Source organism: Phreatobacter sp. GW821-FHT04C01 (genome assembly GCF_059420385.1).
On sequence record NZ_JBWKTP010000004.1, the window covers coordinates 475,345 to 588,049 of the forward strand.

Annotated in this window: 102 protein-coding genes and 1 tRNA gene (2 of these 103 running past the window's edge); 58 read left to right on the forward strand and 45 right to left on the reverse strand. The window is 67.2% G+C overall.

The features are described from left to right. From pimA to rpmG, 9 genes are all read left to right on the forward strand, one after another. Positions 1–1,087 carry the 3' portion of a dicarboxylate--CoA ligase PimA gene (pimA, locus tag AC07WJ_RS18120; RefSeq protein WP_494936015.1) on the forward strand. Its footprint begins 578 nt before the window's first position, so the window shows 1,087 of its 1,665 coding nt (coding positions 579–1,665); its start codon lies beyond the left edge, outside the window; it ends in the stop codon at positions 1,085–1,087. Between the two features lie 53 nt (positions 1,088–1,140). Continuing rightward, the gene (locus AC07WJ_RS18125) at positions 1,141–2,001 is read left to right on the forward strand and encodes a hypothetical protein (RefSeq protein WP_494936016.1); all 861 of its coding nucleotides are present in this window, start codon (positions 1,141–1,143) and stop codon (positions 1,999–2,001) included. A 99-nt stretch (positions 2,002–2,100) separates the two neighbouring features. Further along, positions 2,101–3,078 carry a DMT family transporter gene (locus AC07WJ_RS18130; RefSeq protein ID WP_494936017.1) on the forward strand — a complete coding sequence of 326 codons (978 nt, stop codon included), beginning with the start codon at positions 2,101–2,103 and terminating at the stop codon, positions 3,076–3,078. An 84-nt stretch (positions 3,079–3,162) separates the two neighbouring features. Beyond that, positions 3,163–4,719: an OpgD/OpgG family glucan biosynthesis protein gene (locus tag AC07WJ_RS18135; protein ID WP_494936018.1), complete on the forward strand. Its 1,557-nt coding sequence runs from the start codon at positions 3,163–3,165 to the stop codon at positions 4,717–4,719. Further along, positions 4,695–6,875 carry a glucans biosynthesis glucosyltransferase MdoH gene (mdoH, locus tag AC07WJ_RS18140; protein ID WP_494936019.1) on the forward strand — a complete coding sequence of 727 codons (2,181 nt, stop codon included), beginning with the start codon at positions 4,695–4,697 and terminating at the stop codon, positions 6,873–6,875. Before AC07WJ_RS18135 ends, mdoH begins: the two co-directional genes overlap by 25 nt. Before the next feature lie 1,955 nt (positions 6,876–8,830). Next, the gene (locus tag AC07WJ_RS18145; protein WP_494936020.1) at positions 8,831–10,636 is read left to right on the forward strand and encodes a NirA family protein; all 1,806 of its coding nucleotides are present in this window, start codon (positions 8,831–8,833) and stop codon (positions 10,634–10,636) included. Continuing rightward, positions 10,633–12,246 (forward strand): sulfite reductase subunit alpha, encoded by a 1,614-nt coding sequence (locus tag AC07WJ_RS18150; protein WP_494936021.1) that lies wholly within the window; start codon positions 10,633–10,635, stop codon positions 12,244–12,246. Before AC07WJ_RS18145 ends, AC07WJ_RS18150 begins: the two co-directional genes overlap by 4 nt. A 59-nt stretch (positions 12,247–12,305) precedes the next feature. Continuing rightward, on the forward strand, positions 12,306–13,763 hold the full coding sequence (cysG, locus tag AC07WJ_RS18155; protein ID WP_494936251.1) for a siroheme synthase CysG: 1,458 nt from the start codon (positions 12,306–12,308) through the stop codon (positions 13,761–13,763). A gap of 109 nt (positions 13,764–13,872) precedes the next feature. Next, entirely contained in the window at positions 13,873–14,040 is a 168-nt protein-coding gene (gene rpmG, locus AC07WJ_RS18160; RefSeq protein WP_137100729.1) for a 50S ribosomal protein L33, read from the forward strand. Positions 14,041–14,141: 101 nt separating this feature from the next. Here rpmG and AC07WJ_RS18165 read toward each other — a convergent pair whose 3' ends face one another. From AC07WJ_RS18165 to AC07WJ_RS18175, 3 genes are all read right to left on the reverse strand, one after another. Beyond that, positions 14,142–15,056, reverse strand: a complete 915-nt coding sequence (locus tag AC07WJ_RS18165) for a hypothetical protein (protein ID WP_494936022.1) — start codon at positions 15,054–15,056, stop codon at positions 14,142–14,144. A 490-nt stretch (positions 15,057–15,546) separates the two neighbouring features. Then, positions 15,547–16,920: a PleD family two-component system response regulator gene (locus AC07WJ_RS18170; protein ID WP_494936023.1), complete on the reverse strand. Its 1,374-nt coding sequence runs from the start codon at positions 16,918–16,920 to the stop codon at positions 15,547–15,549. A gap of 19 nt (positions 16,921–16,939) precedes the next feature. Then, positions 16,940–17,311, reverse strand: coding sequence for a response regulator (locus AC07WJ_RS18175; protein ID WP_494936024.1), 372 nt, complete (start codon positions 17,309–17,311; stop codon positions 16,940–16,942). Positions 17,312–17,405: 94 nt separating this feature from the next. Between AC07WJ_RS18175 and AC07WJ_RS18180 the strand changes: the two genes are divergently transcribed. Next, positions 17,406–17,708 (forward strand): DUF3572 domain-containing protein, encoded by a 303-nt coding sequence (locus AC07WJ_RS18180; protein ID WP_494936025.1) that lies wholly within the window; start codon positions 17,406–17,408, stop codon positions 17,706–17,708. A gap of 138 nt (positions 17,709–17,846) precedes the next feature. Further along, a complete protein-coding gene (locus tag AC07WJ_RS18185) occupies positions 17,847–19,109 on the forward strand; it encodes a DNA polymerase IV (RefSeq protein WP_494936026.1) in 1,263 nt (420 codons plus the stop codon). Positions 19,110–19,442: 333 nt separating this feature from the next. On the opposite strand, the gene AC07WJ_RS18190 is transcribed toward AC07WJ_RS18185, so the two are convergent. Next, on the reverse strand, positions 19,443–20,270 hold the full coding sequence (locus AC07WJ_RS18190) for a cell envelope integrity EipB family protein (RefSeq protein ID WP_494936027.1): 828 nt from the start codon (positions 20,268–20,270) through the stop codon (positions 19,443–19,445). A 164-nt stretch (positions 20,271–20,434) separates the two neighbouring features. Here AC07WJ_RS18190 and AC07WJ_RS18195 point away from each other — a divergent pair, with 164 nt between their 5' ends. The 3 genes from AC07WJ_RS18195 to AC07WJ_RS18205 are packed head-to-tail and all read left to right on the forward strand — an operon-like array spanning position 20,435 to position 22,841. After that, on the forward strand, positions 20,435–20,893 hold the full coding sequence (locus AC07WJ_RS18195; protein WP_494936028.1) for a RidA family protein: 459 nt from the start codon (positions 20,435–20,437) through the stop codon (positions 20,891–20,893). After that, positions 20,893–21,648, forward strand: coding sequence for a glycerophosphodiester phosphodiesterase family protein (locus AC07WJ_RS18200; protein ID WP_494936029.1), 756 nt, complete (start codon positions 20,893–20,895; stop codon positions 21,646–21,648). Before AC07WJ_RS18195 ends, AC07WJ_RS18200 begins: the two co-directional genes overlap by 1 nt. Before the next feature lie 11 nt (positions 21,649–21,659). After that, positions 21,660–22,841 (forward strand): GNAT family N-acetyltransferase, encoded by a 1,182-nt coding sequence (locus AC07WJ_RS18205; protein ID WP_494936030.1) that lies wholly within the window; start codon positions 21,660–21,662, stop codon positions 22,839–22,841. A gap of 97 nt (positions 22,842–22,938) precedes the next feature. Here the strand turns inward: AC07WJ_RS18205 and AC07WJ_RS18210 are convergent, their stop codons facing one another. Then, the gene (locus AC07WJ_RS18210; RefSeq protein WP_494936031.1) at positions 22,939–23,259 is read right to left on the reverse strand and encodes a hypothetical protein; all 321 of its coding nucleotides are present in this window, start codon (positions 23,257–23,259) and stop codon (positions 22,939–22,941) included. 164 nt (positions 23,260–23,423) lie between these two features. Here AC07WJ_RS18210 and AC07WJ_RS18215 point away from each other — a divergent pair, with 164 nt between their 5' ends. From AC07WJ_RS18215 to AC07WJ_RS18230, 4 genes are all read left to right on the forward strand, one after another. Continuing rightward, the gene (locus tag AC07WJ_RS18215) at positions 23,424–23,711 is read left to right on the forward strand and encodes a hypothetical protein (protein WP_494936032.1); all 288 of its coding nucleotides are present in this window, start codon (positions 23,424–23,426) and stop codon (positions 23,709–23,711) included. A 161-nt stretch (positions 23,712–23,872) separates the two neighbouring features. Continuing rightward, the gene (locus AC07WJ_RS18220) at positions 23,873–24,154 is read left to right on the forward strand and encodes a hypothetical protein (protein ID WP_494936033.1); all 282 of its coding nucleotides are present in this window, start codon (positions 23,873–23,875) and stop codon (positions 24,152–24,154) included. 164 nt (positions 24,155–24,318) lie between these two features. Beyond that, positions 24,319–24,624: a hypothetical protein gene (locus AC07WJ_RS18225; RefSeq protein WP_494936034.1), complete on the forward strand. Its 306-nt coding sequence runs from the start codon at positions 24,319–24,321 to the stop codon at positions 24,622–24,624. Between the two features lie 77 nt (positions 24,625–24,701). Further along, positions 24,702–25,133, forward strand: a complete 432-nt coding sequence (locus tag AC07WJ_RS18230; RefSeq protein ID WP_494936035.1) for an HIT family protein — start codon at positions 24,702–24,704, stop codon at positions 25,131–25,133. 11 nt (positions 25,134–25,144) lie between these two features. Here AC07WJ_RS18230 and AC07WJ_RS18235 read toward each other — a convergent pair whose 3' ends face one another. The 7 genes from AC07WJ_RS18235 to AC07WJ_RS18265 form a co-directional block, all read right to left on the reverse strand. After that, positions 25,145–25,495 (reverse strand): AzlD domain-containing protein, encoded by a 351-nt coding sequence (locus AC07WJ_RS18235; RefSeq protein WP_494936036.1) that lies wholly within the window; start codon positions 25,493–25,495, stop codon positions 25,145–25,147. Continuing rightward, the gene (locus AC07WJ_RS18240; RefSeq protein WP_494936037.1) at positions 25,492–26,235 is read right to left on the reverse strand and encodes an AzlC family ABC transporter permease; all 744 of its coding nucleotides are present in this window, start codon (positions 26,233–26,235) and stop codon (positions 25,492–25,494) included. Before AC07WJ_RS18240 ends, AC07WJ_RS18235 begins: the two co-directional genes overlap by 4 nt. A gap of 326 nt (positions 26,236–26,561) precedes the next feature. Continuing rightward, positions 26,562–29,042, reverse strand: coding sequence for an ATP-dependent Clp protease ATP-binding subunit ClpA (clpA, locus tag AC07WJ_RS18245; protein WP_494936038.1), 2,481 nt, complete (start codon positions 29,040–29,042; stop codon positions 26,562–26,564). 50 nt (positions 29,043–29,092) lie between these two features. Further along, entirely contained in the window at positions 29,093–29,428 is a 336-nt protein-coding gene (gene clpS / locus AC07WJ_RS18250) for an ATP-dependent Clp protease adapter ClpS (RefSeq protein WP_494936252.1), read from the reverse strand. A gap of 210 nt (positions 29,429–29,638) precedes the next feature. After that, on the reverse strand, positions 29,639–30,226 hold the full coding sequence (locus AC07WJ_RS18255) for a dihydrofolate reductase family protein (protein ID WP_494936039.1): 588 nt from the start codon (positions 30,224–30,226) through the stop codon (positions 29,639–29,641). 1 nt (position 30,227) lies between these two features. Next, on the reverse strand, positions 30,228–33,746 hold the full coding sequence (gene mfd / locus AC07WJ_RS18260) for a transcription-repair coupling factor (RefSeq protein ID WP_494936040.1): 3,519 nt from the start codon (positions 33,744–33,746) through the stop codon (positions 30,228–30,230). Then, positions 33,746–34,045: an FAD assembly factor SdhE gene (locus tag AC07WJ_RS18265; RefSeq protein WP_494936041.1), complete on the reverse strand. Its 300-nt coding sequence runs from the start codon at positions 34,043–34,045 to the stop codon at positions 33,746–33,748. Before AC07WJ_RS18265 ends, mfd begins: the two co-directional genes overlap by 1 nt. 122 nt (positions 34,046–34,167) lie before the next feature. Between AC07WJ_RS18265 and recG the strand changes: the two genes are divergently transcribed. From recG to AC07WJ_RS18280, 3 genes are all read left to right on the forward strand, one after another. Further along, a complete protein-coding gene (gene recG / locus AC07WJ_RS18270; protein ID WP_494936042.1) occupies positions 34,168–36,267 on the forward strand; it encodes an ATP-dependent DNA helicase RecG in 2,100 nt (699 codons plus the stop codon). A gap of 377 nt (positions 36,268–36,644) precedes the next feature. Then, positions 36,645–36,983: a YbaN family protein gene (locus tag AC07WJ_RS18275; protein ID WP_494936043.1), complete on the forward strand. Its 339-nt coding sequence runs from the start codon at positions 36,645–36,647 to the stop codon at positions 36,981–36,983. Beyond that, positions 36,980–37,870 carry a PfkB family carbohydrate kinase gene (locus tag AC07WJ_RS18280; RefSeq protein ID WP_494936044.1) on the forward strand — a complete coding sequence of 297 codons (891 nt, stop codon included), beginning with the start codon at positions 36,980–36,982 and terminating at the stop codon, positions 37,868–37,870. The genes AC07WJ_RS18275 and AC07WJ_RS18280 overlap by 4 nt, the downstream gene beginning before the upstream one ends. A 618-nt stretch (positions 37,871–38,488) precedes the next feature. Here AC07WJ_RS18280 and AC07WJ_RS18285 read toward each other — a convergent pair. Continuing rightward, positions 38,489–38,653, reverse strand: a complete 165-nt coding sequence (locus AC07WJ_RS18285; RefSeq protein WP_494936045.1) for a hypothetical protein — start codon at positions 38,651–38,653, stop codon at positions 38,489–38,491. Between the two features lie 34 nt (positions 38,654–38,687). Here AC07WJ_RS18285 and AC07WJ_RS18290 point away from each other — a divergent pair, with 34 nt between their 5' ends. From AC07WJ_RS18290 to AC07WJ_RS18300, 3 genes are all read left to right on the forward strand, one after another. Further along, the gene (locus AC07WJ_RS18290; protein ID WP_494936046.1) at positions 38,688–41,261 is read left to right on the forward strand and encodes an autotransporter outer membrane beta-barrel domain-containing protein; all 2,574 of its coding nucleotides are present in this window, start codon (positions 38,688–38,690) and stop codon (positions 41,259–41,261) included. A 153-nt stretch (positions 41,262–41,414) separates the two neighbouring features. Then, positions 41,415–42,158 carry a hypothetical protein gene (locus AC07WJ_RS18295; RefSeq protein WP_494936047.1) on the forward strand — a complete coding sequence of 248 codons (744 nt, stop codon included), beginning with the start codon at positions 41,415–41,417 and terminating at the stop codon, positions 42,156–42,158. A 98-nt stretch (positions 42,159–42,256) separates the two neighbouring features. After that, positions 42,257–43,003, forward strand: a complete 747-nt coding sequence (locus tag AC07WJ_RS18300) for an SDR family oxidoreductase (RefSeq protein ID WP_494936048.1) — start codon at positions 42,257–42,259, stop codon at positions 43,001–43,003. A gap of 33 nt (positions 43,004–43,036) precedes the next feature. On the opposite strand, the gene AC07WJ_RS18305 is transcribed toward AC07WJ_RS18300, so the two are convergent. Next, positions 43,037–43,111 (reverse strand) — tRNA-Lys (locus AC07WJ_RS18305). A 662-nt stretch (positions 43,112–43,773) separates the two neighbouring features. Between AC07WJ_RS18305 and AC07WJ_RS18310 the strand changes: the two genes are divergently transcribed. Both AC07WJ_RS18310 and AC07WJ_RS18315 read left to right on the forward strand, forming a co-directional pair. Beyond that, the gene (locus AC07WJ_RS18310) at positions 43,774–44,712 is read left to right on the forward strand and encodes an acyltransferase family protein (protein WP_494936049.1); all 939 of its coding nucleotides are present in this window, start codon (positions 43,774–43,776) and stop codon (positions 44,710–44,712) included. A gap of 268 nt (positions 44,713–44,980) precedes the next feature. Beyond that, positions 44,981–45,940 carry an MBL fold metallo-hydrolase gene (locus AC07WJ_RS18315; RefSeq protein WP_494936050.1) on the forward strand — a complete coding sequence of 320 codons (960 nt, stop codon included), beginning with the start codon at positions 44,981–44,983 and terminating at the stop codon, positions 45,938–45,940. A 42-nt stretch (positions 45,941–45,982) separates the two neighbouring features. Here AC07WJ_RS18315 and AC07WJ_RS18320 read toward each other — a convergent pair whose 3' ends face one another. From AC07WJ_RS18320 to AC07WJ_RS18355, 8 genes are all read right to left on the reverse strand, one after another. Then, a complete protein-coding gene (locus tag AC07WJ_RS18320) occupies positions 45,983–47,347 on the reverse strand; it encodes a purine-cytosine permease family protein (protein ID WP_494936051.1) in 1,365 nt (454 codons plus the stop codon). A 208-nt stretch (positions 47,348–47,555) separates the two neighbouring features. Next, positions 47,556–49,634, reverse strand: coding sequence for a caprolactamase subunit alpha (gene capA / locus AC07WJ_RS18325; RefSeq protein ID WP_494936052.1), 2,079 nt, complete (start codon positions 49,632–49,634; stop codon positions 47,556–47,558). Between the two features lie 35 nt (positions 49,635–49,669). Then, positions 49,670–51,418: a caprolactamase subunit beta gene (gene capB, locus AC07WJ_RS18330; RefSeq protein WP_494936053.1), complete on the reverse strand. Its 1,749-nt coding sequence runs from the start codon at positions 51,416–51,418 to the stop codon at positions 49,670–49,672. A gap of 327 nt (positions 51,419–51,745) precedes the next feature. Further along, on the reverse strand, positions 51,746–52,021 hold the full coding sequence (locus AC07WJ_RS18335) for a putative hemolysin (protein ID WP_494936054.1): 276 nt from the start codon (positions 52,019–52,021) through the stop codon (positions 51,746–51,748). A 29-nt stretch (positions 52,022–52,050) separates the two neighbouring features. Beyond that, positions 52,051–53,016 carry an AraC-like ligand-binding domain-containing protein gene (locus AC07WJ_RS18340; protein ID WP_494936055.1) on the reverse strand — a complete coding sequence of 322 codons (966 nt, stop codon included), beginning with the start codon at positions 53,014–53,016 and terminating at the stop codon, positions 52,051–52,053. A gap of 92 nt (positions 53,017–53,108) precedes the next feature. Beyond that, positions 53,109–54,230 carry a YeeE/YedE family protein gene (locus AC07WJ_RS18345; protein ID WP_494936056.1) on the reverse strand — a complete coding sequence of 374 codons (1,122 nt, stop codon included), beginning with the start codon at positions 54,228–54,230 and terminating at the stop codon, positions 53,109–53,111. A gap of 48 nt (positions 54,231–54,278) precedes the next feature. Further along, positions 54,279–54,656, reverse strand: a complete 378-nt coding sequence (locus AC07WJ_RS18350; protein ID WP_494936057.1) for a metalloregulator ArsR/SmtB family transcription factor — start codon at positions 54,654–54,656, stop codon at positions 54,279–54,281. Then, complete coding sequence (locus tag AC07WJ_RS18355) at positions 54,656–55,075, reverse strand: thioredoxin fold domain-containing protein (protein ID WP_494936058.1); 420 nt, start codon at positions 55,073–55,075, stop codon at positions 54,656–54,658. Before AC07WJ_RS18355 ends, AC07WJ_RS18350 begins: the two co-directional genes overlap by 1 nt. A gap of 47 nt (positions 55,076–55,122) precedes the next feature. Here AC07WJ_RS18355 and AC07WJ_RS18360 point away from each other — a divergent pair, with 47 nt between their 5' ends. Continuing rightward, entirely contained in the window at positions 55,123–55,863 is a 741-nt protein-coding gene (locus tag AC07WJ_RS18360; RefSeq protein ID WP_494936059.1) for a cytochrome c biogenesis CcdA family protein, read from the forward strand. 21 nt (positions 55,864–55,884) lie between these two features. On the opposite strand, the gene soxX is transcribed toward AC07WJ_RS18360, so the two are convergent. Beyond that, positions 55,885–56,529, reverse strand: coding sequence for a sulfur oxidation c-type cytochrome SoxX (gene soxX / locus AC07WJ_RS18365; protein WP_494936060.1), 645 nt, complete (start codon positions 56,527–56,529; stop codon positions 55,885–55,887). 11 nt (positions 56,530–56,540) lie between these two features. Then, the gene (gene soxA, locus AC07WJ_RS18370) at positions 56,541–57,326 is read right to left on the reverse strand and encodes a sulfur oxidation c-type cytochrome SoxA (RefSeq protein ID WP_494936253.1); all 786 of its coding nucleotides are present in this window, start codon (positions 57,324–57,326) and stop codon (positions 56,541–56,543) included. A gap of 250 nt (positions 57,327–57,576) precedes the next feature. Between soxA and soxY the strand changes: the two genes are divergently transcribed. The 11 genes from soxY to AC07WJ_RS18425 all read left to right on the forward strand — a co-directional run bounded on the left by soxY (position 57,577) and on the right by AC07WJ_RS18425 (position 65,886). Further along, positions 57,577–58,041, forward strand: a complete 465-nt coding sequence (soxY, locus tag AC07WJ_RS18375; RefSeq protein ID WP_494936061.1) for a thiosulfate oxidation carrier protein SoxY — start codon at positions 57,577–57,579, stop codon at positions 58,039–58,041. Positions 58,042–58,070: 29 nt separating this feature from the next. Continuing rightward, positions 58,071–58,400 carry a thiosulfate oxidation carrier complex protein SoxZ gene (gene soxZ / locus AC07WJ_RS18380; protein WP_494936062.1) on the forward strand — a complete coding sequence of 110 codons (330 nt, stop codon included), beginning with the start codon at positions 58,071–58,073 and terminating at the stop codon, positions 58,398–58,400. Between the two features lie 74 nt (positions 58,401–58,474). After that, entirely contained in the window at positions 58,475–60,172 is a 1,698-nt protein-coding gene (gene soxB / locus AC07WJ_RS18385) for a thiosulfohydrolase SoxB (protein WP_494936063.1), read from the forward strand. A 31-nt stretch (positions 60,173–60,203) separates the two neighbouring features. Continuing rightward, positions 60,204–61,487: a sulfite dehydrogenase gene (gene soxC, locus AC07WJ_RS18390; RefSeq protein WP_494936064.1), complete on the forward strand. Its 1,284-nt coding sequence runs from the start codon at positions 60,204–60,206 to the stop codon at positions 61,485–61,487. After that, positions 61,471–62,196 (forward strand): c-type cytochrome, encoded by a 726-nt coding sequence (locus tag AC07WJ_RS18395; protein ID WP_494936065.1) that lies wholly within the window; start codon positions 61,471–61,473, stop codon positions 62,194–62,196. The genes soxC and AC07WJ_RS18395 overlap by 17 nt, the downstream gene beginning before the upstream one ends. Next, the gene (locus AC07WJ_RS18400) at positions 62,193–62,543 is read left to right on the forward strand and encodes a c-type cytochrome (protein ID WP_494936066.1); all 351 of its coding nucleotides are present in this window, start codon (positions 62,193–62,195) and stop codon (positions 62,541–62,543) included. Before AC07WJ_RS18395 ends, AC07WJ_RS18400 begins: the two co-directional genes overlap by 4 nt. Before the next feature lie 45 nt (positions 62,544–62,588). After that, positions 62,589–63,104 (forward strand): DsrE family protein, encoded by a 516-nt coding sequence (locus tag AC07WJ_RS18405; RefSeq protein ID WP_494936067.1) that lies wholly within the window; start codon positions 62,589–62,591, stop codon positions 63,102–63,104. A 59-nt stretch (positions 63,105–63,163) separates the two neighbouring features. Further along, entirely contained in the window at positions 63,164–64,438 is a 1,275-nt protein-coding gene (locus AC07WJ_RS18410; protein WP_494936068.1) for an FCSD flavin-binding domain-containing protein, read from the forward strand. A 110-nt stretch (positions 64,439–64,548) separates the two neighbouring features. After that, a complete protein-coding gene (locus AC07WJ_RS18415) occupies positions 64,549–64,947 on the forward strand; it encodes a c-type cytochrome (protein WP_494936069.1) in 399 nt (132 codons plus the stop codon). 77 nt (positions 64,948–65,024) lie between these two features. Beyond that, the gene (locus AC07WJ_RS18420) at positions 65,025–65,285 is read left to right on the forward strand and encodes a ribbon-helix-helix domain-containing protein (RefSeq protein WP_494936070.1); all 261 of its coding nucleotides are present in this window, start codon (positions 65,025–65,027) and stop codon (positions 65,283–65,285) included. Then, positions 65,275–65,886 carry a DUF2585 domain-containing protein gene (locus AC07WJ_RS18425; RefSeq protein ID WP_494936254.1) on the forward strand — a complete coding sequence of 204 codons (612 nt, stop codon included), beginning with the start codon at positions 65,275–65,277 and terminating at the stop codon, positions 65,884–65,886. Before AC07WJ_RS18420 ends, AC07WJ_RS18425 begins: the two co-directional genes overlap by 11 nt. Before the next feature lie 339 nt (positions 65,887–66,225). Here AC07WJ_RS18425 and AC07WJ_RS18430 read toward each other — a convergent pair whose 3' ends face one another. After that, positions 66,226–66,885, reverse strand: a complete 660-nt coding sequence (locus AC07WJ_RS18430; protein WP_494936071.1) for a TetR/AcrR family transcriptional regulator — start codon at positions 66,883–66,885, stop codon at positions 66,226–66,228. A 136-nt stretch (positions 66,886–67,021) separates the two neighbouring features. Between AC07WJ_RS18430 and AC07WJ_RS18435 the strand changes: the two genes are divergently transcribed. Then, complete coding sequence (locus tag AC07WJ_RS18435) at positions 67,022–68,281, forward strand: HlyD family secretion protein (RefSeq protein WP_494936072.1); 1,260 nt, start codon at positions 67,022–67,024, stop codon at positions 68,279–68,281. Continuing rightward, a complete protein-coding gene (locus AC07WJ_RS18440; RefSeq protein WP_494936073.1) occupies positions 68,278–69,870 on the forward strand; it encodes a DHA2 family efflux MFS transporter permease subunit in 1,593 nt (530 codons plus the stop codon). Before AC07WJ_RS18435 ends, AC07WJ_RS18440 begins: the two co-directional genes overlap by 4 nt. 304 nt (positions 69,871–70,174) lie before the next feature. On the opposite strand, the gene AC07WJ_RS18445 is transcribed toward AC07WJ_RS18440, so the two are convergent. Further along, on the reverse strand, positions 70,175–71,227 hold the full coding sequence (locus tag AC07WJ_RS18445) for an Ldh family oxidoreductase (protein WP_494936074.1): 1,053 nt from the start codon (positions 71,225–71,227) through the stop codon (positions 70,175–70,177). Positions 71,228–71,384: 157 nt separating this feature from the next. On the opposite strand from AC07WJ_RS18445, the gene AC07WJ_RS18450 reads away from it, so the two are divergent. From AC07WJ_RS18450 to AC07WJ_RS18470, 5 genes are all read left to right on the forward strand, one after another. Then, entirely contained in the window at positions 71,385–72,254 is an 870-nt protein-coding gene (locus tag AC07WJ_RS18450; protein ID WP_494936075.1) for a fumarate hydratase, read from the forward strand. Next, the gene (locus tag AC07WJ_RS18455) at positions 72,251–72,877 is read left to right on the forward strand and encodes a fumarate hydratase C-terminal domain-containing protein (protein WP_494936076.1); all 627 of its coding nucleotides are present in this window, start codon (positions 72,251–72,253) and stop codon (positions 72,875–72,877) included. Before AC07WJ_RS18450 ends, AC07WJ_RS18455 begins: the two co-directional genes overlap by 4 nt. A gap of 28 nt (positions 72,878–72,905) precedes the next feature. Beyond that, the gene (locus AC07WJ_RS18460; RefSeq protein WP_494936077.1) at positions 72,906–73,889 is read left to right on the forward strand and encodes an NAD(P)H-quinone oxidoreductase; all 984 of its coding nucleotides are present in this window, start codon (positions 72,906–72,908) and stop codon (positions 73,887–73,889) included. 193 nt (positions 73,890–74,082) lie between these two features. After that, entirely contained in the window at positions 74,083–74,874 is a 792-nt protein-coding gene (locus tag AC07WJ_RS18465) for a DNA-binding transcriptional regulator (RefSeq protein WP_494936078.1), read from the forward strand. 97 nt (positions 74,875–74,971) lie between these two features. Then, positions 74,972–75,958, forward strand: coding sequence for a Bug family tripartite tricarboxylate transporter substrate binding protein (locus AC07WJ_RS18470; protein ID WP_494936079.1), 987 nt, complete (start codon positions 74,972–74,974; stop codon positions 75,956–75,958). A 364-nt stretch (positions 75,959–76,322) separates the two neighbouring features. Here the strand turns inward: AC07WJ_RS18470 and AC07WJ_RS18475 are convergent, their stop codons facing one another. The 3 genes from AC07WJ_RS18475 to AC07WJ_RS18485 form a co-directional block, all read right to left on the reverse strand. Then, positions 76,323–77,249, reverse strand: a complete 927-nt coding sequence (locus AC07WJ_RS18475) for a DUF6282 family protein (RefSeq protein ID WP_494936080.1) — start codon at positions 77,247–77,249, stop codon at positions 76,323–76,325. A gap of 16 nt (positions 77,250–77,265) precedes the next feature. Beyond that, entirely contained in the window at positions 77,266–78,180 is a 915-nt protein-coding gene (locus AC07WJ_RS18480) for a cupin domain-containing protein (RefSeq protein WP_494936081.1), read from the reverse strand. A 68-nt stretch (positions 78,181–78,248) separates the two neighbouring features. Further along, positions 78,249–79,031 (reverse strand): HpcH/HpaI aldolase family protein, encoded by a 783-nt coding sequence (locus tag AC07WJ_RS18485; RefSeq protein ID WP_494936082.1) that lies wholly within the window; start codon positions 79,029–79,031, stop codon positions 78,249–78,251. Between the two features lie 204 nt (positions 79,032–79,235). Here AC07WJ_RS18485 and AC07WJ_RS18490 point away from each other — a divergent pair, with 204 nt between their 5' ends. Together AC07WJ_RS18490 and AC07WJ_RS18495 are read left to right on the forward strand one after the other, a co-directional pair. Beyond that, positions 79,236–80,240, forward strand: coding sequence for a Bug family tripartite tricarboxylate transporter substrate binding protein (locus tag AC07WJ_RS18490; RefSeq protein WP_494936083.1), 1,005 nt, complete (start codon positions 79,236–79,238; stop codon positions 80,238–80,240). A gap of 82 nt (positions 80,241–80,322) precedes the next feature. Further along, positions 80,323–80,829 carry a DUF2937 family protein gene (locus AC07WJ_RS18495; RefSeq protein WP_494936084.1) on the forward strand — a complete coding sequence of 169 codons (507 nt, stop codon included), beginning with the start codon at positions 80,323–80,325 and terminating at the stop codon, positions 80,827–80,829. A 9-nt stretch (positions 80,830–80,838) separates the two neighbouring features. Here AC07WJ_RS18495 and AC07WJ_RS18500 read toward each other — a convergent pair whose 3' ends face one another. Beyond that, the gene (locus AC07WJ_RS18500; RefSeq protein ID WP_494936085.1) at positions 80,839–81,756 is read right to left on the reverse strand and encodes a LysR family transcriptional regulator; all 918 of its coding nucleotides are present in this window, start codon (positions 81,754–81,756) and stop codon (positions 80,839–80,841) included. 146 nt (positions 81,757–81,902) lie between these two features. Here AC07WJ_RS18500 and AC07WJ_RS18505 point away from each other — a divergent pair, with 146 nt between their 5' ends. After that, a complete protein-coding gene (locus AC07WJ_RS18505) occupies positions 81,903–82,343 on the forward strand; it encodes a DoxX family protein (protein ID WP_494936086.1) in 441 nt (146 codons plus the stop codon). A 65-nt stretch (positions 82,344–82,408) separates the two neighbouring features. Here AC07WJ_RS18505 and AC07WJ_RS18510 read toward each other — a convergent pair whose 3' ends face one another. After that, positions 82,409–83,446 carry a LacI family DNA-binding transcriptional regulator gene (locus AC07WJ_RS18510; RefSeq protein ID WP_494936087.1) on the reverse strand — a complete coding sequence of 346 codons (1,038 nt, stop codon included), beginning with the start codon at positions 83,444–83,446 and terminating at the stop codon, positions 82,409–82,411. A gap of 130 nt (positions 83,447–83,576) precedes the next feature. On the opposite strand from AC07WJ_RS18510, the gene AC07WJ_RS18515 reads away from it, so the two are divergent. Beyond that, on the forward strand, positions 83,577–84,485 hold the full coding sequence (locus AC07WJ_RS18515) for an NAD(P)-dependent oxidoreductase (protein ID WP_494936088.1): 909 nt from the start codon (positions 83,577–83,579) through the stop codon (positions 84,483–84,485). Between the two features lie 100 nt (positions 84,486–84,585). Continuing rightward, positions 84,586–85,386: a type I methionyl aminopeptidase gene (map, locus tag AC07WJ_RS18520; protein WP_494936089.1), complete on the forward strand. Its 801-nt coding sequence runs from the start codon at positions 84,586–84,588 to the stop codon at positions 85,384–85,386. Between the two features lie 337 nt (positions 85,387–85,723). Here map and AC07WJ_RS18525 read toward each other — a convergent pair whose 3' ends face one another. The 5 genes from AC07WJ_RS18525 to AC07WJ_RS18545 all read right to left on the reverse strand — a co-directional run bounded on the left by AC07WJ_RS18525 (position 85,724) and on the right by AC07WJ_RS18545 (position 91,938). After that, positions 85,724–86,158 carry a hypothetical protein gene (locus tag AC07WJ_RS18525; protein WP_494936090.1) on the reverse strand — a complete coding sequence of 145 codons (435 nt, stop codon included), beginning with the start codon at positions 86,156–86,158 and terminating at the stop codon, positions 85,724–85,726. A gap of 99 nt (positions 86,159–86,257) precedes the next feature. After that, positions 86,258–88,183: a hypothetical protein gene (locus AC07WJ_RS18530; protein WP_494936091.1), complete on the reverse strand. Its 1,926-nt coding sequence runs from the start codon at positions 88,181–88,183 to the stop codon at positions 86,258–86,260. Between the two features lie 228 nt (positions 88,184–88,411). Then, positions 88,412–89,455: an acyltransferase family protein gene (locus AC07WJ_RS18535; protein WP_494936092.1), complete on the reverse strand. Its 1,044-nt coding sequence runs from the start codon at positions 89,453–89,455 to the stop codon at positions 88,412–88,414. 159 nt (positions 89,456–89,614) lie between these two features. Beyond that, positions 89,615–90,832, reverse strand: a complete 1,218-nt coding sequence (locus AC07WJ_RS18540; RefSeq protein WP_494936093.1) for an SGNH/GDSL hydrolase family protein — start codon at positions 90,830–90,832, stop codon at positions 89,615–89,617. Next, positions 90,829–91,938 (reverse strand): acyltransferase family protein, encoded by a 1,110-nt coding sequence (locus AC07WJ_RS18545; protein WP_494936094.1) that lies wholly within the window; start codon positions 91,936–91,938, stop codon positions 90,829–90,831. Before AC07WJ_RS18545 ends, AC07WJ_RS18540 begins: the two co-directional genes overlap by 4 nt. A 262-nt stretch (positions 91,939–92,200) precedes the next feature. On the opposite strand from AC07WJ_RS18545, the gene AC07WJ_RS18550 reads away from it, so the two are divergent. From AC07WJ_RS18550 to AC07WJ_RS18560, 3 genes are all read left to right on the forward strand, one after another. After that, on the forward strand, positions 92,201–93,532 hold the full coding sequence (locus tag AC07WJ_RS18550) for an O-antigen ligase family protein (RefSeq protein ID WP_494936095.1): 1,332 nt from the start codon (positions 92,201–92,203) through the stop codon (positions 93,530–93,532). Between the two features lie 4 nt (positions 93,533–93,536). Further along, positions 93,537–94,607, forward strand: a complete 1,071-nt coding sequence (locus AC07WJ_RS18555) for an endo-1,4-beta-xylanase (RefSeq protein WP_494936096.1) — start codon at positions 93,537–93,539, stop codon at positions 94,605–94,607. A 68-nt stretch (positions 94,608–94,675) separates the two neighbouring features. Next, entirely contained in the window at positions 94,676–96,280 is a 1,605-nt protein-coding gene (locus tag AC07WJ_RS18560; RefSeq protein ID WP_494936097.1) for a hypothetical protein, read from the forward strand. A gap of 100 nt (positions 96,281–96,380) precedes the next feature. On the opposite strand, the gene AC07WJ_RS18565 is transcribed toward AC07WJ_RS18560, so the two are convergent. Next, complete coding sequence (locus tag AC07WJ_RS18565; protein ID WP_494936098.1) at positions 96,381–96,836, reverse strand: GtrA family protein; 456 nt, start codon at positions 96,834–96,836, stop codon at positions 96,381–96,383. Further along, positions 96,824–98,377 (reverse strand): UbiA family prenyltransferase, encoded by a 1,554-nt coding sequence (locus AC07WJ_RS18570; RefSeq protein ID WP_494936099.1) that lies wholly within the window; start codon positions 98,375–98,377, stop codon positions 96,824–96,826. Before AC07WJ_RS18570 ends, AC07WJ_RS18565 begins: the two co-directional genes overlap by 13 nt. A gap of 364 nt (positions 98,378–98,741) precedes the next feature. Between AC07WJ_RS18570 and AC07WJ_RS18575 the strand changes: the two genes are divergently transcribed. Beyond that, positions 98,742–99,467, forward strand: coding sequence for an outer membrane protein (locus tag AC07WJ_RS18575; RefSeq protein WP_494936100.1), 726 nt, complete (start codon positions 98,742–98,744; stop codon positions 99,465–99,467). Between the two features lie 75 nt (positions 99,468–99,542). Here the strand turns inward: AC07WJ_RS18575 and AC07WJ_RS18580 are convergent, their stop codons facing one another. After that, the gene (locus AC07WJ_RS18580) at positions 99,543–100,334 is read right to left on the reverse strand and encodes a helix-turn-helix transcriptional regulator (RefSeq protein ID WP_494936101.1); all 792 of its coding nucleotides are present in this window, start codon (positions 100,332–100,334) and stop codon (positions 99,543–99,545) included. A gap of 86 nt (positions 100,335–100,420) precedes the next feature. On the opposite strand from AC07WJ_RS18580, the gene AC07WJ_RS18585 reads away from it, so the two are divergent. Next, on the forward strand, positions 100,421–102,001 hold the full coding sequence (locus AC07WJ_RS18585; protein ID WP_494936102.1) for an MFS transporter: 1,581 nt from the start codon (positions 100,421–100,423) through the stop codon (positions 101,999–102,001). Positions 102,002–102,073: 72 nt separating this feature from the next. Here AC07WJ_RS18585 and AC07WJ_RS18590 read toward each other — a convergent pair whose 3' ends face one another. From AC07WJ_RS18590 to AC07WJ_RS18615, 6 genes are all read right to left on the reverse strand, one after another. Continuing rightward, entirely contained in the window at positions 102,074–103,480 is a 1,407-nt protein-coding gene (locus AC07WJ_RS18590) for a UDP-glucose dehydrogenase family protein (RefSeq protein WP_494936255.1), read from the reverse strand. Between the two features lie 71 nt (positions 103,481–103,551). After that, the gene (locus AC07WJ_RS18595; protein ID WP_494936103.1) at positions 103,552–104,565 is read right to left on the reverse strand and encodes a UDP-glucuronic acid decarboxylase family protein; all 1,014 of its coding nucleotides are present in this window, start codon (positions 104,563–104,565) and stop codon (positions 103,552–103,554) included. Further along, the gene (locus AC07WJ_RS18600) at positions 104,562–106,040 is read right to left on the reverse strand and encodes a GumC family protein (RefSeq protein WP_494936104.1); all 1,479 of its coding nucleotides are present in this window, start codon (positions 106,038–106,040) and stop codon (positions 104,562–104,564) included. The genes AC07WJ_RS18595 and AC07WJ_RS18600 overlap by 4 nt, the downstream gene beginning before the upstream one ends. Positions 106,041–106,134: 94 nt before the next feature. Continuing rightward, the gene (locus AC07WJ_RS18605) at positions 106,135–107,253 is read right to left on the reverse strand and encodes a GNAT family N-acetyltransferase (RefSeq protein ID WP_494936105.1); all 1,119 of its coding nucleotides are present in this window, start codon (positions 107,251–107,253) and stop codon (positions 106,135–106,137) included. Beyond that, entirely contained in the window at positions 107,250–108,452 is a 1,203-nt protein-coding gene (locus tag AC07WJ_RS18610) for a glycosyltransferase (protein ID WP_494936106.1), read from the reverse strand. The genes AC07WJ_RS18605 and AC07WJ_RS18610 overlap by 4 nt, the downstream gene beginning before the upstream one ends. Continuing rightward, entirely contained in the window at positions 108,449–109,210 is a 762-nt protein-coding gene (locus AC07WJ_RS18615) for a WecB/TagA/CpsF family glycosyltransferase (RefSeq protein WP_494936107.1), read from the reverse strand. The genes AC07WJ_RS18610 and AC07WJ_RS18615 overlap by 4 nt, the downstream gene beginning before the upstream one ends. 459 nt (positions 109,211–109,669) lie before the next feature. Between AC07WJ_RS18615 and AC07WJ_RS18620 the strand changes: the two genes are divergently transcribed. The 3 genes in view from AC07WJ_RS18620 to AC07WJ_RS18630 are tightly spaced (each overlapping or abutting the next) and all read left to right on the forward strand, a layout consistent with a single transcriptional unit that may run on beyond the window. Further along, positions 109,670–110,899 carry a lipopolysaccharide biosynthesis protein gene (locus tag AC07WJ_RS18620; RefSeq protein WP_494936108.1) on the forward strand — a complete coding sequence of 410 codons (1,230 nt, stop codon included), beginning with the start codon at positions 109,670–109,672 and terminating at the stop codon, positions 110,897–110,899. Further along, on the forward strand, positions 110,896–112,194 hold the full coding sequence (locus AC07WJ_RS18625) for an O-antigen ligase family protein (RefSeq protein WP_494936109.1): 1,299 nt from the start codon (positions 110,896–110,898) through the stop codon (positions 112,192–112,194). Before AC07WJ_RS18620 ends, AC07WJ_RS18625 begins: the two co-directional genes overlap by 4 nt. Continuing rightward, positions 112,182–112,705: the 5' portion of a glycosyltransferase family 2 protein gene (locus tag AC07WJ_RS18630; protein WP_494936110.1), read on the forward strand. 376 nt of this gene lie beyond the right edge of the window; only the first 524 of its 900 coding nucleotides appear in the window; its start codon is at positions 112,182–112,184; the stop codon falls past the right edge of the window. Before AC07WJ_RS18625 ends, AC07WJ_RS18630 begins: the two co-directional genes overlap by 13 nt.

Sequence of the window (112,705 nt, forward strand, 5' to 3'; positions counted from 1 at the left end):
CAAGCCGGACGACGTGGCGCTGCTGCAATATACCGGCGGCACCACCGGCATGCCCAAGGGCGCCATGCTCAGCCACGGCAATCTGACGGCGGCGGTGTCGATCTACGATGCCTGGCAGCAGGCCCTGCCGAACAGCAATCCGGAAGACGACAAGGTCATCCTGGTGCTGCCGCTGTTCCATATCTATGCCCTGACCAGCGTCATGTTGCGCCAGGTCACGCGCGGCTCCACCATGCTGCTGCGCATGCGCTTCGATGCCGAGCAGACGCTCGACGACATCGAAAAGCGCAAGGCGACCGTGTTTCCCGGGGTGCCGACCATGTGGATCGCGCTGGTCAACCACCCCCGCTTCGCCAATGCCGATCTGTCATCGCTGAAATATGCGGCGTCCGGCGGCGCGGCCTTGCCGGTCGAGATCGCCAGGCGCTTCGAAGGGCGCACGGGGCTGCGCCTCACCGGCGGCTGGGGCATGACCGAGACGTCGCCGTCGGGCACCAATGTGCCCAATAGCGGCATGCCCAAACCCGGCACGATCGGCCTGCCCTTGCCCGGCATCGAAATGGATGTGGCGGCGCTCGACGATCCCCACCGCGTGTTGCCGGTGCGCGACATCGGCGAACTCAGGATCAAGGGGCCGAATGTCACCCGTGGTTACTGGAACCGGCCGGAGGAGAGCGCGGCCGCCTTCGCCGACGGCTATTTCCTGACCGGCGACATCGGCTACATGGACGAGGACGGCTTCTTCTTCATTGTCGACCGCAAGAAGGACATGATCATCTCGGGCGGGTTCAACGTCTATCCGCAGATGATCGAGCAGGCGATCTACGAGCATCCGTCGGTCGCCGAGGTCATCGTCATCGGGGTGCCGGATGGTTATCGTGGCGAGGCGGCCAAGGCCTTCGTTTCGTTGCGTGACGGTGCCGAGCCGTTCACGCTGGAGGAATTGAAGGCCTTCCTCGCCGACAAGGTCGGACGCCATGAAATGCCTGCGGGCCTCGAATTCCGCGACAGCCTGCCGAAGACGACGGTGGGCAAGCTGTCGCGTGCCGAACTGCGCAACGAGATCAAGGCGGCTGGCGCGGCCTGACGCCGGGTGCCGCTGCATGCGTGGGCGTCCGTTCCGGCGGGCGGGAGGCGCGCATGAGCCGGAGTGACGATTCCGAAAGACCGCTGCCGGGTGGCCGGGTGGACCTGCTGGTGAAAGCGGGCGACCGGATGAGGTCGGCGGTGGCGCCGGCGCTAGGGATCGGCGGGCGGGCGCTGGTCCTGGTCGTGGTGCTCGGCTTCATTCACGTCTTCTCGGTCATGGTGGCGACGCAGGTCGTGCGCTCCAACCCGTCGCTGCTGCGCGGCCATGGCCGGGTGGCGGCGTTGCTCTGCGGCGGCGGCGGCGCAAGCCTCGGTATCGATTTCGGCCGGGCCGGCAATGGACGGCGGCGTGGCCTTGACGAATGGATCCGTTGCCGCGGGCCCGACGGCGTCGAATGGGCGGGAGCGGGCCGACGGGCCGTCTGGCTCTCCGGCCTCGTCCTGTCGCTGCCGCTCGGGATCCTGGCGCTGATCCTGCTCGGCCGCCTCGGGCAGCGCGCAAGGCAGCCGGCGGGGGCGCAGGACATGTCGCGGCCGATCGGCCGCGGCGAGCGGATCGCGCTGCTGGTCACAGCCTTGCTGGTCTCGCTGGTGCTCGCCTTTTCGACCGCCTCGCTGGTGCTCCAGGTCAACCGCGAGACCATAGCCGCCTCGCCCCGGATGGGGCGCCTGCTCTGCGGCGACGGCCTGAGGGTGCAGGTGGTGCGCGGCCGCGGCCGACGGGTGGCCTGCGTCGACCGGCTCGGCCAGGAGGTCGGCGGTCCGAACAACGACGTGCTCCTGCGCTTCTCCCTCCCCTTCATCCTGGTCTTTGCCCTGCCGGCTCTGGTCATGGCGCTGCGCCTGAAGGGCGCGCCGAAGCCGCCGTCGGGTGACGGGCGCGACCGGCGCGGAGACGCGGACCCGATCTGATGCTTCCGCCGGGCCGCAGCCATGACATGGCGCGCCTTGCCGCCGGCGGTCCGCTCATGCTGTGTGACATGTCCCCAAGCGAGGTTCACGGAGCGCCGCATGCCTGCCACGGCCGACACGCGCCGCGCCTATCTTCTGCTCCTCGCCATGCCCCTGTTCTTCTCGTCGAACCTGGTGATCGCGCGCTGGATCGGCGATGGCGTGCCGCCGTTCACGCTCGCCATCCTGCGCTGGGCCGTGGCGGTCGCGGTTCTCCTGCCCTTCACCTGGACGGCGCTGGTCGCCCATCGCGCGGCGCTGCGCGCCAGCTGGCGCCGCATCGCCGTCCTCGGCTTTCTCGGCATGTGGATCTGCGGCGCCGGCGTCTATATCGCGCTCATCGCGACCACGGCCACCAACGGCACGCTGATCTACACGACCGCGCCGGTCATGGTTCTGCTGATCGAGACGGTGGTGTTCCGCAAGCCCTTGTCGGCCTGGCGCCTGATCGGCGTGGTCCTGGCCCTGACGGGTGTCGCGGTCATCGTGCTGAAGGGCGACCTCAGCGCCCTGCTGAGGCTCGAATTCAATCTCGGCGATCTCGGCATCGCCGCGGCGGCGGCGGCCTGGGCGGTCTATTCCGTGGTCCTGAAGGACCGGGCGCTGGCGCTGCTGCCGACGCTGCCGCTGTTCGCGGCCATCGCGATCGCCGGCGTCGTCACCCTCGCCCCCTTCGCCCTGTGGGAGGTGCTGCATCACGGCGGCCTGCCGGCGACGGCGGGGGCCTGGAGCGCGGTGGTGGCGCTGGCGCTGTTCTCGGCGGTCGGCGCCTTCTCGCTCTATCAATACGGGGTCAAGGTCGTCGGCCCGACCGTCACCTCCTGCTTTCTCTATCTCCTGCCGGTCTATGGCGTCGGCATGGCGGTGATTTTTCTGGGTGAAAGCCTGCATTCCTACCATTTTGCCGGCATGGCTCTGGTACTTGTCGGCCTGATCGCAGCAACGCTTCCGGCCGACATCCTGGCGTTGCTCGGCAGGCGTCTGGGTTTTACCAATTCAGGCGTGATCCCTCATGAAGACCCCTCCTCATCGCCGTAATTTGGGCTATAACCGCCCCCACGTTGGATCGACCGTGCCGCCCCGGTGAGGTTTTCCGCGTCCCGCGACCAAAGCGCCCCTGACATGCCTAGCCGCCGTGATTTTCTCGAGACCTTGATGGCCGCCCCGGCGCTTGCCATGCTCGCTCGTCCCGCCGCCGCGCAAACCGCGCCGTCGCCGCTTCAGGTCGCGGCCGCGGCGGTGTCCGACGGTCAGCCGGTGTCGCGCCAGGCGCTGCTGGACTTTGCCCGGGAGGTGTCGAAGGCGCCCTACCAGGCGCCGCGCGCCGATATTCCGCGGGCCCTGACCCAGCTGACGCTGGAGCAATATCGCCAGATCCAGTTCAAGCCGGACAAGCGGCTTTGGGCCGGCGAGAACCGCGGCTTCGCCTTGGACCTGCTGGCACCGGGCAATGTCTTCACCACGCCGGTGGCGATCCGCACGGTCGAAAGCGGCATCATCAAGGACCAGCGCTTCTCGGCCGACCTGTTCGACTATGGCAGCGTGCCGCCGCTGCCGGCCGATGCCGCCCTGCCCTTCACCGGCTTTCAGGCCTTCGCGCCGCTGAACCGGCCGGACCAGATGAACGAGGTCCTGACCTTTCAGGGTGCGAGCTTCTTTCGCGCCATCGCCCGGGGCCAGACCTTCGGGCTGCAGGCCCGCGGCCTGATGCTGAACGTCGCGGAAGCGCAAGGTGAGGAATTCCCCTCGTTCCGCGCCTTCTGGATCGAGCGGCCGGGAATCGGCGCGACCAATCTGGTGATCCATGCGCTGCTCGATTCCGACAGCGTCACCGGGCTCTATCGATTCGCGCTGCGGCCGGGCGACATCACCGTCTGCGACGTCGAGGTGACCCTGTTCCCGCGCGTCGACCTCGGCCATGTCGGCATCGCGCCGCTGACCGCCAATTTCCTGTTCGCGCCGAATGACCGCAACAATGTCGACGACGTGCGCAGCGCCGTCCACGACATCAACGGCCTGCAAATGTGGAACGGCAATGGTGAGTGGGTCTGGCGGCCCATGCACAATCCCGACACCCTGCAGATCTCGGCTTTCGTCGACCAGAACCCCAAGGGGTTCGGGCTGCTGCAGCGCGACCGCCGCTTCGAGGCGTTCAACGATCTCGACGCGCGGTTCGAACGCCGGCCGAGCGTCTGGATCGAGCCGCTCGGCGACTGGGGCCAGGGCCAGGTGCAGCTCATGGAAATCCCGGTCAACGACGAGATGAACCGCAATATCCTGGCCTATTGGCGGCCGCGGACACCGCTCGCCAAAGGCGGCGAACATGCCTTCACCTACCGGATGCACTGGTGCTGGTCGCCGCCGGAACGACCGGCTCAGCCTTACGTCGTCGCCACCCGCACGGGGCGCGGTTCGGGCGGCCGGCGGCGGCGTTTCATGGTCGATTTCACCGCGGAGGAATTCGCCGATCCGACCCGTGGCGCCGGCCTGAAACCCAATCTCACCACGCAGCGCGGCCGGGTCGGCAATGTCGACGGCCGGTTCGTGCCGGAACTGAGACTTTACCGCGTCGGCTTCGAACTTGACCCCGAGGCTGCTAATCAAGTGGAACTGAGGCTCGTGCTGGAACGCGACGGGCAAGCGCAAAGCGAGACATGGCTCTATCGATGGACGCCCTGACGGATCAAATCAGCCTGCCGCCGCTGGCGCGGGACAGGGGCGCCATGCCGCCGCCGGCACCGCTCGCCATGCCGGTGGCGCCGTTGCGGGTCTGGCGCAAGCAGGACCAGCGGCCGCTGACCGCGCCCGACCGCTGGCGCACGCCCTGGTTCGCGCGCCTGATCACCTTCGGCGGCATGGCCGCGATCTCCGGCTTCGGCGGCTACCAGATGTACAAGGTGGTCGAAGCCGGCGGCGTGACGCTGCTCGAATGGCTGTTCATGATCCTGTTCGTGGTCAATTTCTCCTGGATCGCGCTCGCCTTCACCAGCGGCATCGTCGGCATGGGCAACCTTCTGCGCCACGGCATTACCGCCAAGCCGACCTTGCCCGACCGCCTGACCGAGCGCACCGCCGTGGTCATGCCGATCTACAATGAAAGCCCGGGACGGGTGTTCGGCACGGTGCAGGCGATCGCCGAGGACGTCATCGCCACCGGCCACGCCGCCTCGTTCGACTTCTTCTTCCTGTCCGACACCACCGATCCGGATATCTGGATCGCCGAGGAGCGGGCTTTCGTGGCGCTGCGCGAGCGGCTGCCCGGCATCGGCATCCACTATCGCCATCGCCAGAAGAACACCGCCCGCAAGGCCGGCAATATCGCCGATTTCGTCACCACCTGGGGCGGCAACTACGCCCATATGCTGGTGCTCGACGCCGACAGCGTGATGACCGGCGAGACCATCGTGGCGCTTGCCGATGCGATGGAGAAGGATCCGGACGCCGGCATCATCCAGACGCTGCCGCGGCTGATCAACCGCAACACGCTGATCGCCCGGCTGCAGCAATTCGCCGCCGGCGTCTACGGACCGCTTTGCGCGGCGGGCCTTGCGGTCTGGTCCGGGCGCGACGGCAATTACTGGGGCCACAACGCCATCATCCGCATGGAGGCCTTCGCCGGTTCGGCCGGCCTGCCGGACCTGCCGGGCAAGCCCCCCTTCGGCGGCCACATCCTGAGCCATGACTTCGTCGAAGCCGGCCTGATCCGGCGCCGGGGCTACGCCGTCTACATGCTGCCGCAGCTCGGCGGCTCCTATGAGGAAAGCCCGCCGTCGCTGATGGATCTCGCCATCCGCGACCGGCGCTGGTGCCAGGGCAACCTGCAGCATTCCCGCGTCATCCTGTCCAAGGGCCTGCATTGGGCGACGCGCCAGCATCTCGCCACCGGCATCATGAGTTACGTGTCGAGCCCGCTCTGGCTGATCCAGCTCCTGGTCGGCCTGCTGCTCGCCTTGCAGGCGGCCTTCATCCGCCCGGAATATTTCACCAACCAGTTCACCTTGTTCCCGGCCTGGCCGGTGTTCGACGCCGAACGCGCCTTCAACCTGTTCATCTTCACCATGGTGATCCTGCTGGCGCCCAAGGTGTTCGGCTGGTTCGTCACCCTGGTCAATGGTCCGGCGCGGCGCGGTTCCGGCGGCGCCATCCGGCTGACCCTGTCGACGGTGCTGGAAATCTTCCTGTCGGCGCTGCTGGCGCCGGTCATGATGCTGGTTCAGGCCGGTTCGGTGTTCTCGATCCTGTCGGGTCGCGACACCGGCTGGAAGACCCAGCGACGCGACGACGGCTCGATCCCGCTGCGTTCGATCATCGCGCGCCACTGGCGCCACACCTTGCTCGGCGTGGTCGCCGCGATCGCCGCCTTTTCGATCTCGCCCTTCATCTTCGCCTGGATGTCGCCGACCATTATCGGCCTGTGGCTGGCGGTGCCGACATCCTGGGCCTCGGCCTCGGCCGGTCTCGGCTGGGGGCTCCGGCGGCTCGGCCTGCTGCTGATCCCCGAGGAGACCCGCCCGCCGGAGCTCGCCGAGCGGGCGTTCCGGCTCGGCCAGGAGTTCGAGGCGCTCGGCCTGGAGGAGCACAAGGCGCTGGATCTCGTCCATGCCGACGACGATTTCCGCGAGATCCATCAGCAGATCATCCAGGTGCCGCCGCCGCGTGTTCGCGGCCGGATCGACACCGACCGGGTGATCGCCGAGGCCAAGCTCACCGACGCCCAGTCGATCGAGGATGCCCGGAAGTGGCTGTCGGGGCGCGAGACGGTGCTCGTGCTGCACGACCGCGCGCTGATCGCACTGCTCGCGGCGCTGCCGGATGGTGGGGCGAAGGCGGCGTGAGGGGCTTGCGTCTTGGCGTTGCGCATGGAACGCCCGGCCAGCCACCCTACGAATATCCTGCCCAGCGCACGGACCCATGACGCATTGAGGTAAGCCGGAGAAACTGCCAAGGCGCCTCCACGGCTGCGTGCCTCGTCGGACTGCCTTGCGACCACTCGCATTGATTGCAAGATTGTTCTCCTGTACCCGGGGCGAGGTGCGAAGTGCATATGGGGGAGATATGCTGAAAGTGGGTGTCGCCGTGTTGGCGACAATACTGCTCTACGGGTGTCAGACGGCGAACCAGCCGCCGCAAGAACGCGAGATTTGGGGTCGGATAGATTGCCAACGGGGGCTCGAAAACCCGGAGATCCGGGCGATGTTCGAGCAAGCAAAGGCGGTCTGTGTGCCCCGTGCGGAAGCTGCGGGCGAAGCCGGAACGGCAGGTATCCCCGTTGGCGAGGGATTGGCCGCTGCAGCCGCATCGGGGATTCAACGCGGCATGTCTCGCAACCGGATCGAGGTTGCCACGGCAAGGTCGTGCATGGCCGAATATGGCTTCGTCAGTATGCCGAGGTCACAGCACGATGCCCGTTGCGTCGGCGCCCGAAACTCAGCCCCCCCGCCCGCGTCGAGACGGCCGGTGGCAAGTCAGCAAGCTCCGTCACGCCCGATGCCCGTGTCGCCTGTGCCCGGCGTATCGAGGTAGCGATATGAGACCACGCGTCGGCATCGTGTGCCGGGTACAGGTTGTCGACTGATTGGATTTCTGGACGGACCGTACAAGATAATGACGACGCCGGCGCAAAGCTGCGCGGGCGAATGTCCTCTGGGCCACGGCGCGGAGGAAATCTGCCCGCTTACATTCGCCGGTCGGGCATTTCGAAGCTGGATCTCGTCTATGCCGACGACACCTTCCGCGAGTTGCGCCAGCAGATCGGGCCCAGTTGATGACCCGGCCGCCGCAGAACGTGCAGGCGGAACGCACCGATCCGTCGCCTATGGCGGATCTGGCCGGACAGGGACTTGGTGTCACGATGACAACTTGGCGGCCAGCGGCCGGTCAATCGGTTCCGCGCGATTCTTGAGGAGTGCCTGACGTGAAACGAGCCTGTCTGACAGTCGCCATTCTCCTGGCCGCCGGCTCATCCGCAGCTGCGGAGCTATGGATTTCAGTGCGCGAGAACGCCGCCCGCGGAACCCGCGACTGCACGATAAGGCAAAACAACAGCGAGTATATGACGAGGCTGCGTCACCGAAGCCGCATGCTGGGGCCCGGCCCACAAATGCCCCCCCTTCCGCAGGCCAGCGACGTGTCATTCCGAGTTCAGCCCAACGGCACTGTCGAACTGCTCCTGACGGAAATTTATCCTCGATCACGCTCTTACTTTCTGATTGGCGGCATCCGTCAATCCTGGATCGAGGGAACGGTGCACAGGCTCTCGCCCGCAGCGCTCGCCGGCTTGATGCGTGATCTCCCTTTCGATGTGTCGTCTCATAGTTGGCCCTCCAATTACGAAGGTTCGATTCCGGATCGGTTTCCGGGTTTCGCCCAGTTCTATCGGAACTGCATGGATGCCATGAGGTCGCGCGCCACCCAATCTCAGCCGGGCCGGCCGGCCGGGCGGCCACTCAACGTGCTGCCGGGCGCGCATACCCACGATGGATTGAGATAGCTGGCAGCCGGTCTTGCCCTGATCATCATCGGTCCGGGCGTTGCCTTCCGGGTATTTGGCTCATGAAGCCATTCCCAGTCACCCTTGGTGCATTGCACAAAAATCGTGCAGAAGAGCGCTTTTGGTCTGGGCACAATGGCACCACGGTTTATCCTCGCATGTGAGGAAACAGCGTGATGCCGTTGATATCGCGACGCGATCCCGGCTCCCCCGACTGCTGGCATCTCCCTTGCTTCTGACATCCTGATCTTTTTCGGCCGCCAATGACGCCGGCCCCTCGCTTGTCCAGACGGGGATCGGATGTCCAAGGAATTCAGCGCGGACCAGAAGCGCTATCTCGAAGGATTCGTAGCGGGCGCGGCCGCGTCGCGGGCGGTCGGCGGGCTTGGCAGCGCTCCGGCGCAAGGCGGCCCGGCGGTCCCCAGCGGGCCGGATGCCGAGCATGTCGCCGCGCAGGATGCTCAGGTCGCCGCCGGCAAGAAGCTGGTCGACCAGGAGAAGTGGAAACGCGAGCAGCATCCCTTCGAGGCCTATCGGCGGCTCGCCCGGGACGCCGCGACCGGCAAGCTGCCGGCGCCAGCCGACAATTTCCGCTGGCGCTATTTCGGCCTGTTCAACGTCGCGCCGGCCCAGGACAGCTTCATGCTGCGCATGCGGCTGCCAAACGGCATCCTGAAGGCGCATCAGCTCGAAGGCGCGGCTGCGCTCGCCGAGCGTCTCGGCGGCGGCTACCTGCACGTCACCACCCGCGCCAATCTGCAGATGCGCGAGATCCTGCCGGAGCATGCCGAGCCGCTGCTGGAAGAGCTGATGGATCTCGGCATCGTCGCCAAGGGTTCCGGCGCCGACAATATCCGCAACGTCACCGGTTCGCCGCTTGCCGGTATCGACGGGCAGGAGCTCATCGACACCCGACCGCTCTGCCGGCAATGGCATTTCCATATCCTGGCCGACCGCACGCTCTATGGGTTGCCGCGCAAGTTCAATGTGTCGTTCGACGGCGCGGGCGTCTCGCCGGCCTTGGAAGAGACCAATGATATCGGCTTCCAGGCGGTCGAGGTGCACGACGGCGCCGGTGTCGCGCCCGGGATCTGGATGCGCCTGGTGCTCGGCGGCATTTCCGGCCATTCCGATCTCGCGCGGCCGACCGGCTGCTTCTGCCGGCCTGAGGATGCGACGGCGGTCGCCGACGCCATCGTGCGCGTCTTCATCGACCATGGCGACCGCTCCAATCGCAACAAGGCGCGGCTGAAATATCTGCTCGATGCCTGGGGCTTTGAGACGTTCATCGGGGCGATCGAGGCCAAGCTCGGCCGCAAGCTCGATCGGATCGACGAGGCTCATGTCGGGCCGCGCCGGCCGACCGATCGCGCCGCCCATGTCGGGGTGCACGCGCAGAGGCAGGCCGGCCTCAACTGGATCGGCGTGGCGCTGCCTGTGGGCAAGCTGACGCGCGATCAGGCCGAGGGCCTCGCCGGCCTGGCGCGGACCATGGGCGACGGTGATATCCGCCTCACCGTCTGGCAGAACCTGATCCTGTCCGGCATCCCCGACGCCAAGGTGGCAGCGGCGGAAGCGGCGGTCACCGCGCTGGGCCTGTCGACCCGGGTCAGTCCGATCCGCACCGGCCTCGTCGCCTGCACCGGCAGTGCCGGCTGCAAGTTCGCGGCCGCCGACACCAAGCGGCACGCGCTCGAGATCGCTCACCATGTCGAGGCCCATCTCGCCATCGACGTGCCGGTCAATATTCACCTCACCGGCTGCCATCACTCCTGCGCCCAGCACTATATCGGCGATATCGGCCTGATCGGCGCCCGGGTGCCGGTCAACGAGGACGGCGACACGGTCGAGGGCTACGACATCGCGGTGGGCGGCGGCTTCGCCGAGAATGCCCGCATCGGCCGCGTGCTCTGGAAGGCCGTCAAGGCCAGCGACGCGCCGCGCCATGTCGAGGCCTTGCTCCAGACCTATCTCGCCTATCGCCACGGCCCGGATGAGAGCTTCCAGGCCTTCACCATCCGCCACGCCGTCGAGGCGCTCGACGACCTCGTGGCGCCGGCGCTCGCCACCGCGGCGCGGCTCGCCGTGAAGGAGGCCGCGGAATGACCGCCCATGCCGCCACGCCGATCCTCGCGCTCATTCCCGACAGCGCGCCGTTCTCGCCCGAACAGCGGATGTGGCTGTCCGGCTTCTTTTCGGCGGCGCTTGCGCCCGGTGGGGCGCCGGGGGCCGTCGCTGTCGACGCGCCGTCGGATGTCGCCGGTCCGGCGCTGGCGTCGAACGACGACGCGCCCTGGCACGATCCGTCCATGGCGCTCGACGCGCGCATGCAACTCGCCGAGGGCAAGCCGATCGCGCCGCGCCTGATGGCCGCCATGGCGCAGCAGGATTGCGGCCAGTGCGGCTATAGCTGCGCCGATTATGCCAATGCCCTGGCGCTGCGATCCGAGGAGCGGCTGAACCTCTGCGTGCCCGGCGGCAAGGAGACGCTGCGCATGCTGAAGGCCCTGGCGCCCGATATCGGGGCGGCTGGCACGCCGGCCAAGGCGGAGCCGAAGCCGGCCGGCGGCGATCACGGATCGGCCGCGGCATCGGCTGCCTTGCCCGGCCGGTCGCGCGAGGCGCCGGTCGAGGCCCGCCTCGTCGCCCGCAGGCGGCTCAACGCGCAAGGTTCGGAAAAGGAGACCTTCCATGTCGAGTTCGATCTCAGCGAAAGCGGGCTCGACTATGTCGTCGGCGATGCCTTCGGACTGTTGGCCCGCAACGATCTCGGCCTGGTCGACCAGATCATCGCCATGCTGGGCGCATCGCATGTCACTGAAATCCGCGGCAAGGCGCTGCGCGACGTGCTGATCGAAGACGTCTCGCTGGCGCCGGCGCCCGATTCGCTGTTCGAGCTGATCTCCTTCCTGACCGGCGGGGCGCAACGCGCCAGGGCGCGGGCGCTGGCCACCGGCGAGGATCCGGACGGCGATGCCGCAACCCTCGACGTGCTGGCCGTTCTGCAGAAGTTTGCCGGCGTCAGGCCGCATCCGGAAGCCTTCGTCGAAGCGCTCGAGCCGCTGCAGCCGCGGCTCTATTCGATCTCGTCCTCGATCAAGGCCAATCCCGGCCGTGTCTCGCTGACCGTCGATGCGGTGCGCTACGTCGTCGGCAAGCGCCGCCGGCTCGGGCTTGCCTCGACCTATCTCGGCGATCGCGCGGCTCTCGGCGAGACGATGAAGGTCTATGTCCAGCGCGCCCATGGCTTCGCCCTGCCCGCCGATCCGAAAACGCCGGTGATCATGGTCGGCCCGGGCACCGGGGTCGCACCGTTCCGCGCCTTCCTGTGGGATCGCTGGGCCGACAAGGCGCCGGGGCCGAACTGGCTGTTCTATGGCCACCAGCGCCAGGCCACCGACTTCTTTTACGCCGAAGAGATGGCGGCGATGAAGAAGGCCGGCGTGCTGTCGCGCCTGTCGCTCGCCTGGTCGCGCGACGGCGCCGGCAAGGTCTATGTCCAGGACCGCATGCGCGAGAACGGCATGGAACTGTGGCGCTGGCTGGCCGATGGCGCGCATTTCTACATTTGCGGCGATGCCAGGCGGATGGCCCGGGATGTCGAGGCCGCCCTGGTCGACGTGGTGGCGAAACACGGCGCGCGCTCGGTCGACGAGGCGATCGGCTTCGTGCAGGGGCTGAAGAAATCCGGCCGCTACCAGGCCGACGTCTATTGAGGCCGCCGGTGACAGCCCCTCGCCCACCGCGCCGCCCCGAACCGGTTCTCGCGGGACGCATGGCGCCCCTGGCGGTGCTGCCGGTGTTCCTGAAGCTCGCAGGCCGGCGGGCCGTCGTCGCCGGCGGTGATGCCGCGGCGGCCTGGAAGGTTGAACTGCTGGCGGCGGCGGGGGCCGATGTCGCGGTCCATGCCGAGGCGCCCGGCCCGGAGATGGCGGCGCTGGTCGCGGCCTGCCCGGCTGGCAGGGTGACCCTGCACCGCTGCCGCTGGACCGCCGAAGCCTTCGTTGGAGCCGCCTTGGCGGTCGGCGCCATCGAGGACCCGGCGGAGGCCCGGGCCTTTCGCGATGCCGCCCGCGCCGCCGGCGTGCCGGTCAATATCGTCGACAAGCCGGATCTCTGCGACGTCCAGTTCGGCGGCATCGTCAATCGTTCGCCCCTGGTCATCGGCATATCCACCGATGGCGCAGCACCCGTCTTCGGCCAGGCCATCCGGACCCGGATCGAGGCGATCCTGCCGCAAGGCCTGGCGCGCTGGGCGGAGGCCGCCAAGGCCTGGCGCGTCACGGTGCAGGCACGCCGCCTGCCCTTTCACGCCCGCCGCCGGTTCTGGGAGCTGTTCTCCCGGATCGCGCTGGATCGGCCGGACGCGAGGCCCGACCAGGCCGTGGCGGACAGCTTGGTTCAGGCCGCCGAAACGGCGCTGAAGACGCCGACGGGCCGGGTGATTCTGGTCGGGGCGGGCCCGGGCGACCCCGAACTCCTGACCATGAAGGCGGTGCGTGCGCTGCAATCGGCCGATGTCATCGTTCATGACGACCTGGTGGCGCCAGGCCTTCTCGACGTGGCGCGGCGCGAGGCACAGCGGATCAGCGCGGGAAAGCGCGGTCATGGACCCTCCTGCAGCCAGGCCGAGATCAACGAGTTGGTGATCGCGCTCGCCCGCCAGGGCCGGCGCGTCGTGCGGCTGAAATCGGGTGACCCGATGATCTTCGGCCGCGCCGGCGAAGAGATCGCCGCGATCGAAGCGGCCGGCATTCCGGTCGAGGTGGTGCCTGGCATCACGGCGGCCCAGGGCGCGGCGGCGAGCCTCGGCCTGTCGCTGACCCACCGCGACCATGCCCGCCGGCTGCAATATGTCACCGGCCACGGCCGTGACGGCGCTTTGCCCAGGGATCTCGACTGGCGCGCGCTTGCCGATCCCGCCGCCTCCACCGTCGTCTACATGCCGGGCAAGACCTGGGTCGACATGGCCGAAACCCTGCTGCGCCATGGGGTGCGACCGGATCTGCCGGCAGTCGCCGTGGCCAATGCGAGCCGCGTCGACGAAATCGTCGTCCGGGCCTCGGTCGCGACGCTCGCCGCGCGTCTGGCGGCCGAACGGTTTGCCGGTCCCTTGATCATCCTTTATGGCGAAGCCTTCGGTGCGGAAGCCCTTGCCGGCGTGGCGGCTGTGTCCGCGATGCCGGGCCCTTTCGCGCCGCCCTCGCGCCTGACGGCAGCGCCTTTTTCTTGACAAGGCGGCCCCGACCTGTCACATCCGCGGCCAATCAGCCGGCGGCGACGCGGCGGGCATAGGCCTGCTATTCCCATCGTTCGGCGACGTTTTTCTCGCGAGGACGAACATGGCCAAGGCCGCCACCATCAAGATTAAACTCATTTCGACCGCGGATACCGGCTTCTTCTATGTCACCAAGAAGAACTCGCGGACGATGACCGACAAGCTGTCGAAGAAGAAGTACGACCCGGTCGCGCGCAAGCACGTCGAGTTCAAGGAAGCCAAGATCAAGTGAGGTGAAAGCCTTATCGTCTTGATTTTGCTGATTAAAGTGGCCCCGTTTCGGGGCCATTTTTGTATCCGGGGGCGGCCGCCGGCAGCCCGACCCGCAGCCCCTCACCGGGAAGCTGGCAGTTCCACCGTCGTGATTCGCCTGAGGTCACGCAGGACCAGGCGGTCGCCGTCGAGGTCGAGACGCGCCACCGCCTCTCCGCCGGTCGGGCAGCAACGGGCATCCGCGAGCTGCCAGAGCGACATGCGCGCCTCCATGCGGGCGAAATCGTAGTCGACCGCCTTCATGACGTCGATGTCGAAGGGCAGCCGCGCCCGCAGGTCGCCCTTCCATCTGTCTATGTCGATCTCGCGCCAGGCCGTGCCGTCGCGCCGATAGAGCAGATCGGCATTGCCACCGCCGATTCCGCCGCGGCGGCCGGCAATGACGAGAAACTGGTGGTCGCGGTACTCGACCAGGCGCGGCGCCTGCCAGTCGTAACCCTCGAAAGACCAGGCGATAACGACGGCGCCGCGGCGCGCCTGCTCGCGCACCACCACGCCGCCCAGCATACCCTGTTCAGGCGTGAAGCCACGCTGGGCCTGCCAGAGGAGATTGATCGCGCCGTCCTCGCTGGTCAGGCGGCCACCCGCCAGGGGGCGGCAATTGCGCAACGCGCTGCCCCAGCAGCCGCCGTCGCCGCGCCCCGCCCGGCCGACCGCGCGGGCATTGCGCAGTTCGATTTCAAGCGCGGCGACCTGCTGGTTGAGGATCTCCGTGCGCTCGTCGGAGCTATGGCGGGCGGCCGCGGCGAACGTCGCATGGCTCACCCGTCGCCCGGCCCAGGTCGCGGGACGCGCGGTTTCGGCCAGAACCTGTGGCCAGAGCAGGTCGAGCCGGCGCTGGGCGGCCACCTGGCCGGGGCTGGCGGCAGTTTCGGCCGCCGGTGACGCGGTCGGCGCGGCCGTGGCGAAGCGGGCGGTCGCTGCGACGGCAAGGACGCCGAGGATAAGGCCGGGAAGGATGAGGCGTCGCCGCAAGCTGCACCTGTGCATCGAATTGACCAGCGCGTCGCGAAAGACCGGCGCGTGCGGCCCGGACGGCTCATGCACGACCAGACTGGCGCAACTTCCGTTACGTGACCAGCCGCATTGGCTTGGGCTCATCTGCGATACGTGATCGGGCTTCAGGGGATTGGATGCCGCCGGGTGTGGTGGCCGGCCGGGCTATCATCGATGCGGAGAGGCCATCCCCATCGGACCCGACCGGCCGACCCTACGGACCCAGGAAATGCGGCGGACCTGAGCACTCCGCAGGGTATAGGAACCCGGCGAAACGGATCATGTCTTCGCTTGACTGGAGGACGATGGATCCGATCTGCCGTGAACCTAACCGAGGGGTGGCGCGGCTACAACGAAACCGGGCGGTCAGGCGCCGTAAAGCTTCTCTTAACCTAAAGGGACGTGGTTTACGGCCAGGCTCAGGCGACGCTCATCGCGCCGCAACCGAATCGTGGCTCGATGAGGCGCGTCACGCCGCGTCGAGCACAACCCGGTTGCGGCCGTCGCGCTTGGCCCGGTAGAGCGCCTGGTCGGCACGCTTGACCACGACCTCTGCGCCGTCATCGCTCGTCCGGCGCTGGGCCATGCCGATCGACACGGTGATGTCGATGGCGCGGGCACCTTTGTGGATCGGGAACGGCTCGCCGGCGACCCGGGCGCGGATGCGCTCGGCGACGATCGAGGCGACGCCGGCATCGGTATCCGGCATGATGACGACGAATTCCTCGCCGCCGAGGCGGCAGGCGAGATCGATGCCGCGGACATTCTTGCGCACCCGCGCGGCGAATTCCCGCAACACCTCGTCGCCGGCATCGTGGCCGTAGGTGTCGTTGACCGACTTGAAGAAGTCGATGTCGAGGATCAGCACCGACAGCGGCTTGCCGCGCATCGCGGCCTGTTCGACCAGGGTACCGAGATGGCTTTCCATGTAGCGGCGATTATGCAGGCCGGTCAGGCCGTCGGTGATCGCCATTTCCATGGACTGCTGGACATTGTCGCGCAGCCGCTCGGTGTAGCGCTTCTTGCGGACCTGGGTGCGGATGCGGGCCGACATCTCGTTGCGGTCGATCGGCCGCATCAGATAGTCGTTCACCCCGATATCCAGGCCGCGCATCAGCCGGGCGTCGTCTTCGGGCTCGGCAATGACCAGTATCGGCAGGCCGCGCGTACGGTCGAGCGAGCGAATCTGGGAACACAACCGCAGAGGGTCGAAATCGGCGAGACCCAGCGACACCATGACCAGGTCGTATTCGCCTTCGGCGGCGCGGAACAGCGCCTCCTGAGCTCGCGGCTCGACATCGACATGCTGCTGGTTGCGCAGCGCCTGGACGATCCGGTCGTAGGACGAAGCCCGGTCGTCGACCACCAGGACGCGGCCGTTGAGACCGGTGTCGGCGACCGCCTCGACCAGGGGATCGCGCATGCCGATCTCTTTCGAGGTCACGGCGCGCATGCGCAGCTCGTCCTGGACCATCTTCAGCCGGACCAGCGAGCGCACCCGCGTCACCAGGGCGAGATCGTTGACCGGCTTGGTCAGGAAATCGTCGGCGCCGGCCTCCAGGCCCTTGACCCGGTCGGACGGCTGGTCGAGCGCGGTGACCATGATGACCGGGATATGCTGGGTCGCCGGATTGGCCTTCAGCCGGCGGCAGACCTCGAAGCCGTCCATGTCGGGCATCATCACGTCGAGCAGCACGATGTCGCACTGGGCACGTTCGCAGATCGACAGCGCCTCCGGCCCGGACATGGCGGTGATCACGTCGAAATATTCGGCGGAAAGGCGTGCCTCGAGCAGCTTCACATTCGCCAGGATGTCGTCAACTACAAGGACCCGCGCGGTCATGGTGTTGCTTCCTCGGCTGTCAGGCCGCGCCTAAGAAATGGCGGACGGTTTCGATGAATTTCGCCACCGAGATGGGTTTCGACAGATAGGCCTCGCAGCCGCCGGCGCGGATCCGTTCCTCGTCGCCCTTCATGGCGAAGGCGGTGACCGCGATGACCGGGATATGCTTGATCGTCTCGTCTTCCTTGATCCAGCGGGTGACATCCAGCCCGGAGACCTCGGGCAGCTGGATATCCATGAGAATCAGGTCGGGCCGGTGGCTGCGGGCCAGCGCCAGCGCCTCGGTGCCGTTGCGCGTCTGGATGGTCTGATAGCCATTGGCTTCCAGAAGATCATGGAAGAGCTTCATATTGAGCTCGTTGTCTTCCACGATCATGACTGTCTTGGACATAAACGGATCCGTATCACCGGCAGGTGCGGCATGGTTGCCGGACCTTGATGGATGAGACACAAGCTACCCGGGATTCCTTTCAGAAAGGCAAACCATGGCGCGACGTCATGACGATGGCGGACGGCAGGCGGCCGAAGCGGTGGCCGTGCAGGCACTGGGCTTCCTGGCGGCCGAGCCGGACCGGCTGGAGCGCTTCCTGGCGCTGGCCGGCATCGATGCCGGCGCGATCCGCGACGCCGCCGGCCAGCCCGGCTTCCTGGCGGCCGTCATGGACTACCTGATGAGCGACGAACCGCTCCTGCTGGCCTTCGCCGCCAACGAAAACCTGAAACCCGAGGCGGTCGTGCGCGCGGCCCACGCGCTCGGCGCGGTGCCGTGGGAGCGTGGCTTCGCCTGAAACTGGATCGGATCGATCCTAGCAGGTTCCGCCGCCAGTCTCCACTTGCGCGCGCCAGCCGCAATATCTCCTTGCCGCAGCATTCCCTTGCCGCATCATTCCCTTGCCGCATCTTGGGCCGAGGTCCAGAATCGCCCGATGGCCACGCTCGCCTTCTGCCGCGACTGTTTCACGGCGCTCGCGCCGCCGGTCGCACGCTGCGCGGCCTGCGGGTCGCCGCGCCTGGTCCGCCATGCCGAGCTGGACAGCCTGTCGATCGCCCATATCGACTGCGACGCCTTTTATGCCGCGATCGAGAAGCGTGACGACCCTTCCCTCGCCGACAAGCCGCTGATCGTCGGCGGCGGCAAGCGCGGCGTCGTCTCGACCTGCTGCTACGTGGCGCGCATCCACGGCGTGCGCTCGGCCATGCCGATGTTCAAGGCGCTGGAGCTCTGCCCGGAAGCCGTGGTGATCCGGCCCAACATGGAAAAATATGCCCGTGTCGGCCACGAGGTGCGCGAGGCCATGCGCGCGCTGACGCCGCTGGTCGAGCCGCTGTCGATCGACGAGGCCTTTCTCGACCTGACCGGAACCGAGCGGCTGCACGGCGCGGCCCCTGCCCTGGTGCTCGCCCGCTTCGCCAAATCGGTCGAGCGCGCTGTGGGCATCACCATTTCGGTCGGGCTGTCGCATAACAAGTTCCTCGCCAAGATCGCCTCCGACCTCGACAAGCCGCGCGGTTTCGCCGTCATCGGCCGGGCCGAGACGCTGGAGTTCCTGGGCGCCCGGCCGGTCTCGATGATCTGGGGCGTCGGGCGCGCCCTGCAGGAGACGCTGGAGCGCGACGGCCTGAAGCGGATCGCCGACCTCCGGCGCTTCGACGAGGCCGAATTGATGCGCCGCTACGGCGCCATGGGGCTCCGGCTGGCGCGGCTTTCCCGCGGCATCGACGACCGCAAGGTGTCGCCCGACGAGGAGACCAAGTCGGTCTCGGCCGAGACCACCTTCGACCTGGATGTGCGCGACGCGCGCGTCCTGGAGAAGCGCCTGTTCCCGCTCTGCGAAAAGGTGTCGGCACGCATGAAGGCGCAGGGCTTTTCCGGCTCGACGGTGACGCTCAAGCTGAAGAGCGCCGATTTCAAGCTGCGCACGCGGTCACGCGCGCTCGGCTCGCCGACCGTGCTCGCCGCCCGCCTGTTCGAGGTCGGCCGCGAGATGCTGATGAAGGAGGCCGACGGCACGGCCTACCGGCTGATCGGCATCGGCCTGTCGGATCTGGCCGGCCTCGACAAGGCGGACCCGGCCGACCTCGTCGACACCTCGATCGCCCGCAACGTCAAGGTCGAAGGCGCGGTCGACGCGCTGCGTGCCAAGTTCGGCAAGGCGGCGGTGGTCAAGGGCATCACGCTGGATGATTGAGGAATGGGGCTCGATGAGACAACGGTGACGGTTCTCCGCGACCTCACCGCAGCCCCATACGTCATCCCCGGCCGAGGCGAAGCCGAGGGGAAGGGGATCTAGGGGTCGACAGGCCAGGCTTTCCGCGCATGAAATTGCCCCCGCAAGTGACGCCGTCTTGCCGGTTTCGCCGTGGCGAGGACCCTGCCCTGCAACCCCTGGACCCCCTTCCCTCGCCTCCGCAGAAGCAAGAGCTTCTGCTCCGGCTCGCCGGGGGTGACGTAGAGATACTCCGGCAGTCGCTCGAGCCGAAGCAAGAGCTTGACCGGTCTCAGCCGCCCTGCCCGTCTCGGCTCACCTGTTGCAGGCGTTTTCGCTCAGCCAGTCGATCCGGGTCAGGGTGCCGCGCAGCGAGAACTCGCCGTAATTGACCACCAGCTGGCGCGACACGCCGTTTTCATAGAGTTCGAAGGCGATCGAATAGGCCGGCGTCGCGCTTTCCTTGCCGGCCTCGAAATAGCTGATCGTCACCGGCCAGCGGGCAAGCCCCATCAGCCGCGGGTCGCGCGCGGCCTCCTCGACGGTGCCGGCGCCGGGTTCGATGCGCCGGCCGATCACCGCGGTGGAATTGTAGAGCTTCACGCCGGTCTCGGCGCCGTCATAGACCTTGACCTCGAGAATCGGCTGGCCGGCGCGCGCCGCGTCGATGATGCGGCGCAGATGTTCGGTCGGGAAGATGGTCGCGCCGTCGATCTCGGAATTGACCGGACGCGGCTTGGTCACCGCGATGCGGATCGCGCCGGCGGCCCGCGTCGCATTGCCGTCGGTCTCGTCGCGCGGCGCGCCGTTCTCCGTCGAGCGCGAGGTGAAGCGGAAGGCGGTGCCGTCGCCTTCCTCGAAATTGGCGGTGCGCACGTCCATCACGACCTGGTTACCATTGACCACCAGCTCGACCACCTGGCGGAAGCTGGTCGAATAGCCCTCGCAGACATTGCCATTGGTCTCGAACAGGATCCGGCCGCGCGCGGTGTCAATGCCACGCGCCGGACGGCGGTTGTCGAGCGCCAGGTCATAGACACCGCGATGCGGCGTCAGCACCGGTTCCGCGGCCCGCGCGGCCTCCAGCGGCGCGCTGAACAGAAAAGCTGCGACGGCAAGCGCGAGCGGGCGGAAAGCGGTCATGAGGCGGCTCCAGGACTCAAGGGTCCGAATGCCCAGCATAGGAGGGCGGATCGGAGGCGACAACGCGGCATGGATGTGTCGCGTTTCGGCCGCCTTGCGCCGCCGATCGCCTTGGGGCACGTTCCGGCGCCAATCCTCCCGTCCTGAAGCGCCAAGGATCCGCCATGTCGGTCATTGCCAAACGCCTCGCCGAACTCGGCATCACCCTGCCGACCCCGGTCGCGCCGATCGCCAATTACGTGCCCTTCGTGCGCACCGGCAATACGCTCGTCGTGTCAGGCCAGATTTCGCTCGGGCCGGATGGCCTGATGGCCGGCAAGCTCGGCGGCGGCGTGTCGATCGAGGACGGCCAGAAGGCGGCGCGCCAGTCCGCCATCAACGTGCTCGCCCAGATCCAGGCGGCGGTCGGCAATCTCGACAATGTCGTGCGCATCGTCCGGCTCGGCGGCTTCATCAATTGCACGCCCGATTTCGTCGACGGTCCGAAGGTCATGAACGGCGCCTCCGACCTGATGGTCGAGGTGTTCGGCGACAAGGGCCGGCATGCCCGTTCCACCGTCGGCGTCGCCGCCCTGCCGGTCAATGCCGCGGTCGAAGTCGAGGCGCTGGTCGAGGTCGCCTGATGGCGGCGTCGCAGGATCTTGGCTGGCTGACGGCGCGGCCGATCGCCCATCGCGGCCTGCATGACGCGGCCGCCGGCGTGATCGAAAACTGCCCCGCCGCCTTCTCGGCGGCGGTCGCGGGCAACTACGCCATCGAATGCGACGTGCAGCCGAGCGCGGATGGCGAGGCCGTGGTGTTCCACGACCATACGCTCGACCGGCTGACCGTCGAAACCGGGCGCGTCGACGCGCGCCCGGCCGAGGCCTTGAAGGCGGTTCGCTTCAAGGCCACCACCGAGCGCATGTTGACCTTGCCGGAGCTTTTCGACCTGGTCGCCGGCCAGGTGCCGCTGGTCGTCGAGATCAAGTCGGAATTCGACGGCAAGCTCGGCCTGACCCGGCGCGTCGCGGAACTGGCCGCGGCCTATCGCGGGCCGCTGGCGCTGATGTCCTTCGACCCCGCCCCGATCGCCTGGCTGAAGGACAATGCGCCCGGCCTGGTGCGCGGCATCGTCGCCGAATCCGATTATCAGCGGCCGCATCTGACGGCGGTCGAGCGCGACGTGAAGCGGGATCTCGCGGCGCTGACGCATTTTCCGGCCACCGATCCGCATTTCCTGTCGTGGAAGATCGCCGATATGCCCAATGCGGCGACCGTGCTGTTCCGCAGCGCGCTGCGACGGCCGGTGATCTGCTGGACGGTGCGCAGCGATGACGACCGTTTGAACGCCAGTCGCCATGCCGACCAAGTGACGTTCGAGGGATATCGGGCTTAGAATAGCCGCCGATGAGCGCCCCGCCCTTCACCATTCGCATCGTCTCGCGCCTCGCCGAGATCGCCGCAGCCGACTGGAATGCCTGCGCCGCCGATGAGACCGGCGCGGTGGACCCGTTTCTCGACCACGCCTTCTTCCTGTCGCTCGAAGAATCGGGCTCGGCGGTCCGTGCCACCGGCTGGCTCGGCCACCATCTGGTGCTGGAAGACCAGGCGGGCGTGACCCAGGCGGTGATGCCCTGTTACCTGAAGAGCCATTCGCGTGGTGAATATGTCTTCGACCAGGGTTGGGCCGAAGCCTATGAGCGCGCCGGCGGCCGCTATTACCCCAAGCTGCAGGCGAGCGTGCCGTTCACGCCGGCGACCGGGCGGCGCTTGCTGGTGCGGGCCGGGCCGGATCGCGACAGCGTGCAGACGGCGCTCGCGGCCGGCGCGGCGCAGGTCGCGCTGCAACGCGGCGTGTCGTCGCTGCATGTCACGTTCTGCACCAAGGAGGAGTGGGACCTGCTGGGGCTTGCCGGCTACCTGCAGCGCGCCGACACCCAGTTCCATTTCGAGAATGCCGGTTATGCCGATTTCGAGGCGTTCCTGGCGGCCTTGTCGTCGCGCAAGCGCAAGGTGATCCGGCGCGAGCGGCGCGAGGCGCTGGAAGGGCGCGGCATCACCATCCGGCGGCTGACCGGCGCCGAGCTGACCGAGGACGTCTGGGACGCTTTTTTCGCCTTCTACATGGACACCGGCTCACGCAAATGGGGCCGGCCCTACCTGACCCGCTCGTTCTTCTCGCTGATCGGCCAGCGGATGGCCGACCGCATTCTCTTGATCATGGCCGAGCGCGACGGTCGCTACATTGCCGGCGCGATCAACTTCATCGGCCGGGACGTGCTTTACGGCCGGCACTGGGGCTGCGTCGAGGAGCACCCCTTCCTGCATTTCGAGGTTTGTTATTACCAGGCCATCGAGCATGCCATCGCGGCGGGCCTGCAGCGCGTCGAAGCCGGCGCCCAGGGCGAGCATAAGCTCGCCCGCGGCTATCGGCCGGTGGAAACCCATTCGGCCCATTTCATCACCGATCGCGGCCTCCGCCGCGCCGTCGACGATTACCTGACGCGCGAGCGCAGTTATGTCGCTTCCGCCATCGACGAACTCGACGCGCTGGGGCCGTTTCGCAAGGCCGAGGCCGAGACCGAGTGACGGCGGAACCCGGCGGCGAATCGCCCTGGCGGCATTTCTGAACGGCAGCTAAACGCGGCGATATCGGCAGTTCAGATTGGCCGGGCCATTGTGCATGTCAGTCGGGTCGTCCGGCCACGTCATGCCCAAGGAGATTTCCATGTTGGATCGTCGCGCTTTCTTCGCAACCCTGATCGGCGGTGTCGCCGTCGCGGCCGTTGCCGGCAGCAAGGCCGCCGAGGCTCACCCGATCGCTGCGGCGCCGGTTGCTCCGGCCGCGCCGGCCGAGGCCGCGGCTCCCGGTGAAGCCGTCGAGATGCAGCGCCATGACGGCCACCGCCACGGCCGCCCGTCCCGCCATCCGCGCCACCGGCATTCGCACCGGGTCCCCCCGCGCCATCGCCATCACCGTCATCCCGCTGCCCGGCCGCACCGTCATCGCCACTGACCGATAAACACGCCGCCCGGGCACTCCCCGCGAGTGCCCGGGACGGAACCAGTTGATTGCCTCAGACGTACAGAGGAAAGACCCCGAGGCGCGCACGGGATGCCCCCGGATCCGACGCTCGGGAAGCTTGATCATCCTGTCCTGGAGGAATCGAGATGCTGCACCGTCGCTCATTCCTGGCGCTGGCCGCTGGAGGCCTCGCGGTCGTCGCAACCCAGAAAGCCGAAGCGCGGACCGCCCTGCCGCTACCGGCGGAAACCCCTGCCGATGTTTCAGTGTCGCCGGCGCCGGCCACCGATGGCCCTGGCCGGGCCGCGGGCGAGCCGCGCGAAATGCAATATTGGTATTATCGCCGCCGGCGCTACTGGCGCCGTCGCTATTACTGGCGTCGCCCCTATTATTATCGCCGTCGCCGCTATTGGCGCCGCCGCTACTATTGGTGAGCGCAATCGCATGGCCGGCGCTGCCCCGTGTCGGACGCCGGCAACTTTTCCAGGGTATTTCCCGACACAGACGGGAAATACACGAGTGTTAGCTCTTGGGCATTCCGTAGCGTCGATCGCATAGCGGAAGTGCCCCTTTCTCTCATTCTGGAGACCTATCCATGCTGCATCGCCGTTCATTCATGGCACTTCTGGCCGGAGGCATCGCGATTGCCGCAGCCGGCCAGGCAGAGGCTGGTCAGGCACAGGCCCATGGCGCTCCGCCGGTCCCGGCCGGAACCGCTCCCGATCTGACCGTCGCTGCCACCGGCTCTCCCGAGCGCGCCGCGCCCGCCGCCGGCGAACCGCGCGAAATGCAGTACTATTATCGTCGCCGCTATTGGGTGGTGCGCCGCCGCTACTATGTGCGCCGCCGCTACTGGCGCCGCCGCTACTACTGGTAAGGGTTTTCGCCATCGGCCGGCGCCACCTCGGGCGGGCGCCGGCAACCATATCCGGTCATTTCCAGGCATATATGGGGAATCTACCGATGTCGGCGCGCGCGGATTCCGTAGCATGCGCTGGTCACGGATTTTTTTTGCCAACATCCCATTCTGGAGACGCCCACATGCTCGATCGTCGTTCGTTCCTGGCTGTCTTTGCCGGCGGCGTCGCCGCGGCAGCGGCCACGACTCAGGCGGAAGCAGCCCCGGTTTCGGCTGCCCTGACCCAGCCCGCCATCGATACGCCGCGCACGGTCGCCGGCTTGCGCGAAGGCCTCGCGGCCGCGACCGCCGAGCCGCAGGAAATGCAGTATTATTACCGTCGGCGCTATTATTACCGCCGGCCGGTCTATGTGGTTCGGCCGCGCATGGCGCGCCGCTGCGTCTGGACCGGTTACGGCCGCGTGTGCCGCTGGGTCCGCGTCTGGTGACGCCCACCCCGCCGGTCGCTTGACGACGCGGCAGCAGACTGCGACACCCTCGCTGCATCAAGCGCGAGGGTGTTTCCATGTCGACATCAGCCTATGATCCGAACAATATCTTCGCCAGGATCCTGCGCGGCGAACTGCCCGCCGAGAAGGTCTTCGAGACCGACAAGGTCCTGGCCTTCATGGACATCATGCCGCGCGCCGACGGGCATGTCCTGGTGATTCCGAAGACGCCGGCACGCAATCTCCTGGACATTCGGCCCGACGACCTGGCCGAACTGGCCAAGGGCGCGCAAGTGGTCGCCAAGGCGGTCAAGGCAGGCATGGCGGCCGACGGCCTGACCATTCAGCAGTTCAACGAAAGCTCCGGCGGACAGGTGGTCTTCCACATCCATGTCCACGTCCTGCCGCGCTGGGAAGGCGTCGCGCTGCGCCCGCCCGGCACCATGGCAAAGCCCGAAGTGCTGGCGGAACATGCCGCGCGCATCCGCGCCGGCTTCGAAAGCGCCTGAGCGCGGGGGGCCTATTTCAGGCCTAGCCAATAGGCGGAAGCGACAATGATCGCTTCCGCCGTCGCAACGCCCAGAAGCACCGAGCGGCGGGAGATCCAATAGACCGCGACGCCGGCGATCATGGCGCCGGCCCGCCACGACAGCGGCAGGCCGGCAAGAACGCCCGCGGGGAAAAAGGCGAGCTTGGCGACGACCGCGGCAAGCGTCGCGGTGGCGACCGCGCGAACCCACAGCAGCAGTTCCGAGCCTTCACTCAGGCCGCGGCCGACGACCAGGCCGAGCCAGCGCCAGATCTCGCTCGGCAGGAAGCCGGCGAGGATCAGTGCCAGGTAAGGCGTGAGATCGCTGCCGATCAGCGTCATGCCGTGGTCCTCGACCGGCGCAGGCGCGCCAGGCCATAGGCCAGCGTCCCGCCGCCGAGGCCGGCCCACAGCAGTTCCAGTCCGTCGCCGGCAAAGGCGGCCAGCGGCAGCCCGAAGAAGCCGATGCCGATGGCCAGCTGATCGGACAGCACCCGCGATGTCGTGAACAGCGACAGCAGGAAGAAGATCGGCGTCAGGAACAGCAGGGCCGCGGCGAAGGCATGGGGAATGATGCCGGCGAGGCCGTAGCCGGCGGCGGTGGCGAGGGTCGCCGAGGTCAGCAAGCCGGTCGCCAGCCCAAGGAAGAAAGGCACCCTGCCCTCGGCGTCGATGCCGGGCAGCAGCCTGAGGCCTTCGACCCAGAGCGAGATGGCGACCATGTGGGCGCAGAGCATCATGGTCAGGGGATGCCGCTGCTTGCCCGCACGCAGATAAGGCAGCAGCGAGACGACCATGGGCAGAAGCCGCACCGAGGAGAGCCCGACGGTCAGCCCCACCGCCAGCCACGTGCCGCCGGTGCCGAGGCCGTTGACCAGGATGAGATGGGCCGGGCCGGCCCAGATCAGCAGCGTCGCCAGCATGGCCCAGGCGAGCGGCATGCCGAAGTCGGCGCAGACCGAGCCGATGCCGATGAAGGTCGCCGCCAGGATCACCGCCGGCAGCGCCGCCGATTGCCTGAGACCCCTGCGGTACCAGCCGGCAGGCGTGATCGGAACGAAATGGGGGGCGGCGGTTGTCATGAGGTCGGGGCAAAATCGGTGACGGGCGCCGTGAGCGCAAGAGCGCGCAACGCATGCGGTTCATGCAGGCCATGTCGCCGCGTGGGGACCAGGGTTGGTGCCAATGGAAGCGCGCAGGGAGGATCCGCCGCCTGCCCCGATTCCACGACGTCATCCCAAGGCAAAGCAATTGCTTTGCCTTGGGATGACGCAGAGCATGTGCAGACAGGCGTTCGGCCTGGTGCCATTGGCCTGGCCGGATACGGCGCCACAAACTCCCTTCAAAAGCAAAACCCCGGCCTGGTGGCCGGGGTTTCGGTTTCGTCACCGGCTGTCGCGCCGGCGGCTCATTCGGTCTTGAGCGGCACTTTCGGCACCGAGCCGGACGGCCGCTTGGGCTCGACCGGAACCGTCACGCCGCCCGAGCCACCGCCTTTCGGCTTGCGCTTCGGTGCCGCCTTGGCGCCGGTGCGCTTGGCGGCGCTCGCCCGCTTGACAATGGCGGTGATATCGGGCGCTACCGGCTCCGGCTTCGGCGTCACCGGTCCCTGCGGATAGTCGAAGCCGAGGACCGGGAAGCCCTCCTCGTCCTTCTCGACGACCACACGGACGTGACCGCCGTTCTTCAGCCGTCCGAACAGCAGATATTCGGCCAGCGGCTTCTTGATATATTCCTGGATGACCCGGGCCATCGGTCGGGCGCCCATCTGCTCGTCATAACCGCGTTCGATCAGCCATTCCTTGGCGTCGGGCGACAGCTCGATCGTCACCTGACGATCGGCGAGCTGGGCCTCGAGCTGCATGACGAACTTCTCGACGACATTGCCGATCACCTCGGACGACAGGTGTCCGAAGGCGATGACGGCGTCCAGGCGGTTGCGGAATTCCGGCGCGAACAGGCGGTTGATCGCCTCGCTGTCGTCGCCGGTCCGCTTGGTCCGGGTGAAGCCGATCGCCGGCTTGGCGAGGTCGGCGGCGCCGGCATTGGTGGTCATGATCAGGATGACATTGCGGAAATCGACCGATTTGCCGTTGTGGTCGGTCAGTTTGCCGTGATCCATGATCTGCAGCAGGATGTTGAACAGATCCGGATGCGCCTTCTCGATCTCGTCGAGCAGCAGCACGCAATAGGGATTCTGGTCGACGCCATCGGTGAGCAGGCCGCCCTGGTCGAAGCCGACATAACCGGGAGGCGCGCCGATCAGCCGCGAGACGGTGTGGCGCTCCATATATTCCGACATGTCGAAGCGCAGCAGCTGCACGCCGAGGACGGAGGCGAGCTGCTTGGCGACTTCGGTCTTGCCGACGCCCGTCGGGCCGGAGAACAGGTAATTGCCGATCGGCTTTTCCGGTTCGCGCAGGCCGGCGCGGGCGAGCTTGATCGAGGCCGACAAGGCTTCGATCGCCTTGTCCTGGCCGTAGACCACGCGCTTCAGCGTGTTCTCGATATTGCGCAGGATCTCGGCGTCGTCCTTGGAGACGGTCTTGGGCGGGATCCGCGCCATGGTGGCGATGGTCGCCTCGATCTCCTTGATGCCGATGACCTTCTTGCGCTTCGCCTCGGGCACCAGCATCTGGGCCGCGCCGGATTCGTCGATCACGTCGATCGCCTTGTCCGGCAGCTTGCGGTCATGGATGTAGCGCGCGGAGAGCTCCACCGCGGCCTTGATCGCCTCGTTGGTGTAGCGCAGCCGATGATAGGTCTCGAAGGCAGTCTTCAGGCCCTTCAGGATCTCGATCGTGTCGGGCACGGACGGCTCGTTGACGTCGATCTTCTGGAAGCGCCGGACCAGCGCCCGGTCCTTCTCGAAATATTGGCGATATTCCTTGTAGGTGGTCGAGCCCATGCAGCGCAGCGTGCCCTGGGCGAGCGCCGGCTTCAAAAGGTTGGACGCGTCCATGGCTCCGCCCGAGGTGGCGCCGGCGCCGATCACCGTGTGGATCTCGTCGATGAACATGATCGCCTTGGGGTGGGCCTCCACCTCCTTGATGACCTGCTTCAGCCGCTCTTCGAAATCGCCGCGATAACGCGTGCCGGCGAGCAGCGTGCCCATGTCGAGCGAGAACACGGTGGCGTCGCGCAGCACGTCGGGCACGTCGTTCTCGACGATACGCTTGGCCAGGCCCTCGGCAATGGCGGTCTTGCCGACGCCGGGATCACCGACGAACAGCGGGTTGTTCTTCTGGCGCCGGCACAGCACCTGGATGGTGCGGTTGATCTCGGTGTCACGGCCGATCAGCGGATCGATCCGGCCCTCGCGCGCCTTCTTGTTCAGGTTGACGCAATAGGTATCGAGCGCATCGCCCTTCTTCTTGTCGTCCGGCGACTTGTCCTTAGCCTCCTCCGGCTCGTCGGTGCCCTTGGGCAGGCGCGGCTCGGCGAGGCCGGCGCGCTTGGCGATGCCGTGCGAGATGTAGTTGACCGCGTCGTAACGGGTCATGTCCTGCTCCTGCAGGAAATAGGCGGCGTGGCTCTCGCGCTCGGCGAAGATCGCGACCAGCACATTGGCGCCGGTGACCTCTTCGCGGCCCGACGACTGGACGTGGATGACCGCACGCTGGATGACCCGCTGGAAGCCGGCGGTGGGCTTGGAATCCTCGGACCCGTCGGTGATCAGGTTTTCCAGTTCGGTATCGATGTAACCGAGCAGGCTCTTCTTCAGCTTGTCGAGATCGACGCTGCAGGCCTTCATCACAGCCGCCGCGTCCTGGTCCTCGACCAGAGCCAGCAGCAGGTGCTCAAGCGTTGCGTATTCGTGCCGACGCTCGTTGGCGAGCGCCAGTGCCCGATGAAGTGATTGTTCGAGACTGCGTGAAAATGAGGGCAAGGGAACCTCTTAAAAATTCAATGCGTCGACGTGCGCCACGCGAAACAGACCTACTTTTTCTCCATCACGCATTGCAGCGGATGCTGATGCTTGCGTGCGAAATCCATCACCTGGGTCACCTTGGTCTCTGCGACCTCATAGGTAAAGACGCCGCACTCGCCGACCCCGTGCTGGTGAACGTGCAACATGATGCGGGTGGCATCGTCGCCGCTCTTGTTGAAGAATTTCTGCAGCACATGCACCACGAACTCCATCGGCGTGTAGTCGTCGTTCAGCAGCAGCACCCGATAGAGGCTCGGCCGCTTGGTCTGCGGGCGCGTCTTCGCGATGACCGAAGTCCCCGGTCCGCCCGGGTCCTGGTCGCGCTCGTCGCGTTTGCCGGCCATGGCGCTCGCAGGGTCTGCGTGCGCGGGCCGGAAGGGAAAGCCAGTGTGGATCAGCACTGCATCATTCGTCATGGTGGAGCTTGCGTTTCGGCGGACCGAGACGCCCGAGATTATCCAGTCGGTGGAACGGATGCCAGAATCATGCCGGTATGCCGACCCGAGACTATGCGGAAGCGTATGGGTAATAATAGGGATGCGACAGGCGGGCCGCTAGGGTGTCGATGAGGTCGCAGGCCTGACGAGGTCACGTTGCCAGATCGCCATCGTTACATCCGCTTGCGGGTCGATCAGGGTCTCGGCCGAAACATGCAGGCCGTGGCCGGTCAGGATGATCTGGGGCGGGCCGGAAGCAAAGCAAGGCCGGCCCTGGGGAATGATCACGCGGGGGGCCGTCGACAGCACGAACCTCGCATAACCGATGCCAAGGAAGTGATCGAACACGCCGGTGCCACCAGTGACCGCGACGGTGCCGCCGGTCATCCCCAGGAGGTCGAGCACATGATTAAAAGTCACGTGCTCCGGGTTCCAGAAATGCGCGCAACGGTCGGCGGGATCGACGACGAGGCCGGTCACCGAGCGGGTCAGGACCAGCCGCCGGCGTCCCGGATTGGGATGCCGCAGGTGGCCGAGGCGCCCGAGCACCACCAGTTCGGCCCGGTCGAGAGCGGCCTGGAACAGGCGCCAGTCGGCGTCGTTCATCAGCCGCTTCGGCATCGATCCGTCTGCCTCGGCGATCATGCCGTCGGCCGAGACGATGGCGTGGCCCTCGATCACGATCGTGGCCGGCGCCGGTGTCATGTCAGGCCGCCTTCCTGGTTTCGGCGATCTTCACCAGGTTGCGCAGGATCACCGCCGCGCCGCGCAGCCGGTCGTCCGGCTTCGGCCAATCGCGGATGAAGACGATCTTCTGGTCCGGCCGGACCTTGGCGAGCGAGCCCTGCTCGCCGATATAGCGCACCAGCCCCGCCGGATTGGCGAATTTCTGGTCGCGGAACGACAGCACGATGCCGCGTGGGCCGGCGTCGACCTTGTCGACATTGGCTCTCCGGCACAGCGCCTTGACCACCGCCACCTTGACCAGATGCTGGACCTCGTCGGGCAAGGGCCCGAAGCGATCGATCATCTCGGCGGCGAAGGCGTCGATCTCCTGGTCGGTCTCCAGGTCGCCCAGGCGCCGATAGAGCGACAGGCGCAGGCTGAGGTCCTCGACATAGTGGTCGGGGATCAGGATCGGCGTTCCCACCGTGATCTGCGGCGACCACTTGTCCTCGACCGTCTCGTCGACGCCGCCGGCCTTCATCATCGCCACCGCCTCTTCCAGCATCTGCTGGTAGAGCTCGTAGCCGACCTCCTTGATATGGCCCGACTGGTCGTCGCCGAGCAGATTGCCGGCGCCGCGGATGTCGAGATCGTGCGAGGCGAGCTGGAAGCCGGCGCCGAGCGTGTCGAGCGACTGCAGCACCTTCAGGCGACGCTCGGCCTGCGGCGTGATCGGCTTGCTTTCCGGCAAGGTGAACAGCGCATAGGCGCGCGTCTTCGACCGGCCGACCCGGCCGCGCAGCTGGTAGAGCTGGGCGAGGCCGAACATGTCGGCGCGCCAGATGATCAGGGTGTTGGCGGTGGGGATGTCGAGCCCGGATTCGACAATGGTGGTCGACACCAGGATGTCGACCTTGCCCTCGTAGAAGGCGCCGATGCGATCCTCGAGCTCGCTGGCCGCCATCTGGCCGTGGGCGACGATGAATTTCGCCTCCGGCACGTGCTCGCGCAGGAAGGCCTCGACCTCGCCGAGATCCTCGATGCGCGGGCAGACGAAGAAGGCCTGGCCGCCCCGATAGCGCTCGCGCAGCAGGGCTTCGCGGACGATCAGGGCGTCGAACGGCGTCACGAAGGAGCGCACCGCCAGGCGGTCGACCGGCGGGGTCGCGATGATCGACAGGTCGCGCACGCCGGTCATGGCGAGCTGCAGGGTGCGCGGGATCGGCGTGGCCGTGAGGGTCAGCACGTGAACCTCGGCGCGCAGCTGCTTCAGCCGCTCCTTGTGGCCGACGCCGAAATGCTGCTCCTCGTCGACGATGACGAGGCCGAGATCCTTGAAGGCGATGGCCTTGCCGAGCAAGGCATGGGTGCCGACGACGATATCGACGGTGCCGTCGGTCAGACCCTTCTTGGCGGCGGCGAGCTCGACCGAGCCGACCATGCGCGAGGCCTGGGCGACATTGATCGGCAGGCCCTTGAAGCGCTCGGAGAAGGTCTTGAAATGCTGGCGCGCCAGGAGCGTGGTGGGCACCACGACGGCGACCTGCTTGCCGTTCATGACGGAGGCGAAGGCGGCGCGCAGCGCCACCTCGGTCTTGCCGAAGCCGACATCGCCGCAGACCAGCCGGTCCATCGGCCGGCCGGAGCCGAGATCTTCCAGCACGGCATCGATGGCGCCGGCCTGGTCCTCGGTTTCGTCATAGGGGAAGCGGGCGGCGAATTCGTCATAGGCGCCGTCGGGCGCGATCAGCTTCGGCGCTTCGCGCAAGGCGCGCGCGGCGGCGATCTTGATCAGTTCGCCGGCCATTTCCAGGATGCGCTTCTTCAGCCGGGCCTTGCGCGCCTGCCAGGCGCCGCCGCCGAGCTTGTCGAGCTGGGCCTCGGCATCCTCGGAGCCGTAGCGCGACAGAAGCTCGATGTTCTCGACCGGCAGGAACAGCTTGTCGCCGCCGGCATAGTGGATCTCGACGCAGTCATGCGGCGCGCCGACGGCGGTCACCGTGCGCAGGCCGATGAACCGGCCGATGCCGTGGTCGACGTGAACGACGAGGTCGCCGGCCGACAGGCTGGTCGCCTCGGCAATGAAGTCCTGGGCGCGCTTGCGCTTCTTCTGCGCACGCACCAGCCGGTCGCCGAGAATGTCCTGCTCGCCGATGACGGCGAGATCGGGGGTCTCGAAGCCCTCCTCCAGGCCGAGCACGGCGAGCGCGATCTCGTCGCCGCGCAGCGCCTGGGCGGCGCCCCAGCTGGCGACGGGCCGGGCCGCGCGCAGATTGTGGTCGCCGAGGATCTGCAGCAGGCGGTCGCGCGAGCCCTCCGACCAGGCGGCCACGACGATGCGCTTGCCATCCTTCCGGAGCGCCGCGACATGGGCGACCACGGCATCGAAGACATTGGCGGTTTCGTCGGCGCGCTCGGCGGCGAAGGAATGGCCGCGCCGGCCTTCCAGATCGATCATGGCGCCGTCGGAAGCGCCGGCGAGCGCAAAGGGCGACAGCTTGACCACCGCCTCGCCGCCACGGCGGCGGTCCCAGTCCTCCTGCGTCAGGTAGAGCTGGTCGGGCGGCAGCGGCTTGTAGGTGACGCCGCCGGCATTGTGGTCGAGTGCGGTCTTGCGGGCATCGTAATAGTCGGCGACCGTGGTCAGCCGCTCCTTGGCGGCCTCTTCGACCAGGGCGTCGAGCACGACGCCGCTGCCGGGCAAATAGTCGAAGATCGTGTCGAGCCGGTCATGGAACAGCGGCAGCCAATGTTCGACGCCGGGATGGCGGCGCCCTTCGGACACGGCTTCGTAGAGCGCGTCGCCCTTGGTCGAGCCGCCGAAGGCGCGGACATAGGCGAGCCGGAACTTCACCATGGTCTCGGTGGTGATCTGCACCTCCGAGGTCGGCACCAGGTCGAGGCGCTTCAGCTGGCCGGTGGTGCGCTGGCTCTCGGGATCGAAGGCACGGATCGATTCCAGGGTGTCGCCGAAGAAATCGAGCCGGATCGGCGCGTCGAGACCGGGCGGGTAGAGATCGAGAATGCCGCCACGCACGGCATATTCGCCGACCTCGCGCACCGTCGAGGTGCGCAGATAGCCGTTGTTCTCGAGCCAGGCCGACAGGTTGGCCATGGACAGCACATTGCCGGGCGCCGCCGACAGCGATTGCGCCGCCAGCAGGCCCTTGGCCGGCAGGCGCTGCAAGGCGGCATTGATGGTGGTCAGCACGATCGCCGGCGTCGCCCGTCCGGTGATGCGGGCGAGCCTGGACAGCGTCAGCATGCGCCGCGCCATGATCGACGCATTGGGCGAGGCGCGGTCATAGGGCTGGCAATCCCAGGCCGGCAGCGTCAGGATTTCGATGCCCGGCGCGAAAAAGCCGAGCGCCGTCTCCAGCGCCTGCATGCGCGGGCCGTCGCGGCAGACCACCAGCAATTCGGGCGAGGCCTGGTTGCCCTTGGCGTGCAGCTGCCGCGCCAGGTCGGCGATGACGAGCGCGTCGAAGCCCTGCGGCACGCCGGCGAGGGTCAGGCGGCCGCGCGAGGCGACGACGTCAGCGGGGGATCGTTTGGCCATCAGCCGCGCCAGGCTCCCTTGCCTTCGGAATGGAATGTCTTGAGCGAGCGGAACACCGCCGTGTCGTAATTGGCCGGCGTCTCGGCCTTGTCGGTGACCCAGGCGAACAGGTCGCGGTCAGGCACCTCGATCAGCCGCTCCCAGTCGTCCAGCTCGGCTTCGCTCAGCTCGCCAATATAGGCATCGGCATAGCGGCCCATGATCAGGTCCATCTCGCGGGTGCCGCGATGCCACGACCGGAACAGGATCTTGCGGCGACGCGGATCGAGATCGGCGCTGGAACGGGTGGTTCCGGTCATGGGCGGGCTCCGAAGCAAAACGGCGAAAGCCGGGGACGCTGTCTGCGCCGCCCGGTTCGGCCGCTGTCCTAGCAAAGCGCGGGGGCGCTGTCAGCGCGGGAAAGCCGCTATACATTGCCGCCATGCGTCCCGCGCGACTCGACCCACTCTTTGCCCCCATCGGCACGCTGAAAGGCGTCGGCCCCAAGCTCGAAGCGCTGTTCAAGCGGCTTTTGGGCACGGAAGGCCCGCCTCGCGTCGCCGATCTCCTGTTTCACCTGCCCTCTGGCGTGATCGACCGGCGGGCCCGGCCGACGCTTGCCGAGGCCCAGGCCGGGCAGATCGTCACGGTCGAGGTGACCATCGACCGCCACCGCCCTGCCCCGGCGGGAAAGTCCCGCGCGCCCTATCGGGTCCAGTGCTCCGACCATACCGGCGACCTGACGCTGGTCTGGTTCCACGCCCATCGTTCCCGCATCGAAGAGCTCTGCCCGGTCGGCGAGACCCGCATCGTCTCCGGCACCATCGAGCTGTTCGACGGCATGCGCCAGATGGTCCATCCCGACCGGGTGGTGACGGCGGAGCAATTCGCCACCATGCCGCTGATCGAGCCGGTCTATCCGATGACCGAGGGGCTCGGCTCGGCGCTGATCCGGCGCGCGGGCGACGCGGCGCTGGCCAAGCTGCCGAACCTGCCGGAATGGCAGGACCGGCATTTGCTCGACCGGCGCGCCTGGCCAGATTTCGGCACGGCCCTGCGCACGGTTCATGCGCCCCGCGAGCCGGAGGATTTCGCGCCCGAGGGGCCAGCATGGTCCAGGCTCGCCTATGACGAATTGCTCGCCAATCAGCTGGCGCTCGGCCTGGTTCGCGCCAATCTGCGCCGGCCGGCCGGACGGCGCAATGTCGGCGACGGTTCGATCCGGGCGCGCCTGGAAGCCGGCCTGCCCTTCGCATTGACCGGCTCGCAGCAGCGCGCGATCACCGAGATCGCCGCCGATATGTCGGCGGAAACCCGCATGCTGCGCCTGCTCCAGGGTGATGTCGGTTCGGGCAAGACGGTGGTGGCGCTGATGGCCTGCGCCGCGGCGGCCGAGGTCGGCCGGCAATCGGCCTTGATGGCGCCGACCGAAATCCTGGCCCGCCAGCATGCCAAGACGCTGACCGCGCTCGCCGGCCCGTCTGGCCTCGAGATCGCCGTCCTGACCGGCCGCGAGAAGGGCCGGGAACGCGAACGCGTCCTGGCACGGCTCGAATCCGGGGAGATCTCGATCGTGGTCGGCACCCATGCGCTGTTCCAGGAGAGCGTGCGCTTTCACGACCTCGGCCTGGCGGTGATCGACGAGCAGCATCGCTTCGGCGTGCATCAACGCCTGGCATTGGCCGCCAAGGGCGAGGCCGTCGACCTCCTGGTGATGACCGCGACACCGATCCCGCGCACCCTGGTGCTGACCTATTTCGGCGACATGGATTCGTCCCAGCTCACCGAAAAGCCGGCGGGACGCAAACCGGTCGACACCCGCATCATCGCGCTCGACCGCCTCGTCGAGGTGGTCGACGGCATCGGCCGGGCGCTGGAGGCCGGGCGGCAAGCCTATTGGGTCTGCCCGCTGGTCGCCGAAAGCGAGGAGACAGATCTCGCGGCAGCGGAGGAGCGCTTCTCGGCGCTCGGCCAGCGCTTCGGCGCCAAGGTCGACCTGATCCACGGCCAGATGAAGGGCGCCGACAAGGATGCCGCCATGCTGCGTTTCCAGCGCGGCGACAGCCAGCTGCTGATCGCCACCACGGTGATCGAGGTGGGTGTCGATGTGCCCGCAGCCTCGATCATGGTGATCGACCATGCCGAGCGCTTCGGACTGGCCCAGCTTCACCAACTGCGTGGCCGGATCGGCCGTGGCGAAACGGCCTCCACGTGCATCCTGCTCTATAAGGGGCCGCTCGGCGAGGTCGCCCGCAAGCGGCTCGACATCATGCGCGAGACCGAGGACGGCTTCCGCATCGCCGAGGAAGACCTGAAGCTGCGCGGCGAAGGCGACGTGCTCGGCACCAAACAGTCGGGCATGCCGGGCTTCCGGCTGGCCCGGCTCGAACATCATGGCGGGTTGCTGGAAACCGCCCGCAACGACGCCAAGCTGGTGATCGAGACCGACCCGAAACTGTCCGGCGAGCGCGGCGACGCCTTGCGCGACCTGCTCTATCTGTTCGGCCGCGACGAGGCGATCCGACTGGTCAAGGCGGGCTGATCATGCGTTTTGGGCCGGATCGGCGCAGCGCTGACGGAGAGAGTGGAGCCATGGCGGCTTGGCCCGACGTTCTCATGCTGGCACCACCTCGTCTTGCCCGGGCTCGTCCCGGGCATCCACGTCTTATCTCCGGGCCAAGGCAATTCGTGGATGGCCGGGACAAGCCCGGCCAAGACGAGAATTGCTCTTCGAGCGGCGGGCGCTGGGTCGACCGACCACGGGATCCGCGCCGTCACCCAGCACACCATGACGTCAACACATCGTCTTGCCCGGGCTCGTCCCGGGCATCCACGCATTCAACTGCCAGCGGCAATCAACCTGCCATAACCATTGTGCGGCGAGACTAATTCTCGATGAGCCGGTCCTTGAAATATCTGATGATCGCAGCCGGTTGGGTGTGCGTGGCCATCGGCATTGTCGGGGTGATCCTGCCCGGCATTCCCGGCACGGTCTTCCTGATCATCGCCGCCTGGCTGTTCGCCCGCTCTTCGCCGCGTTTCGAGCATTGGCTGGTGACCCATCCGAAACTCGGCCCGCAAGTGGTGAAATGGCGCGCGACGGGGACGATCGCGCCCCGCATCAAGGCGGTGGCGATCGGCTCCATGGCGCTGTCCTGGGCCATCGTCTGGCTGACCGCGCCGCCGATCGCCATTGCCGCCTCGGGCTTGTGCCTGGCAGGCTCCGCCCTTTATGTCGGGACGAGACCGAATTCATGACCCGGATCATCTGCGCCGGCATCACCACCCTCGATTTCATCTATCAGCTCGACGCCATGCCGGTGGCGGCGGTGAAATATCGCTCGCGCCACATGACGACCTCGGGCGGCGGGCTGGCCGGCAATGCCGCGACCGCCTGCGCGCGGCTCGGCGCCGAGGTCAGCCTGATCGCCCGGCTCGGCGACGATCCCCCGGCCAGGACCATGCGTGACGAACTGATCGCCGAAGGCATCGACTGTTCGCTCGTCCGGGAGTGTCCCGGGTATCGCTCGCCGGTCTCCGCCGTGATGGTCGATCCATCGGGCGAACGGATGGTGGTGAGCTATTCCGATCCCGACATTCCCTCCGACACCGGCTGGATCCCCGATGATCTCGGCCGCCGCGCCGATGCGATCTATGCCGAGACACGCTGGATCGAGGCGGCCTTCGCGGTGCTGCCGCAGGCCCGCGCCGCCGGAATTCCCTCGGTGCTCGACGCCGACCGGCGGCCGACCCGGCCGGAGGTGGTGGCGCTCGCCAGCCATGTCGGTTTTTCCGAGACGGCGTTGCGCGAGCTCACCGGCATCGACGACCTGCCGGCGGCGCTCGCCCACGCAGCGCGTGACGCGGCCAATGTCCTGATCGTCACCGACGGGCCACGCGGCGCCTGGTTCATGGAGGGGGACAAGGTCGTCCATGCGCCGGCCTTTCCGGTCAAGGCGGCGGATACGCTCGGCGCCGGCGATACCTGGCACGGCGCGCTGGCGGTGGCGCTCGCCGAGCGGCAGCCGCTGGCATCGGCGGTGCGCTTCGCCAATGGCGCGGCGGCGCTCAAATGCATGCAGTTCGGCGGCCGCAAGGGCATGCCGCGGCGAGCCGAGCTCGACTTGCTGCTGCGGGGTGGCTAGCGCGTGGGGGCGGCCATGAGGCGACGCGCCATCCGCTCGCTTCTGCCAATCGATCGCACAGCCATGTGCTGCGTCTTGGCCGTGCCTGCGACAAATCGGCAGATCCCCGATTTTGCGTGGGATTGCCGGCCCTTTTCGACGAAGAGCAACTGGCGGTTGCCGCGCATTTCGACTTAGTGTCTCCCGTTCATGTCGCATTGGGGATTCGGGCGGCAGGCGGGCGGGGTGCGCAGTGCAGCAGCAATTGGGACAAACACGGGCGAGGGTCAGGCAGGCCCTTCTCGCGGCAACTGCCTTGACGGGCACTTATATCGCCGGCCATCCCGGCAGCGCGCTCGCCGCTTGCGCGGTCAGCACCGGGCCCAACGTCATTGTCTGCGACACAACGGTCACGACCAATGGCGTCAACACCGATGGCGCTACTCCGTCGTCGACCACTGTTGTCCAAGAGTTCAATGCCGGGGGCGTGACCGCCACGATCAATCGCGGCGCGACCGTCAGTGACTATGGCCTTTACATCGAGGCATACTCCGCGTCTGCTCCCCTCTCCGTCACCAATCATGGCACGGTAACGGGCTCCCTTGGCTTTACCCTTGTCGGGAATGGCGGCGACGTTTTCTATACAGGCAATGGCAGCGCCGTCAGCACCTCGGGCAGCCGCGAAGGCCTCGGGATCGCCACCGCCGGCAACGGCGCCATCACCGTGGGGACGAGCGGCGCGCCGGTCTCGGGCACTTTTACCGGTCGTAGCGGGATATCCGCATCAGCCGTCAACGGTCCCATCGCCGTCTTCCTGAATGGCGGGAGCCTCAACGCCTTGACTGCCGTTGGAAACGGCCTGCAACTGGCGACCAGCGGGAGCATCACCGCGACTTTGACCGGCAACACGACGGTCACGGCCGGCGGCATTGGTAACAGCAATGGCATTAGCGCCGCGACCGGCGGAGCCATCACCATAACATCAGACGCCAATATGGGCAGCGCCGCCGTGCGGCTTTACCGAGGGATCTGGGCGAATGGGACTGGCTTCGGCGACATCGCCGTCTCCCAGACCGGCGGCACGATCTTCGCGGCGAATGGCGGAATTATTGCGACTAACGGGGGCCTGGTCGGCGTCACCACAGCGGCGGGCAGTGCGATCACCATGATCGGTGGCGGCGATGGTATCCAGGCCCGCTCCGGGAGCGCGGCGGTCACCGTCACAGCCGGCGGTACGATCACCGGCGCCGCGAACGGCATCAATGCCGCGATCAACTATGCGGCGAACGCAAACAACCTCACGGTCACGGCGAATGGCGATATCAGCGCCTCGGCCAAGGGCATCGCAGCCAGCACGATCGGCACGGGTAACCTCATTGTCACGGTTGGTTCCGGCGCGACCGTGCAGAGCACGGGCATCTATGGCGTGCACCTCACCGGCGGCACCGCCAACACACTTACGAACAACGGCACGATCATCGGCCAGACCGGCGTGCAGACGACCAATGGCGGCACCACGGTGACCAATGCCGGCAGCATTACCGGGTCGACCGGGACCGCCGTGCGCCTCACCGGCGGCAGCAACACGTTCATCATGAGCGGATCGGCTGCCTCGCTGACCGGCAGCGCGGTCGGTTCGGGTTCCGACACTTTCCGTTTCGCCGGCACCGGCAGCAACACCTTCAATGTGAGCCAGATCGGCACCGGCTGGACGACGCTCGACAAGACGGGATCATCCAACTGGACGCTGGCGGGAACCTCGACCTATGCCGGAGCGGTGACGGTCAATGGCGGCATCCTGTCGGTCAACGGTGATCTCACCTCGGCGGCAAGCCTCGCGGTCAATAACGGCGGCACGCTCGGCGGCACCGGCACGGTCGGCACCACGACAGTTCATGCCGGCGGCACGCTCGCACCCGGCAATTCCATCGGCACGCTGACGGTGAACGGCAATCTCACGTTCGCAGCCGGCAGCACCACCGTCATCGAGGCGTCGAGCTCCGACATCGACCGGATCGCGGTTTCGGGCACGGCCAGCCTTGCCGGCAGCCTCTCCGTGGTCCGCCTCGGCCCCAGCGTCACGTTCGGCACGGACTATACCCTTCTGTCGGCGGTGCAGGGACGCAGCGGCACCTTCTCCTCGGTATCGGCGCTGCCGCCGGCGCTGCGCCCGACCGTCACCTATACGGCGAATGCCGTCCTGATCAGCTTCGCCCCCGAGGCGCTGCAGCCGCTGCTGCCGGCCGGCACCGGCAGCAACCCGGCCAAGGTCGCCGAAGCCATCGACCGGGCTGTTAGCGGCGGTGCCAGCGTCTCGGCCCTGTTCCCGCTCTATACCGCTGCCCCGGCGGCGATCGCCGCCGGGCTCAGCGCACTCTCGGGCGAGGCCGCCACCGGCACCCAGCAGGCGGCCTTCGGTGCCGCGAGCCTGTTCCTCAACCTGATGCTCGATCCGACCGCCGGCAGCCGCGGCGCCGTCGCGGCGGGCGCCGGCCCCTCGCTGGTGCAGATGGCCGATCCTCCGGGGCCGGCGACACCGGGATCTCGCCTCGCCGCGACCTGGTCGATCTGGACCAAGGCCTTCGGCCAGTCCAGCCGGACCAATGCCGACGCGGCGGCCGGTTCGGCCCGCACCTCCGGCGGCCTCTACGGCGTCGCGGCCGGCGCCGATTACCGGCTCGCGCCCGACACCCTGGTCGGCTTCGCGCTGGCCGGCGGCGGCACCTCCTATGGTCTCAACGGCCGGGGCGGCGGCACCGGCGACCTGTTCCAGATCGGCCTCTACGGCTCGACCCGCATCCGGGACGGTTATGTCTCGGCGGCCGCAGCTTATGGCTGGAACGGCTTCGACATCCGGCGCGACGTCAATATCGCCGGCGCCGAGGTCTATGCCTCGCGCGTCACCGCCCAGACCTATGGCGCCCGGATCGAAGCCGGCTGGCGCTTCGGCGCGGCCCTTGCCGGCTTCGGCAGCTTCGGCTGGACGCCCTATGCCGCCATCGAGGCCATCGGCTATTCCGCGCCGGGCTACAGCGAGGCCTCGCGCCCGGCAGGCGGCGCCTTCGGGCTCACCTTCGCCGCGAAGAACACGGCGACCGCCCGCACCGAACTCGGCGTCCGGCTCGACGGCAAGGCGCGCATCGGCGAGGGCACCGATCTCATCACCCATGGCCGGCTGGCCTGGGCCTACCAGGCCAATACCGAGCGCTCGCTCGATGCCTCGTTCCAGACGCTGGCCAATTCCGGCTTCACGGTGTTCGGCGCGCGGCCGTCGATGCACACCGCCTTGGCCTCCGTCGGTGCCGAATTGCGCTTCGCCAATGGCCTCAGCCTGACCTCGACCATCGAGGGCGAGTTCGGCGAGCGGCACCAGGCGATCCGGGCGAATGCCGGGCTCCGCTACGCCTGGTGAGACCGGGGCGGACCGGCACTTGTGGGGCGCGTCGGCAAGTCATCTGGCTGGCCGCACGGCTGACCGGCACGCATACCAGCAAGACGGCCAGGACGCATTCCTGAGGGCCGCTGGCGGATGCATCGCGGGAAGGCTTCGGTTATGGTGCGCGCCGTGAGAGCCCATTTCCGCAGTGCCTTTCTGGTCATCCTGCTCGCCGCCGCGTCGCTCGTCGCGGCGAACAGCGTCGTTTGCGCCAGCTCCGGATCATTCGTCAGCAAGTTGACCGAGGCCCAGGCTCTGTTCCGGGCCACCACCACCAGCCTTCGGGCGGGCCGCGCCGAGGAGGCGGATGCCAGCCTGAAGCGCCTGACGGCGCTCTGGACCGAGGCGACGACAGCCTATCGCGCCGATCCGCCGGCGCTGTTCGCCCGGATCAACATGTTCCCCGAAATGCTCGACGGCTCCGGGGCGCGGCTGAAGCGCGCGGCCGACGCATTGGCGGAAAAGCGGCCCGACGCAGCACTGGAAGAGCTGTTGCCGCTGCGGCGCGAATGGATTCTGCTGCGCCGCTCGGCCGGCCTCTACGGCCTGGTCGAGTGCCTGGACGAATCGAGCGACGCGCTGGACGCCTTCATGGCGCTGAAGCGCAGCCCGCCCGACATGACCCGCGCCGAGGCGCGCGGCGAGGTCCTGGCCAAGGCGGCGGTCTATCGCTGGGCGCTGAAGCGCTGCGACAGCTATGCCGCGGCAGAGGTGGTCACCGACGCCGAATATCGCCGCCTCGCCGATCCTATCGTCGCTGGGCTCGACGTGGTGGCGACCGCGGTCCGGCTGCGTGACGCCGCCCTGCTCGACCGCATCCTGGCCGATCTCAAGACCTTCGACACGCAACTCTCCCAACGTTTCGGCGGATAGCTCGCCGGCTGGACACGGCGATCCGCACCGTGTCTCCTCTTGCCCTGGATGCCGCCGAAAACGGCGCAACAAGAACGGCGAGACGGGAGAGAGCGGACATGGCGAAGCGGTTGCAGGGCAAGATCGCGGTGGTGACGGCGGCGGGACATGGCATCGGCCGGGCCATCGCTGAGCTGTTCGCGCAGGAAGGCGCCACCGTCTACGCGACCGATCTCGACAAGGCCAAGCTCGAAGGCATCAAGCGGGCCAAGAAGCTGAAGCTCGACGCTCGCTCGACCAAGGCCGTCGAGGCGCTGGCCGCCAAGACCGGCCCGATCGACATCCTGGTCAATGCTGCCGGCTTCGTGCACCATGGTACCGTGCTGGACACCAGCGAGGCAGACTGGGACTTTTCGTTCGACCTGAACGTCAAGTCGATGCACCGGACCATCAAGGCCTTCCTGCCGGGCATGCTGGAAAAGGGCGCCGGCTCGATCGTCAATATCGCCTCCGGCGCCTCCTCGGTGCGCGGCGTGCCGAATCGCTATGCCTATGGCGCCAGCAAGGCGGCGGTGATCGGCCTGACCAAGTCGGTGGCCATCGACTTCATCCGCAAGGGCATTCGCGCCAATGCGATCTGCCCGGGCACCATCCAATCGCCCTCGCTCGACGACCGCATCAAGGCGCTCTCGGCCTCCTCGGGCCAGTCGCTGGAGGCGACCCGCAAGGCCTTCATCGACCGCCAGCCGATCGGCCGGCTCGGCACGGCGGAGGAGATCGCCCTGCTGGCGCTCTATCTCGCCTCCGACGAGGCGAGCTACACGACGGGCCAGATCCACCTGGCCGATGGCGGCTTCGCGCTCTGAGCCGCGCGGCGAGATCAAAGAGAGGAAGTTGGATGGTGAGCGGGGAGGGGATCGAACCCTCGACCACATGATTAAAAGTCACGTGCTCTACCGCTGAGCTACCCGCCCATCCGGCGGCGGGTTTGGCGGATCACGCCCGGGAAGTCAACGCATGTCCGTCGGGATCCGTCATGTTTGAGAATGTTGGGGATGAAAATCGACCAACGGGACCTAATCGACGGCCCCCTGCCCGCATCATTGGTCAGTCAAGCAAGTCAGGATTCGGTTTGGAATGACCGCGCGACTGTGTCACGGGATGGAAGACACGGACGAACCGACCCTCTCCCAGAGGGAGAGGGTGGCGCCGTCAGGCGCCGGGTGAGGGGCGTAGGCGTTCAGAACTGTCGCCGATGCGCGTCGAGCATGCCGTCCGTTCGGAGATGGACGTCCCCTCACCCGGCAGCTGACGCTGCCACCCTCTCCCTTTTGGAGAGGGTTGATTCCGCGGTGCTTTTCGTTCTTTGACGCGTTGGCTAGGTTCGGAGACTGTTATGATGCGCTCCGACAACAACACGCTTCTCCGACCATCCTGCTCTCCTTCTAACCCTTTGGTATTGCTGGGGTGGTGATTTGACCGATCAGAATATTGCCGGAACACATGAGGCTCGCGAGGGGCGTAAAAGTCCCCGGTGCGAGGTTCTGTTCCCGGCGCGGTCTCAGAAGGATATCCCGTCGGGCGGAATCTGCGGCTCGTCGCGCCGCGCACCGAATGGACGTGAGACGCGGCGGCCATGGCGACGGTAGCAAAACGCATCGATGCCCTGGACGGCCTGCGGGCGATCAGCGTGCTGGTGGTGATCGCCAGCCATATCGGCCTGCACTCCTCGATCAAGCTGGACTATTCCGGCCCCTTCCTGGATCACCCGCTGTTTCGGGTGAGCCAGTGGGCGGTCTATTGCTTCTTCGTCATCTCGGGCTTCGTCATCACCCGTGGCCTGATCGCCGAGCATGAGCGCAGCGGAACCATCTCGATCGCCGGCTTCTTCATCCGGCGCGCGTTCCGGATCCTGCCGCCGCTCGCACTTTACCTCGCCACGCTGAAGGTGCTCGCCGCCAACGGCCTGATCGCCGTGTCCAATCAGGACCTGGCATTGGCCGCTGCGTTTGCCTGCAATCTCCACGACATCGGGATCGTCTGCGACAACTGGTTCCTCGGCCATATGTGGAGCCTGTCGTTCGAGGAGCAGTTCTACCTGGTTTTTCCCTTCGTCTTTGCCTTCGCCATCAAGGGCGGCTTGGCGGGGCGCGTCTGCGCCGGCCTGGGCCTCGCCGCGGTGATGGTCGCAACGAAGATCGCCGCGGGCGAAATCTATTTTCCCTTGCGCGGTTTCGTCATCATCGGCATCGGCGTGATCGCCGCCTTTCATGAGGGCACGATCCGCAAGGTTTTGGCCTGGCTCAGGCTGCCGAACGGTTTCAGCGCTGGCCTGTCCTGGCCGCCGCTCGTCGCGATCGGCCAGATGTCCTATGGGCTCTATCTCTGGCAGCAGCTCGCCTGCTATCCCCTGCCCGGCGCCGGCTACGGCTTCTACGCACTGACGCTTGCCGCCTGCTTCGGCTGGTGCTGGCTATCGTTCCGCTTTTTCGAACGGCCGCTGACCCGGCTCGGCGCGCGCCTCGCCGGGCGGCGCCGAGCCGCCATGGGCTCCGCACTGAAGGTCGGGGGATGAGAGGCGGCGCGGAATCAACCCTCTCCCAGAGGGAGAGGGTGGCGCCGTCAGGCGCCGGGTGAGGGGCGTAACCCCTCAGGCCTGCAGCCGACGCTCACGCCGCATGCCGCCCCAACCGGAGATGGACGCCCCCCCACCCGCCCGCTGACGCGGGCACCCTCTCGCCCTGGGAGAGGGTTGATTTCGCGGTGCTTTCGCCTTTGGGGCTTGGCGTTGGACATCAGGCGGATATTGTCGTTCTGACGCTTGGCCAGGTTCGGAGGCAGTCATGACGCATTGTGACGACGACACGCTTTTCGGCTCGCCTACGCTCGACCGCCGCACCTTGCTCCGGCTCGCAGCCGCCGCGACAGTGGTGACCGCCCTGCCCGCGCCAGCCACGGCCCAGGCCATCGCCTCGGCCGAGGTCGGGTCGGCATCGCTGAAGATCCTGTCCGACGGATCGATCACCTTGCCGACCGCGATGCTGGCGCGCGGCGTTGCGCCGGCGGAGGTGCGTGCGGTGCTGGCGCAAGCGGGCCTTGCCGTCGACGCGACCCAGAACGCGCTGAACGTGCCTGTCCTGGCGCTCGGCCAGGATCTGCTGCTGTTCGATTGCGGCGCCGGGCGCAACTTCCTGCCGACCACCGGGCGCCTGCCGCAATCGGTCGAAACCGCCGGGATCGATCCGGCCAAGGTGACGCAGGTGCTGTTCACCCATGCCCATCCGGACCATCTCTGGGGCGCGCTCGACGAGTTCGATACCCCAGCCTATCCGAATGCGACCTATCACATGGCCCAGGCCGAATGGGATTTCTGGTTCGCGCCCGATGTCTTCGCCCGATTGCCCGAGGAGCGCCACGCCTTTGCCGCCGGTGCGCAGCGGGTGCTGAAGGCGCTCGAGCCGCAGCTGAAGCGCTTTCGCCCGGGCGAGGAGATCGTCCCCGGCGTGGCGGCCTTCGAGAGCGGCGGCCATACGCCGGGCCATGTCTCCTTCGAGATCCGCGCCGGCTCGGACAGCCTGATGATCCTTGGCGATGCCTTCACCCATCCGGTCCTGTCCTTCGGCCACCCGGACTGGGCGACCGCCTTCGACCAGGAGCCGGAACGTGCGGCCGCAACCCGCAGGCGGCTGCTCGACCGGCTGGCGAGCGAGAAGGTGCTGGTGGCCACTTATCACCTGCCGGGTGGCGGTCTCGGGCGCGTGGAGCGCCAGGGCACCGCCTATCGGTTCGTGCCGTTGGCCTGACGTTCCGCCCCGGCGGGAGGCGGAACGTCCGCTTCGCGCCGCTCAGGTCGGCTTGGCGACGAACCAGGCCGGCCGCGCCAAGGTGAGCAGGCCGCCATAGATCGCCGCCGCCGCGAGCGCGGTGGCCGGCGCCGAGAAGCTGGCGACAGCCGGTCCGGCATGGAGCAGCACGACGCCGATCGCCGTCGCGCCGAACCAGGCGATCAGTCCGCAGGGGTTGAAGGCCGGCACCCGGTCGGCGCGATATTCGATCGCCGCGCCGAACAGCCGGTCATATTTGCCCGAAAGGATATGGGTCAGCGCGATGCCGACCCAGGCGACCACGAAAATGCCCTGATAGGCGAGCGCCTGCAGGATATAGTGGAAGACATTGGCCAGCATCAGCCCGTAGACGATGGCGCCGGCGACGAAGGCGAAGACCAGCTTGCCGAGGCGCCGGCCGGTCACCTGGGTGACGAAGGCCTCCATATTGACGGCCGCCAGGTAGAAATTGGCGGTGTTGATGCGGGTCTGCGAGATCCAGACGAAGGCGAGCCCGCTCAAGCCCATGAGCTTCAGCAGCGCCAGCACCACCGAGACCTCGCTGAGCGCGCCGTCCATGGGAATGGTGGAGGCCAGGAAAATGCCGACCAGGCCGTTGATGAAGAAGGCGACCAGGTAGAACGGCGCGCCGAAATTGAAGCGGGCGTGATAGTCGGCATCCTCCTGCCGGCCGAAGCGGGCATAGTCGAAGGTGTACATCATGAGGATCCACACCCCCATGTAATAGACGAAGCAGTCCCACCAGCCATTGGCGGGCGCGCCGCCGGCCGGGCCGAAGCTCAGCCAGGCATTGCTGTAGCCATAGGTGGCGATGGCGAGCACGACGGCCGCGACCAGGCCAATGACGTAGAATGGCAGCAGCACGCCGTTGAACTTGTCGAGCCAGTTCTGAATGCTGCCGAAGATCAGCGGCACGCTATAGGCGACGACGATCAGGGCCGCAACGGGATAGGATATCGACGGGAACACCGTGGAGATGGCGACCGCGATCACGGAGCCCTCGAACACCGCGTAATAGATGGCGGTGGCGAAAAAGATCAGGGTCGCGATGGCAGCCCCGGCATTGCCGAACAGGATGCGCGAGAACAGCGCGACCGAAAGCCCGGTGCGAATGGCGTAGCGGCTCAGCACCGCATTGATCGCGCCGTAGCAGATCACCGACAGCAGCATGCCGATGACGGCGTTGCGCGTGCCGAAATTGAGCGCCAGCGTCGCCGCCACGACGATATAGAACATGGCGCTGCACACCGCCCACCAGGCCATGGTCAGCGGCCCGCGCCGCATGCGGGCGCCGTTTGGAACGGCGATCGCCGAATAGTCCGATGTCTGGTCTGGCGCGTCGTCGCGCGTGATGGCTCCGGCCATGGCCTTGATCTCCCAAATGAATGTTGCTCTGGAGGCGGTGCTTGCACTGGACGGCCGGTTCTGACGCCGGCCTCGGCGATCGCCCCGGGCATGGGTCGCCGATGCGCCGCGTCGGGGTGACGGGCGTTCGGGCTGCCGGGACATCGTTTCGGGGAAGCGGAGCCGGCGCGTCGCGCCAACCCCGGAGGTTGGGTCGAGCGGCTGGCGTTCAGCGCTGCCGGGTCAGGAGATAGCTGCCGCTGACATGGACCTTGGCGGTCCAGCCGGGCTCGATGACGATAGTCGTGGTCGGTTCCTCGATGACCGCGGGGCCGGTCACCACCGCATCGACCCCGAGTTTCGCGCCGTCATAGACCGGGGCCTCGATCGCCGTGCCCTCGGCGGAGAAGATCAGCGGCCGGCGTTCCTTGACGGCCGAGGCCGCGTCGCCGCCGCCGGTGAGCCTGGGCGCGCTCGGCTTGTCGATATGGCCGAACAGCGTGCTCTCGATATTGACGACCTCGACCGGATTATGCGGCTCGCTATAGGTGTAGAGCTCGGCATGGCGGGCGTGGAAGGCGTCCTTGACGCGCTGGATCGTGGTTTCGTCAATGGCGAAACTGTCGATGTCGACGGTGCATTCATGGACCTGGCCGACATAACGCATGTCGAGGCTGCGGCGGCTGCTGATCTTGTCCGGCGCGAAGCCGTCAGCCCGGAGGTCGCCGGTGCCCTTGTCCTCCAGCTGCCGGAACAGGCCGTCGACGCGAGCATAGCTTTCGGCATTGTCGAGCCTGACCGGACAGGTCGCCATGTAATTGTATTTGACGTCGGAAATGATCTGGCCGAAGGCGCAGAGGCCCGAGGCGAGCTTCGGCAGGATGATGGTGTCGATATCCATTTCGCGGGCGAGCGCGGTGATATGGGCGGCGGTCGCGCCGCCCGCGCCGACCAGCACGAAGTCGCGCGGATCGTAGCCGCGCTCCACCGAGACGCGGCGGATGCCGTTGACCATGTTGTTGTTGACGATGGTGAACATGCCATAGGCGGCGCGTTCCACCGAAATGCCGAGCGGATCGGCGATCTTCCGCTTGATCGCCTCGCGCGCGGCTTGGCTGTTCAGTGGCATCTTGCCGGCGAGCAGGCCGGCGGGATTGAGATAGCCGAGCACGAGATTGGCGTCCGAGACGGTCGGCTCCGTGCCGCCCTGGCCGTAGCAGACCGGGCCCGGCCTGGCGCCGGCGCTCTGCGGGCCCATCTGCAAGAGGCCCATGGCGTCGATCCAGCCGATCGAGCCGCCGCCGGCGCCGAGCGTCTCGACCTGGATCATGGGAACGCCGATGCGGTAGCGCAGGAAGTCGGTGTTCTTGTTGAGATTGGTGCGGCCGTCCTTGGTGAGCGTGATGTCGAAGGAGGTGCCGCCCATGTCGACGGTGATGACATTGGTCTTGCCGAAGGGCTCGCAGACGAAGGTGCCGGCCTGGGGCGCGGAAGCCGGCCCCGAATTGATCGCATAGACCGCCCGGTCGCTGACGATCTCGCCGACCGCCAGACCGCCGTTCGACTGGAAGTAGCGCACCGGCTGGGTCGAGCCGAGCTTGCGGAAATAGGCGTCCACCGCGTCGACATAACGCTTCATGATCGGCGCGAGATAGGCATTGGTGACCGCCGTCGAGGTGCGGGTATATTCGCGCGCCTGCGGGTAGAGCTCGCTGCCGACGGTCAGCACGACCTCGGGCAGCATGTCGCGGACGATCTCGGCGGCCCGGCGCTCATGGGCCGGGTTCAGCACCGACCAGACGAAGGAAATGGCGACGCTCTGGACGCCTTCCTTGCGGAACAGTTCGCAGGCGGCGCGCACATCCTCCTCGCGCATGGGCGTGCGGATCTCGCCGGTCGAGATGACCCGCTCGCGCACGCCGCGCCGCAGGTAACGCGGCGCCAGCATGGGCGCCGGCGGATAATCCGGGTCGTAGCGGAAGCCGTCCTCCTTGTGGCCGAGGCGGATCTCGATCGAATCCTCATGGCCCTCGGTGCAGATCAGGCCGGTCTTGGCGCCCTTCAGCTGGATCAGCGCGTTGAGGCCGACGGTGGTGCCGTTGATGCAGAGGTCGCAGCGCGAGATGATGTCTCGCGGCGAAAGGCCGAGATCCTCGGCGATCAGCTTCAGGCCGTTCTCGATGGCGCGGGTCGGGTCGTCGGGAGTGGACAGGGCCTTGTAGAGCCGGGTCTTGCCGGTGTCGTCGGCCAGCACGAAATCGGTGAAGGTGCCGCCGGCGTCGACGCCGAGACGATAGGTGGTGCTCATGGTGATGGTTCCGGATTGTCTGGAGGGGCCTGCCGTCAGCGGGCGCGCAGGCGCAGCGTGGCGTCGTGGTCGACGCTCGGGCGCGGGCCGGCGGTGATGACCACGCCATAGTCGGCGCGGGCGCCTTCGATCGAGACTAGGCCGTTGTTCACGTCGTCGAGGACCTTCTCGGCGGGCCGGGTGAAGGGGGCGCCGTAGCCGCCGCCGCCGGGGTTGAAATTGGCCGCGCGCTCGCCGGGCAGAATGGTCTCGATGACGTTCTTCCGGATGATCTCGACCCCGCCGTTGCGGCGGATCTCGATGCGGCCGACCTTCGGGTCGATCAGCGCCGAGCGCGCGCCGGCGGCGCCCATGGCGGGAATGCGCCGGCCCTCGCCGAAGGAAATGAAGGTCATCGGCTTGTCGAGCGGCTCGACCTCCCAGCAGGTGCCGGAGCCGCCGCGATTGGCCCCTGCCCCGCCGGAATCGGTGATCAGGCCGTAGCGATGGATGATCACCGGATAGGAATATTCCAGGAGCTCGATATCGCCCGAGGTCAACGCGCCGAAGCAGCATTCCGGGCCGCAGGCGTGCCAGCCGTCCTGCTGGGGCGTGGCGCCGGCGCCCGAAATGATCGAGGCCAGCACCATGGTGACATATTCCTCGTCGTGGCGGGTGTCCCAGCCGGCGACGTTGCAGCCATTGGCATGGCCCCAGGAGGCGCTGACCTTGGCGGGCGCGGCCTGCTCGAAGGCGAGCCGCACGGCATCCGTCAGGGTCTCCATCGGCGTGGTCGTGCAGTTCATGTGCGGCGCCGGTTCCCGGGCGTTGCACAGGGTGCCCTTCGGGCCCATGTCGACGGTCACGCAGCGATAGAGCCCCTCATTGTAGGGCGGCGGCAGCTGGGCGAACATCATCAGGCCGAGATAGACGCCGGAATAGGAATTGCCTTCGTAGGAATTGATGAAATAGGGAATTTGCGGCGGGCTCGAAATGGCGATGCGGCAAGTGTCGGCCTCGATCGTCACCGTCGCGGAAATCTCGAAATCGCCGAAACCGTGGCCGGCATCCTCCAGGATGGCCGTGCCCTTGTAGGTGCCGTCGGGCACGGCGCGGATCAGCGCACGCATCTGCCGGTCGGCCATGTCGAGCAGTTCGGCGATACAGGCCTGGACCTGTTCCAGGCCGTATTTGTCGAGCAGCGCGATCAGGTTGCGTTCGCCGACCTGGCAGGCGCCGATCAGCGCGTTGAAGTCGCCCTCCTGGTCGCGGCGCGCCCGCATATTGGTGAGCAGCAGGTTCAGGACGTCGTGGCGGGGCTTGCCGCGGTCCCAGATCTTGACCGGCGGAATGCGCAGGCCCTCGGCATAGATCTCGGTGGCGGCCGGGTTGTAGCCGGCCGGCACCGGGCCGCCGATATCGGTCAGGTGGCCCTTGCAGACGGTCCAGAACACCAGCTGGCCCTTATAGAAGACCGGCTTGTACATGCAGGTGTCGATGATGTGGCTTCCGGCATAGGCCGGGTCGTTGTGCAGCAGCAGGTCGCCTTCGTGGATGTCGTCGCCGAAGAAGCCTGCGACCGCCTTCATGGCCGGGATCAGGGACCCCAGATGGATCGGGATATCCTGGCCCTGCAGGATCATTTCCGGGTCGGCGTTGAACAGCGCGGTCGAATAGTCGTGCGCCAGGTTGAAGACGCTGGAGCGCGCGGTCTTTTCCAGTGCCAGCGTCATCTCGCGCTGGGTCGTTTCAAGGACGCCGCGCACCACGGAGAGCGTGATCGGGTCGACGCGTTTGCTTGTCATGATTGGCCTCGTTCGCTTTGCGGTGCCGGGCACAGGCCATGAGCGCGCGCGCCGTGCCGGAAGTCCGGCAGCCGGGATCGTTCCCTCGTTGCGGAGAACGAAGATTACGTCGTGGCGACAGGCGCCTGGCCCGCCGTCACCGCGCTCATGTCTGTGAAATCCGGCAACGCTCCCACTGCGGCGGATCGGTTCCGCCCTTCGCAACTTTTTCGGATGCTTGGCAGGGAGCTTAGGCGTGTGGTGACGGCGGTCTTGCGCCGGAGCGCGGGAATTCTTGTCAATCCGTGCAGGGGAGATCCGGCCGGAAGCGGACGGCGGCGGCGAAGGTCAGTCCCGTTGTCCGGGCGGGACGCACCGCTTGTCGCGAAACAGCGCCCATTCCTCGCAGATCCGTCCGTCAGGCAGATGACACATGCCGATCTGACCGCTGTTCGCCTGCGTCACGATCTCCAGGCGCCCACCGAGCTGGCCGCAATGGACCGAGGCGGGATTGGCGAGGCCGACGGCACCGGGCGCCGAGGCTGCCGCGGCCGGGCGATAGCCGAGGCCGGCGGCGGCGATGATCGCGAGAAGGATGGCTGAGCCATGTCGGGTGCCAGGCATGGGCCCTCCTTGCGTCCGACGTGGCGCGCTCAATCTCGCGTCGCGGTCTGGAGCTGCCGGTTGCGATAATCCCGCGGCGTCATGCCGAAGCGGGCCTTGAACTGCCGCGACAGCTGCGCCTGGTCGCCGAAACCCCAGTCATAGGCGATCTCGGCAATGGTCCGCCGGTCGCCGGCATTGCCGAGCGCGTCGCGGCAGGCGAGCAGCCGCTGGTGCCGGATCCATTCGCCGAGGCTGAGATCGGAGCCCTGGAACAGGTCGTGCAGGTAACGCACCGAAATGCCGCAGGCGCCCGCGATATCCTCGGGGCGCAGGTTGCGCTCGCCGAGCCGGCCGCGGACATAATGCTCGACGCGGGCAAGGTGGCCGGCGCGGACCGAGGAGCCGCTGCTGGTCAGCACGCGCTCGTCGCCGGCGACCGCCAGGATCAGCAGGTCGACCAGCTGGCCGCCGATCTGGCTGCGCTCGCTCGCCGACATGGCCGGCAGGCGGTTCGGCATCAGCCGCAAGAGGTCGGCGAACAGGCCGCCCGCTCCCGAATCGGCATTGAAAGTCAGGCTGCAATAGCGCTCGGGCATGCGCAGCCGGCCGAGCAGCGCCTCGCCCGGCACTTTCAGCACCCAGAGATCATTGGCCTCGCCATGGCTGAACTCATAGGGCTCGTGGCCGCGCTCGATCAGGAAGCCACCGGGCGGGCAGCGAATGTCGCGTTCACATTGCAGGAAGGCGACATCCGACAGGCTCGGCACGGTGATGAGATATTGCTCGTCGCGCTCATTGGCGAGATGCCTGGCGGTGCGCCGGTACAGCAAGGCGTCGGCGGTCAGCCGCGACAGCGAAACCTGGCCGAGCTGCCAGCGCGCGAGCTGGCCGCTGAACGTGTCGGGGCGGCGAAAACGCAGGTCGAGCGGAAAATAGGTGGCGGACACCATGTCCTGCCACCGTCCGCTGCGCTCGGGCTGAGGTGTGTCCCGGGTGCTGAAGAACGCGTCCATCCAACCTTCGATCTTGGTCGATTTTGCCGATCTTGCAGCCGGACAGGCCAGACCGCAATACCGCCGGGATCGGCGCCCCCAGCTGTCGGAGCCTATTCGGCGGGAGGCCGTCCACTGTTGCGCGCGGCGCCGAGGCCGGTCCAGGCGGCGCGCGCCCAGTCGAGGACCGAGTCCTCGACGAGGATGGCGATGCCGAGGCGGGCGCCGAGGACCATGCCGGCCACCGTGATCGGCCAGGTCGCGGCCATCAGCGAGCCGGCGGTGAGCCCCTGCCCTATGGTGCAGCCGCCGGCGAGCACGCCGCCGAAACCCATCAGCACAGCGCCGGTGAGATGGCGGCGCATCTCGCGCTGGTCGTCAAAGGCCTCCCAGCGGAACTCCCGGGCCGCCAGCGCCGACAAGGCGGCGCCGACCGCGACGCCCGGCACGCTCATCATGCCGAAATCGGCGAGGTTGCCTTCGCCGGTCATCAATCCGTAGAAGCCGCGGGCGACCGGCGAGACGAAGGTCAGGCTCTGGACCCGCACGATGCGGTCGAAGACGTCGACGACGACGCCGGTGGCGATCCAGCCCGCGACCACGCCGAGACCGAGCACGAGGCCAGCGGTCAGAAGGCGCGGCGCCCGCCACAGGCGGCGGTCGCGGACAACCAGCCAGACGAGGCCGGCGGCCAGCGCCAGGGTCAGGCCGAGCCGCATATCGAAACCGCCGAGCCGGCCGAGCACGTCAGGGGCGGCGCTCGGACCGCCGCCGGGCATGGCGACCGCGATGGCCTCGACCCAGTCGATCCTGGGCCGCGCCAGCACGCCGCGCAGCGTCGCGTAGGCGACCGCGCCGAAGATCATCAGCGTGAACAGGCTGCGCAGGTCGCCCGAACCCAGCCGGATCAGCGAGCCGAAGGCGCAGGTGCCGACCAGCGCCATGCCGATGCCGAACAGCACGGCGCCGGCAAAGGCGCCGAGCCAGGCGACCTGGCTGGGCACATAGGTCGTCTCGGTGGGTTCGAACAGGCCGAGCAGGACCAGGAGCTGGGTGCCGGTCAGGGCCACGGCCAGAGCCAGGCCGAACACCTTCATGCGGCGCCAGTCATGGCCGATCAGGGCGTCCTCGACGGCGCCGAAAGAGCAAAGCCGGGCGCGCTGGACCGACAGGCCCGCCGCCATGCCGACCAGAAAGCCCATCGCGCCGACGGCAGCGGCCGGCAGCCCAGTCATGCATCCTCCCAGGGCTTCTTGCGCGGAGCGGGCGTGTGCCCGGCCCCGTCATTCCTTGGCGGTCTTGGTGCCGCGCTCGCAGAAGATATCGTAGATGACGCTGATGACGCGCCGGACATTCTCGTTGGCGATGCTGTAATAAACGGTCTTGCCGTCGCGCCGCGTGGTGACCATGTCGTCGAAGCGCAGCCGGGCCAATTGCTGCGAGACGGTCGGCTGGCGCAGCGACAGGATGTTTTCGAGTTCGCCGACCGAGCGTTCCTTTTCGGCGAGCAGGCAGAGCAGCAGCAGCCGGCTCTCATGCGACAGGGCTTTCAGGAAGTCGCTGGCCTCGCGGGCATTGCGCATGAGCTGCTCGAGCTCGACGGAATATTCCGCGCCCGAGCGCAGCTCGTCCTCGATCGCCTTCGAAACAATCACGGTCATCAGCCAGGCCTTCCCAGGGATGCGGCGCCCGGCGCGCGTCCCGTTGCGTTCTGCAAATCCTGAATCAGCTTGCCGAGCAAGCCCCAGAACATGCCTTCGTCCATATAACCGGTGATCCGGCCGACCTCGCGGCCCTGGTCGATGAGCACGAAAGTGGGCGTGAAGCGCACCGGCAGGGTCAGCGCCAGATCACGCGGCTGGCCGTTATCGAGATTGACCCGGCGCAGCGGCGCGGCCTTGCCTTCCTCGGTGACGGAATAATGCGGCGCCACCTCGCGGTCCCAGCGCGCGCACCAGGGACAGCCCGAACGCTCGAACATGACCAGCTCGGCCGCGGCGAGCCCGGGCATGGCGCAGCCCAGCCCGACACCGAGACCCAGCAATGAGGCAAGGACGAATTGCCGCCAAGCGCGTTTCATCGCTAAGATATAGACGCATTCGAATATATTTGCCAATGGAGGCCGGCGTGGCGCTGGATGTCTCGTTTGCCGGCGCTTTTCTCGGCGGCCTCCTGTCGTTCTTCTCGCCTTGCATCCTGCCTTTGGTGCCGGCCTATCTGTGCTTTCTGGCCGGCCTGTCCTTCGGCGAGCTCGAAGCGAGCGGCGACGGCGCCTTGGCCGGCCGCCGGCTGCTGGTCAGCCGTGCCGGCGCCTTCGTGCTCGGCTTTTCGACCATTTTCATCCTGCTCGGCGCCACGGCTTCGGTGTTCGGCCAGGCGCTGACCCGCTGGTTCGACAGCCTGGCCGTGATCGCCGGCCTCGGCCTCGTGGTCATCGGCCTGCACATGGCGGGGCTGGTCAGGATCGGCTTCCTGATGCGCGAGGCACGCGCCGAGGTGGAGCGCCGGCCGGCCGGCCTTGTTGGCGCCTATGGCGTGGGCCTGGCCTTCGGTTTTGGCTGGACGCCCTGTGTCGGCCCGGTGCTCGCCGCCATCCTGATGCTTTCGGCCTCGGCGGAGACGATCGGCCGGGGCACCTTGCTGCTCGGCTTCTACGCCGCCGGCATGGGCCTGCCCTTCCTGCTCGCGGCGGCCTTCGCCAAGCCTTTCCTCGCCTGGGTCGGCCGCTTCAAGCGGCATCTCGCCGGCGTGCAAAGGGCAACCGGCGTCATCCTGGTCGCGACCGGCCTGTTGATCGCCACCGGCCAGATGGCACGGGTCGGTGGCGTGCTGATCGAGCTCTTCCCGGTGTTCAATCAAGTGGGCTGATTTGCAGGTCGGCTGAGCGGGCTATTTGTTGACCGGCGATTCGCGGTCGAACAGATAGGCCAGCACGTCGCGGATCTGGTCGACGCTCAGGAATTTCGTCGCGCCGAAGCGGGGCATGTTGGAACAGGCGACCACCGCCTGCGAATTGTAGATCTTGATATAGGCCTCGCGGATCAGCTCGGGATCGAAATTGCGCTCACGGCCATAGGCCGCAAGGCTCGGACCGAGCGTGCCGAAGCTCAACTCCTTCGGATCCATCTGGTGGCAGGCATAACAATTGCCGCCGGCGACCGTGTTGGCGGGATCGGAGAACTGGCCGCCCCGGCCGCTATTGGCCACTTCGAAGCCGCGGCGCCAGTCGCCAAGGAAGCGTCCGTCGGGCGGCAGCACCACCGTTGCCCGCTCGCGCGCCTGGATGGCATCGGCCTCGGCGCCCGAGACATGGTTGCGCCTTTCGGTGCAGGTGCGCTGGGTGTCGTCGAGCTCGACGCGCGCCTGCCATTCGGCGGGGGCGCGGGTGAAGGTGCCGCGAATGACCTGGTCGATGCGGGCGGGATCGACCCGCGCGGCCGTGCTGTTCGGGGTCGGCGCGGCCGGCGCCTGGGCAAAAGCGGGCGCGGCGGTCGCGACAAGGGCGCCGAGGATCGTGATGGCAAGACGGTTCATGGCGACCTCGCTCAGCGCTTGATGGAGGGGACGTTGATCTCGGCCCCCGCCGCCTGGACGTTCAGATAGACCATCAGGGCGGTCAGCCCGTCCGAGGCATAGTCGGGCTCGGGCCAGCGCTGCTGGCGGAAGCAGTCCCACAGCCGGTGCTGCATGGTGCGCAGCGCGCTTTGCGAGACGCGATAGGTCGGCCAGGAGCCGATGGCCTCCCGGGGGGCCGCGCCGGGCTGTGAAAAGTCCGGCAGGCCCTGCAGGCGGATGCGCTTTCCCGGCTCGCCGTGGCAGGTGGCGCAGGCGAAATCCATCACCCCTGCCCGCCGGTAGAACATCGCCTCGCCAATTGCCGCCATCTCACGCTCCTTGGCGTGGGTGAGCTGGGGCTGGATGGTCATGCCATTGGACTTGTTGGCGATATAGGCGACCAGGTCCTCCATGTCGGAGGCCCGCCCGGGCCCGGAGAACCGGCGCCTGACGACGTCGCTGACGTCGAGCCCCTGGATCTTGTCCATGCACCAGAGCAACCGCTGCTCGAGGTCCATCACCCGGTTGGAATCGGCGAAATAGCGCGGCAGCCGGGCATAGGCGCCCTCCAGTTTGCCCGGCCCCTCGCCGAGATCGCAGGTCTCCAGCGAAACATTCCTGGTGCCGCGCGCTTCGGCCCAGAGCGCCTCGCCACGATCGACCGCGAGATAGCCGGGATTGGCCATCGGATCGTTGATCATGGCGCGATAGCGCTCGATCTCGCGTTCGCTGGCATCCTGCGGCGACTGCGCGGCGCTCATTGTGGCGAGCCCCATTGTCGCCAGGCCGCCAAGCGCCGCCGACACCAGGCCAGCCCATATCCACCCTGTCCGGGCCATGGTTCATCCTCCTCCGCATTCCCTCCGGCCACCCTCTTGTCCGGGGTGATCCGTCTCGTGACCGTCAGTCTAGAATGACCTTTACATTCATAAAAAACAATATCACGATATGTTTAAGCGTGCGGCCTGCAAGCCGCGCCGTCAAGATGCCCGCTTGAACGGGATCCGAGGAACCAAGGAGCACCGCATGGCGAGACTTTTCGCCTCCCAGACGAGACGCGCGACCCTGCGCATGGCGGCGCTGGCTTTTGCCGCGGCGGCACTGGCGCCCCGCCTCGCCACGGCGGACACCAAGGCGGTCGAGGACGAGCTGAAGAAGCTTTATGCTGGCAAACCGATGGCCGAGGGCCGGGTCAAGCTGGACGTGCCGCAGATCGCCGAAAACGGCCTGGTGGTGCCGGTCACCATCGACGTCGAAAGCCCGATGACCGAAACCGACTACGTCAAGGCGGTGCATGTCTTCGCCGACGGCAATCCGCAGCCGGGCGTCTTCACCTTCCGCTTCTCGCCGGAATGCGGCCGGGCCTCGGCGTCCACCCGCATGCGGCTGGCGCAAACCCAGAACATCGTCTGCGTCGCAGAGATGTCCGATGGCTCGCTGTTCACCACCAAGGCCGAGGTGAAGGTCACCATCGGCGGCTGCGGCGGCTGAGCGCCCGGGCAAGGATTTGAGGAAACGCCATGTCCACCAGACCCACTCCCCGCGTCCGCGTTCCCGGCCAAGCCAAGGCCGGCGACATGATCGAGATCAAGACGCTGATCTCGCATGAGATGGAGAGCGGCCAGCGCCGCGACGGTGCCGGCAAGCCGATCCCGCGCAAGATCATCAACAGCTTCACCGCCTCGTTCAACGGCAAGACCGTGTTCCAGGCCGACTGGCATCCGGCGATCTCGGCCAATCCCTACCAGTCCTTCTTCTACAAGGTGAAGGAGAGCGGCGAGTTCAAGTTCGTCTGGAAGGACGACGACGGCTCCGAATACACCTCGACCAACAAGATCGCGGTCGGCTGAACCTCGTCCGGTTCGACAGGCGCTGAAGCCTCCAGGCGCCGCGCGTTTCCGCGCGGCCGATCAGGGATGACATCATGATTTCGCGCAGGCAATTCCTGCAAGCGACGGCGGCTGCCCAGGCGCTGGCGCTCGGCGCCGGCCTCGGCCCGCTCGGCCGGGTGGCCGCCCAGCAGCGACTGACCGAAGCCGACATCACCCGCTTCGATCCCCTGGGCACGGTGACCATCGTCCATGTCACTGACATCCATGCCCAGCTCGTGCCGCTCTATTTCCGCGAGCCCTCGGTCAATCTCGGCGTCGGCGAAGCCAAGGGCCAGCCGCCGCACCTGACCGACAAGGAGTTCCTGGCGTATTTCAAGGTCGCCGCCGGCTCGGCCGACGCCTATGCGCTGACCAGCGACGATTTCGCGGCGCTCGCCCGCAATTATGGCGGGATGGGCGGCATGGACCGGGTGGCCCGCCTGGTGAAGGCCATTCGCGCCGAGCGCGGCGCCGACAAGGTGCTGCTGCTCGACGGCGGCGATACCTGGCAGGGCTCGTGGACCGCGCTGAAGAGCCAAGGCCAGGACATGGTCGGCGTCATGGAGGCGCTCGGCGTCGACGCCATGACCTCGCATTGGGAATTCACCTATGGCGAAGCCCGGGTGAAAGAGATCGCCGAGGCCTCCAAGATCGCGTTCCTCGCCCAGAACATCCGCGACAGCGAGTGGCAGGAGCCGGTCTTCGAGCCGCGCAAGATGTTCGAGAAGGGCGGCGCGAAAATCGCTGTCATCGGCCAGGCCTTCCCGCGCACGCCGATCGCCAATCCGCGCTGGATGATCCCGAAATGGGAGTTCGGCCTGCGCGAGGACGACATGCAGAAGCAGGTCGAGGAGGCGCGCGCGGCGGGTGCCGACCTCGTCGTCCTGCTGTCCCATAACGGCTTCGACGTCGACCGCAAGCTCGCCTCGCGGGTCAAGGGCATCGACGTCATCCTGACCGCCCATACCCATGACGCCATGCCCGGCGTGATCAAGGTCGGCGACACCATCCTGGTGGCCACCGGTTCGCACGGCAAATTCGTCTCGCGCCTCGATATCGAGGTGAAGAACAAGCGGATGACCGGCTTCCGCTACAAGCTGATGCCTGTCTTTTCCGACGCGATCACGCCGGATCCCGACATGGCCGCGGCGATCGACACGATCCGCAAGCCCTATGCGAGCGAGCTCGCCCGCGAGGTCGGCCGGACCGACAGCCTGTTGTTCCGGCGCGGCAATTTCAACGGCACTTTCGACGACCTGATCGCCCAGGCCATGCTCGCCGAGCGCGATGCCGAGATCGCGCTGTCGCCGGGTTTTCGCTGGGGCGGCACGCTCCTGCCGGGTGATCCCATCACCTTCGAGGCGATCAGCAATGCCACCGCCATGACCTATCCGGCCTGCTATCGGATGGAGATGACCGGCCAGCAGCTGAAGGACATCCTGGAGGATGTCGCCGACAACATCTTCCACCCGGATCCCTATTTCCAGGGCGGCGGCGACATGGTGCGGGTCGGCGGCGTCGGCTACGCCATCGATGTCGCGAGGCCGGCCGGCCAGCGCATCTCCGAACTGACGCATCTGAAGACCGGCAAGCCGCTGGAATCGGCCAAGGCCTATGTCGTCGCCGGCTGGGCCAGCGTCAATGAAGGCACGCAGGGACCGCCGGTCTGGGAGGTCGTCGAAAAATACGTGTCGCGGGTGCGCAATGTGCGCATCGAACCCAATAGCGCGGTCAAGGTGACCGGCGCCTGAGGCGCCGCGTCGCGATGTCGAGGAGACAGGGATGAGCGGGCCATCGACCGTTTCGACCTTCAACCGCCGCGGCTTTCTGGGCGCGGCAGGACTGGCCGGCGCCGGGGTCGCCGCCTCGGCCTTGAACGCGCGCGCGGCGGCCCCCGCCACGCCCGACCCCGTCATTACCGAGGTGCAGGACTGGAACCGGACGCTCGGCGACGGCGTGCAGGCCCGGCCCTATGGCAAGCCGTCGAGCTTCGAAAAGGACGTCATCCGCCGCGACGTGGAATGGCTGACGGCGAGCCGCGAATCCTCGGTCAATTTCACGCCGCTTCATGCGCTCGACGGCATCATCACGCCGTCGGGCCTCTGTTTCGAGCGTCATCACGGCGGCTGCGCCGAGATCGACCCGATGAAGCACAGGCTGATGATCAACGGCCTGGTCGACAAGCCCCTGGTGTTCACGCTCGACGACCTCAAGCGTTTTCCCGGCCGGGTCAACCGCGCCTACTTCCTGGAATGCGCGGCCAATTCCGGCATGGAATGGCGCGGCGCGCAGCTCAATGGCTGCCAGTTCACCCACGGCATGGTGCACAATGTCTGGTATTCCGGCATCCCGCTGAAAACACTGCTCGACGAGGCGGGGCTGAAGACCAATGCCAAATGGCTGCTCGGCGAAGGCGCCGACGCCTCCGGCATGACGCGCTCGATCCCGCTCGACAAGGCGCTGAGGGACTGCCTGGTCGTCTGGGGCATGAATGGCGAGATGCTGCGCCCCGAACAGGGCTATCCGCTGCGCCTGGTCGTGCCCGGATGGGAAGGCAACATGTGGATCAAGTGGCTGCGCCGGATCGAGGTCGGCGACCAGCCCTGGCACCACCGCGAGGAGACCTCGAAATATACCGACCTGCTCACCGACGGCCGCTCGCGCCGCTTCACCTTCATCATGGACGCCAAGTCGGTGGTGACCAATCCCTCGCCCCAGGCGCCGCTCCGGCATAAGGGGCCGAATGTCCTCACAGGGCTCGCCTGGTCCGGCCGCGGCGCGATCCGCCGGGTCGATGTCAGCCTGGACGGTGGCCGCAACTGGCAGACGGCGCGCATCGACGGCCCGGTCATGTCGATGTCGCTGACCCGCTTCTATGTCGATTTCGACTGGGACGGCCGCGAGATGATGATCCAGTCCCGCGCCATGGACGAGACCGGCTATGTGCAGCCGACCAAGGACGAGTTGCGCAAGGTGCGCGGCACCAACTCGATCTACCACAACAATGGCATTCAGACCTGGCTCGTGCGCTCGAACGGGGAGACCGAAAATGTCGAGATCGGCTAGGATCGCGCTCGGCTTCGCGCTCGGCGCCGGTCTCGTCGCGGCGGGCACGGTGTTCGCGCAGCAGCGGCCGCCCGCCCCGGCTCCGGCCGCTCCCGCCCCCGTCAGCGCGCCCGCACCCGCACCTGCCAAGATCGGGCTCGGCCGCGAGGCGCACCCGGCCGAAGTGGCGGCCTGGGATACCGATATCCGCCCGGATGGCCAGGGCCTGCCGCCTGGCCGGGGCACGGTGAAGCAGGGCGAGGAAATCTATCTGCAGCAATGCGCCGCCTGCCATGGCGAGTTCGGCGAAGGCGCCGGCCGCTGGCCGGTGCTGGCCGGCGGGCGCGGCACGCTGACGGCCGACAACCCGGAAAAGACCATCGGCTCGTTCTGGCCCTATCTGTCGACCACTTTCGACTACATCCGGCGCGCCATGCCCTATGGCAATGCCCAGTCGCTGTCGAATGACGACGTCTATGCCCTCACCGCCTATCTCCTGAACCTGAACGACGTGGTGAAGGACGATTTCGAGCTGACGCGCGAGAATTTCACCAGCGTCCGGTTGCCCAATGTCGACGGTTTCTATGACGACGATCGCGAGACCACCGAGCGGGCGTTCTGGCGGGCCGATCCGTGCATGACCAATTGCCGGCCGGAGCCCCATGTCACCGGCCGGGCCCGGGTGATCGACGTGACACCCGACAGCCGCAGCGGCCCGAGGGTGGAATGACCGCCCTGCCGCGCCGCGCCGTCCTGGCCTCGATCACGGTCGCCGTTGCCATGGCGGCCGTCACCGGTGCCTTGGCGCAGGCACGGCCCGGCGGCGACCGCGCGCTCGGCGAATATCTCGCCGGCGAATGCGCCGCCTGTCACCAGATGTCGGGCCGTTCCGATGCCGGGATCCCATCGATCATCGCCTGGCCGGACGAGCAGTTCGTCGCCGTCATGCGCTCCTACCGGCTGAGGGAGCGCGACAATCCGATCATGCAGACCATTGCCGGCCGGCTCTCGGATGACGAGATGGCGGCGCTCGCCGCCTATTTCGGCAGCCTCGCGCCACGGCCGGCAAGCCAATGACCGCCCGGCATCCGCCGGGCGTTTCGAGGACGGAGGGAGAGAGCCATGTCTGATGTCGATCGACGCATGCTGCTCGGCGGAGTGGCGGTGGCCGGCGCGCTCGCCGCCTCCCGGCCGGCCTTGGCCGCCGCCCCCATGCTGCAGCTCGCCGACCTGAAGAAGGATGCCGACGTCGCCTGCCTCTACCACTGCGATTTTGGCGAACCGGCACGTTTCGTTCAGATGCTCACCAATATCGGCAATCACTTCTCCGCCTATGGCGCCAACCCGTTCGACCTGCAGCTCGTCGTGGTCGCCCATGGCGCAGGCGTGAAGTTCTTCTTCGAGACGCTCGAGGGCACGCCCTGGCGCGACGAGGCAGGCGTCCTGCCGACCTTCGAGCGGGTGGTGGCGCAGGCCAAGAACGGCCTGAAGGTGCATCTCTGCGACATCACCTTCCAAAGGCTCAATCTCGACCGGACCAAGGTCCGCTCCGCCGATTTCATGTCCTTCGTGCCGTCCGGTGTGGCGGCGGTCGGCGCCTTGCAAAGCAAGGGATACGCCTATTTGAAAGTGGGTTGAGAGCCGTCAACCGTGACGCCGGACGAACCGGTGCGCGTCAAGCCAGGGGGAGAGAGACCATGTCGATCAATCGCAGGCGAATGCTTCAATCGGCCGGCGCTTTCGGACTTGCCGCGCTGGCGGCGCCGCCGGTCTTCGGCCAGGCCAAGCCACGGGTCGTGGTGGTCGGCGGCGGCCCGGGCGGCGTCACCGCCGCGAAATATGTCGCCAAAGACAGCCAGGGTGGCATCGACGTCGTGCTGGTCGAGCCGCAACGCCAGTTCACCACCTGTTTCCATTCCAACCTCTTCCTCGGCGGCTATCGCTCGTTTGAATCGATCACCCACGGCTATGACCAGGTGTCGGCCACGAGCGGCTTCCGGATGAACCACCAGGCGGCGAGCCGGATCGATCGCGACAAGAAGGAGGTGCTCCTGGCCGACGGTTCGCGGCTCGGCTACGACCGGCTGGTGCTGTCGCCGGGCATCGACCTCAAATATGATTCCGTGCCCGGCTGGGGCCGCGAGCATGAAGACACCATGCCGCATGCCTGGCGGGCCGGCCCGCAGACGCAATTGCTCAAGCGCCGGCTCGACGCCGTGCCCGACAAGGGCGTCATCGTGGTGATCGCCCCGCCCAATCCCTATCGCTGCCCGCCCGGCCCCTATGAGCGGGTGTCGATGATGGCCCATGTGCTGAAGGCGAGCGGCCGGCGCGACGCCAAGATCTACGTGCTCGACCCCAAGGAGAGCTTTTCCAAGCAGGGCCTCTTCCAGGAGGGCTGGGAGAAATATTACCCCGGCATGGTCGAATGGCTCGGGCCCAAGGTCCATGACGGCATCAAGTCGGTGGATCCGAAGACCAATACGGTGGTCACCGGCTTCGAGACCTATCGGGACGCGGCGCTGGTCAATGTCATTCCCGCGCAAATGGCCGGCGCCATCGCGCGCGATGCCGGCCTCGCCAATGCCTCGGGTTTCTGCCCGATCGATCCGGCCAGCATGAAATCGACCCTGGATCCGAACATCCATGTGGTCGGCGATGCCTGCATTCCCGGCGACATGCCGAAATCGGCCTTTTCCGCCAATAGCCAGGCCAAGGTCGCGGCCCTGATGGTGCGCGGCGAGCTGACCGGCGCCCGCACCTTCCCGGCGCGCTACACCAATACCTGCTGGAGCCTGATCGAGACCGACGACACGGTGAAGGTCGGCGGCCGCTACGAGGCCCGGGACGGCAAGATCGCGGCGGTCGAAACCTTCATCTCGCAGACCGGCGAAACCGCCGAGTTGCGCAAGCAGGCCCAGGCCGAGAACATGGGGTGGTACGGCGCCATCACCGCCGACATGTTCACCTGACCCGGTCTCACCGTCACCGACCCGGCCGGCCCGTGGCGATCCCACGGGCCGTTGCCGCCCGGCGCCCGATTTCCAGCCCTTCCCGTTCGATCATGCAGCCAGGACCCATCATGCGCTTCGTCCTTCTCGCCGCCCTCTTGGGCGCCGTCGCCCTCCCCGCCGCCGCATCGGCCCAGGATGCCGCCGCCGGCGAGCGGGTCTTTGCCCAATGCCGGGCCTGCCACCAGCTCGGCGAAACCGCGCGCAACGGCGTCGGGCCGCAGTTGAACGGACTGATCGGCCGGACCGCCGGCGCGGTTCCCGGCTATAATTATTCGGAGGCCTATAAGCGGCCCGAGGTCGCCTCCAAGGTCTGGTCGGAGGAGAACTTCGCCACCTATATCCGCGATCCCCGCAGCGTCACGCCGGGCACCCGCATGGTCTTTGCCGGGCTGCGCCAGGACGCCCAGGTCCGTGACCTCATCGCCTTTCTGCGGCAGTTCGACGCCAGCGGAAAACGCACCCAATAGCCGACAGGAGCAGGGCCGCGACGGCCGTCGCGCATATTCGGCTTTGCCCGGACCGGCCTTTCCCTTACCATCGGCGCGTGACCTCAGGACTCACTTCCCGGGACTCGAAAGGCCGTGGCCGGCCGCGCGTCGATACGACGCCGATCGGCCTGAGGCTGCCGCCCGACCTCCTGGCCATTCTGGACGCGTTCATCGCCAAGGATCGGCCGGGCATGAGCCGGCCCGCGGCCCTGCGCACCATCTTCCGCGAATGGGCGATCGCCCATGACCATTTTCCGGCGGGGCCCCGAGGCGCCGCCTTGGAGCTCGAAGACCTGAATGCCGAAAATGATGGCTGACAGCCCGACCGCGGGATCGCCCGAAAGCACCTGGGCGGTGAGCCGCAACTGCCTGTTGATCGTGGCCGGACTGATCATTGCCCAGGCGATCATACTTTATGCCATGGGCCGCACGCCGATCTGCACCTGCGGCTATGTCAAGCTCTGGCACGGCAATGTGCACAGTTCGGAGAATTCGCAACATCTGCTCGACTGGTATTCGTTCAGCCATGTCCTGCATGGCTTCCTGTTCTACGGACTGGCCTGGCTGGTGTTTCCGCGCGCGACCTTCGGCCAGCGGCTGGTGCTGGCGGTCGGCATCGAGGCGGCCTGGGAGATCGCCGAGAACACCAATATGGTGATCGAGCGCTACCGGTCGGCAACCGTTTCGCTGAACTATTACGGCGACAGTATCGTCAATTCGCTCGGCGACATGGTGTCGATGATCGTCGGCTTCCTGCTGGCCAGGCGCCTGCCGGTGAGCGTCCTGGTCGTGACCTTCGTGGTGATCGAACTGGGGCTCGCCTATGGCATCCGGGACAATCTGACGCTCAACATCATCATGCTTATCCACCCGATCGAGGCGATCGCGAAATGGCAGGCGGCGGTACCGGTGCAGTGATCGGGTCGGGAGGAAGAGGTCTTCACGCGCCTTTTCCGTGACCGGCGACCAGTTGGACCGAGCTTGTCGGCGTCGTGTCGATCAGCCCAGGCGGAAATTGTCCGTTTCGGTCTCGCCCGACAAATATGGACTGTTCCCGGGCGAAACTGCACCGAATTCGTGGATGGACGGGACAAGCCCGGCCAAGGCGAGAATTGTCTTGGAGCGAGGGTCAGGGGGCGACCGGGTGCAAGAACAGCCCCGTGGCCCAGCACGCTGTGAGGTCAACACATCGTCCTGCCCCGGCTTGTCCCGGGCATCCACGACTTGCTTTCCTGCCAATGAATAAGGCGAACGGTTCTAGCCGCGCGGCGGATAGGCGCGCAGGAACATGGCGGTCGCGGCCCGGACCGAGGCGCGCAGGTCGCTTTTCGCGATGGCCGGGTCGAACCCGAAAATGATCCTGCGGATCGGCTCGCTGATGCACAGGTCGAGGAACTGGCGCGCGGCCGTGACCGGGTCGTCGAAGGTGATGCGCCCGGCAGCGTCGAGATCGGCGAAATAGGCGGCGAGCCGCGCGTTGCCGACCCGCGGACCCGCTTCGTAGAAGGCCCTGCCGATTTCCGGCAGGCGCGGCGCCACGCCCACCACCATGCGGATACGGGCGACCGCTTCGGGCTCGCACATCGCGGTGGCGAGACGGACCCCGAGCTCTTCCAGCTCGCCGGCGATCGACGCCGCGGTCCGGTCGAGATCGAACAGGCGCTCGGCCTGCTCGCGCCGTTCCAGCCCGACCAGCGCTTCGAACAAATGTTCCTTGCTGGTGAAATAGGCGTAGATCGTGCCCTTCGAGACACCGGCGGCCTTTGTGATATCGTTCATGCTGGCGGCTTCGAAGCCGCGTTCGAAGAAAACCCGACGCGCGCCCTCGAGGATCTGGCGCCGTTTGGCGGTGTCCAGAATCTCCGGCGCGGCACCGGTCTCGGTCTCGCGCGTTTTGGGAATGGCGACGTCGCTCAAAATTGTGATCCTCAAAATCGAACCGAACGGTTCGGTTTAGTCTTGTAGAGCGCATTTATCAGGTGTATGTCAAGCGCGATCGAACCGAACGGTTCGGTCAAATGGCCGCATGTGCCACATGGATATGGAGATCAGCATGGCGGATGTTCGCGAAGGCGCGGCGCCCGGCGGGTATGTTCAAGGACGTCGGGCGGAAGCGCCCGAGGCCGCTCCCGTCACGCAGGGCACGCCGGTCCCGCCGCCCTCCCCGGCCGCGCCGCCCGCTCCGGCGAAATCACCGCGCAAGCGTTTCGTGCTGGCCCTCATTGCGGCGGCCGTGATCGGCGCCGGCGGCTGGTTCGGCTACAACTGGTACGTCGAAGGCCGCTTCCTGGTTTCGACCGACGATGCCTATGTGAAAGCCGACACCACCATCCTGGCGGCCAAGATCTCCGGCTATGTTACCGAGGTGGCCGTGCGCGACAATGCCGCGGTGCGCGCCGGCGACGTGCTCGCCCGCATCGACGACGGCGACTATCGCCTGGCGGTCGAAGCGGCCGCGGCCAAGGTCGCGACCCAGGATTCGACCATTCAGCGCATCGAGGCGCAGCGGATCGCCCAGGATGCCGCCGTGGCCCAGGCGCGCGCCCAGCTCGCCGCGGCGGAAGCCGATACCCAGCGCACCGTTTCGGCGCTGACCCGCGCGCAGCGGCTGATCAGCCAGGAATTCGCCAGCCAGGCGGCGGTCGATACCGCCAAGGCCGACCGCGATCGCAATCTCGCCCAGGTCGAGCAAGCCAAGGCGGCGATCACGGGCGCGGAAGCGCAAGTGGCGGTGCTCAAGGCGCAGCGCACCGAGGCCGAGCGCGTGAAGGGCGAATTGCAGAATGCCCTCGACCGGGCGAAGCGCGACCTCGACTTCACCGTGGTGCGCGCGCCGGTCGACGGCGTGGTCGGCAATCGCGCGGTGCAGATCGGCCAGTTCGTCCAGCCGGGCACGCGTCTTCTGGCGCTGGTCGCCACCGCCTCGATCTATGTCGAGGCCAATCTGAAGGAAACCCAGGTCGGCCGCATCACGCTCGGCGACAGCGTCGACGTCTCGGTCGATGCCTTTTCCGCGCAGCCGATCCGCGGTCGGGTCGAGAGCATCGCGCCGGCCTCCGGCGCCATTTTCTCGCTGCTGCCGCCGGAGAACGCGACCGGCAACTTCACCAAGATCGTCCAGCGCATCCCGGTGCGCATCGCGCTCGACCCGCAGGCCGTCGCCCACGGCCGGCTCCGGCCGGGCATGTCGGTGATCACCACGATCCGCACCGGCCGGGAGCCCGATCCCGCCCGCGTCGGCGTGATCGACCAGGGCAGTCGCGCCCCGGCGCGCCTGGGCGCGACCGAACAGAACGGCCGCGTCCAGCCATGAGCGCGGTCTCGACCAGCGATGCGGCACCGGCGCCGGCCAAGCCCGCCGAGGACCGCATCGAGATCGGCCGCCTGCTCGCCTTCATCGCCATGGTCTTCGGCATGTTCATGGCGATCCTGGACATCCAGATCGTCTCGGCCTCGCTCGCCGAGATCCAGGCCGGCCTGTCGGCCAGCGCCGACGAGATTTCCTGGGTCCAGACCTCCTACCTGATCGCCGAAGTGATCATGATCCCGCTGTCGGGCCTGCTGTCGCGGGCGCTGTCGACGCGGGTGATCTTCACCATTTCGGCCGCCGGCTTCACGCTGATGAGCGTGATGTGCGCCATGTCGACCTCGATCACCGAAATGATCATCTGGCGCGCCCTGCAGGGTTTCCTCGGCGGCGCCATGATCCCGACGGTCTTTGCCACCGCCTTCACGATCTTTCCGCCGTCCAAGCGTTCGATCGTCTCGCCGCTGATCGGCATGGTGGCGACGCTCGCCCCGACGATCGGACCGACTGTCGGCGGCTATCTGACCGACCTGTTCTCCTGGCACTGGCTGTTCCTGGTCAACGTGCCGCCCGGCATCATCGTCACCGTCGCGGTCTGGCGGCTGGTCGATTTCGACAAGCCGGACTATTCCCTGCTCAACCGCTTCGACTGGTTCGGCCTGATCTCCATGGCCGTGTTCCTCGGCGGGCTCGAATATGTGCTGGAGGAAGGTCCGACCAAGGACTGGTTCCAGGACGAGATCGTCTTCGTCGTCTTCGTCTGCATGGTGGTCAGCTGCGTGGTGTTCTTCTGGCGGGCCTTTACCGCGCCACAGCCGATCGTCGACCTCACGACCTTCACCAACCGCAATTTCTGGTCGGGGTGCCTGGCCTCCTTCGTCTGCGGCATCGGCCTCTACGGCCTCACCTATCTCTATCCCGTCTATCTCGCCCGGGTCCGCGGCTTCTCGGCGCTGATGATCGGCGAGACCATGTTCGTCACCGGCATCGCCATGTTCCTGTCGGCGCCGATCGTCGGCCGCCTGTCGACCAAGATGGACCTGCGCATCATGATGGCGATCGGCTTCCTGCTGTTTGCGCTCGGCACCTATCAGGTCTCCTTCATCACCAAGGACTGGACCTTCGGCGAATTGATCGTGCCGCAGATCCTGCGCGGCGCGGCCCTGATGTTGTGCATGGTGCCGATCAACAACCTGTCGCTCGGCACATTGCCGCTCGACAAGATGAAAAATGCCTCCGGCCTCTACAACCTGACCCGCAACCTCGGCGGCGCCGTCGGTCTCGCCCTGATCAACACCTTGCTGAACGACCGCACCGACCTGCATCTGCAGCGGCTGCACGAGCAGGTCGCGTGGGGCCGGTTCCGTGCCGAGGAGACGCTGAATTCGCTGACCCAGGCGTTCCAGTCGCTCGGCTCGGATGCCGATCTCGCCGCGCTCAAGCAATTGGCCGCCATGGTGCGGCGCGAGGCCTTCGTCATGGCGATCGGCGACGTCTTCTTCGCGCTGACCGTGCTGTTCGTGCTGATGGTCGGGCTGGTGCCGATCATGCGCAAGCCGCGGCCCGCGCCCGCCGGTGGCGGTGGCGCACACTAGGGGGCTGTGCTGAGCGATTGCGACCGTTTGACGGGATAGGCGCGGCGAGGCGTTTCGCGCGCTTTTCAGTGGGAACCGATCGTAGCGACGCGCGCCTTGAAGTCGTGGGTGGCCGGGACAAGCCCGGCCAAGACGAGAATTATCCTTGGAGCGACGGGCGCCGGACCAACGGACGCAGGATCCGAACGGTCCCCTCGCGCGCCGTAAGACCGCCCCATCGTCTTGCCCGGGCTTGTCCCGGGCATCCACGAATTCCATGCATCAAAATCAATAGTCACGGTGCGGCGGACACCAGCCGCGGCTGTCAACCAAGCTTGCCGAGCGCCGCCAGCACCGCCTCGTCGATGTCGACGCTCTCGGCCTGGTGCTGCTCGGCCTCCCATTTGCGCTGGCCCGGCGCGACGATCCGTTCGGTGCCGGCGGCGCGTTTCGATGCCAGGAGCCGGCCGCGGGCCTGGGCCGCGCGCTGCGGCAGCGCCTGGCCTTGCCCGAAATGGCCGGCATGGATGGCGATGAACAGGAACGAGCAGTCGTTCGGCACCGAGACGTCGCCATAGAGCGGACGGACCTCGGCCCCGGAGGCGCCGCCCGAGAGCAGGCCGCAGAGCAGGTCGATGATCAAGGCCAGCGCGAAGCCCTTGGGCCCGCCGGTCGGCAGCAGCATGCCCTTGATGGCGGCTTCCGGATCGGTCGTGGCTTGGCCCTCCGCGGTGACCGCCCAGCTCGCCGGGATCGGCCGCCCTGCCCGTGCCGCCATGCGGATCTTGCCGAGCGCGCCTTCGCTCGTCGCCATGTCCATGACGATGGCGGGGGCATCGGCCGTCGGCACGGCGATGGCGATGGGGTTGTTGCCGACGAGAGCCTCGGCGCCGCCGGGCGCCGGCATCATCGGCTTGGTGTTCGACAGGGCGATGCCGACGCAGTTCTTGGCCGCCGCCTGCAGCGCGTAGCGGCCGGCCGCGCCGAAATGGAAGCCGTGGCGGACCGCCACCGCGCCGATGCCGAAGGCTTTCGCCTTCTCCACCGCCAGCGCCATGGCCTGTTCGGCGGCGAGATGGCCGAGCATGTGGCCGGCATCGAGCACGGCGACCGCGGCTTGGTCGGCGACGACGGCCGCCCGGTCGGCCGTGGTCACCGAGCCCGCCTTGATCCGGTCGAGATAGAGCGGCAGGTGCATCAGGCCATGGGAGCCGAGGCCCTGCTGCTCGGCCTCGACCAGTGCCTTAGCCATGCGCGCGGCAGCCTGTTCGGGGAGGCCGGCGCGGGCGAACAGGCCGGCGATTTCGGCCCTGAGGCCGGCGACCTCGCGCCGGACCTTGCCGGGCGCCGGTGCCGGCCGTTCTGCTGCTGTGGTCATCGCGTCATTCCCTAGGCTGGATCCGGCACCGACATTAGGGCGATCGGGCGCGCCCGGCTGCCCGGGTGCCGGCCATTTCGCCCTCCGAAACGCGCCGGCTTTCCAAGGATGGCGGTTTCGTCGATCGCTATCGTTTCGTCATCACGAAGGGGCGACCATGGCGATCACCTACGATCTGGTCAAAGAGGTGACGGCGAACCTCTACGAATGGTCGCTGAAGCGCATTCCGCAGAATTCCAAGGAAGCGCTGAAGCGCGCCCAGGAGACGGAATCGAGCGCCAGCGCGCGCCGGACGCTGGCCTTCATGCTCGACAGCGCCGAGGTGGCAGAGAAGACCGGCCGCTTCGTCTGTTCGGATGCCGGTATTCCCACCTATTTCGTCCGCATCGGCACCGGTGTGCGCATGGAAGGCGACATCAAGCGGGCGATCGTCGACGGTTTCGATCATCTGGTGCAGACCATCGATCCGCCGATCCTGAAATTCGTCACCAATCCGCTGACCAATGAGCGCAGCTACAAGGGCAAGGACATGCCGATCGTGTCCTATGACCTGGTCGACGGGTCGGACGCGCTCGACATCACCTGCTCGCCCAAGGCGCTCGGCTCGGGCCGCTGGGCGGCGCTGGAAGTGTTCAGCTATCCGACGCTCGACGTGATCGAGAAATTCATCATGGACTGCGTGCTGAAGGCCGGCGGCCAGCATTGCCCGCCCGTGGTCATCGGGGTCGGCATAGGCGGCAGTTTCGACCATGCCGCCAAGATCGCCAAGGAAGCGAGCCTCAGGCCCTTCGGCCAGCGCAATCCCGAGCCCATGGTCGCCGAGATGGAGGAGCGCCTGCTGAAGGCGGTCAATGCCACCGGCTTCGGGCCAATGGGGGTCGGCGGTTCGACCACGGCCTTCGGCGTTCATGTCAATTATTCCTCCGGCCACGGCTTCACGCCGGTGGCGGTCTGCTTCAATTGCTGGATCAACCGGCGCACCCGCGCGCTGATCCACAATTCCGGCACGGTCGAGCGCATCGAATGACCATGGCCCCCGACACCGAACTGCCGCGGCTGACCTTGCCGCTGACGCGCGAGGCGGCGCAGGCGCTGAAGGTTGGCGATCTCGTCCTGCTCGACGGCGAACTGGTCATCACCGCGGGGTTTCCGACCCACCAGCGCATGGTTGCCTGCCTCGAGACCGACACGGCCCTGCCGCTGGACCTTGCCGGCGCGGCCTTCATTCATATGGGCATCTGCTGCCGCGAAGACGGCGAGCGGCTCGAGCCGCTCTATGTCAATCCGACCACCTCGACCCGGTTCAACGCCCTGATGCCGTCGCTCATCCGCAAGCTCGGCCTGACCGCGGTCGGCGGCAAGGGCGGACTGTCGGCGGAAAGCGTCGCGGCGATGCGCGAGGTCGGCTGCGTTTATTTCTCCATTGTCGGTGGCGCCTCGGCGCTGCTCTCGACGAGCGTCCAGGAGATCGTCGAGACCGGCTGGGACGACCTGATCATGCAGTTCAGGCTGACCCGCATCCGGGTCTCGGGTTTCGGACCGGTCACGGTCGCTATCGATGCCCATGGCAACAGCCTCTACGAGAGCCTGCTCGCCTCCGCCACAGCGCGGATGCCGGCCATTCTCGACACTATCAGCCGCCGCGACTGAGCGGGCGGGCGTCCTATCGGAGTAAACCATGAAGGTGATCGAGATCACGCGCCCGGGCGGTCCGGAGGTCCTGGCCATCGCCGAGCGGCCGAAACCGCGGCCGGTGCCGGGAGAGGTGCTGATCCGGGTCAAGGCGGCTGGCGTCAACCGGCCGGATATCCAGCAGCGTCGCGGGCTATATCCGCCGCCGCCCGGCGCCACCGACCTGCCGGGCCTGGATGTTGCCGGCATCGTCGAGGCGGTCGGCGACGGTGTCGCCTGGCCCAAAGTCGGCGACGCGGTCTGCGCGCTCGCCAATGGCGGCGGCTATGCCGAATATTGCGCGGTTCCCGCGCCGCAATGCCTGACCATCCCCAAGGGTGCGAGCTTCGTCGAGGCGGCGGCGCTGCCGGAGGTGTTCTTCACCGCCTGGAACAATGTCATCTGGCTCGGCCGGCTCGGTCAGGGCGAAACCTTGCTGGTGCAGGGCGGCACCAGCGGCGTCGGCATGGCGGCGATCCAGATCGCCAAGCTCTTGCGCGGCGCGCGGGTCATCGCCACCGCCGGCACCGAGGAGAAGCGTGCGGTGTGCCGGTCGGTCGGCGCGGATGCCGTGGTGGACTATAAGGGCGACTGGCCGGCCGCGGTGCGCGCCGCCATTGGCGATCACGCGGTCGACGTGGTGCTCGACGGCCAGGCCGGCCCCTATACCGAGCAGCAATTGTCGCTGCTGGCCTTCGACGGCCGGGTCGTGCTGATCGCCAGCCATCTCGGCGAAATGGCCGAGGTCAATGTCCGCAACATCGTCCGGCGCCGGCTGACCCTGACCGGTTCGACGCTCAGGCCACGTAGCGCCGACTATAAAGGCCGCATCGCGCGGGAGCTGATGGATCAGGTCTGGCCGCTGCTCGAGGCCGGCACGCTGAAGAACCACATCTGCGCCGTGTTCCCCTTCGCCGAGGTGGCCAAGGCGCACGCGCTGATGGATGCCGGCGAGCAGATCGGCAAGGTGGTGCTGAGCTTGGGCGAATAGCGAATAGCGAATAGCGAATAGCGAATGGGGAAGTGGTGCCCGCCTCGCGCGTCAACCCTCTCCCACGAAGACGTGGGCGAGAGTTGGCGCGGCCCTGTTCGCCGGGCTGCGCTTCCCCACTCGCTATTCGCCACTCGCCATTCGCCCCGTCCCGCCCTATGTCCATGGCAGTTGCGGCAGCGGAGCCTTGGACGTGTCGTCATTTCCTCCGGTCCAGTCGGTGGTCCGCGCGTTCAACCTGCTGGTCGAGGTCAACCGGGCCGGGCTGACCACGGTCGGCGACCTGCATCGGCGCACGAAGCTGCCGAAGCCGACCATCGTGCGCCTGCTCGAAACGCTGGTCGCAGCCGGCTATGTCTATCGTGACGAGCGGTTGCGCGGCTATCAGGTGACCTCGCAGGTCGCCGAGCTCAGCTCCGGCTTTCATGGCGCGCCCATGGTGATCGAGGCCGCCCGGCCGTGGGCGGCGGCGCTGACCCAGCAGATCAAATGGCCGACGGCTGTCTGCGTGCTCGACCACGACGCGGTGGTGGTGCGGTTCTCGACCATTCCCGACAGCCCGATCTCGCCGTTTCACGCCACCATCGGCTATCGGCTGAGCCTTGGGGCACGGGCGCTCGGCCGGGCCTATCTCGCCTTCTGTCCCGACGAGGAACGGCGCATCCTGATCGCCCTGATGAAGGTTTCGCCCGACCCGGAAAACCACCTCCTGTCCGACGATGAGCTCGACCGTCTCATCGCCACCGCGCGCCGCAAGGGCTTCGCCGAGCGCGACCTCGATGTCGAGCCGAAGAGTTCGGCCACCGTCGCCGTGCCGCTGATGCGCGACGACCGGGTGCTCGGCACCTTCGGGATCACCTATTTCCGCTCGGCCGTGGCGACGCCGGAGGCGCGCGCACGCCTGGTCTTTCCGTTGAAGGAGGCGGCCGCGGCGATCGAAGCGGAGCTGCGTCAGAAAAGCGCACCGTTTCGGCAGGAGAAATAGCGAGCGATTTTCTCACGTCGTGGCAGGCTGGCTGGCAGGTTCCACCCCATGAAGATCGACCTGATCGATCCACCGCCAGGGTAAGGAAACACGCGATATGGCCACTCTCTCGCGCCGCACGTTGACGGCATCGCTCGCCTCGCTCGCGGCGGGGGCAACCCTTGGCCGTCCGGCGCTGGCGCAGGCCTGGCCGGCCCGGCCGGTCACCATCATCGTGCCGTTCCCGGCCGGCGCCTCGACCGATGTGGTGGCCCGCCTGATCGGCGAGAAGCTGCGCCAGGACCTCGGCCAGGGTTTCGTGGTCGAAAACAAGGTCGGCGCGGGCGGCAATATCGCCGCCGGCGGCGTCGCCCGCGCGGCACCCGACGGCTACACGCTGTTCCTGTCGTCCTCCGGTCCGCTGTCGAGCAACAAGCTGCTCTACAAGTCGCTGACCTATGATCCGATCGCCGATTTCGAACCGATCTCGCTGGTCGGCGACGTGCAGTGCATCGTCGCCACCCACACCTCGGTGCCGGTCAAGACGCTCAGCGAGCTCATCGCCTATGGCAAGGCCAATCCCGGCAAGCTGACCTTCGGCAGCCCGGGCTACGGCCTGATGGGCCATATTGCCGGCGAACTGATCCAGCGCACCGCCGGCTTCCAGATGACCCATGTGCCTTATCGCGGCTCGGCGCCGCTGGCCAACGACCTGGTCGCCGGCAATGTCAACGTCGCCGTGGATTTCCTGCCGACCTATATCCCGCATGTGCAGTCGGGCTCGATCCGCGGCCTCGCCGTGACCTCCGACAAGCGCGCGCCGCAGGTTCCGGAGACGCCGACGCTCGCGGAAGCCGGCATGAGCGGCCTCAACGTCACGTCCTGGTTCGGCCTTGCCGGCCCGAAGGGCCTGCCGCAGGACATCGTCCGGCGCCTGGCGACGATCGTCGGGGATTATGTCAAGACGCCCGAAGCGACCGCCAAGCTCGAGGTGATCGGCGTGCGCACCATTGGCGGCTCGCCCGAGGATCTGCGCAAGGCGCAGGCCGGCGAGATCACCAAATGGGAAGGCGTGATCCGCAGCGCCGGCATCTCGCTGGAATAGGCTGGTGGCGCTTCGACGGCTCCGGCTGTCGTTCTAGATTCAAACACCGGCTCAGGTCATGAGCCGGCTTTTTATTGCAGCAGGCGCTGCTGGATCGCACTTGCCCGCCGGCCACTAACGGGCGAGCCCAGGCTCTACGTCATCCCCGGCCGAGCGAAGCGAGGGGAAGGGGATCCAGGAGTTGAAGGGCCTGCGCCGCCAGCCGCAGCGAAACCGCTGAGCATATGCACCGTGAGCGTCGGGAGGCGGCTCCTGGATCCCCTTCCCTCGCCTCGGCAAAAGCAGGAGCTTCTGCCGAGCCTCGCCGGGGATGACGCAGATGTTCAGGCCCGCATCCCTGATAGCGCCACGGGCTTTCTCCTGCTCACGGGAGGTTCAACAGCTTGGCGGCATGGCCGCCGATCATCGCGCGGATATCGGTCTTCGACACCTGCAGGTCGAGCAGCGTGCCGACCACCTCGCGGAAGCCGTCGACCGGGCGCGGCGAGCCGACCAGGCCGAGATCGGAAGAGAGCACGGTGCGGTCGACGCCGGCGACCTCGATCAGCCGCGCCAGCTGCTCGGGGCTGAACTTCTTCGAGCGGCCTTCGACGAACATGCAGATCGAGTGCTCCATATAGGCGCCGAGCGCCACCAGCCCCCTGATATCGTCTTCCGTGCAGCCGACGATATAGGTCGGGTGATTGACCAGCATCTTCCTGACGCCGCGGCCGCGCGCCTCCTCGAACACCAGGAACAGCTCCTGGGCCGAGAGATGGCCGCCGGCCAGGATCACGTCGCCCTCGGCAATCAGGTCGAGGATCTGCTTGACCGGATCCGACACTTTGCCATTGGCGTCGAGCGCGGTCAGCGGCACCGGATCGAGCATCTTCTGCGCGGTCTTCGGGAACGTCTTGGCCTGGCCCGAGGCCTGCACGGCGATGTGGTTGGCCGCCGACAGCGTCGGCATCCAGATGATCTTGGCGCCGAGCTTGATGGCGTGATCGACCGCATGCGGGTTGAAGCCGCCGGAGGCATTGTTGAGGGCCAGCCCGGAGAACAGCTTCACGCCGGTTTCCGGGAACAGCTTTTCCAGGATGATGGCGTGGGCGGTGCCGAGATAGAAATGGTCCTTGTAGAGCAGCGCGCGGAACTTGGCCGCCGCGCAATCCATCAGCGCCTCGTGATGGTCGAGAATGCGCGGCATGGCGGCGGGGCCTGAATGGCAATGCAGGTCGATGGCGCCGACCAGCAAGTCCTTGATTTCGGCGGCGCGCGGATGGGCCTGGGCCTGAACGGGGGTGTCCGACATGATGGTCTCCTTCGTCTCAGGCCTTGGCGCCGGGCATGGGATAATCGTCGGCGTTGAGCACCCAGCCGGGCTTTTCGGAAAAATCCACCCGCGGCGGCGAGAAGATATCGATCATCTGGTTGAAGCCCGGCAGCACCGAGCGCGAGGTGTGGATCGAGGGCGGCGGGATGATGGTCAGCGAGGGGGCTGCCAGAAGCTCATGCTCGTCCTCGCGCCAGACATTCATGTCCGGCGTCCAGGGCCAGCGGATGTCGTGGACGAAGGCGCCGTCGATGACATAGGAGCCCTGTTCGAAATCGTCGTGGTGATGCGGCGACAGCTTGGTGATGTCGCGCAGGCCGATGCGCGGATCGAGGAAGTTCACCATCAGCGTGGTGCAGCGGAAGATCCGGCCGAAACGGCCCTGCTCGCCCTTGATCTCCAGGCTGTAGTGACGCACGCGCCAGCCGGCCGGCGGCTCCGGCCAGGCCTGGAACGGCGGCAGGTTCGGATGCGGCTTGGCATAAGACGCGGCGTTCGAGCAGAGCGCGGCGAGATCGGCCGACTGGCTGGAGAACAGGCGCGCGATGCGCCCGCCCGACGACACGGTGACGGTGGAATCGCCCGGCGGCACGAAAACGATGGAGAAGCCGGGAATGTCCACGGTTTCGGTCGCGGTCTTGACCTGAACCCTGGTCGCGGCGTCGGGAATGATGATGCAATATTCGTCGACCTGACCCTTGCGCGTCAGCACGCCGCCGGCGGCGACGTCGGAATGGCCAACGATGAAATTCTGGCCGCGGGCATACCAGGTCCGGCCGAAATCGCCCTGCTCCTGCGGCTCCTGGGCATAAAACCGGGCATATTCGGCGCCGGCGAATTCGGTCGCCGCCTTGGCGGCGGTCTTGGGTGCGGCGCCCAGCGTGGCGCGCGGGTCGGTAGCATGGAACATCGTGGTATCTCCGGTTCAGCGCCGCGCGGCGGCGGGCTGGGCAGGCAAGGTCGGGATTCGAGCCAGGATCAGGACTTGAGGGGTGCGAAATCGCCGAGCGTCTGGGCCGCGGCTTTTTTGAGGAAACCCTGGTCCGAGGAGACGATGAAGGCACTGGCGCCCTGCCCCGCGAAGCCGGTCGCCTCGGTGACGCCGTCGACCATGACGCAGACCGGCTTGCCGGCGGCCTTGGCCGCGGCGATGATGCGGGCGACCGCGTCCTTGACCGCCGGCGCGTCGCGGTTCGGCGCGCCGAGCGCCACCGTCAGGTCGCCGCGGCCGATGAACACGCCGTCAATGCCCTCGACCGCCAGGATCTGGTCGATCTCGTCGAGCGCGGAGGGGTCCTCGATCATGGCGATGACCGTGGTCGTGGCATCGGCCGCCGCCACGTGGTCCCACATCTTGACGCTGCCGTAGCGGCCGGCCCGCGGCGAGGCCGAGAAGCCGCGCGCGCCGCCCTTGTAGCGGCAGGCCGCGGCGATCTCGCGCGCCTTGGCCGCGCTCGCCACATGCGGCACGAGAATGCCGACAGCGCCGCAATCGAGCACCGACAGAATGCCTTCGGGTGCGGCCGAGGGCACGCGCACGATGCCGGCGGTGCCGGAGGCGCGCGCCGCCAGCAGCGCGATGTCGGTCGCCATGCGGTCGAAGGGGGCGTGCTCCTCGTCGATGACGACGAAATCGAAGCCGAGATCGCCGACGATCTCGATGCCGTGGCTGGTCGGCGTCTTGATGAAGGTGCCGACAAGCGTCTCGCCCGCGGCGAAGCGGGCGCGGAACGATTTCGGATCGGGACGAGGCTCGCTCATGCGGGGGCTCTTTTCACGGGTTCGATCGGTGGCGCACCTTGCTCCGAAAGCCGGATGTGGACCACCGCATCGCACGATCGTTTCACGATGCGGAACGACTGCCCGTCGCCGCAGCCGGGCCGCCGGCGGGCGCTATGACAGGCCCAACGCGAGATTGCGGCGGGATCTTCGCCGACCTGCGCCGCCCTGGGAGACGAGATGCTCATGAACCGGTTTATTGCCCGCGCCTTGCGGGTGGTGGCAGCGCTGGCTGCCGTTGCGACCATCGCCTTGCCTGCCGCCGACGCGCGCGCCCAGGATGCCCGCAGCCAGACTTGGCCGACCCGGCCGATCACCCTGGTCGTGCCGTTCACGGCCGGCACGGCATCGGACGTGCTCGCGCGCTCCTTCGCCGAATATCTCAACAAGACGCTCGGCCAGCCGGTGGTCATCGACAACCGGGGCGGCGCCGGCGGCAATATCGGCGGCGCGGCGGTCGCCAAGGCGCCGGCCGATGGCTACACCTTCCTGTTCGCGACCACCGGGCCGGCCGCGACCAACAAGCTGATGTACAGCAACATGCAGTTCGATCCCGAGCGCGATTTCGCGCCGGTGGCGCTGGTCGCCAAGCTGCCGGTCATCATCGTCGCCAAGCCGGGCTCGCCGATCACCGATCTCGCCTCGCTGATTGCCTACGCCAAGCGCAATCCGGGCAAGCTTTCCATCGGCTTTCCCGGCAATGGCACGCTTGGCCACATCACCGGCCTGCTGCTCGGCCGCGCCGGCGGCATCGACTTCAACGCCGTGCAATATCGCGGCAGCGCCCAGATCATCGGCGACCTGCTCGGCGGCCATATCGATATCGGCATGGATTCGATGGCCGCCTATGTCACCAATATCCAGAGCAACCAGCTCTCGGCCCTGGCGATCGCCACCGGCCGGCGCTGGCCGGGCCTGCCCAATGTGCCGACGGTGTCGGAGGCCGGCCTGCCCGGTTTCGAGGCTTCCGTCTGGTACGCGGTCATGGCTCCCACGGGCACGCCCGCCGAGATCGTCGCCCGGTTCAATGCCGAGACCAATGCCTATCTGACCAGCGACGCCGCGCGCGAGATGTTCGCCAAGCTCGGCCTGGAGCCGTCGGGCGGCACGCCCGATGACCTCAGGGCTTTCATTCGCGCCGAGATCGGAAAGTGGGGGCCGATCATCAGCGACGCCAATATCCGGTTCTGATCGCGGGAACGACGTCTCTCAGGCTTGCCAGCGCGGGTTCAGGCGATAGGCTCGAACCCGCGCCAACCTGGAGACGCCCTTCATGATCCTGCGCCGGATCGCCTTTTTCCTGGCCCTGCTGAGCGGCATTCTGGCATCGCAACTGCCTGAATTCGCGCAGCAATATCGCCAGAGGCTGGGTGGCGCGGTGGATGAGATCAAGCGCGTGGTGGCGAGTTTCGACGCGGATGCCGCCAGGCTGAGTCTCAGCCGCGACCAGGGGCTGGAGCGGCTGAAGGCCAATGGCGATCCGTTCATCCGCCAGCGCGGCGAACAGCTCGAGCAGGATATCGTCCGTGGCAACCGGCTGGAGCAGCAGTTGCAGGCCTATGCCGAGGCCGGGCCGTTTCGCCGGCTCGGCCTGTTCGCCACCGGATTCGACCCCGACATCGCCCGGCGCGCCTTCGCCCATTTCGAACCGGCGGTGCCGGTCACCAGCGAGGGACTGACCAGTGCCGCCGGCGGCTTTTTCGGCGGCTGGTTCCTATGCCGGCTGGTGATGGCGCCTTTGCAGCGGCGCAAGCGGAAAACGGCGCCGAAAACGGCCTGATCGACCGTCTCAGGCCGTGGCCGACGGCGCCTTGGTGCCTTCGATGATCGCCCGCTTCTTGCCGATTTCGAGCGCGACATGGTCCATGAAGGTGCGCACCCGTGCGGTGTTGCGCAGGTCCGGATGGGTCAGGAGCCAGAGCGCGCCGTAATGCTCGGTCCGCGGCTCGCTCAAGGCGACGAGATCGGGGAAGGTCTGGGCGATGAACCAGGGCAGGATGCCGATGCCGGCCCCCTCGGCCACCGCCTCGGCGAGCCCGAGCACCGTATTGATACGCCAGCCGATCCTGTCCTCGCCGACATTCTGCGCGAGCCATTTCGCCGGCCTGAGATTGTGCAGGTTGTCGCCCAGGCCGATCCAGGTGTGGGCGCGATAGTCGGCGGGGTCGAGCGTGGTGATGCCCAGGCTCCTGGCGGCGAAAATGCCCCAGGGAATATTGGCGACGCGACGGCCGACCAAGGTCTCCGGTGGGTCATTGGTCGCCCGGATCGCCACGTCGGCGTCGCGTTTCGACAGATTGAGCGACTCGTTGGAGAGCACCACGTCCAGCGTGATGCCCGGATTGAGCTTGCGGAACGAGGCGAAGATCGGCGTCAGCAGATGGATCATCAGCGTGTCGTTGGTGGTCACCCTGAGATCGCCCTGCGGCCGCAGGTCCTGGCCGGTGAGGCGCCGCTCGAAATCGACGATCTCGTCGGCCATCTTGTTGGCGAGCTTGACCATTTCCTCGCCGGCCGGGGTCAGCGAATAGCCGGTGCGGCTGCGCTCGAACAGCCGGGCCCCGAGCCGGTCCTCCATGGCGCCGAGCCGGCGGAAAACCGTCGACTGATTGACGCCGAGCAGCTCGGCGGCGCCGGCTAACGAGCGTGCGAGCGAGACCGCCAAGACGGTTCGATAATCGTCCCAAGAAACGAGCGGCGGTGTCATTGTTGTGCGTTCTCCTGGCGCTTTGCGTTGATGCAAGCAAATCCTTGCGATCGAGTCAATTTACTTGCGGCCGCTGGGTTGCCAATTTGTGACAGCCGCGGCCGCCAGCCGCTTTTCCTCGACCTTGTCGGGAAGGATCCCCTGAAATGTCCGACGAACGCACCGCGCCCTACGGCCTCCTGGTTTTGCGCATCGCGCTGGGGGCCATGTGGATCTCCCACGCCCTGCTGAAATATGTCGTCTTTACCATGCCCGGTTTTGCCGGCTTTCTTGGCGCCCAGGGCTTTCCGGCCTTCCTCGCCTGGCCCATCGTGCTGGCCGAAATGATCGGCGGCGTGCTGATCATCGCTGGCTTTTATGGCCGCCAGGTCTCGCTCCTGCTGCTGCCGATCATGGCCGGTGCCTTCCTGGTGCACCTGCCGAACGGCTGGCTGTTCACGGCGGCCAATGGCGGCTGGGAATACCCGGCCTTCCTGATCCTGGCCTCGGTCGCCCACGGGCTGATCGGCGACGGCGCCCTGGCGCTCAGGCCGCGTCCGCTGCTGTTCCGGCAAGCCGAAACCAGCCCGTTGCTGCGCTCGGCCTGAGGCGATCCGGACCGGTCAAATGGCCGTGATGTCGCGGGTCCCAGCCCCTGCGATTCATCGCTGCCTCAGCCGACGCTGGTGGTGCTGCCCCGCACCACCAGCGTCGGCGCGATCACGATGCGTTCCGGCGTCAGCGCCGGATTGACCATGCGGGCCAGCAGCCTTTCGCAGGCGCGCCGGCCCATCTCGGCCTGATGGTTCTTCACCGTCGTGAGGCCGGGCGCCCAGAGCTCGGCCTCCTTGACGTCGTCGCAGCCGACCACGGAAAAGTCGCGGCCGGCCTCACGGCCGCGATGGCGCAGGCCGAGCATCACGCCGAAGGCGGTCAGGTCGTTGAAGCAGACCGCCGCGGTCGGCGGCCGCGGCAGGTCCATGAGGCCGTGGATCGCGGTGAAACCGAGATCGCGCGTGCCGAAACCGGCGACCATCAGTTCCGGTTCGACCGCCAGGCCATGCCCGGCAAGGCAGGCCCGATAGGCATTGCGGCGGTTCGCGCCGGTCGACATGGCATCGGTGCCGCCGATGATGGCGATCCGCCGGTGGCCGAGCGCGAACAGGTGGTCGAGGGCCGCGCGGGTGCCGAGCGCGTCGTTCGAGCCGACGAAATCCAGGCCGACATCGGAGATCTCGCGGGAGATCTGGACCAGGGGAATGCCCGCGTCGGAAACGTCGGTGAGCGAGGCCGCGGCCGCGCCATTGGCCGGGCAGACGATCATGCCGTCGGGACGATATTCCTTCAGCGTCCGCAGCACGCGCTCCTGCTTTGCCGGATCGTCCGAATAGGTGCCGAGCAGCACGGTGTGGCCGGAGCCGGCGAGGGTCTCCTCGATCGCGGCGAGCAATTCACCGAAATAGGGATTGACGATGTCGTTGAAGCCGACCGCGATCATGTTGGTGCGGGCGGTGCGCAGGCTGGCGGCCGAGCGGTTGTAGACATAGCCGAGCGCGCGGGCCACCGCCTGCACCTTGTCGCGGGTGGCGGCGGCGACCAGCGGGCTCGCCCTGAGCGACAGCGATACGGTGGCGGTGGACACGCCGAGTTCATCGGCGATGTGCTGGAGCGTCACCCTGCCGCGCACGGAGCCATCAGGAAAACCGGGCATGGGTCATCTCCGCCTGACAATAACCTAAAGTTTGAATTCAAGATTTGAAAGTGCACCTCAATCGTTTTAGCTCTCGTCCATTCGGCGGATCTCCGGCTAGATTGGGCAAAACAACCGGCGGGGGGAGACCATGACCAGGCAGCAGCGGATCGGATTTATCGGCGTCGGCCTGATGGGGCACGGCATGGCCAAGAACCTCGTCGAGAAGGGCTTTCCTCTGGCGGTCGTGGCGAACCGCAACCGCGAGCCGGTCGAGGATCTGGTCAAGCGCGGCGCGTCCGAACTGGCCACGCCCAAGGCGGTGGCCGCGGTCTCGGACATCGTGTTCATCTGCGTCACCGGCGCGCCGCAGGTGGAGCAGGTGGTGAACGGTCCCGAGGGCTTGCGGGCCGGCGCGCAAAAAGGCCTGTTCATCGTCGACTGCTCGACCTCCGAACCGACCCTGACCCGCAGGCTCGCGGCCGAACTGGCCGCGATCGGCGTGACCTTCCTCGATGCGCCCTTGTCGCGCACGCCGAAGGAGGCCTGGGAGGGGCGGCTCGACATCATGGCCGGCGGCGCCGAGGCCGATCTTGCCCATGTCCGCCCGGCGATCGAGGCCTTCGCCGAACGGATCGGCCATGTCGGGCCGGTGGGAGCCGGCCACACCATGAAGATCATCAACAATTTCATCGCGATGGGATATGCGGCGCTCTATTCCGAGGCGCTGGTCGTGGCCAAGGCCAATGGCGTCGCGCCGGCGGCGATGAATTCGGTGCTGTCGGGCGGGCGGATGGATTGCGGCTTCTACCAGACCTTCTTCAAATATGTCGTCGGGCGCGACGAGAACGCCCACCGGTTCAGCATTTCCAACGCCCACAAGGACATGCGTTATCTCGCCGCCATGGCGGAAGCGTCGGGCATTGCCAACCCCATGGGATCGGCGGTGAAGAACTATTTCGCCATGGCGGAAGGTCAGGGCCACGGCGGCAAATATGTGCCGATGCTGTCGGACGAGGTGGCGCGTTTCAACGGCATCGACCTCCTGGCGAAAGGCTGATCCCCGTCGGGCAGGCTTGCGCGGCCGTGCGAATTCCCTATTTTCCGGGCAGATCAGGAATTTGCCAGTGGTTACTTATGTGGATGCCGGGACTGCGCCGATGCGCAAGAACGGCCAGATCAAGCTTTACGGGCCCGAAGCCTTCGACGGCATGCGCGCGGCGGGACGCCTCGTCGCCGAATGCCTGGACATGCTCGTCGGCGAGGTCGATGTCGGCGTGCCGACCGACCGCATCGACCAGCTCGTGTTCGAATTCGCCATGGATCACCGCGCCTATCCGGCGACGCTGATGTATCGCGGCTACGAGCGCTCGACCTGCACCTCGATCAACCACGTGGTCTGCCACGGCATCCCCAACGACAAGCCGCTGCGCGACGGCGACATCGTCAATGTCGACGTGACCTTCGTGCTCGACGGCTGGCACGGCGACAGCTCGCGCATGTATGCGGTGGGCGAAATCCCGCGCCGGGCCGAGCGGCTGATCGACGTCACCTATGAATCGCTGATGCTGGGGGTTGCCGCGGTCAAGCCGGGCAATACGGTCGGCGATATCGGCCATGCCATCCAGTCCTTCGTCGAACCGCAGCACATGAGCGTGGTGCGCGATTTCTGCGGCCATGGCCTCGGCCGCATGTTCCACGACGAGCCGAACATCGTCCATCTCGGCCGGCCCGGCGAAGGCAGCGTGCTGAAGCCCGGCATGTTCTTCACCATCGAGCCGATGATCAATCTCGGCCGGCCGCATGTGAAGGTGCTGTCCGACGGCTGGACCGCGGTGACCCGCGACCGTTCGCTGTCGGCCCAGTTCGAGCACACGGTCGCGGTGACCGAGACGGGCGTCGAGATCTTCACCCTGTCGCCCAAGGGCCTCGACAAGCCGCCCTATAGGAGCGCGGGCTAAAGCTGACGGTACGGCGATCGAGGCTCGGTGTCTGGAACGGCGCGTTGATGCTCCGTGCGCGTTTTTCGAGGCGAAGATCGCGATGGTGGGTGGCAACGCAGCACTGCGGGACCCAGGCGGAAGTTACACATCGTGGTGACGCGCGCTCTGAACCACGGATTCGTCTGAGACGTCGGTCTGAAGTCGTGGATGGCCGGGACAAGCCCGGCCAAGACGCGCTCCGGCGGCGTGGATCGGTATTCCGTAGGTCAACACCTCGTCTTGCCCGGGCTTGTCCCGGGCATCCACGACTTTGGTTGCATCAAAATCAACCGGTCGTAATCCCTGTGCCGCGGAACTAGAGCCGCCTGCCCTGCTCCTGGTCGGTTTCGCGGATGATGCCCATGAAGCGCCGGATGATGCGCTCGGCCAGGCTCATCGCGCGGTCGACCTCCTGGTCGCTCGGCAGGTTGAGGCTCTGGCCGTCGGCGCCGGGGCGCGCCAGGGCGGTGGCGCCGCCGCGCTTCAGCGCGTCGTTCTCCGCCTTCAGCCGGTCGATCTCGGCTTGCAGCGCGGCCCGGTCGTCGGCCACCAGCCGGCAGGTGAAGCTGCCGTCCTGGCGGCTGCACAGCGAGATCTGGCCGGTGCGGCCGTCCAGGCGCAACAGCCCGTCCGGCGTGTCGCGCAAGCTGAAGCGGCCGGCATCGGGGTCACGCGGCGCGGGCGCCGCGGTTTGGGCGAAAGCGGCGGCCGGCAGCAGGGCCAGACCGAGAGCGAGAACGACTGGGCGCATGACAGCCTCCTTGTCGGCGACCGATCATAACGTGCTTCATGACCGCAGCGTGGCGGTGGACGCGGAACCTCAGCCCGGCCGCCGAGGCTCCGCCGAGACCTATGGCCGCCGGAACAGCGTCTGGAACAAGGCCTGCGACAACGGGAACTGGTTGTTGTCGATCTGCGTCGGCCACAGCCCGTTGACGTTGAAGTAACAGGCATAGGCCAGTTGGGCACTGTTGGTGGTGAACCAGTCATACATCTGCTGCACGAAATACGGATTGTCACCGGCTTCGCCGACGCCCCACTCGGGATAGCTGATGAGCTTGCCATGCGCCGCGGCAAAGGTGCGGTGCCAGCTCAATCCGAACGGACCGTTGAGTGTGATGGTGGCCCAGCGGTCCTCGACCGAGGTGCCGCCCGTGTAGTCGTAGACGTCCAATCCGATGTAGTCGACCACGTCGTCGCCGGGATAGGCCAGGTCCGCCGGGCCCTCCTGCGAGCCCGCCCCGGGGCACCAGTCGAATTTGAAGCCGGCGGATTGCGCGCGGAACAGCCCGACGACGCGGCGGTAGGCTGCAATATATTCGGGATAGTGGCCGACCGCGAACCAGGCCATCGAGCTGATATTCATCTCCCAACCGATCCTGATGATCGCGTCCGGTTGAGCGGCTGCGATCGTCCGGGCGGCATGGGTGAACTCCGCGTCGTGAAGCCCAGCCGCGACGTCCGCAAGTGGTGTTCCGGGAACCGTCAGGCTGACACTCCAGCACAATTTGCGTGCGGGGTTCATGGTTTTCCAGAGGTTCGGCAGCCAATCGAAGGTGCTGTAGTAGTCGGCCCATGCCGAGCAATTGTAGAAGTCCTTGGCGATGACCGACGAGGGCACCTGATTGAGCCAGGTTTCCCAGGCCTTCAGGGTCGTTTCGCGGCCGCTCTCGCCCCAATAGACGAAGGCGCCGGTGGCTTTCGGAAAGATCGATACGCCGCTCGTCTGAACCTGGAATGTGAGAGCGCTCGGCTGCTCGAACAGGACGGCCCAGCTGCTGTTGGTGTGTGCCGACAGCTCGACACGATAGGCCCCCGCCGCGGCGCCCGCCGGAATGGTCAGCGGGTAGGACACGGATACGGTCGAGCCGGCGGTCAGCGCGTTCGGATCGAAACTCTGCTGCAGGCCGCCGATCGGGACATTGGTCGCGACCTCGAAAACCTGAAAGCCGAACGACGATTGCGCCAGGTTCTGATTGATCCTGAAATTCGCGGTGAAGGTGACCGTGGCGTTCGGCGCCACGCTGGTCGCGCTGGCTGTTGCCGACAGCAAGGTCACTGCCGCGGTTGGGCCTTCCTGCACCTGAAAGGTCACTGCGTTGTATTGCTTGGCAATGAGATCCCAGGTGCTGGTCGTGTTGACCGTCACTTCGACCCGATAGGAATCGAGATCGGCGGTGGCCGGAATGGTGAACATGTGCGAGGCCGAAACGGTCGATCCCGCATGCAAGGCGCTGGCCGGCCTGGGGTCGTTATAGGAACCGATCGGAACGTCGCTGGTGACACTGAAGATCTGGTAGTTGAACGAAGTGTCCGGCAGGTTCTGCTGAATAGCGAAATTCGTCGCGACCGTGATGGTTCCGCCGCGAACGACAGATGCGGCGCTGACCGATGTCGGACCGATGGTCACCGGCAGCGGGCCGGCAGTATCGACATTGAAGGTCGCTGCCTGCCGCTGCTCGACAAGGGTGGTCCAGCCGCTGTTGACGTGAGCGTGAACCTGCACTCCGTACAGGCCCAATGCCGTGCCCGCCGGAACCACGAGGGGAAAGGAGATATGGATCGTCGATCCCGTCGTCAGGGCGCTTGGCGGAAAACTCTTGTCGTAACCGCCGATCGTCGCGTTGGAGGCAATATTGTAAATCAAATAGCCGAACGACGATTCCGCAAGATTTTCGTTGATTACAAAATCTGTCTCGAAGCTGATTGTGGCGCCCGGAGCAACTGCCTGCGCACTCGCTGTCGTGGCACTTGGTGAAACGGGATTATCGGCCATATTGTACTCTCGTTCGTTGTAAAACTATTCTTCGTACAATTTGGAGCACGCGATATATTGACGAATAGTCAATGTGACGTCTGAATATTGCGTCGATCGAAAACCAATTTTCCGATGTGGAGTAACGAGAGCGGATGCTGCTTATCCGCTCGGCCGCAAGGCGACCGTGGCGGCGCCGGCCAGAGCAATCTGAACCTGCCCGCGTGAGCTTGCCCTGGCTGCGACCGCTCAGGCCGCGCCGGCGGTCCCGATGCGGTCGATACGCCGACGCCTCAGGCGCCGCAGCATGGGGACCTCGACCACACGATGAAAGACGACGCCGGCCGTGACGCAGAGGCCGAAGGTGGCGGCCGCGAGGATCGGTGTGTCGAGTCCGATGGCGGTCCAGACGCCAAGGCGATGCCAGATTGCGACGAGCAGCGAAATCGCCATGCCGTGGGTCAGATAGATCGCGTAGGATGCCTCGCCGAGCAGGCCGGCCAGCGGGATCGCTGGCAAGGCTTGGCGATCCTCGATCGTCACGCTGCCGATGATCAGGCAGATCGCCGGCATGCCCCATACCAGGATGCGGCGCCAGCCTTCGGGCCCCTCGGCAGTCGCGGCCGCGAGGCCGAAGCCGATGAGACCCAGGCCGATCAGGGCAAGCCCGCTGCGGCGGGCGAACCGGAGCCCGCGCAGGCGCAGATGGCCGAAACCGTAGCCGACCAGGAATTCGACCAGCAGCGGATCGGTATAGACGCTGGCCCAGGGCTGCGACGACGGCAGCCAGTGACCCACCGCGACAAAGCCGAGAAGGACGACTGCGATCATGGAGAAGCGCTGGCTCGCCGGCCGGAGCAGCGCGAGCAGGACGATCCCGTAGAAGAACACCTCGTAGTTCAAGGTCCAGCCTTGATAAAGGACCGGGAAAACCTCGCTGGTGCCCGGCCTGAAAGCCGGCAGCATCGCGAGCGACATCACCAGCCATTCGGCCGTCAGCGGCAGGCGTGGAAACAATGCCGGGGCCGCCGCGGCCGCGGTGGCGAGCGCCAGGGTGCACAGCCAGTAAAGTGGCAGCACCCGGACCACCCGGTCATAAGCGAAGCGTCGCGGTGTCACGGTCGCAGAGTTCGCGACCAGCGCAATGACGAAGCCGCTGATGACGAAGAAAATGTCGACACCGGCCGACCCCACCGTCCAGACCGGCCCGAGCACGTGAAAGGCCACCACCATCAAGGCGGCGAAGGCGCGCAGATACTGGATCGACCTCAGCCGGCCGGCACCCTCGGTCATGCGCGCCAATATCCGCTCACGGCGCCGGCGTCAGGCCGCCGGTTCGGGAGCCGCGCCATGGCGTGGAGCCCTGGCATGCGAGGTTGATGAAGCCACCTGTGGAGCATCGAGGATCCGAGACCGGTCTGAGATTGGCGAACAGAGCGCGGCACTGATATCTTACCTGTTCCGTTGCGCCAAACCGATACCCGCAAGCCCGATCAGGCGGGGTGCCTCGCCGCGGCTGCGGCCGCCGGGATGATCGAGGCATTCGATTTCGACGCTGTGGCGGGCGCGGACCAAGCCCTGAGCCACGACCAGAATAGCGCGGTTCGGCCGGCTTGCGGCGTCAGTCTGCGGTGACGCGACGCCATCGATCCGGAACCGCAGGCGGCCACGATCACGTGGCGGTCGCGCCAGGACCGCGACGAGCCCGGCGCCGGACCAGTCGAACGAGATCCTGCCACCGGCCTCGGTGCCGACCCAGGCCATGACGCCTGTTTCGTCGTGGCGCCGGCTCCACCCCGTGTTGCCGGTGGGGGTGAGATCCGCCGAGACGCGCCAGTCGACGAACTGAAAGATGTCGGAATGCAACGGTGACGGCAGCGCGGCAACAGCATCGGATCCGCCGGACGGGCCGGAAGCACGGCTGCTCTCGAACAGCGTCGTTACGAAGCGCGCGGTCGCCGCATGACCCGCGTCGTTGGGATGCGCCTCGTCGACGAGGAAATCCGCCCAGCGCCGGCGACCCGCCGCCATTTCGGGCCAAAGCGCGTCGCGAAAACTGACCATCGGCAATTGGTAGTGCTGGCCGACCTTTGCCTGCATCTCCTGCGTGCTGCCGCCGCCTTGCCACATCATGAACAGCAGGACGACCGCGGGCGCGTTGGGCTCGGCCAGGATCTGGCGCACGAGCCCCTCGAAGGCCTCGCCGTCGGTCCAGGCGTCATTGATGGCGAATTCGATGAGGACGACATCCGGACGGCTCGGCAGGAGGTCCCTGCCCGCCCGCAGCGCGCCATACATCGAGCCGGTTCCGCCGATGCCGGCATTGACGAGGCGGATCCGGCTTCGCGGAAATTGCGCCTGCCACCAGGCCAGCAGATGCGCCGCGTAGCTGTTTTCCGGCCTGGTGGCCCGGGCGCCCGCCGTAATCGAGCCACCGATCACGCCAAGCGTAATCGGCTCGCCGCGGCTTGCCTTGGCAAAGGCCCGTTGCAGCCGGGCCGGATCGCCTGGCGCGAGCTGCGACCGGGCGACGATGCCGGACGTCAATGACGCCGGTGCCGCGGCCCGCAGGCTGCCTGGGACCATGATGCAGGAGCCGAGCAGCAAGCTCGCCGCGCGCCGCGTGCAGAGCACGCGCCCGCCACCGCGGTCGTCGGCGGCCGGCCTCACCGGACCGGGTCCAGGCGGGCGGCCGCGACCGGACGATGCCACTTGCGGCTGGCATGCAGGAAGGGCCGCTCGACGAGGTAATAGCAGACGAGGCCGGTCAGGATGCCGGCCAGGATCGCCAGGGCTGAACAGGCCAGGTAGGTCAGCGGCTCGTTGAGATCGAACAGTTGCTTCGACAGCGCCCAGACGGCGGCAACCGGAAAGAGGTGGAACAGATAGAGCGAGTAGGACGTATCGCCGAGATATTTCAACAAGGTGACCTCGGGCAGGTGCCGGCCCGTTTCGATCTGCAGTCCGACGAGGACGATTCCGACAGCGGTCACCGACATCAGCACGTGCAGCGACAAGGACAACTGATGGGTGTTGTCCCAGGCGATGCCATAGAAGAGTGCGACGAGAACAATGGCCACGCCCGCCAGGGGCCAGCCCAAGGCTCCCCCGAGGCGCTCGACCAGTCCATGTCGATAGGCCTGAGCCAAAAGCGCGCCGAATCCGAACCCGATCAGGCTCGCGCTGGTGTAGAACGCCTGCATATGGGTCGGCTCCGTCATGGTCTGGCCGAGCCAGACGAGTGACGCCAGCAGGCCGCACAGAACCAGAGTGCGCGCCTCCGACTTCAGAAAGAACAAGCTGGCGAAGATGGCGTAGAAGAACGCCTCGTAGTCCAAGGTCCAGCCGAGCAGCAGCAAGGGCGCCTTGGGATCGACCGACGGCACGAACAGCAGCGACATCAGCAGCCCGTCAATGGTCGGAACCGTCGTGCGGAATTGGCTGGGAATGGCGATCGCCAGAATGGCGACGACCAGGGTCGCGACCCAATAGGCGGGGACGATCCGAAAGATCCGCCGTGCCAGGAAGTCCCGGGGATCGAAGCGACCGTCACCGGCGATCATGGTGATGATGAAGCCGCTGATCACGAAAAACACCTCGACACCGAGGCGCCCGGTCTTCAGCAGGCCGAAATTGACGTCGCTGAGCGGCCATTTCAGGGCATGCGCCACGAGGACGCTTAACGCAGCAAGACCGCGTAGATATTGGATCGAAACGAGCTGTTCCGACGCGCCGGTCGTCCCGAAATGAACTTGCCGTGAACCTGTCTTTGCCATTGTGGAGCGCCCTGAGCGTGTATCCCTGATTGCATCTCCTGCTTGGCAAGGTCGCGGCCATCGGCCGCGACGACGGCGATCATGCGCCGCATCCCGCGCCGATCGAGTCGATTTCGGCTGACGCGGGCGACGCGCGCCGCCTTAGACTTCACCATAGGGCAAGCTTTGGCTTGTCCGGGCCGGTGCACCCGGCGTAAATGGTGCTGTGTCACCGCTTTTTGTCGATATCCGACCGCGGTGTCCCGAGGGACAGACCTGATCGATGTCGCAGACCACCGCATTCCGCCTCGATGGGAGGGAGGAGACGTGGACGCACGTTGTACGGGCAGTTCTGTTCGTCGCCGTGTGGGGCCTCATCTGGATCACGCTGGATCCGTTTGGAAACCTCGGCAGCGAAGACCTGCTGGGGCCGACTTCGGGCAACGATCTCTGGATCTATATTTCATTCGGCCTGATGGCGATGATGGTTGTCGGCGCAACGATCGGGCGCTGGAAGCATGTCCAGTTCGCGCTGACCGATCGCATGTTCATCTGCCTGGTCGTCTATATCGCCTATACGGTCGTCGCATCGGCTGACCCGAGCGCATCGTTGCGTCGCTATATTCTCTTTGTCGTCGTCGCGCTGATCGCAGCCCTGGTCTGCCTGCTGCCCAGGAATCGCGACGAATTCGCGCGCCTGTTGATCGGTACCTGCTGGTTCGTTCTTTTGCTGTCCTATGCGGGCGTCCTGCTGATCCCCGAACATGCCGTGCACCAGGCGACCGACCTTGTCGAAGCGCGTCTGGCCGGTGACTGGCGTGGTGTTTTCGGCCACAAGAACCTGGCCGGCGGCGTGTTTTCGACCATGGTGTTCATCGGCATTTTTGCCGCACGGACCGGAATGCCGGCGGCGGGCATCGGGGTCAGCTGTCTCGCGGGGATCTTCGTGATTCTCTCCAGCGCCAAGAGTTCGATCATCATCCTGGCCCTGACCCTGCTGACCTCGGGCCTCTGTGCCGGCGTCAGATCCGGCTTCTGGCGCGGGCTGATCGTCGCGGCACCGCTAGTCTTCCTGCTTTCGATCGGCGTCGGATCGGCAATCAGCCCGCAACTGGCGTCCATGGTCGCCGCCCTGCCCTTCGACACGACGTTCACGGGCCGCACCGATATTTGGACATTCGCGCTCGAGCATTTCGCCGAGAAACCGCTGACCGGCCACGGCTTCATGGCTTTCTGGTCGCTCGAGAACACCAAGATGGACGTCGAGGACAATGAGCAATGGGCCGGGTCGGCGGCCAATGCCCACAACGGCTATCTCGATACGGCGTTGAATATCGGCTTGATCGGGCTGGCGCTGGTCGTGTTGGTCCTGGTCATCGAGCCGTTCCTCAATCACGCCAGAGCGAGGCGCCAGGGCGCCGATCCGGCGTTGACCACGCTGTTCTTCCAGATGTGGCTGTTCTGCATCTACCTGTCCTGCATGGAGAGCTTCCTGTTTGCCCGCACCGATCCGGTCTGGTTCACCTTGCTGGTGGCGGTCTTCGGGCTGCGGATGATGGCGCGGTTCCGTGTCGTGCCGAACCAAGCCGCCCCTCCCGCCGGCGGCGGAGGTTGACCTCATGCCGATATCGGAACTCTCGCGGCGCGGCCTGATCGGCGCCATCGGCGCGCTACCCCTGGTGGCCCTGGCCGGTCCGCCGGCCGGTGCGCAGTCGGCACCGACGCGCAAATGGAGCGTGCCCTATGGCGCGGCACTGCGCGGCGGCGCGCTGGCCGAGGATACCGAATATCGCAACACGCTGACCGCCTATTGCGATGTGCTGGTGTCCGAGGGCGGTCTGAAGTGGGCCGATCTCCGGCCGACCAGGGACCGCTTCGACTTCTCCGAGGCCGATCGCTACCTGGCCTTCGCCAGCACCAACGACATGCAGTTTCGTGGCCATACCCTGGTCTGGCATGGCGCGCTGCCGAAATGGGCCGAGGCGATCGACAACGCCGTGGTCGCCGAACGCGAAATGATCCGGCATATTGAAACGGTGATGGGGCGTTATCGCGGCCGCATCGCCAACTGGGATGTGGTCAACGAGGCGATCGCCGAGGATCCGCAGACGCCTTCCGGTCTGCGCGACAGCCCATGGCTTCGCCATATCGGGCCGCGCTATGTGGCGCTGGCGTTGCGGGCCGCCGCGCAGGCCGATCCGGGCGCCAAGCTGATCATCAATGATTTCGACATTGAATTCGTCGGCGATCGCTACAAGCGCAAGCGCGAAGCTTTTCTCCGGCTGATCCGGTCGCTGCGCGCCGACAACGTGCCGCTGCACGGTGTCGGTTTGCAGGGCCATCTCAGCGAAAACCAGATCGACCAGGCCGGCCTGACCGCCTTCGTCAATGAGATCAAGGCGATGGGCCTGGAGTTCATGGTCACCGAGCTCGACGTGGTCGACAACAAGATGCCCGGGCCGCCGGACATGCGCGACATGGTGGCGGCCGCGCGCGTCCACGACTTCCTCGGCGCCATCTTCGCGGCGATGAAGCCGAGCGCGGTGCTGACCTGGGGCATTACCGACAAGTACAGCTGGGTGCCGATCTATTTCAAACGCGGCGACGGCCTGCCGAACCGGCCTTTGCCCTTCGACGTCCAATACAAGCCGAAGCCGATGATGCAGGTCATCGAGCATTTCTGCCGCTGACACCCATCCAAGACCAGGGCCGGCTTTCTGGTGCCGGCCTCGGGGCAAGCCAGTCCCAAGGACATGACATGACCATCAAGACCGCCATTGCCGAGCCCGCGCCGGTATCGACCACGACCGGCTTCGCCCTGATCTGCCTCGCGGTGGCCCTGGTCCTGATCATTCCGGTCTGGCTGGTCGATATCGTGCCGACGCAGGACGGCCCGATCCACCTGACCCAGGCCGACATGATCGCGCGCTTCGGCTGGGGCGGCGCGCTGTCGGAACCGACCCGGACGTTCTACGAGTGGAATGCGCGGATCGAGCCCAATTACAGCGTCTACATCATCCTTGCCGCCCTGATCCGGATGACCGGCGATACCTTGGTCGCGCAGTCGGTCTATCTGACGCTCTACGGATTGTTCTCGGTGCTCGCGGCCTATTGGGCGACGCGCGCCGAGACCGATCGTCCGCTCCTGCCGTTTCTGCTGCTCATGCCGATCGCCTTCGGCCTCTACATCCATTTCGGTTTCTTCAACTATGCCCTGGGCTTTCCGGCCTTCCTCGCCTTCGCCGCGCTGTGGCGCCGCATCGGCGACCAGAGAACGCCATGGACCTTCGCGGCCCTGGCCGTGGCGCTGTTCGCGCTCGGCCTGACCCATCTCGCCACCCTGGTCGCGGCCTGCCTCCTGATGGCCGCCGGCGGACTGGCGCGCGCCCTGTCGCGGCCGGCCGCCGAGCCCGTGGGCGCAACGGCGCGGCGCCTGATCGGCGACGGCGTCTGGTCGGTCGCCGCCGCGCTGCCGGCGCTGGCGCTGATCGTCGCCTTCCTCGTCGCCTATCCGTCCGCGACCACCGACGCGGCCAATCTGCGCTATTCGATCTTCTCGGTGGTGCGCCGGCTCATCACCCTGCACTACCTGTTCAGCTATACGTGGTGGGAAGTGGTGGCCCTGGCGCCGCTGATCGGCGGCATGGCCTGTGCGGCGATCCTGGCGTTGAGGCGCTGGCGCGGCGGCGACCTGGTCTGGCCGCTCTTCACGGTGCTCGTGCTGCTGGTCTCGGCGCTCGACCTGCGGACCGCGCAGGGCGTGCCGCTGGCCGAGCGGCTGGCGCCCTATAGCTGGATCGGCGTGGCGCTGGCGATCGCCTCGCGCCAGCCGGCGGCGCATGTCGCCCGCATCCTCTCCGTCCTGGCCTTGGTGGCGCTGGCCGCCCAGAGCGGCATTCGCACAGTCGCCTATTTCGCCTGGGCCGAGACCTCGAAGGCGGCGCTGGCCGCCGGCCGCAACCATCCGGGGCAGAGCTTCGCCGGCGCCGACCTGACCGAGCTGACCAGCGCCAATTATGCCTGGCATGTGCAGCCGGGCGTCCATATCCATCAGCTCGCCGCGTTGACCTCGGGTGGCGTCGGCATGGGATCGGCGCTGCCGTCGATGCGCTTCTACGGCTATTATCCGCTGCGCTACGTGCCGGCGCAGGATTTCATCTTCGCCATGCCGAAATGGGAGCTGGAACCGGGCCTGGTCTCGCTGGCGGCGTTCCGCCGCGAACACCAGGGCGCGCCCAAGGTGCTGATCATCGTCGCGGCCGGCGAGAGCGGCGAGGCCCTGGGGCGCTTCCACGGCTACCGGGACTGCGCGACGGCGCAGGGCGCGCGGCGATCGCTGCTGACCTGTACCGGGCCGAATTGAACGAAGGCCGGATCGCGCCAGGGTGAAGCGGGGCGTCGAAGGCCGCCCCATCCTTGAATGCAGTGCTCGTAAATCCGGGGCGAGCAGGTTCTCTCGGCCGCTACGCGCGATCGGCGCGCGGCCGGAAGGTGAACGAGCGGTGGCCGACGAAGTTGGCGAGCGCGCCGACGCCGATGGCGACGCCGTGGGCGCCGGCATCGATCAGGCGGCCGCCCGATCCCAGCAGGGTTTCCAGGCCGCCCTTGAGGCCGACGGCGACGCCGAACACCACCACCGCGCTCAGTGCGTTGACCAGGACGAAGCCGATCGCCTGTTCGGCGAGCGTGGCCTCGTGGTCGGTCCAGACGACGGTGCGATAGAGCACGAAGCCGACCACCATGCCGATGCCATAGGCCAGGACGACCGAGACCTCGAACGGCATGAGGGATGACAGGGCGATGCGCGCGGCCCAGTTGACGAAGGCCGCGAAACCGCCGCAGACCAGGAACCGGCCGGCTTCTCCGGTCAGGCGCGTCATGACGGCGCGTCGCCAGGACGAGGCGTTCAGGCCGGCCATGGCAGCGCCCCGCCGAGATGGGCGGCCAGGAAGGCCAGCACGAGCGCGCCGCCGAGCATCAGGCTCGGCTTGTCCTTGATGGCGAAGGTGACCGGATCGTCGTCGAGCAGGCCGCGCTGCGACAGCAGCCAGATGCGCATCTGCCAGAGGAAGATGATGACCGGCGCGCACCACAGGAAATTCGGCGCCGTGTAGTGGCCGGCGCGGAAACCCTCGGCCATCAGGTAGAGGATCAGGATCAGCACCGAGCTCGCCACCGCGGCAAGGCCCATGCCGAGCAGCAGCGGCTCGTCCAACGCCTGGTAGCCGCGGCCGCGCAGGGCGACGCCGTGAATCTTGGCGCGGGTCAGCTCGGTATGGCGCTTCGCGGTGGACAGCGACAGGAACAGCGCGAAGGAGAAGACGAAGAGCCAGGGCGAGATGATCGCGCCAATGGCGACGACGCCCAGCAGCAGGCGAAGCGTGAACAGGCCGGCGAGCATCGAGACGTCGACGATCGGCACGCGCTTCAGCCAGAGCGAATAGGTCAACGTCGCCGCGACATAGAGCGCCGTGACCAGCACCGTCGCCGGCCCCGCCAGCGCCGCGAAGCCGAAACCCAGCAGCATCAGCACGGGCAGGCCGAGCAGTGCCTGCGAGATGGCCAGCGCGCCGCTGGCGAGCGGCCGCTCGCGCTTCGACCAGTGCTGGCGGTCATGCGGCAGGTCGAAGAGGTCGTTGACCAGATAGGTCGCCGAGGCGACGAGGCCGAGGCCGAGAAAGGCCAGGGTTGCGGCGATCCAGGCCTTGGGTGCGAAGAGCATGCCGGCGAGCGGGATCGGCGCGAAGATCAGGGCGTTCTTGGCCCATTGCTTCAGGCGCAACGCCCGCGCCCAGATGGCGACAGCGGAACGCGTGTCGCCGATCACCTCGGCCGGCTTGCCCAAGGCCTTGGCGCGGGCGACGACCGAAGCCGATGCCCGCACCACGATAATGGAATGGGCCGCCGCGAAGACCGGCAGGTCGGCCGCGCTGTCGCCGGCATAGTCGAAGCCGTCGGGGAAAGCCTTGCTCAAGGCCTCGGCCTTGGCGCGGCCCTTCAGATTGGTCGTGGCGTCCGAGGCGATGACCCGGCTGATGAACGGGAAGCGCTCGGCAAGGCCCCGCGCCAGCGTCTCGGTGGTCGCGGTGGCGAGAACGACCGTGCGGCCGGACGCGGTGGCGGCCTTGGCCAATGCGACCACCCGCTGATCGACCGGCAAGGTCGCCATGTCGGGCGCGGCCTGCAGCGCCAGCCGCTGCTTCAGCACGGCGCGTCCCTGCAGGGCCCAGAGCAGGATCGAAAAGAAGATCAGCGGGTTCTGCCGCAACGCCGCGACGATGCATTCGAGCAGCATGTCGGTGCGCAGCAAGGTGCCGTCGAGGTCGAGCACCAGCGGGCGCCCGATGGCGGACGATGACGTGGTCTCCGGCGCGGGTTGCGCGACAACGGGACGGATCGCCGCATCGAAGCCGGACCTCTCGTCCTGTTCCGGGGCAATGATTGTCGCGCGATGATACATGGCTCGTCTCCGCCGCCTCTGGAGAACAGCTTTCGCAATATCGGTGCCAGCGGTCGCGGCGGCCCGGCCAAGGCTCGGTCCCGGCCTTCGGCGCCTTGACGCCGCGCGCCGATTGACCTGCGGGCCTAGCCAATCGATCCGCATGTCGCCGCCGGTGGCATGAGAAGCGCGGTTGAGGGGCCTCCAGCCGCTGGCGCGCCATTGTCGCGCTCGCGCAACGCTGCCTGTGAAACCATCAGGTCGCCCTGGTTTTCCCCGGCTGCGGATTTGCCCGAGGCGGCGGATTTGCCACCATCACGCGAATCGCCGCGTCAGCGCGCGGTTTCGATCGCAAGCCCACGTCGTCAGGAAAGCCAGTTCCGCCATGAAGACTGTCATGCTCGCCGGCATTGCCGCCATTGCCCTCGTCTCCGGCGCCCAGGCGGCCGATCTCGGCGCTGTGCGCATGTCGGTGCCGGCCGCGGTGCTCGCGCCCGCAATCAACTGGACCGGGTTTTATGCCGGCGGCCATCTCGGTTATGGTTGGGGCCGTACCGGATGGACCTTGCAGAATGGCGGCACGCCGGTTCCGAGCGATCCCAAGGGCATCTTCGGTGGTGTTCAGGCCGGTTATAACTGGCAGTTCGGCGCCAACGGGCTGATCGGCGTCGAAACCGACCTGAGCCTTGCCGACCTGCGCGACCGGGAGCCCTGCCCCAACCCTTCCTATAGCTGTTTCAGCAGGGTGAACTGGCTGGGGACTGCCCGGGTGCGGGCCGGCTTCGTGGTCGACAAAGCCCTGTTCTACGCCACCGGCGGCCTTGCCTACGGCAGCGCAACGCTCGGTGGGGCCTTGGGCCCCGGCATCGTTCTCGGCGTCTCCACGACCCAGACCCGGGTCGGGTTCGCGCTCGGCGCCGGCGTCGAATACGCCTTCGCGCCGAACTGGAGCGCCAGGCTCGAATATCTCTATTACAATCTCGGTTCGTCGCGTTATCAGGTTTCGACCAGCCCCGAATTTGCCCGGGCGACGGTGCAGGCCCATACGGTCCGGATCGGCGTGAACTACCTGTTCACCACCGGCCCGCAAGCGGTCGTCGCCCGCTACTGACCGCTTCGGCTTCGGAATGGCAGCGGCGTCGTGGACGACGCCGTGGGCCTCCCCCGATGAGCACGACAGCCGGTCCTACTGCCGAAAGTAGACGACCATTTTCAGGTGCCGGTACTCGTCGACCGTCAGGATCTCGTGAACGAACCCAATGCGCGTGTTCTCCGGATCGACCAGGGTCCTGATGCCCCGCGCTTGGCTTGCCATGTTCGGCTGCGCGAACCATCGGCGGAAATCCGGGGACAGCCTCCTCATTTCATCGACCAGAGCAAGCATCGCCGGATCGTCGGGAGCGGTGGCCAGATCGTAGCGAAACTGCGCGAGTAACGCCGGCGCTTCCTCGCCCCAGTGGGGAAGACGCGGGCGGAACGCCGGATCGGCGAAAATCAGGCGGATGATATTGCGGCCCGGTTGCGCGCGGTTTGCGAAGCCGAACACATCGTCGGCCGCGGCATTCCATGCAACGACATCCCAGCGCAGGTTGGTGACATAGGCGGGTCGCGCGACGAGATCATCCAGCAAGGTCTGGATGAGCGGGCTCACGGATGGCCATTGATAGGCTTCGGGCGGTGGCGGGCGCCGATGCGCCAGCAGGAAAAGGTGGCTGCACTCGGCATCGTCCAGCTTCAGCGCTTTCGCCACCTTGAGCAGAAAGCTTTCCGAGACCTGGATGTCTCGCCCCTGCTCGAGCCACGTGTACCAGCTCAGACCGACACCCGCGCGCGTGGCCACTTCCTCCCGGCGCAGGCCGGGCGTGCGGCGGTGACCGGTCGAGGGCAAGCCCGCATCGGCCGGCGAAAGCTTTTTCCTGTGATGCGTCAGGAAATCGGAGAGGTCGGTTCGGGTGCGGGCAAGCGTGCGGTCGGACAAGACTATTGGCTCTGGTAACAGGATAATTTCCGATATTGTAACAGGATCATCGTGCCTCGAATGTCCGCCCGCGACAAGGAGGCCGCATGACTTCGCAGGGCGAACCCGATCTTTCCCTTTCCAGAACGGCGACCGACGTCGCTGCTTCCGATCCCGCGGCGGCCGGAGCACGGCAATGGCTGGGGCTGGCGCTGCTGGCCTTGCCGACCATCTTGCTCGGGCTGGATCTGACGCTGCTCCATCTGGCGCTTCCGGCGCTCGCCGCCGATCTGCAGCCGAGCAGCATGGAAGCACTGTGGATCATGGACGCCTACGGTTTCATGATCGCGGGCTTCCTCATCACCATGGGGACGCTCGGCGACCGTATCGGTCGTCGCAAGCTCCTGATGGCGGGGGCGGCCGCCTTCGCCGTCGCCTCGGTGCTCGCGGCCTTCTCGACCAGCGCGGTCATGCTGATCGGGGCCCGGGCACTGCTCGGGATGGCCGGAGCCACCCTGATGCCGTCGACGCTGGCGCTCATCACCAACATGTTCGCCGATCCGCGACAGCGGGCCCTCGGCTTCGGGATATGGGCGACCATGTTCGCGCTCGGCATGGCGATGGGACCGGTCGTGGGCGGCGTGCTGCTGGAGCATTTCTGGTGGGGCGCGGCCTTTCTCATCGCCGTGCCTGTCGTCGGCCTGCTGCTCGTGCTGGCGCCGGTCCTGCTGCCCGACTATCGCGCATCGCAGGCCGGCCGCCTCGACCTTGCGAGCGTCGGCCTTTCGCTCGCGGCCATGCTGCCCGTGGTCTATGGCATCAAGCAGATCGCCAAGGGCGGTTTCGGGCTTCAGCCCGTTGGTGCGATCACCGTGGGGCTCATCTTCGCCACGGTGTTCGTGCGCCGCCAGCGGCGCCTCGCCGATCCGCTGCTCGACATGTCGCTGTTTGCCAGCAGAGCCTTCAGCGTCGCCCTGATCGTGCTTCTCTTCGCCCTCGTCGCCGTCGGCGGCACGATGCTGCTGGTCACGCAATATCTGCAACTCGTGGCCGGATTTTCGCCGCTCGTCGCGGGCCTCTGGATGGGGCCGCCCGCCTTGGCCATGGTCGCTGCCGGCGTCGCGGCGCCGCTCATTGCGCGGCGCGTTCGGCCAGGCTTTGTCGTCGCCGGAGCGCTGGGCCTGTCGGTGCTGGGCTATCTGATGCTCACCCAATTGGACAAGGGCGCTTCCGGCGTCGCTATTGTCGTCGCCGGCTTCTCGTTGGCCTATCTCGGGCTTGGCACGATCGCCGCCCTGGGGACGGACCTGGTGGTCGGCTCGGCCCCCGCCGACAAGGCAGGTTCCGCCTCGGCGATGTCCGAGACGGTGCAGGATCTCGGCGTATCGCTCGGCATCGCCGTGCTCGGCAGCCTCGCCACCGCCCTCTACCGCCGGACAATGCTCGACCGCATCCCCGAGAGCCTCGGCCACGACGCGCGCCAGGCCGTCGGCGACAGCTTGTGGGCGGCGTCTTCGGTTGCCGCGGATCTGCCGCCCGGCCTCCTGGAACAGGCGCGGGCTGCGTTCACGGCAGGGTTCAATGGCGCGGCGGCGTTCAGTGCCGTCAGCGTTCTCATCCTGGCCATCCTCGCCGCCGTCGCGCTCCGGCATATTGGCGTCACTGACGGTCGCGAGCCGCAACGCTGACGTTGGCGGCGCCTCCGGCGCGCAGCCTGCCCCCTCCCCGGCGTGGGCGAGGCCGCCGCCGGCCGGGCGCTGTCAGGTACGGGCGAGATCGGCGGGCAGGCGCGCCATCACGGACATGGCTCGCGGCCACACCGCCGCTTCGTCCTGCGGGCTGAGGCCCGGGACATGCTGGACCGGGGCAGTCGCCGGCCGGCCGATGGCGGTATAAGCCAGGCCCGCCGCCACCGCCGCCGCCGGCTCGTAGAGATTGCGCAGGTCGACCAGGACCGGCCGGCGCAGGGTCCGCCGCAGGCGCTTCAGGTCGAGGCCGCGAAATTCCGACCATTCGGTCAGGATGAGCGCGAGATCGGCGCCGTCGGCCGCGTCCAGCGCGCTCGAGGCCATCTCGACCCCGGGCAGCAGCGCCTTGGCATTGGCCATCCCGGCCGGATCATAGGCGCGAATGCGGGCACCGGCCTTGATCAATTGCGGCAGGATGACCAGGGAAGCCGCCGAGCGCATGTCGTCGGTGCCGCCCTTGAAGGTCAGGCCGAGCACGCCGATGGTCTTGCCGGCGACCGAGCCGCCCGCCGCGCGAATGATCTTGCGGACCATTTCGCCCTTGCGCGCGTCATTCACCGCGACCGCCGTCTCGACCGAGCGCAGCGGCATGCCGGCGTCCTGCGCGGTCTTCATCAAGGCCAGCATGTCCTTGGGAAAACACGAGCCGCCGAAACCCGGGCCGGCCTTGAGGAACTGCGCGCCGATGCGGCTGTCGAGGCCGATGCCCTGCGCCACGTCCTCGACGTCGGCACCGACCTCCTCGCACAGGTTGGCGATCTCGTTGATATAGGTGATCTTCAGCGCCAGGAAGCAATTGGCGGCATATTTGATCAGTTCGGCGGTGCGCCGGCTGGTGAAGACCAGGGGATGGCCGGCCGCCGTGATCGGGGCATAGATGGCGGCCATGGCGTCGCGCGCCCAGGCCTCGTCGGTGCCGACGACGATCCGGTCGGGATGCATGAAATCGGCGATTGCGACGCCTTCGCGCAGGAATTCGGGGTTGGACACCACCGCGAAATCCGCATCCGGCCGGGCAGCCCGCATGATCGCCTCGACCTCGTCGCCGGTGCCGACAGGCACGGTCGACTTGGTGACGACGACGGTGCGGCTTTCGAGCGCTTCGGCGACGTCGCGTGCCACCGCGTGGACCTGGGTCAGGTCGGCATGGCCGTCGGCCGGGCGCGGCGGCGTGCCGACGCAGATGAACACCGCGTCGGCCGCGGCGACCGCCGTCGGCAGGCTGGTGCTGAAACCGAGCTTTTCGGCCTCGGCGATGCGTTCGGCGAGACCGGTCTCGTGGATCGGCATCTGGCCACGGCGAAGCATGGCGATGCGCGCGGCGTCGCGATCGACCACGGTCACCCGGTGGCCGAGAAGCGCCAGGCAGGTGCCGGTGACCAGGCCGACATAACCGGCGCCGATCACGGCGATGCTCATCGAGGGAGCCCGGACATCGTTCGATGTCTGCTCCAGCCGCGCGACCCGCGGCGAACCCGGCACATGCATGTTCATCTGACGGCCCTGACCTGTTGCTCGCCCTGGGCCAGCAGCCCGTCGAAATAGGTGATGGTCTTCAGCAGGCCGTCGCGCAGGGCGACGGTCGGCTCCCAGTCGATCAGCTGCTTGGCGAGGCTGATGTCGGGGCGGCGCTGGCGCGGATCGTCGACCGGCAAGGGCTCGCGCACCAGGCGCGAGCGCGAGCCGGTCAGTTCGATCACGGTCTCGGCCAGCGCGCGAATGGTGAACTCGCCGGGATTGCCGAGATTGATCGGTCCCGAGACGTCGTCGGCGGTCCGGTCCATGGTGCGCACCAGGCCCTCGACGAGATCGTCGACATAACAGAAGGAGCGAGTCTGCTCGCCGTCGCCGAACAAGGTGATCGGCTGGTTGGTCAGCGCCTGGATGATGAAATTGGACACGACGCGGCCGTCATCGGGCTGCATGCGCGGGCCGTAGGTGTTGAAGATGCGGACGACCTTGATCGGCAGCTGGTGCTGCTGCTTGTAGGCGAAGAACAGCGTCTCGGCGCAGCGCTTGCCCTCGTCGTAGCAGGCGCGCGGGCCGATCGGGTTGACGTTGCCCCAGTAGCTTTCGACCTGGGGGTGGACATAGGGGTCGCCATAGACCTCGCTGGTCGAGGCCTGCAGGATCTTGGCCTTCAGCCGGTTGGCGAGGCCGAGCATGTTCATGGCGCCCATGACCGAGGTCTTGACCGTCTGGATCGGGTCGCGCTGGTAATGGATCGGCGATGCCGGGCAGGCCAGATTGTAGATCTGGTCGACTTCGACGTGCAGCGGCACGGTGACGTCGTGGCGCATCAGCTCGAACTTGCGATGATCGAGCAGGTGCATGACGTTGTCGCGCCGGCCGGTGAAGAAGTTGTCGACGCAGACGACCTCGTGACCGCTCTCGAGCAGGCGCTCGCAGAGGTGGCTGCCGATGAAGCCGGAACCTCCGGTCACCAGGACGCGGCGGGTGTCAGAGGACGGAGCCGACCGTCTAAACATCGGGGTGATGCTCATGCGCTGTATCCTTCCGGGGCATGCTTGCTGATGATGAACCGGTCCCGCAGCCAGGCGAGCAGGCAACCGAATGCCAGACCCGCGACGAGGGCGCCGGCGAGAACCAGGTTCGAGGGGGGATAGCTGACCCGGAACGCCGCGGCGGCCGGGGTGATCACGCGGAAATTGGCGGTGGCGATGTCTTCCTGCTCGCTGCTCTGCTTGGCGCGGGCGAGAACGCTTTCCAGGACCGCGCGGGAGGCGTCGGCGTCGCGCTGCAATTCACGCATCCTGACCTGGGCCTCGTTATTGCCGAGCGACAGCTGCTTGAGCCGGCTGAGATTCTCCGACAGCGTGGTCTCGCCGCGGCGCGCCAGGTCGAGCGCGCTGCGCGCCCGCTGGATCGCCAGCCGCACCTCGGTGTTGAGCTGCTGCTGGATGATCGCGCGCTGGGCGTCGAGGCTGCGGATCTCCGGATGCCGGGGGCCGAGTTGCGCGCCGAGGTTCGCCTTGCTCCGGTCGAGCTCCGCGAGGCTGGAGCGCAAGCCGGCGATGACGGGGGAATCCAGGCCGTCGGCGGCGGAAGCGGCGCCGGGACCGTCCTGGGCCAGGCGCTGCGCCTGGTCGAAACGGGCCTGGGCCTCTTCGCGGCGCGCCCGCGCCACGCCCAGCCGGGCGCTGAGGTCCTGCAATTGCTGGTCGTCGATGAGCACGCCCTGGGTGCTGACCAGATTGTTGGCGCGCCGATAGGCTTCGACGCGGTCCTCGGCCTCGGTGAGGTTCTGGCGCAGCGATGCGAGCCGGGCGGTCAAGGCCTCGGTGGTGTCGCGCGTGGAACTGGAGGTGGCCGACGCCTGGTCGGCGAGATAGGCCTCGGCGACCGCATTGGCGATGCGCGCCGCCTTCTGGCGATCGCGCGAGAAGGCGCTGACCTCGATGATATAGGTGTTGCCGACACGCTTGACGAGCAGCAGCCGGCGCAGCCGCTCCATCGCGGCTTCCGCGGGCTGGGCCTGGGGACGTCCCTCGGCTGCCGCACCGGCGAGCACTTCGCGCAGCGATTGAATCATGCCGCTGCCGGGAGCCTTGGCGAATTCGGGATCGGCGGCGAGGCCGAGCTTGTCGATCACCCGCCCGAGGACGGCGTCGGAGCCGATGATTTCGACCTGGCTGTCGACCAGCAGCGTGTCCGCGCCTTGCGAGGACGAGCCGAGACCGGTGGGAACCACCTCGGTCTGCAGCACGCGCTTGGCCCTGGGATCGATGAGCAATTGCGTCTTCGACAGATAGAGCGGCGTTGCCAGCACAAGGAAGGTCAGCGCCGCGGCCATGAACAGGCAGATGGTGCCGGCGATCCACAGCTTGCCGCGCCACAGGATGGCGAACAGGGCCGCGACATCCTGGCTGAAGGCATCGAATCCCGTTTCGACGCGGGCCGGCCGAAACTGGGCCGGCTCCGCCATCGCAACGTTCATCCGATAGTGGTTCGCCAGCATGATGCGCAACCAATCCTGTGCCAAAACGACACCAATCGACCAGAAACGGGGCGGCCGGTGTCTCGTTCACCAAGCATTGCAATGCCCGTGCCGGTCACGCGTGTCCGAGAATTCGCTTCAGGCGTGCGCGGATGTGCGGATGCCGGCGCAAGCCGACCTTGGCGTGCCAGACCAGGGCGTGAAGCCGGCCGCGCAGGCTCCTCGGCCGGACGATTTCGTGGAGGATGCGGTCATCGACGCCGAACTGCTGCTTGTAGGGCTCGTCGCCGATCGTCAGGTCGAAATAGCCGATGCCTTGTTCGGCGAAGGCGACCATGGCCTGGTAGATCAGTTGGCGGCCGGGTCCGAACTTGCCGAAGCGCTCCATGTCGAAGGAAGGAATGAGCAGCAGGAAGGCGCCGTCATGGACCAAGCCGAGCCCGCAGGCGACCACCGACGGGCCGGCGGTCAGGCTCATGACGCGGGCATAGGGCCGCGCGGTATCGCCACGGACCAGATCGCGATAGAAGCCGGCCCACATGGGATCGGCGATCACGTCGTTCCGGCCGAGCGCGGCGAAACGCCGGGTGCGCTGGTCGTAGAGCGTCTCGAACAGGGATTCGGCCGCCGGCTCGGCTTCCTTGAAATCGAAAGCGAGCGGGCCGGCCTCGGCCAGGTGCCTGGCGTTGCGCCTGATCTCGCCGATCTGCTTCTTGCTGATCGCCGCCGCGGCATGGTCGACCCAGGGATGGATGATGGCCACGCCATGCGCCCGCACATGATAGGGCGCCAGCGGCCGCAGCTGGAGCAGCGGGTTGGCAAGGCCGCCGATCTGGTCCGGCAGCTTGCGCAACCGGATGATGTCGCAGCCGGGAAGCGCCTTCTCGATCCGGCGCCACAGCCTGCGCAGGCCATTTCCATCGATCACCCAGCCGGGGTCAACGACCGGCGCGCAATAGTCGGCGACGCGGATATCGGCGAAGCTGATCACGGTCACGCCGTCGTCGCGATAACGGCAGAGCGGCAGGATCATCAGGGGCGGCGCGCCCTCGGCGGCACGCACGACGACGATCAGCGGCTCGGCGCGCCGGTGCTTGACGAAGGCGGCGTAGAGCGGCGCGACATAGTCGTAGCGCTGAAAAGCGGTGACGGCGCCCCTGCCCTCCAGGTCCCGCCATTCGGCTTCCAGCGGTGCGGCCTCGGCGTGAATCTCGATGCGCGGTTCGGCGCTCATGGTGCGCCGACGGCCGGCGCGTCGGTCAAGCGTTCGACGTCGGCCCGGTAACGCGCCAGGTTGAGGGTGGGATCGAAGCGTTCGAACAGCGTCGGCGCGCCGTCGCGAATGGCCTGCCGATAGCGCGCATTGTCCCCGACCAGCCGGATCAGGCCGCTGGCGATCGAGCCGACATTGCCGGGCTCGACCGCGACGCCGACGTCGAGGCCATCGAGATAGCCGTCAATGCCGGTGGCGCGCGAATAGAGGATGGGAGCGCCGGCGAACAGCGCCTCGGGAAAGACCATGCCGAAGGTTTCGTTGTGGGACGGCATGGCCAGGGCGAGGACCCGGGCAAAGTCTTCGAGGAGAGCGTGGTGATCCATCGGGCCGCGCAGGAAAGCCCGGCCGGCGAGACCATTGTCTTCGATCAGGCCGCGGACACGGGCCCGCGCCGCCTCCGGGCCGTCACCGACGATGTCGAGGACGACCTCCGGTATGACCGGCGCGACCTGCGCGAAGGCCTTGAGCAATTCCGGCAATCCCTTCTTGTCGATCGCCGTCAGGGTCATGGCGCAGACGATCCGCTTCTGCGGCAGGCTGGCCGGGATGTCCGGGCGCGTATTGTAGACGAAATTGGGCAAAAGCCGGGTGCGCGCCGGGTCGACGCGGGTGACCGCCTCGAACCGCTGGCGAAACCAGGCCGAGACGTAGAAGACACGGGTCGCGTCGCGGGCCATCCGGCGAAACAGCGGCCGGTAGGTCGGCTTGGTGGCGAACACCTTGCCCTCGACCTCGCCGCGCACCGAGAAGAACAGCGCGGCGCCGGTGGCGCGCGCCACCATCCAGGAGGCGATGCCCTCGAAGGTGAAGCGGTGGCTGTGCACGATGTCGGGCCGGATGCCCTCGCTCCGCAGGAAGCGCCGGATGCGCAGGGCGAGCCTTGCCTGGCAGGCGAGCATGGCAATGCCGAAGGGCGGCGCGAAATAGCCATGCGCGATGACGCGCCGGCCATTGACGATCCCGAGGTCGCGCCAATAGGTCCGCCTGGGATTGTCGATGCGCTGCAGCGAGACGACGACCTGGTCGTAGTCGGTGAGACGGTCGACCAGCCGCTCCACGGCATTGGTCGTCGGCGTCCGCAACGGATTGGGATAATCCGAGGAGACATGCAGAAGCACCGGCCGCCGCCGGCCATTGGCAACGGAAACGTGGATCATGGGCGGGCCCGCAGGACGATCTCGCGGCCGAACAGCAGGATCAGCGGTCCGACCCCCAGGATATAGCGGCGCCAGAGGCGGCGCGGTTCGCTGACCAGGCGGTGAAGCCATTCGAAGCCGAGATTCTGCATGGATTTCGGCGCGCGCGGCTTCAGGCCGCCGACGAATTCCATGGCGGCGCCGATGCACAGGCCGACGCCGGTCGCGCCGGCTGTATGGGCGATGGCGAAGGCGACGCGTTCGGACTGGGGGGCGCCGACCGCGATGAACAGGAAGCGAGCGCGGCTCTCGGCGCCGAAACGGACACAGTCGGCGAAAGCCGCGAGATCGTCGACGAAACCCATGGGCGGGCAGTGGCCGACGACATCGAGCTGTGGGAAGCGCTCGGCCAGCGCGGCCAGCACCGCGGGCCGCGAGGCGATGACGGCGATGCGATCGCCCGGCCGCAGGACCTGCTCGAAGATCTGCTCGACCACATCCGTGCCGTTCAGGTGCGGCAGCCGCATGCCGAACAGGAAGCCGAGGCGGCGAACGATATGGCTGTCGCACCAGGACTGCCACGCGGTCTCATAAAGCGATGCGAGCTCACGCTGGCGCATCAGCCGGGTCAGGTGGTCGACATTGGGCGTCACGATGTAACGGAAGGGCTCGTGCCCATCGGTGGCGGCGAGTGATGAAAGCACGTCGCCGACCGGCGCGAGATCATAGGGCGCACCGAGGAAGACGACGCGGTCCGATGTCGTCACTGCTGCAGTCATGACGTTGCAATGTCCTTTGCGATGGCGCCGCTGTCCGGCCAAAATGTCCCGTTTTGGCACGAGATGCTCCGGTCGAAGCGGTTTCGGTCTGTTGTTACGCAGTTTCCGTGCCGCGAGGGACCGGCAGGTTTTGGGACGGGGGGCTGCGGCGCCTCGCGGAACGGTCCGTCGTCCCTCGAGGCTCGCTTCGCTCGCATCTCAGGATGAGGGGTGTCGGGATTGGCATCGGCCGGGTGCAAAGTACGCCTTGGCGTATTTGTTTCATGAGTGACATCAATGCGATGCCTCAACATGCCTCATCCTGAGGCGCGCGCGGAGCGAGCCTCGAGGGACGACTGACCTTTCCACAAGGCACCGCGACGACGTGCAATCTCCTGAGCGGCAAGACCACCCGGTGGCACGGGTCGTGCTCTCCAAGCGAAGGCCGGGGCACTTCGTCCCGAACAAGGAACGGATTTCATGCGGGCGGCGATGGCGTTCTCGCTCATCGATCAGGCGGTGCTGAGCGGGTTCAACCTGACGCTGTCGCTCGTGCTGATCGCCCATGTGCCACCCTCCGAATTCGGCCTGTTCAGTTATGCCCTCACCGTGCTGCTGATCATCGGGTCGCTGCACAACGCCCTGATCGCCACGCCGATCGGGGTGTCCCTGCCCGGCCGTCCGGCGGCACAGCAGTCCGCGGTTCTGTCGGTGCTGCTGCGTGCCGACCACCTGATGCGCGTCGCGGCCATGCCGCTGGTCGCCGGGCTGTGCGTGATCACCAGCCGCGATCCCCTGTTCCTGGCCGGCGCGCTGGCCATGTGCTTCTTTGCGCTGTGGCGCGAGACCCAGCGCAACCTCGCCTTCGCGACCCATGCCGCGCACCGCGCGCTGCTGCTCGACGCGATCGCGGTGGTCGGCTCGACGCTCGCCATCGCCGCCCTGTGGACATGGCTCGCGCCGGTGCCGGCGATGCTGTTCGGAACGGCGGCCGGCAGTGCCGCGGCGGTCGTGCTGGCCGCGCGGCGCCACGCGCTGGCGGCCCCGCTCGCCGCCTTTCGCGGATACCGGACGTTCTGGTCGGAAACCCGCTGGAGCCTGCTCGGCGCCGCCACGACCGAGGCGCAATATCGCGGTTACGTCTTCGCCGTGGAAAGCTTCAGGGGAGCCGGCACGCTCGGCGCGGTCCAGGCGGGGCGCGCGCTGATGGGGCCGATGCAATTGCTCGCCAATGCCTGGGGCCGGGTGGCGCGCCCGGAGATGACCAAGGCCCTGGTCGAAGGCCGGACCGGCGACGCGCGCCGCACCCTGGCATTCGGCACGGCCGGTGTGCTCGCGCTCTCGTTCCTTTATCTCGCCGCGCTCAGTTGGGCCTGGCCGATGATCGAAGCCCGGCTGTTCCACGGGCGCTATCCCGAGATCGGCCTCATGACCGCGGCCTGGGGCCTGGTGACCGTCATCAGCATGGCGCAGATGTGCCTGGGCTATTACCTGCAGGCCGCGCGCCTGTTTCGCTCGCTCGCCTATGTCTCGGTGGGCGCGGCGGCCGCCTCGGGACTGGCGCTGCTCGGCCTCGCCACCAGTGTGCCGCCGGTCTATGCGGTCTTTGCCGTGGCCATCGGCGAGGCGGTGGCACTCGTCTGGATCGTCGCGCTGATCGCGCGGCAGCGCCCTGCCCGGCTGGCCGCGCTGGAACCGGTGACGCCATGACCCTGACCCTTGTCGCCCCCGTCGGCCGGCCGGCCGGCACCGCGGTCTGGGCCCGGGCCGTCGCCCGCTGGCTGCCCGCCGTGATGATGCTCTATGGGCTGCTGATCTGGCCGCTGATCTATGGCCGCAGCCCGGACACCGGCCCGGCCTTCCAGGTTCTGCAAAGCGAGTCGAGCGCGCTGAGCCAGGTCTATTTCCCGGCGCTGTTCCTGCTGGCTGTCTTTGTCTGGCTCGCCACCTCCTATCGCCGCAGCCCGGCGCTCGGCAACACGACGATCGTGCTGATCGCGGCGCTGATGACGCTGTTCGTCCTGTCGGTCGCCTGGTCCATCGTGCCCGGCACGGCGCTGCGCCGTGTCGTCCTGCAGGGCGCCATCGTCGCGACGCTGGTCCTGTCGGTGGTGGCCGCCGACGACCCGCGCGGCGTGGTCGATCGCATCTTCTGGATGCTCGTCGCCATCGTGCTGATCAATGTCGCCATGGTCGCGGTCACCCGGCCGGGCCCGCTCGGCTACGAAGGCGTCTATCCGCAGAAGAACGGGCTTGGCGCGGCGGCGGCGCTGGCGGTGATCGCGGCGCTGCACCAGATCTTCGCCGGTACGTCACGGGCGCGCGCGGTGGCGGTGGTGACCCTGGTGCTGGCGGTCGGCCTGCTGATCCTGAGCAAGTCGAAAACATCGCTCGGCCTCGCCGTCATGATCCCGGCGCTGGCGCTGGCGATCTGTGTCGCGGCGCGGGCCGCCAGGCTCTCGGTGGCGGCGATCGTCGCCGCGCTGTTCGGCCTCGTCCTGCTCGTCTACAGCCTTGGTGTCGCCGCCTATGTCTGGGATTTCTCGTCGGTCGCGGAGGCGCTGTTCGGCGACCCGACGCTGACCACACGCACCGATATCTGGGATTTCGCGCTGGACATGGCGAGCCGCCGGCCGGTGCTCGGCTACGGTTTCGAATCGTTCTGGCAGGCCGGGCTGGAATCGCCCAGCGTGCGCGAGGCGCCGGGCTTCGTGGCCAAGATGCCGCATGCCCATAACGGCTATATCGACGTCATGATCCAGACCGGTTTCGTCGGCCTCGGCCTGCTGGTGGTCATGCTGGCCAGCGCCTTCCACACCTGCGGCCGCGTGCTGAAGAGCGCCTTCGGCCTGGGCACGCTCTGCGTCATGCTGGTGCTGTTCGCCTGTTTCTACAATTTTCTCGAAAGCGCCTGGTTTCGCGGTTTCGACTTCATCTCCATGGCCTTCGTCATCGCGGTGACGCTGGCCGCCTGCGAATGGGAGCGCGCCCGATGGACACCGTGACCATCGGCATCGCCAGCCTCGGGCGGCCGAGCCTCAGCCGTACCCTGGACTCGCTCGGCGCGATCACCGTGCCGGCCGGCCTGGCGATCGAGATCGTCGTCGCCGACGACGATCCGGCCGGCGGCGCGGCCGCCCGGGTCGCGAGCGGTGCGCCCTGGCCGGTGCCGGTCCGTGTCGTCGCCGTCGGCGCCGGCAATATCTCGGCGGCGCGCAACGCCTGCCTCGACGCCGCGCGTGGCAGCCTGATGGCCTTTGTCGACGACGACGAATGGGTCGAGCCGGACTGGCTGGCGCGGCTTCTCGCTGCGCTCGACGAGTTCGACGCCGACGTGGTGATCGGCCCGGTCTTTCCGGTCTATCCCGCGGGCACGCCGGACTGGCTCGTCGAAGCCAACCCGCTGCATGTCGACTGGGGCCGGCGCGGCCGCAAGGTCGATACCGGCCGATCCGGCAATGTGCTGTTCCGGCGCGCGCGCGTCGAGCAACTGGGACTCAGGTTCGATCCCGCGCT

Coding starts and splice junctions, on each gene's coding strand:
- AC07WJ_RS18125 (WP_494936016.1), top strand. CDS start 1,141: ATGAGCCGGAGTGACGATTCCGAAAGACCGCTGCCGGGTGGCCGGGTG.
- AC07WJ_RS18130 (WP_494936017.1), top strand. CDS start 2,101: ATGCCTGCCACGGCCGACACGCGCCGCGCCTATCTTCTGCTCCTCGCC.
- AC07WJ_RS18135 (WP_494936018.1), top strand. CDS start 3,163: ATGCCTAGCCGCCGTGATTTTCTCGAGACCTTGATGGCCGCCCCGGCG.
- mdoH (WP_494936019.1), top strand. CDS start 4,695: ATGGCTCTATCGATGGACGCCCTGACGGATCAAATCAGCCTGCCGCCG.
- AC07WJ_RS18145 (WP_494936020.1), top strand. CDS start 8,831: ATGTCCAAGGAATTCAGCGCGGACCAGAAGCGCTATCTCGAAGGATTC.
- AC07WJ_RS18150 (WP_494936021.1), top strand. CDS start 10,633: ATGACCGCCCATGCCGCCACGCCGATCCTCGCGCTCATTCCCGACAGC.
- cysG (WP_494936251.1), top strand. CDS start 12,306: ATGGCGCCCCTGGCGGTGCTGCCGGTGTTCCTGAAGCTCGCAGGCCGG.
- rpmG (WP_137100729.1), top strand. CDS start 13,873: ATGGCCAAGGCCGCCACCATCAAGATTAAACTCATTTCGACCGCGGAT.
- AC07WJ_RS18170 (WP_494936023.1), bottom strand. CDS start 16,920: ATGACCGCGCGGGTCCTTGTAGTTGACGACATCCTGGCGAATGTGAAG.
- AC07WJ_RS18175 (WP_494936024.1), bottom strand. CDS start 17,311: ATGTCCAAGACAGTCATGATCGTGGAAGACAACGAGCTCAATATGAAG.
- AC07WJ_RS18180 (WP_494936025.1), top strand. CDS start 17,406: ATGGCGCGACGTCATGACGATGGCGGACGGCAGGCGGCCGAAGCGGTG.
- AC07WJ_RS18185 (WP_494936026.1), top strand. CDS start 17,847: ATGGCCACGCTCGCCTTCTGCCGCGACTGTTTCACGGCGCTCGCGCCG.
- AC07WJ_RS18190 (WP_494936027.1), bottom strand. CDS start 20,270: ATGACCGCTTTCCGCCCGCTCGCGCTTGCCGTCGCAGCTTTTCTGTTC.
- AC07WJ_RS18195 (WP_494936028.1), top strand. CDS start 20,435: ATGTCGGTCATTGCCAAACGCCTCGCCGAACTCGGCATCACCCTGCCG.
- AC07WJ_RS18200 (WP_494936029.1), top strand. CDS start 20,893: ATGGCGGCGTCGCAGGATCTTGGCTGGCTGACGGCGCGGCCGATCGCC.
- AC07WJ_RS18205 (WP_494936030.1), top strand. CDS start 21,660: ATGAGCGCCCCGCCCTTCACCATTCGCATCGTCTCGCGCCTCGCCGAG.
- AC07WJ_RS18210 (WP_494936031.1), bottom strand. CDS start 23,259: ATGACGGTGCGGCCGGGCAGCGGGATGACGGTGATGGCGATGGCGCGG.
- AC07WJ_RS18215 (WP_494936032.1), top strand. CDS start 23,424: ATGCTGCACCGTCGCTCATTCCTGGCGCTGGCCGCTGGAGGCCTCGCG.
- AC07WJ_RS18220 (WP_494936033.1), top strand. CDS start 23,873: ATGCTGCATCGCCGTTCATTCATGGCACTTCTGGCCGGAGGCATCGCG.
- AC07WJ_RS18225 (WP_494936034.1), top strand. CDS start 24,319: ATGCTCGATCGTCGTTCGTTCCTGGCTGTCTTTGCCGGCGGCGTCGCC.
- AC07WJ_RS18230 (WP_494936035.1), top strand. CDS start 24,702: ATGTCGACATCAGCCTATGATCCGAACAATATCTTCGCCAGGATCCTG.
- AC07WJ_RS18235 (WP_494936036.1), bottom strand. CDS start 25,495: ATGACGCTGATCGGCAGCGATCTCACGCCTTACCTGGCACTGATCCTC.
- AC07WJ_RS18240 (WP_494936037.1), bottom strand. CDS start 26,235: ATGACAACCGCCGCCCCCCATTTCGTTCCGATCACGCCTGCCGGCTGG.
- clpS (WP_494936252.1), bottom strand. CDS start 29,428: ATGGCCGGCAAACGCGACGAGCGCGACCAGGACCCGGGCGGACCGGGG.
- AC07WJ_RS18255 (WP_494936039.1), bottom strand. CDS start 30,226: ATGACACCGGCGCCGGCCACGATCGTGATCGAGGGCCACGCCATCGTC.
- mfd (WP_494936040.1), bottom strand. CDS start 33,746: ATGGCCAAACGATCCCCCGCTGACGTCGTCGCCTCGCGCGGCCGCCTG.
- AC07WJ_RS18265 (WP_494936041.1), bottom strand. CDS start 34,045: ATGACCGGAACCACCCGTTCCAGCGCCGATCTCGATCCGCGTCGCCGC.
- recG (WP_494936042.1), top strand. CDS start 34,168: ATGCGTCCCGCGCGACTCGACCCACTCTTTGCCCCCATCGGCACGCTG.
- AC07WJ_RS18275 (WP_494936043.1), top strand. CDS start 36,645: ATGATCGCAGCCGGTTGGGTGTGCGTGGCCATCGGCATTGTCGGGGTG.
- AC07WJ_RS18280 (WP_494936044.1), top strand. CDS start 36,980: ATGACCCGGATCATCTGCGCCGGCATCACCACCCTCGATTTCATCTAT.
- AC07WJ_RS18285 (WP_494936045.1), bottom strand. CDS start 38,653: ATGGGACCGTTGACGGCTGATGCGGATATCCCGCTACGACCGGTAAAA.
- AC07WJ_RS18300 (WP_494936048.1), top strand. CDS start 42,257: ATGGCGAAGCGGTTGCAGGGCAAGATCGCGGTGGTGACGGCGGCGGGA.
- AC07WJ_RS18310 (WP_494936049.1), top strand. CDS start 43,774: ATGGCGACGGTAGCAAAACGCATCGATGCCCTGGACGGCCTGCGGGCG.
- AC07WJ_RS18315 (WP_494936050.1), top strand. CDS start 44,981: ATGACGCATTGTGACGACGACACGCTTTTCGGCTCGCCTACGCTCGAC.
- AC07WJ_RS18320 (WP_494936051.1), bottom strand. CDS start 47,347: ATGGCCGGAGCCATCACGCGCGACGACGCGCCAGACCAGACATCGGAC.
- capA (WP_494936052.1), bottom strand. CDS start 49,634: ATGAGCACCACCTATCGTCTCGGCGTCGACGCCGGCGGCACCTTCACC.
- capB (WP_494936053.1), bottom strand. CDS start 51,418: ATGACAAGCAAACGCGTCGACCCGATCACGCTCTCCGTGGTGCGCGGC.
- AC07WJ_RS18335 (WP_494936054.1), bottom strand. CDS start 52,021: ATGCCTGGCACCCGACATGGCTCAGCCATCCTTCTCGCGATCATCGCC.
- AC07WJ_RS18340 (WP_494936055.1), bottom strand. CDS start 53,016: ATGGACGCGTTCTTCAGCACCCGGGACACACCTCAGCCCGAGCGCAGC.
- AC07WJ_RS18345 (WP_494936056.1), bottom strand. CDS start 54,230: ATGACTGGGCTGCCGGCCGCTGCCGTCGGCGCGATGGGCTTTCTGGTC.
- AC07WJ_RS18350 (WP_494936057.1), bottom strand. CDS start 54,656: ATGACCGTGATTGTTTCGAAGGCGATCGAGGACGAGCTGCGCTCGGGC.
- AC07WJ_RS18355 (WP_494936058.1), bottom strand. CDS start 55,075: ATGAAACGCGCTTGGCGGCAATTCGTCCTTGCCTCATTGCTGGGTCTC.
- soxX (WP_494936060.1), bottom strand. CDS start 56,529: ATGAACCGTCTTGCCATCACGATCCTCGGCGCCCTTGTCGCGACCGCC.
- soxA (WP_494936253.1), bottom strand. CDS start 57,326: ATGGGGCTCGCCACAATGAGCGCCGCGCAGTCGCCGCAGGATGCCAGC.
- soxY (WP_494936061.1), top strand. CDS start 57,577: ATGGCGAGACTTTTCGCCTCCCAGACGAGACGCGCGACCCTGCGCATG.
- soxZ (WP_494936062.1), top strand. CDS start 58,071: ATGTCCACCAGACCCACTCCCCGCGTCCGCGTTCCCGGCCAAGCCAAG.
- soxB (WP_494936063.1), top strand. CDS start 58,475: ATGATTTCGCGCAGGCAATTCCTGCAAGCGACGGCGGCTGCCCAGGCG.
- soxC (WP_494936064.1), top strand. CDS start 60,204: ATGAGCGGGCCATCGACCGTTTCGACCTTCAACCGCCGCGGCTTTCTG.
- AC07WJ_RS18395 (WP_494936065.1), top strand. CDS start 61,471: ATGTCGAGATCGGCTAGGATCGCGCTCGGCTTCGCGCTCGGCGCCGGT.
- AC07WJ_RS18400 (WP_494936066.1), top strand. CDS start 62,193: ATGACCGCCCTGCCGCGCCGCGCCGTCCTGGCCTCGATCACGGTCGCC.
- AC07WJ_RS18405 (WP_494936067.1), top strand. CDS start 62,589: ATGTCTGATGTCGATCGACGCATGCTGCTCGGCGGAGTGGCGGTGGCC.
- AC07WJ_RS18410 (WP_494936068.1), top strand. CDS start 63,164: ATGTCGATCAATCGCAGGCGAATGCTTCAATCGGCCGGCGCTTTCGGA.
- AC07WJ_RS18415 (WP_494936069.1), top strand. CDS start 64,549: ATGCGCTTCGTCCTTCTCGCCGCCCTCTTGGGCGCCGTCGCCCTCCCC.
- AC07WJ_RS18425 (WP_494936254.1), top strand. CDS start 65,275: ATGATGGCTGACAGCCCGACCGCGGGATCGCCCGAAAGCACCTGGGCG.
- AC07WJ_RS18435 (WP_494936072.1), top strand. CDS start 67,022: ATGGCGGATGTTCGCGAAGGCGCGGCGCCCGGCGGGTATGTTCAAGGA.
- AC07WJ_RS18440 (WP_494936073.1), top strand. CDS start 68,278: ATGAGCGCGGTCTCGACCAGCGATGCGGCACCGGCGCCGGCCAAGCCC.
- AC07WJ_RS18445 (WP_494936074.1), bottom strand. CDS start 71,227: ATGACCACAGCAGCAGAACGGCCGGCACCGGCGCCCGGCAAGGTCCGG.
- AC07WJ_RS18450 (WP_494936075.1), top strand. CDS start 71,385: ATGGCGATCACCTACGATCTGGTCAAAGAGGTGACGGCGAACCTCTAC.
- AC07WJ_RS18455 (WP_494936076.1), top strand. CDS start 72,251: ATGACCATGGCCCCCGACACCGAACTGCCGCGGCTGACCTTGCCGCTG.
- AC07WJ_RS18460 (WP_494936077.1), top strand. CDS start 72,906: ATGAAGGTGATCGAGATCACGCGCCCGGGCGGTCCGGAGGTCCTGGCC.
- AC07WJ_RS18470 (WP_494936079.1), top strand. CDS start 74,972: ATGGCCACTCTCTCGCGCCGCACGTTGACGGCATCGCTCGCCTCGCTC.
- AC07WJ_RS18475 (WP_494936080.1), bottom strand. CDS start 77,249: ATGTCGGACACCCCCGTTCAGGCCCAGGCCCATCCGCGCGCCGCCGAA.
- AC07WJ_RS18480 (WP_494936081.1), bottom strand. CDS start 78,180: ATGTTCCATGCTACCGACCCGCGCGCCACGCTGGGCGCCGCACCCAAG.
- AC07WJ_RS18485 (WP_494936082.1), bottom strand. CDS start 79,031: ATGAGCGAGCCTCGTCCCGATCCGAAATCGTTCCGCGCCCGCTTCGCC.
- AC07WJ_RS18490 (WP_494936083.1), top strand. CDS start 79,236: ATGAACCGGTTTATTGCCCGCGCCTTGCGGGTGGTGGCAGCGCTGGCT.
- AC07WJ_RS18495 (WP_494936084.1), top strand. CDS start 80,323: ATGATCCTGCGCCGGATCGCCTTTTTCCTGGCCCTGCTGAGCGGCATT.
- AC07WJ_RS18500 (WP_494936085.1), bottom strand. CDS start 81,756: ATGACACCGCCGCTCGTTTCTTGGGACGATTATCGAACCGTCTTGGCG.
- AC07WJ_RS18505 (WP_494936086.1), top strand. CDS start 81,903: ATGTCCGACGAACGCACCGCGCCCTACGGCCTCCTGGTTTTGCGCATC.
- AC07WJ_RS18510 (WP_494936087.1), bottom strand. CDS start 83,446: ATGCCCGGTTTTCCTGATGGCTCCGTGCGCGGCAGGGTGACGCTCCAG.
- AC07WJ_RS18515 (WP_494936088.1), top strand. CDS start 83,577: ATGACCAGGCAGCAGCGGATCGGATTTATCGGCGTCGGCCTGATGGGG.
- map (WP_494936089.1), top strand. CDS start 84,586: ATGCGCAAGAACGGCCAGATCAAGCTTTACGGGCCCGAAGCCTTCGAC.
- AC07WJ_RS18525 (WP_494936090.1), bottom strand. CDS start 86,158: ATGCGCCCAGTCGTTCTCGCTCTCGGTCTGGCCCTGCTGCCGGCCGCC.
- AC07WJ_RS18530 (WP_494936091.1), bottom strand. CDS start 88,183: ATGGCCGATAATCCCGTTTCACCAAGTGCCACGACAGCGAGTGCGCAG.
- AC07WJ_RS18535 (WP_494936092.1), bottom strand. CDS start 89,455: ATGACCGAGGGTGCCGGCCGGCTGAGGTCGATCCAGTATCTGCGCGCC.
- AC07WJ_RS18545 (WP_494936094.1), bottom strand. CDS start 91,938: ATGGCAAAGACAGGTTCACGGCAAGTTCATTTCGGGACGACCGGCGCG.
- AC07WJ_RS18550 (WP_494936095.1), top strand. CDS start 92,201: ATGTCGCAGACCACCGCATTCCGCCTCGATGGGAGGGAGGAGACGTGG.
- AC07WJ_RS18555 (WP_494936096.1), top strand. CDS start 93,537: ATGCCGATATCGGAACTCTCGCGGCGCGGCCTGATCGGCGCCATCGGC.
- AC07WJ_RS18560 (WP_494936097.1), top strand. CDS start 94,676: ATGACCATCAAGACCGCCATTGCCGAGCCCGCGCCGGTATCGACCACG.
- AC07WJ_RS18565 (WP_494936098.1), bottom strand. CDS start 96,836: ATGGCCGGCCTGAACGCCTCGTCCTGGCGACGCGCCGTCATGACGCGC.
- AC07WJ_RS18570 (WP_494936099.1), bottom strand. CDS start 98,377: ATGTATCATCGCGCGACAATCATTGCCCCGGAACAGGACGAGAGGTCC.
- AC07WJ_RS18575 (WP_494936100.1), top strand. CDS start 98,742: ATGAAGACTGTCATGCTCGCCGGCATTGCCGCCATTGCCCTCGTCTCC.
- AC07WJ_RS18585 (WP_494936102.1), top strand. CDS start 100,421: ATGACTTCGCAGGGCGAACCCGATCTTTCCCTTTCCAGAACGGCGACC.
- AC07WJ_RS18590 (WP_494936255.1), bottom strand. CDS start 103,480: ATGAGCATCGCCGTGATCGGCGCCGGTTATGTCGGCCTGGTCACCGGC.
- AC07WJ_RS18595 (WP_494936103.1), bottom strand. CDS start 104,565: ATGAGCATCACCCCGATGTTTAGACGGTCGGCTCCGTCCTCTGACACC.
- AC07WJ_RS18600 (WP_494936104.1), bottom strand. CDS start 106,040: ATGCTGGCGAACCACTATCGGATGAACGTTGCGATGGCGGAGCCGGCC.
- AC07WJ_RS18605 (WP_494936105.1), bottom strand. CDS start 107,253: ATGAGCGCCGAACCGCGCATCGAGATTCACGCCGAGGCCGCACCGCTG.
- AC07WJ_RS18610 (WP_494936106.1), bottom strand. CDS start 108,452: ATGATCCACGTTTCCGTTGCCAATGGCCGGCGGCGGCCGGTGCTTCTG.
- AC07WJ_RS18615 (WP_494936107.1), bottom strand. CDS start 109,210: ATGACTGCAGCAGTGACGACATCGGACCGCGTCGTCTTCCTCGGTGCG.
- AC07WJ_RS18620 (WP_494936108.1), top strand. CDS start 109,670: ATGCGGGCGGCGATGGCGTTCTCGCTCATCGATCAGGCGGTGCTGAGC.
- AC07WJ_RS18625 (WP_494936109.1), top strand. CDS start 110,896: ATGACCCTGACCCTTGTCGCCCCCGTCGGCCGGCCGGCCGGCACCGCG.